Origin of the sequence: Ornithinibacillus xuwenensis, from assembly GCF_039614845.1 — a bacterium.
Taxonomy (GTDB): domain Bacteria; phylum Bacillota; class Bacilli; order Bacillales; family Amphibacillaceae; genus Ornithinibacillus; species Ornithinibacillus xuwenensis.
Map to the genome: position 1 here is coordinate 173,014 of NZ_JBDIML010000004.1, position 101,453 is coordinate 274,466.

A 101,453-nucleotide genomic window follows, 5' to 3' on the forward strand; every position below is an offset into this window, starting at 1 on the left:
GGTACATTTAGCTGGTGGCACGAGCACCTATCTTCCTTTAGACATTCAAAACGGCTATGTACCTATGTTTGACCAAGTGCAAGAACAGGTTAAAGCGGATGCGAAGCTATTATTTTTAAACTATCCAGGAAATCCAACTGCTGCAACGGTGGAATTAAACACTTTTATGGAAGCGATTACATTTGGTAAACAGAATAACATTGCTATTATCCATGATGCTGCTTATGACTTGGTAACATTTGATGATTATAAGTCACCAAGTATTTTACAGGTCCCACATGCAAAAGAGGTTGCAGTTGAATTTGGGTCATTATCAAAGAGCTTTAATATGACAGGTTGGCGTATTGGCTATGTGGTAGGTAATCCAACTCTCATTAAAGCACTTGCGACTTTAAAAAGTAATATTGATACAAGTCAATTCCTCGCGATACAAAAAGCGGCAGCACATGCATTACGTAGTGATTTGTCGGAGGTAAAAAAGCATAGCGCCATTTTCAAAGAAAGAATGGAACGAATGTATGACGGTTTAAAGCAAGCAGGCTTTGAAGTAGAAAAACCAAAGGGGTCGATATTTATTTGGCCGAGAGTCCCTGCTGGTTATACCTCTAGTGAATTTGCAGAAAGGCTATTAGAAGAAGCTGGGGTTATTGTCACACCGGGAACGGCTTTTGGACCGTCAGGAGAAGGATTTATTCGAATTGCATTATCCGTAAAGCTAGAACGTATAGATGAAGTGATTAGACGATTAAAGGAATTTATTTGTAAGGGCGTGATTTCGTCATGACAATACACAGCTGTAACAAAATGACTGCAGCAAGCGCTATTGTAGAATGCATTAAAAAAGAATCGATTCACAAAGTGTTCTGTGTACCGGGTGAGAGCTATTTACCATTACTAGATGCTTTATACGATGAGCCAGCAATTGATGTCATTGCCGCGCGTCATGAGGGCGGTGCGTCCTTTATGGCAGAGGGTTATGCAAAGGCAGCATTGCGCCCTGGGGTGGTGTTAGCAACAAGAGGAGTGGGAGCTGCTAATCTATCCATTGGTGTGCATACTGCCTATCAGGATTCAACCCCGATGGTTGTTTTTCTTGGGCAGGTACACAGTAAGTTTCGAGGACGAGAAGGTTTCCAAGAAGTAGACCTCGATCAGTTTTTTAAACCGATAACGAAATGGGCAGTTGAGGTAAAGGATCCAGAAAGAATGCCAGAAATTGTCCAACGTGCCTTTCGGATTGCCCAAACTGGAAGACCAGGTCCTGTGGTTGTTTCCTTACCGGAGGATGTCTTGCCAAAAGAAGTGGAAATGAAATTTGGTCCACCAATCAACATACCGAAACCAGCTCCATCGAATAGTGAAGTCATTTCCTTGAAAGAGCTAGTACAAACAGCTACGAATCCACTCATTATTGCTGGGGGTGGAATAAAGTTAGCACAAGCAGAATCAGCCTTGCTTTCGTTTGCAGAGAAGCTACAAATTCCTGTCATGGCTGCTTTTCGCCGACATGATGTATTTCCGAATCATCACGGGCTATATGCTGGCCACTTAGGCTTAGGAACTCCTAAGAAGGTTTTAGAGTCGGTTCGTGATGCGGATGTCATATTAGCATTTGGAACTCGTTTATCAGAAGTAACGACACAGGATTATACATTATTTACTTCGGAACAAAAGCTAATTCATATAGATATTGATCCTGAGGTTCATGGAAAGGTTTATGCACCTGAATTAGCAATTGTAGCGGACATGAAGGAGGCCATAGAAGCCTTAGAAGGAATACAGCGTCAGCCTTCATGGGATGAATGGGCAAATACATGTAATCGTCGATTTAAAGAGGTTAGTAGTTTAACCGTGGCAGAAGGCGATGTGATCAACAAAAAAATTATCAAAGCAATGACAGAGATGCTTCCAGATAATGCGTTAATTACTAATGATGCTGGGAATTTCGCAGGGTGGTTACATGCTTTCTTTCCGTTTAAGGAGAAACACACCTATGTAGGACCGACTTCCGGGGCAATGGGATACGGATTGCCAGCAGCCATTGGAGCAGGCTTGGCTGTGCCTGATAAGACAGTGGTATCTCTTTCTGGTGATGGCGGATTTATGATGACATTTCAAGAGCTTGAAACAGCAGTTCGTGAGAATGTTCCTATAATTGCACTTGTTTTTAACAATAATATGTATGGAACAATTCGAATGCATCAAGAGATTCATTATCCAGAAAGAGTGATTGGAACGGATTTAGGAAAGGTTTCCTTTGCAGAATTAGCCACTGGAGTAGGGGCTAGTGGCTACACCGTTGAAACAATAGAAGAATTTGTTCAGGTATTCAGCCTTGCATTAACGAGCAAAGAGCCAACCGTTATTGAGATTCTCACGGAGAAGGAACAAATTTCCGTTTCGGCAACGATATCAGCCATCAGAAAAAAATATTAGCAATCAGTGTCCTTAAATACGCACTGATTAGAATATAAATCTATCACAATATTTAGAGGAGGTATTACAAATGGTAGAAGTGAAAACAAAAAAACTAGCAAATTTTATTAATGGGGAGTGGATTGAGGTAGAGAAGACGACCCCAGTTATAAATCCTGCTACTGGAGAAGCTATCCTAGATGTACCGTTATCAGATGCTGCAAGTGTTCGTGATGCAGTCAAAGCTGCTAAAAAGGCACAGAAGGAATGGGCACTTGTTCCTGCACCTCAACGTGCTGAACTATTATATCGTGTTGGCTATATTTTGAAGGAAAGAAAAGAAGAATTATCACAGCTATTAACAATGGAAAACGGTAAAGTCATTGAGGAAGCACGAGGAGAGGTACAAGAAGGAATTGATATGGCATTTTATATGGCAGGAGAAGGAAGGCGGTTATTTGGCCAGACAACGCCTTCTGAATTGAAGGATAAGTTTGCGATGAGTGTTCGTGCTCCATTAGGGGTTGTTGGAATTATTACCCCATGGAATTTCCCTATTGCAATTGCAACTTGGAAGTCATTCCCGGCAATCGTGGCAGGCAATGCAGTGGTGTGGAAGCCTGCAACGGAAACACCGATTATGGCCTATGAGCTAGCGAAGGTATTCGAAGAGGCAGGCCTACCAAAAGGTGTTATCAATGTTGTCTTTGGTAGCGGATCAGAGGTAGGAGAAGCAATGGTTCATCATCCGGATATTCGTGTTATATCCTTTACCGGTTCCAATGATACCGGACGAAATATTGCTGCAGAATGTGGCCGACAGTTGAAGAAGGTCTCACTTGAAATGGGTGGTAAAAATGCCGTTATTGTGATGGATGATGCAGATCTTGACCTAGCGGTAGAAGGTATTCTGTGGAGCGCATTTGGAACAAGTGGTCAGCGCTGCACGGCATGTAGTCGTGTCATTGTACATGAAGCAGTGAAGGAAACACTAGAAGAAAGATTACTCGTAGCAATGGAGAAATTAACCATAGGGAATGGTTTAGATGAATCCATTAAGGTTGGACCAATCATTAACAAAGCAGGGATTGAAAAAATTAAGAAGTACATTGAAATTGGAAAAGAAGAGGGCGCAAAGCTATTGGCTGGTGGCTACGAATTAACGGAAGCGGAACATAAGGGTGGAAATTACTTTGCACCCACATTATTTACGGACGCTACGATGTCGATGCGTATAGCACAAGAAGAAATTTTCGGACCAGTTGTTTCACTCATTCCCGTGAAAAGCTTAGAAGAGGCAATTGAAGTGAACAATAGCGTAACATTCGGTTTATCTAGCTCAATCTTTACAAGAGATGTGAATCGAGTGTTTCAAGCGCAACGTGATTTGGATACCGGAATCGTTTACGTGAATGCTGGAACAACTGGTGCTGAAATACATCTTCCATTTGGTGGAACAAAGGGGACTGGTAACGGTCATCGTGACTCTGGTGTTCAAGCATTAGATGTATTTACAGAATGGAAGTCTGTTTATGTGGATTATAGTGGTAAATTACAGCGTGCTCAGATTGATGTGGAGTAATACGAGAGAGGGATAATAATAGGGAGAAGGAGAGGATAATATGAAAGTCGGTGTATTAGGATCAGGATTAATGGGAAAAGAAGCAGCTCGTGATCTAGCAGCAAGTGAGGGTGTTACGGCTATCGGACTAGCGGACATTGACATTGCCCGTGCACAACAGGTATGTGATCAATTAAATTCTCCGAAGCTAACAGCTTTTCAAGTGAATGCATCTGATGAAGTGGAATTAGCCACTTTTATGCGCCAATATGATGTGATAATCAACGCGCTATTTTATTCATTTAACGAAATTGTAGCAAGAACAGCTATTCAAGTAGGTGTAAACTCGGTAGATTTAGGTGGTCATATTGGTCACATGACGGATAAGGTTCTAGCGATGCATGAGGATGCGGAAGTGGCAAACGTAACGCTTATTCCAGATCTTGGTGTAGCACCAGGGATGATTAATATTCTTTCAGGTTATGGTGCTAGTAAACTAGATGAATTGAAATCAATAAAATTATATGTAGGTGGTATTCCGGTTAAGCCAGAAGCACCGCTAGAATATAATCATGTGTTTTCTATGGAAGGTTTATTTGACCATTACACGGATCCATCATTAATCATCCGGAACGGAATAAAACAGGAAATTCCTTCTCTAACGGAGGTAGAGCGACTTTATTTTGATAAATTTGGTCCATTAGAGGCATTCCATACGTCTGGAGGAACATCAACTTTATCCATTTCTTATCCAAACCTTGAAACACTTGAATACAAGACAATACGATATCCAGGTCATGCAGAGAAGTTTAAGCTATTAGTAGATTTGAATTTAACAAGAAATGATTATGAAGTTGAATTAAATGGCCAAAAGATTAATCCGAGAGAAGTATTCTTAAAGGTTCTTGACCCAATTGTTGAGTTAGGAGAAAAAGACGACGCAGTGCTTTTACGTGTGATGGTATCTGGTGTGAAAGACGGCATCCCAATAACGTATGAATATGAAATGACGACCTATAAGGATAGAGAAAATAATGTAACTGCAATGGCTAGAGCTACCGCCAATACAATTTCTGTCGTAGCGCAGTTAATTGGTAGTGGAACAATTACAAAACATGGGGTATATCCACCAGAACAGGTTGTTCCTGGTAAAATCTATATTCAAGAAATGGCAAAACGTGGTGTGAACATCATGGAATCAGAGGTAAAAGAAGATAGCCATGTAAACATTTAAGAAGCTTCCCTCTGCACCTGGCAGAGGGACCTTTTTCTAATTTACAAGGACATCTACAAGGAGACTAGTCACATGAATCAAAGTGTTATCAAAGCACTTAATCTATTAAATCTATTTAATGAAGACAACGTTGAACTAACATTAAAAGAGATAGCAGATCGAGCAGGTCTTCCAAAACCAACCGCTTATCGTTTATTATCAGCGCTTGAGTCGATGAATTATGTTTACAAAATAAAGGACCGTGAGCATGATAGTCGATATCGGTTAGGATTGAAGCTATTGGAGCTAGGGCAGCTTGTTTCGGACCAATTAGAGGTGCGGAAAATTGCTTACCCCTATATGGAAAATCTATCAAAGGAAATTAATGAAGCGGTTCATTTAGTCGTTGTGAACCATCATGAAGCTACTTATATTGAAAAGGTAGAAAGCAATAAGGCAATTCGCTTGTATACTAGAATTGGCAAGAATTCTCCCTTATACATTGGCTCTGGTCCAAAGCTATTACTGGCATACTTACCAGAAGCGAGACGTGATGAGATTATCGAGCTTGGTGTACAGAATCAGGCATTAGACAGGAGGACGTTCTCCGAAGAGCTCAGCCGTATTCATGCAGAAGGTTATTCGTACAGTGTAGGGGAACAAGATGAAAATACCACTGGCATCTCCTACCCTATCTATGATTATCGAAATATTGTCATTGCAGCATTAACAGTAAGTGGTCTTTCTACCTATTTCGAAGGTGATAATCTATGCACGATTAAAACAAAGACAAAGGAGATGGCAGAGGCCATCTCTCAAAAACTAGGGTTCCGGGGTTTCGTGCAAGGAAGGATTGATTAACATGAATACGGTGTTTATTGCAGGACATGCTCGCTTACCATCTGGTATGGCAGCACAAAATATGTTTGAAACGCTGACGATAACCGCAGAAATTGATCGTAAGTATGGTGTGATTGTTGCAGCAAGCTGCACACTTGCGACTGATCATGGACGGGATTTTGTCCAACAGTTGCTGCGTGGCTATAGCTTACAGGATGGAATTGAAGAAGCCGTAGAAGCGGTTAAGCAGCATTATTTCGGAAAAGCAGGAAATGCACTAGCGTCAGCATTAAAGGACTTGCATAAACAGTATGGTGTTTATATAGAAAAGCGTTGAAAAGCCTGGGAATGATGAATAATAATATCGGTTAAAGGATAAGAAATTGTATTTCTTATCCTTTCCTTTTGCCTGAATACTTTTATTATTGTGGTAAAATATAGCTAGTCATCAAAAGACAGTATTTTGAAGGAGCATTTGTCATGAAGAGGCTAGTAATCATTACTGTTGGTAAGACACATAGTGGAAAAACAACCTTCGCTAGAGCGTTGGAAAAGACGTTACGTAATTCGTTGGTCATGGACCAGGATAATCACGCTACATTTATTAATACCTATTACAAATCCTTACAACCAAAACAAGGACCAAATACGCTTAAACATGCGATTTCGCAGTTGATTGTCAATTATGCAGTTGAAACCACGGATCACCACTTGATTATTTGCAACTCGAATCGAAGTAAACAAGGTCGAAAGTTTTTACTTGAGGAATTGTTTCCAAGCGAAAAATTTATCCGAATTCTTGTCCATTTCGATATCCCAGATTCTATTCTTCAATCTCGCGTTATCCATAGTGAACGCAGTACGATTATATTCCGAGGAGCATCTTTCTTTGAGGAAGTGCTAGTTCGACAACAGGAGGACTCTCTAAAAGAAGATGTCGCAGATCCGACTGAAGAAGAGGCATATCATTTATACGTGATAAAAGACAACCAGGAAATAGAAGCTATTATTGACCGTATTGTTTCTATTGCTGAAGGTTTATAATGGATTACTATTGGCAGTCGTATTGTGCAAATTAGTTACGTATAAGATCCAACGGGGTGTATCTCTTGTTAAAAATGATAGTGTTTTTAATAGTTCTATTAGTCATCATCTACTTAATAGAGAAACTGATTAATAGATTACTTGGTGTAGAAAAGCAAAAACTTTCTGATACTCTAGGTAAAACAATCGACCGATGGGGAAGAGGAATTATTTTAGTTTCCGTATTAATCATGTTGTGGTTTGTAATCGATATGGATTGGCAAATGAAAAAGTGGTTTTGGATTCTGTATATCATCCTATTAGTTGGCTTCCAGTCCATATTGGAATTTATCTATTTGAGGATTGATTATATATCATATAGAGTATTTTTTTCATTTATTTGGATTACATTAGTCTTTGAGTAAGTGAAGGATGAAAAAAATCGCTTTATTTCATATTGTTTTGGAAGCAGCATGAAAGGACTTTGTGTATGGATGAGACATTAGAACAGTTAAAGCAGGCTGGAATACATTATTTAAAAAGTAAGAATGGAATTATATTAGAAATTATTGAAGAAAGAGTCGAGCAAGTAAGTGAGATGGATAGACAGATAGATAAGCTTCTATCAGAACCTGAGAGAGGATTCATCGTGCTGGAATGTCCGAAATCAATTTTGAGTCAGTTAACAAGTACTAAGGAGAAGATGCAGGTCGTTGGAGAACGGGTCATTTATACGAAGGATTTATCAGACACAGTTCTTGATTCGGTTCCGACTTATGAAGTATGGTCACCAACTGAAGCGAAATCAGTCTCTTTTTTAGCTGAAGTGATGAATAAAAGTATCAATGAAACAGAGAAATTCTTAGCAACAATGAGAGCTGAATTACCATTACAGATGAATAATATGTTCACGGTATTGATAATGAATCATGATCCTGTTGGTGTTGTGTTTCCACATATCGAACCGAATACCGTAAATCAGGGGCGTATATTTTGGATTGGAATACATCCTAAATTTATTGGTAGAGGACTTGGAAAAGGTCTTCACAGGATTGGTTTGTATAGATTACAACATGACTTTAAAGCAGTCTCCTATTTAGGGGCAACAAAAATAGATAATGAACCAATGAGAAAAATTTTGAGTTCCAATGGATGTACTGAGAAGACGGCCGTTATTTCGTTAGAAAGCGTAATGTAAGTGTGCTATGAATGATCAGGAAGCTTGGTTGGTTTATTCCAAGCTTCTTTCTTTTGGGATTAGGTGGGCGTATTAAGTACAAATTTTTTCAAATAAAGTGAAATAATGATGACAGGTAATTCGACTAATGAATGAGTATAAATAGCGGAGGAGAAATGGATGATCAGCAGCAAAATTTCACAGTGGTTTTATCAATATAATAAAGATATTTACCATTTCTTACTGTATTATGTCGGTTCCGGTGATATAGAGGACTTGGTTCAAGAAGTATTTATACGTGCTATTAAGGGATTTGATAGCTTTCAAGCAAAATCAAGTCCGAAGACATGGCTCTTCTCGATTGCACGTCATGTTGGGTTAGATGAGCTAAGAAGAAGAAAACGAGCAAGGATTAAAAGCATTGTTCCGTTTGTTGATGATGAACCTATAGGCGAAGCAACACCAGAGAAAGTACTCCAATTGAACGAGAATAATAGAATCCTTTATCAAGTAATCCAATCGTTAAAATCCAATTACCGAGATGTGATTATTCTTCGAGCAATAAAGGAGTTATCCGTTTTGGAAACAGCAGCTGTATTAAATTGGAATGAGAATAAAGTGCGAATTACGTACCACAGAGCCCTAAAAGCATTGGAGAAGCATAAGGAGGACCTTCCAAATGAATGAAAATGAACGTATCCATAAAATAATAGAAGAATTACGTTCCCTCCCAGAACCGGACTATAATAAGTACTTTGACATGAATAAACAAAATAACATACACGAAAACCTGATGAAAGTCTCGAGAAAATATGAAGCGAAACAAAGAAGTGGAAGTTTTATGAAAAGAGCATCTACTGCCGTACTAGGTTTAGCCGCTTTCATGTTATTCGCTATCGTATTGATGACAATTAATTCACAGCGTTCAGATGAGCAGATTGGTTATACATTTGAAGATTTCTTTCATGAAAAAATGGCGGAGATGCCTGAACAGGAGAATAACTACGCATACACGCTAATCCACACAGAAATGAATGCTGTCCAAGATGGTGACGCCATTGCAGTATATAAGGAGGACAGAAATGAAGATGGAGAAGTATTTTTCATAGCCTATTTTGAAAAGCAGGGTAAGCGCTGGGTTTGGAAACAATCAAGAGGATCAAAAATCGATTCTCCTGTTAACTGGACGTCAATGAATCAAGCGCCATTTATATACTTTGGTCTTATTCGTGATCATTCCATTGTTGAGGTATATGCAGGAGATACTCAAGCAAAGATTATTACAGTGGCTGATGGTAACCGTTTTTGGTATGCGATAAGTCCGAAACAGGATGTAGAGGTCATGCTTGTTAAAGATGATGGTTCTCAGGAAATCTTAGATCAATTTGATCCTGAATCACTGGAGAATTAAATGAATTATTTATGCTATCTTATTACCCTTGTGTTAAGACCGTCCAAATAGGCGGTCTTTTTTCGTTTTTTCTAATTATTTTTAGGAACGTGATAAATACTTTATCATTATTTTTGGGGGGATTGTAACTTTTATCGTATCCATCCGTTGATAGACTGAAAGGTAATTTTACAGATTGAGAGGACATGAGGTCATGGACCAACAATACAAGAAGCAGCAGGTTAATGAATGGTACCACACATACAGCAATGATGTTTATCATTATAGCTATTTTTTAATTGGTGACCATGAGCAAGCAAAGGATATTTTACAAGAAACATACCTGCGTGCATACAGAAAATTTGATTCATTTCAGGGAGAGAATGTAAGGGGGTGGTTGTTTCGGATTGCTCGAAATTTAACGATTGACGATATTCGAAAGAAAAGGCCGATTTCATACTTCCTAGATTCTATTCCAATATTGAAATCAACCGAGAAAAGTCCGGAACAAATTGCCATGTTAAATGAATCTGAGCAAGAGCTATACGTAGCATTAAGTAAGCTAAAGCTATCGTTTCGGGATGTTATTGTTCTACGAAAGATTAAAGAGTTCTCCATTAGTGAGACAGCAGAAATTCTAGGCTGGTCAGAAAATAAAGTGAAGGTTAATTTGTTTAGAGGGATCAAAGCGCTTCGAAAAGAATTAGAGAAGGAGAATTTTAGTCATGAAACAGTATGAGAAAATGAATCAGGCGTTCCAATCACTTAATCAAAAATTCGACCTCCCGGAACAAGAACAAAAGGAAATTCTATTGAAAATAAATGAAAGAATGAATGATACGAAACCTATCAAGAAACGTGGATCTTTCCAATGGAAGTATATTCTTGCCTCTGCGGCTACGATAGTACTGCTAATCATTACTTCTATTGCGTTCATGACTAGTCCAAACAAAGAACTAGTACAGGAGCAAGATACGAATCCAGATTCCGGTACAAATGCTTCTACAGGTAATCTAACAGGAGAAGGGGTTACCATTCACATAACGAACAACACGACCGTAAATATTGACATGATGATGGTGAAGATATACCAAGACGGAAGCATGAGTACGTCACAGGGAGGAATGAATGCGGATGGTTCTGCTATAGTACCGGGTGACGGATTAGACTTTCAGTTTTTGGATGAGGAGATAGGGGAAGGAGACCTGGAATTAGAGGTTGAATTAACTTACCCATCCAATGAGGAAGGTGTAAGTTCCTTTGTAACCCCAAGGATAACCTTATCAGAAACAGATGAGGGAAAGTATTCGCTACAATTGAAGGGCGATACGGAAAGTAATATCTATTTACTCGATGAAGCAATATTTGCTGGAATTACCACAAACAATACGTCTGTTGGAATCGCTAGGGAAAAAATAGAGCTGGGATTAACGAAAAGTGAAGTGGAGAATTTATTCTGGGAAGATTATAAGAAAGGTACATCTGATGTCGATAATCGTGAATTTTGGCGCTATGACCTTGATACGTCTATTGGTTATCCATCCTCTGATGATAATTATGAGAATGGGGATATAGAGGCAATTAAGAATGGAGATATTCAAGCCCAGGTGTTTATCTACTGGGATGAAGATAACCAAGTAAAAAATTATTCAGCTATCTATTTGGATCAAGATAATCATCATGTTTATGCATACCATCTATTATCTGATGGGAGTGAAAAATTAGAGCTGGTTCAAAAAAAATGAATTTCTCTCTCACTCAAGTGAACATACCCTATATAAAAATCAAGACGGCATAGCAAGCGCTATGCCGTCTAAATTTAGTACATACTAATTTCGTTTTTGATAACAGGAATCCATATTTCACTTGTTACATTAGACGTTAAATCTTTGTCTTTAATCGATAAGATTTCTGGTCCTTTTGTTAATTGGTAGCCTGATGATGGAAACCATTCTGAATAGATGCGTCCCCAAGTTTCCTGAAGTGTCTGAGGAAACGGTCCAACTGATTCAAATACTGCCCAAGTTAATGCTGGTACTTCCAAATCTGTAAAAGCTTCTGGAGTCTCTTTTGTTGTGGCAACACCAATATAATGGTCAAGTCCGCCTTTTTCATCCATACGGTCTTCAGAGAAATTCGTCGATGCTTGCACGATTCCGAATGGTTCAACATTCGAAAGGTCCTTAAGCATCTTAATTTTTTCCTCATCTAACGTCTTCCACATTCCTGTGATCGCTGGATTGACACCTTCAAAGACAATGGGGACTCGTTTCATCATTCCTACAATCTGAAATGCATCTTTCTCTACGATTCGATAGTTCATTTCACTTCCTCCTTTAATGGATAGGTGGAAGGTCATTCGTGGATATGCTTTAAGAGCTGGTTGATTCTCTCTTACTGCAGTAGGGGTAGAACCATGTAGCTTCTGAAAAGCTCGCGTAAACGAATCTGGTGACCGATACCCATATTTAACAGCAATATCAATAATTCTCAACGAAGAATTTTGCAATTCGAAGGCAGCAAGCGTGAGACGCCTTCTTCGAATGTATTCGGATAATGTAATGCCGGCCAAAAAGGAAAACATTCTTTTAAAATGATACTCAGAACAGAAAGCCTTTTTTGCTACTTCTGTGTAGTCGATATCATCAGTAAGGTTGTTTTCAATATATTCGATTGCACTATTCATGTTTTTCAGCAAATCCATTTCATAACCTCCTTAATCAGAAGGATAGCAGGAAGAAAAGGTACCCATCCGACTTTTGGTGCACAGCTTTGTGGACCAAGTATATAGCATATGGCGTCATAAAAAAAGTTCATAGGCAGTAGCATACGCCATACCTATGAACAACTTCAACTTATGAATCAATTCCGATGGAAACAAATTTCTTCTCTAAAAATTCATCCATTCCATAGTGACCGCCTTCTTTGGCGTTACCGGATTGCTTTATTCCACCGAATGGTGCTTCTGGTACAGAAGGGAAGACATCATTTACCCCAATTATTCCGTATTCTAGCCTTTCTGCCACTCGTAATGTCCGACTTGTGTTTTCGGTAAAGATGTAGGCAGCAAGACCATAATCCGTATCATTCGCTTTTTTAATAACTTCCTCTTCATCTGAAAAGGTCTGAATCGGGAAGAGTGGACCGAATGTTTCTTCTCGCATGACCTTCATGTCATCTGTTGCATTTTTTATGATAGTAGGTGGGCAGAAGTAGCCTTGTAATTCGCCTGCCCATTTATTTCCCCCCGTTACAAGCTCAGCACCTTTTTCTAAGGCGTCATCTAAGTGTGCCTGAACCTTTTCCCGTGCTTGTTCACTGATTAGAGGACCTAGATCCGTATCTTCTTCAAGCCCTAGCCCGACTTTTAGCTTTTCTACTTTTTCCTTAAGCATCGCTGTAAATCCATCAGCAATCGATTCATGTACATATAGTCGATTCGCACAAATACAGGTTTGCCCGTTGTTGCGGAATTTACTTGCTAAGGATAGCGAAGTAGCTTTATCAATATCCGCATCCGAAAAGGCAATAATTGGTGCATGACCACCAAGCTCAAGTGAAACCTTCTTCACTTGGTCAGCAGCCTCGCGCATTAAGTATTTTCCGACAGCTGTAGAACCTGTAAAGGTAATGAGTTTTACTCCTTTATTGGTAAGCATTTCTTTTCCGATTGCTTGCGCATCACCAGTTACAAGATTAATGACACCTGGGGGCATACCAGCCTCTTCAAAAATCTTCACGATTTCAATTGCAGATAGCGGTGTTTCTGGTGATGGCTTTAATACTGTGGTACAGCCTGCAGCTAATGCAGGACCTAATTTACGTGTAATCATGGATGATGGAAAATTCCATGGCGTGATTGCAGCGACTACCCCAATTGGTTTCGGGATGACAAGCATCCGTTTTTCCTTCATCGATGATGGAATCCACTCGCCATATCCACGGGATGCTTCCTCTGCATACCATAGTAAAAATCCTGCAGCCCCCTTTACCTCTCCAATTGCTTCTTTCAGTGGTTTTCCTTGTTCCACTGTGAGGATTTCCCCGAGACGTTTGGCATCCTTACGCATTAGTTCAGCTGCCTTATATAGAATGCGAGATCGCTGTCTTCCAGTCATTTCACTCCATACTGGAAATGCTTTTGAAGCCGCATCAATTGCTTCCTTCGTTTCTGTTTGACCACCAAAAGCAACCTCAGTAATCGGCTCAAGCGTAGCGGGATTATAGACGACCTGTGTTTTAGATGAATCAATATCCTGCCATTCTCCATTAATGTAAATACTTTTTGTTACTGTCGAGATCATTTCAAACCCTCCCAAAAAATATTTAGTCTATTATAAGCATATCGCACCTACAACTATCTATCAATTTGTAGGTGCGATGTCCTGCTTAATTGACAAGCTCTTTATCGGAATTCCAGGGTGGAAGCATTTTGTTTAATGGTTTATCCTGACGATACCCTAGGACATATTCTGCCTGCATAATCGTATGAATTTCTCTAGTACCCTCATAAATTACTGGTGCCTTTGAGTTACGAAGGTATCTTTCGACTGGATATTCATCTGAATAGCCATAAGCACCATGGATTTGTAGCGCATCGTCAGCTGCTTGATTCGCAAAATCACATGCCTGCCATTTGGCAAGGGAGGTTTCCCTTGTGTTTCGTTTTCCTTCGTTTTTAAGTTCACCAGCACGATAGACTAGAAGACGGCTCATTTGTAGACCAGCTTCCATCTTGGCAATCATTTGTTGAACTAACTGGTGCTTCCCGATAGATTTCCCAAATGTTTCGCGCTCGTGACAGTATTTCACACTTGATTCAAGACATGCCATGATTTGGCCAACTGCTCCAGCAGCAACTGTAAATCTACCATTGTCGAGTGCCGACATCGCAATCTTAAAGCCTTCCCCTTCTTCACCTACTAGATTTTCCTTTGGAACTTTCACTTGATCAAAGAACAGCTCTCCTGTATTCCCAGAGCGAATGCCATGCTTTCCTTTTATCGCTTTAGAAGAAAAGCCATCCCATGTTCTTTCAACAATAAATGCAGAGATTCCGTGGTGCTTCTTGGATTTATCCGTATAAGCAAATACGAGAAAATGATCAGCTGTATCACATAACGAAATCCAAGTTTTTTGACCATTTAACACGTAATAATCGCCATCCTTTACGGCAGTAGATTGTAAAGCAGCGACGTCAGATCCTGCACCAGGTTCGGTTAAGCCAAATGCACCGATTTTTTCTCCTCTTGCTTGCGGTATTAGGTACTTTTGTTTTTGTTCTTCTGTTCCCCATTGTAACAAGGTCATGCTGTTTAAACCGGTGTGAACAGATACTGCAGTACGAAATGCTGTATCCCCACGTTCAAGCTCTTCACATACTATCGCAAGGGAATTATAATCCATTCCACTTCCACCATATTGCTCCGGAATACAGACTCCCATCAACCCAAGGTTAGCTATCTTTGTTGTAACGTTAGGGTCAAATTGACCTTCACGATCCCATTCCGCAATATATGGCATAATCTCTTTATCTACGAAACTTCGAACAGTTTCACGTAACATTTTCTGTTCCTCTGTAAAATTAAAATTCATAATAACCACTCCTATTCCTTCCTATTGGATTCATTATGTTCTAGCGAATATAAAATCTCCTCATTATGCTCACCTGCAATTGGAGGATGATGCTGTAACGCAACTGGCGTCCTAGATAACTTTAATGGACTACCAATCATTTTGATAAGTCCTGCGGTTGGGTGAAACGTTTCTAGAAACATGTTTCGTTCATGAAGCTGTGGATCATTCGTGACATCCTCCAGATTTTGTATAGGACCACATGGAATCTGGTATTGATGACAATAATCTAACCAATAGTTTGTTGGTTTCGTGATGAGTACTTCTTGCAGTAAGGGAACTAAGATGTCTCGATTTTGAACACGAGCTGGATTAGTTTTAAAACGCTCATCTTCACTGTATTGTTCTTTTCCTAAGATAGAACAAAAAGCCTTAAATTGATTGTCATTCCCTACCGCAATTACCATCTCACCATCCATCGTTTGAAAGGTTTGGTAGGGAACAATATTGGCATGCTGATTTCCTAATGCAGTCGGTATTTTTTCAGACATTAAATAATTACTCCCGATGTTCACAAGCGCACTAACGGCAGAATCATACAAGGAAATATCTAGCTTCTGACCAATGCCTGACTGCTGTCGTTCGAGTAGAGCAGCTTGAATTCCGATAGCTGCGTATAAGCCGGTTAGGATATCTGTTATGGCAATGCCGACCTTCTGAGGGCTTGAATCTTCATCCCCTGTAATACTCATGAGTCCACTCATGGCTTGAATAATAAAATCATACCCAGGCAGTTGCTTGTAAGGTCCTGTTTCTCCAAATCCTGTAATGGAACAGTAAACGATTTTAGGGTTAATCAATTTTAACTGTTCATAATCAATTCCAAACCGTTCCATTGTCCCCGTTTTGAAATTATGGATAATGACATCGGAATCCTTTACCAGCTTTTTAATCGTATCAATGCCCTCACTAGATTTTAAATCTACTGTAATGCTTTTTTTATTTCGGTTAGCACAAAGATAATAAGCACTCACCCCATTTTGAAAAGGGGGTCCCCATTTTCGTGTTTCATCACTTCCACCCGGTGCTTCGACTTTGATGACCTCAGCTCCAAGATCTCCTAAAATCATGGAGCAGTATGGACCTGCAAGTACTCGTGATAAATCTAAAACTTTATAATTTGCTAACGCTCCTGACACCTTCTCACTCCTTTCTATCTCATGTAGCAAGAGATACTTTCAAAAAAAATAGCCAGTTCAATTGAACACAGCAGAATTGCTGTATCAAAATGAACTGGCTTTTGCTTGTTGGAGCAGCTCTGGAATAGAACTGAGAACAAGCTAGGCAGTGATTGTGGAATATATAAGCATTCATAGAGGCCATATCGTCAGATTTTTGAAAGCGTTTTTATATGACCGTTAACTACAGTGTAATGTATTCTGAATAATTTGTAAACAGCTATTGCGTCATTCATAAAGGTTGTATAAGATGGAGAAAAGTAGTTAGGGAATTGTGTTGTTAGAATAGGTGTTTACGACCTTCAACAAAATAAAAAACGGGAGTGTATCTCCCGTTTTGATTCTCAAATGTTGGCGTGAATAATTAACAATTGGCTTGGTATATTTATTTCACTGCTTTCTCTAATTTAGAAATCATTTTAATCGCTTTACCTGTACCAATAGCAACCGATTCTAGTGGATTTGGCGCAATATGAACAGGAACAGAAAGCTCGTTTGCTAGCCATTCTTGCATGCCTTTTAGTAAGGATCCACCACCGGTAATAACAATTCCGTGATCGACAATATCCCCACTTAATTCTGGTGGGCAATTTTCTAATGTAATACGGATTGCCTGTAAAATTTGGTCGAGTGATTCTCTAATGGCAGTATAGACTTCCTGTGAAGAAATTGATACGGTTTTTGGTAATCCTGTAACCATATCACGACCACGAACATCCATGAACTCTTCTTTATGATTTGGGTGTGCGTATGCAATTTCCATTTTGACATTTTCTGCAGTACGTTCCCCAATTAGAATATTGTATTTCTTACGAATGTATTGGATGATTTCTTCATCCATTTTATCGCCGCCCACGCGAACAGAGCTTGACGATACAACACCACCAAGTGAAATAATACCAATTTCAGCAGTACCGCCACCAATATCGACAATAACGTTAGCAATTGGTTCATCTACTGGAAGATCTGCTCCAATTGCTGCTGCAACAGGCTCTTCAATTAAATGAACCTGTTTTGCCCCGTAGCTTGTGACAGCATTGTGTATCGCTCTTCTTTCAACAGTTGTACTTCCAGAAGGTGTGCAGACAACAACGGTTGGTTTTCTCATGGAATTACCCAATACTTTGCTTACTTTCTTTAAGAAGGCTTTTAGCATTTGTGCTGTAATATCGTAATCTGCAATCACACCATCTTTTAGTGGGCGAATTGGAACGATATTTCTAGGAGTCTTCCCAATCATTTCTTTTGCTTCAGTTCCAACTGCTACTACCTGCTTCGTATTAATATCAATTGCAACAACAGATGGTTCATTTAAAACAATTCCTTTGTTTTTTGAATAGATAAGTATATTTGCAGTTCCTAAATCAATTCCTATTTCTGCAGTAGAAAACATAATAAGTTCCTCCAATGATGACAAAAATTGTATTACCGTATAATGTTCTATTTCGACAATATATTTATGGGTGTTAAAACGTCTTAAGAAAGACAATATACCTTTATTATTTGCAAACTATATAACATTATTAGCAATTAATGGTTACAGCTAAACTTGCCTTAGAAATTTATTTGCTACTATATTAAAATAAGGTATAACTCGTCTGAACTCAAGTTTCAATTGCTTTACATTTTTTGTCGATTGTAATAAAAATGGAAAATTACTGGGTACTCAAACATGAGATAATGGGTTCATAACATGTCGAATCGGATCATCTATGTATCATTATCGCAAGGAAATAAAGGAGTGGCAATAGGATGAACGACTTAAAAAATCAAATAAAAATACTTTTATTGCTGGTTCTATTTGTTTTACTTGTGATACCGGGATTTGTTGGAGCAGCTAATAAGGAATTCCATCGCTATTATTTTATGGAAGGAACCTTCTATAAGTATCCGGCTGCTACTGTAGAAGAATATTTTGATTACAGTCTTGGATTAAGTTACGATGACTTTCCTTCAGTTGATTGGAAAGAGCTTAACAAGAACGTAATAAGAATACTCGCAGAAAGAAAAGCGCAAGAAAAAGATCATGAAGAAAAAGAAATAAATGAAGATACAGCTCAAAATAGCCAGGATTCATCAGGTTCAAAAACAAATACATCTAACGAGCAAGTGAAAAACCAAGATTCGTCCGAGGATAAGCCATCCTATAATCAGGAATTCGAACAGGAGGTTATACGCCTAACGAATTTGGAGCGAGAGAAGTATGGGTTAGCACCACTAAAGCTAGATTCAGAGCTAGCTCAGGTCGCTCGAAAAAAATCGATTGATATGAATGAAGATAATTATTTCGCTCATGACAGTCCCACTTACGGATCACCATTTGATATGATGGAGAGCTTCGGAATTAACTATTATGCAGCTGGAGAGAATATCGCAATGGGACAAACTTCCCCAAAAGAAGTAGTTGCAGCATGGATGGCAAGTGAGGGACATCGAGAAAATATTCTTCACACGGATTACACGCATATTGGTGTGGGGTTTGTTGAAGGTGAAAACTATTATTGGACACAGCAATTTATTAAGCGATTAGATGATACCGTAAACCAGGCTTCTTTTGAACAAACTGTTGTCGATTTAACGAACCAAGAACGTGCCAAACACGGTCTTACTCCATTAGCAGTCGATACCAAATTAACTGAATCAGCGCGAGCAAAATCAATTGATATGGCAGAACATGGTTACTTTGATCATACAAGTCCTACCTATGGTTCTCCATTTGATATGATGGAGACGTTTGGAATTTCCTATCAAACAGCTGGTGAAAACATTGCAAGAGGGCAGTTCACACCGGAAGAGGTAGTAGAGGCTTGGATGAATAGTGAAGGTCATCGGGCTAATATTTTAAATGAGGACTATACGCATATCGGAGTTGGATTTGTGACAGAGGATATTATTTGGACGCAACAATTTATTGGCAGGTAACAATGAAGGAGGCTAAATTCTAGCCTTCTTTTATTATGGTTCATATTTGAGTAATTCATTCTTGAACTAAACCAGTTTACCAGTATAATTATAGTGAATACTGGGGGGAACATACATGTTATTTACGATTTGGATTTATCTTTATGCAATTATTTTAGTTATAGGTAGTATCTTTAAGCTTCAAAAATCCAAAAAACTAGCTAAACAGCCTAGTAATGAGGAAATACGGAAGACAATATTTGAGACACCACAGCGTGTTTCACAAAAAGTATTAGAGCGCACCGGTACGGATGTCCATGTCACTGGTAGAGAAAAGATTCCAGAAGGTCCAGTACTGTATGTAGCCAATCATCAAGGATTATTTGATATTCTGGCGTTCTTAGGGTATCTTGGAAAGCCTATTGGATTTATTGCCAAAAAAGAAATTAATAAGCTTCCGATTATTAGTACTTGGATGGGACTGTTACATTGTGTTTTTATTGACCGACAAGATAGGCGTCAATCTGTGAATGCAATTAACCAAGGAATTAAAAATTTAAAAAACGGCAATTCCTTAGTAATTTTTCCAGAAGGAACGAGAAGTAGGGGTTCTGAGTTACACCCTTTTAAGCCAGGTAGCCTACGCTTAGCAACGAAAGCGAATGTACCTATTGTTCCAGTAACTATCGATGGAACGTATAAAATGCTAGAGGAAGGTAAGGGCCGAGTGAAGGGATCAACCATTCATATGACAATCCATCATCCAATTATGCCTGAAACCTATCAGGAGTTAAAAAGCTCTGATCTAGCGGAAAAAATTCAACATATTGTTCAGGATGGACTTCCAAACAACAAAGGCATTATTGAGGATGCCGAAGTGGCAGTGGAGACTCCGTAGTAAAGAAGGAAGAAAAAATCTTGTCAAAATTAATAGCTTTGCTTCGATTGAAGAATATATTTATTAGCTGACCAGAACGTATTTGTTTTGGTCGCTTTTTTTATCGGGACAACTGGAGAGGTGAGATGTGTAAATCTTAGGCGGGGATAACTGTAAATTTATGTTAAAATATATATAGTTTGTGAACAAATGTACTTAAACTAACGGGACAGTTTAGTTGAATAAGCATCAAGTTACAGGAGGTGTCATATGGCAATAATTTGTTTGGAAGGAGCAAGTGCAGTCGGAAAAACAACAACGTCTAATGAACTGGCTAGAATGAAGAATACATATATTGTTCCTGAAGTAAACCTTTTATTTGAACGTCCTAAATTTGAAACAAATACGTGGTACTTAGAACGTCAAGTAGACCGATGGAAAATTGCACAAGAAAAACAAAGTAAATATGATTTAGTAATTCTTGATGGTGATATATTTCAGCCCTTAAGTTACAACTGGTGCTTTGATTTCAAAATATATGAACAAAGTTTAGATATTATTTATGAGTTCTATCGTGAAGAGATAATTAAAAAGAAATTAATGTTTCCAGATAAATACTTTTATTTGTATACTAGCATAAATAATCTTACGAACCGTAAAGAGAATGATAGAACAAGAAAAAGAAGAAATTTTGAGTCACACTTAGATATTATAGAACCACACCAAAGGTATTATGAAGCCCTATATAAATTTGAACCTCAATTTGTACAACTAATAGATGCAAAAAATATAGAAGATAATGCAAGAGTAATTAAAGATAATTTACCTTCGTCTACCCCATACCGAGATTCAGAAGAATTGCTTGATAGCATTAAGAATTGGCTAATGAAAAACAAACCGTAAGTTATTGAGCTAACGGGTGCAATAGTTATACAAGGTGATCAAGATTGGTCATCTATTCTATTGTTTAAAATCTTAACTATGTTTTCTGAATGTTGCGTTAGTATTAAAGTAGAGAGATTTATATAATAGGTGGCAACTTTCATGTTTTACCTAACTATTACAAAGGAGTATTTAAATGAGGGATAGTAAACTGCTTATTTATTTCAAAAACGAACTTCACGATTATTCATTGGAGCAGCTAAGATATATCTCGGAAGAAGGGGTCTGGTCTATTGGACAGATGTATGACCATTTAATCCTTGTAGCTCATGAGTACCTTGATAATATGGAAACATGTGCTACTTTAAATGAAGAACAACCCCTTGGGAAGACCCCGTTCGGTGAGCAATTATATAAGAATGGAGGGTTTCCACCTATTAAAATTAAATTACCAGATGAACTAAATTTTCCACCTAATAATTCGGACAGCAAGGAAGAGTTAATTAGTAGGATAGATCAGTTAATTCAAAGAATGAATCAATGGGAATCGAAAGTGGATTATATTAATCCAGGTAATAAAGTCGAACATGGAGGGTTTGGCTGGCTGAATGCAAGGGAGTGGTATGATTTAATTGGAATGCATTTTCGTCATCATTTGCGTCAAAAAGATGAGTTGCAAAAGAGGATGCCATTCTTCTACTGAAAGGGTGCTTTACTTCAAGAAAGGTAAAAATACTCGTTTTTTAAACTATTGAGATGGGATAGTAAATTAGGGCGAACATCAAAACAGTGGCACTCGATTTTAATAATGGAATAAAAAATAATTTAATTCTCATCTTGATACATAGTTAGAATTTCTTTAGCTTGTTTACATACCCCAATGATTAATTCCTCTGGCTCCAATATTCTTGCATGTTTTCCAAGTCTTAAAAATAGTGATGTTATAAAATTAAGATCACCTCTATCTATGATTGAATCTATGTATCCAGTTCCTTCTTCTTGCATGACCACAAAACCATCAAAATAAGGAACACTTTTACATTGACGGACACCTTCTGCAGTTAAATGCACATGCAGTCGAATTGGGTTTTTTACTTCAACAAAGTTGAACCATTCTTTTAAATTCATGAATTCATCTTCGTTTTCTTCGGTTGATAAAATGGAAAGAATGCGATCTATACGATACAGTAATATTTTTTTCTTATGAAAATCGTATGCAGGCAAATACCATAATCCATCATGAGCATACACACCGATAGGACGGATGTGTTTTTTTCTTATACCTGATTTAGAATTGTATTGAATGTGTAAATTTTTATTCATAATAGAATACTTTAAAACATCATTTAAAAGTGGAGTATCAATCGTTCTTTTGGGATTCCAAAAAGCAATATATGACCGAATCTTATCTATTTTTATTTTAGTGTCACTCTGAAGTGAACTATATAATTTATTTTCAACCGAGGAAATTTCAGTATCAAAAGGCAAGCTGCGATAGTAATTTAGAGATTGAAAAGCAAAGAAGATGGAAATAGCTTCTTCTTCTGTAAATAAAATCGGAGGAAGAAGTTTACTCGTTAATATTGTATATCCACCATTTCTCCCTTGTTCTGAGTAAATTGGTAGTCCCATATCAGATAAATCTAATATGTATCTATGTACAGTACGAACAGATATATGAAATTCATCTGCTATGTCTTGTGCCGTAAACTTTTTCTTAGTGGTAACAAATATAAGAATATCTAATAGACGCTTAGCTTTTGACATTTTTTCACCTTTTTTCTTAAACATGCCATTACTTGTCATGTTTTACGTATAGTATAGTTTATACCCTATGGTTTTATCAATTAAGGGAAATTATATAACGATAAAAGGAGATAAAAATATGAACACTAACAAAAAAGTAAGAAGAGTGATTTTAGATTTGGCGGTTACTCTAGATGGATTTATTGAAGGACCCAATGGAGAAGTTGACTGGTGTATTATGGATCCTGATATGGATTTCACTAAATTTTTGAATCAGATTGATACTATTCTATATGGTAGAAAAAGCTACGACATCTGGGGACAATATATCCCGAAAAGTGAGGACTCTGATGCCGAAAAAGAAATGTGGAGCTTGGTTCATGGCAAAGAGAAATATGTGTTTTCTAGAACACAAAAAGATGCTAATGATCAAACGATATTTATTAATGATAACATTGTGGAAGAAGTAAAAAAATTAAAGGAAAAGCTAGGTAAAGACATTTGGCTATATGGTGGATCAAGTCTTATTACAACTTTTATAAAATTGGGGCTGGTTGACGAATTTAGGTTATCTGTTCACCCTGTAGTTTTAGGGGAAGGAAAACCTTTGTTTATTGACATACAGGAAAGATTAAATCTTAGCTTGATTGATACAAAAAGATTTTCCTCTGGTGTTGTTCAATTAATTTATAGATTGAATTAATCAAAGGTCCATTCCAAAGATCTTTTTGTACTTTGTTCCATAAAAGGTTACAAGAGTTAAACAAGCCAAACAAAAAAGGTTCCTATTTTCTTGAGGAACTTTTTTTCCTTATTATCATTTGTTATATATTATATCCTCATTTCCTACCGCTCTCCCTTCCAATAGAAGTTTATTTAAACCATTATTTGATTCCTCATGAGCAATTTATTTTGATTTCAAGCTATTGGAAGTTAAGCTATATTTTGTATCAAATAAATTCATGAAAATGTAAATCATATATTTGATTTTTTTCATGCTCTGACGAGAAGGAATGACTTCTTTAGAAAACCTAATACTAGAAATTGCATATATATTGCGTGAAAGGGAGTGCTATTGATGCGTGCAGTTGTTATCAATGAATATGGTAGTAAAGATGTGTTAGAGGAGCGCGAGTTACCGAAACCAGAAATAAAAGCAAACCAAGTACTTGTTGAGGTTTATGCAACTTCCATTAATCCGATTGATTGGAAGCTTCGTGCGGGTTACTTGAAGCAAATGCTTGATTGGACATTTCCAATTATACTTGGTTGGGATGTTGCTGGAAAGATAGTTGAGGTAGGTAGTGAAGTGAAGCATTTTCAGGTGGGGGATGAAGTTTTTGCGAGACCGAGCACTACCGCTGAAGGTACTTATGCGGAATTCACGAGTGTAGATGAAGAACTGCTTGCGAAAAAGCCTAATAACCTGACATTTGAAGAAGCTGCCTCTATTCCATTAGCAGGTTTAACCGCCTGGCAGTGTCTAGTGGATAAAACAAAAGTTAGGCAAGGAGATAAAGTACTCATCCATGCTGGAGCAGGTGGTGTAGGAAGTTTGGCCATTCAAATGGCTAAACATTTAGGCGCATATGTCGCTACAACAGCGAGCGAAAAAAATGAAGCATATGTAAAAGAACTAGGTGCAGATGAATTCATTAATTACCGCACACAACAATTTGAACAAGAACTAAGCGATTATGATGTGGTCATTGATACAATGGGCGGTGACATATTGAATAAAAGCTTCCAAGTATTAAAGCCTGGTGGAAGATTAGTATCAATTGCTGGACAACCCGATCCAGAATTAATAGAAAAGCATCAAATAACGGCAAGCTCTTATTGGTTAACACCAAATGGTAAACAACTAAGTGAGATAGGTGAATTATTGGAGAAAGGAATACTAAAGCCGCAAGTAGGCAGTGTATTTGATTTTTCAGTAGAATCATTGCAAAAAGCACATGAATTAAGTGAGACCCATCATGCCAAAGGGAAAATTGTAATAAAAGTTAAATAAACGTGTCACGGCCACTCAAAAAACATAAGACATTAGTGATAAACAAGGTGATCTACGAAGGTCACCTTTTTCATATGGAAAATTCAATAATATTTTTGGATATTCATTTACAATAGTAGAACCATCTAATGCACTGCAATTATAAATTCCACTGGAACTAACATTTCTGGACTTCCCCAATGCAACTTAAAAAATTCTATTATTTTATGTTTCGATATATCCTCAATTCATTGATTTTCATTATAAATACCTCAGTAGTTGTAAATTCTTATTCAAGTAATCTGCCTCGTTACGGTGTAAGTTGACCTTCCTTAGTGTTTATAATGAAGCATTAACTAGAATTTCTTTCAATAAATTCTCCGTTATATACCTTTTTGATAGGGTGATGTTTTACACCATTCATCTTATTTACAATGTGATTTACTAAGTCATTAGACATATCCTGAATATGATTACAGATGGTGGACATTTGTGGATTAGTAACTAGTGATATTGGATGATTATCAAAACCAATTATTGCCAAACGTTGAGGTATTTGGATGTTCTTTCTAACAGCTGAACTTATTAATCCAGCTGCAACGAAGTCACTTCCGGCGATAATACCATCTATCTCTAAATTTTCTTTAAAAAGTCTATTACCTAATATGATTCCATCTTCTATAGTTGATATTTCATTAAAAAGAAAATTTTTGTTGTGAATTATCTCCTTTTTTTCGTGGGCTAAAATAAATCCCTTTAATCTTGCTTGTTGTAAAGGGGAGGAAATATTGTCCGAACAGAAACCTAATTTTGTATACCCTTTACTTAGGAGATATGATGTTACGTTCATTGTTACCTCTTCCTCATTTAAACAAAAAACGTCAAAATAATCTCCACGAAAATCTTCATTACAAGCAACAATTATATTATTTCCTGTAAATTCAGCGATTTCTTCCTCTTGTAATGTAGAGGAAGTTAATATAAGGGCATCATACTCATTTTTTTGAAGTTGAGTGTATACCTCCCTCTCTCTACTTTTGTCTAAAAAAGTTTGATGCACGACAGTTTTAAATCCACTTTTATAACAATCAGCAGATATGTACTTAACCAATTGACTAAAATAAGGATGACTTAGATCAGGGATAAGAATAGCTATACACTTTGTTTGCTTTTGCCGAAATTGTATAGCAAGAGAATTTGGAACATAATTATGCTCTTGCATAACTTTCATTACTTTCCTCTTTGTTTCAGTTGATACATAAGGATGATTAGAAATCACCCGTGAAACTGTTGATTTAGATACGCCACTAAGTCGAGCAATATCATATATTGTTACCATTCTGCACCTCTAAAAAAATATTGACATGGGACCAATCCCAGCAATTATAGTATAGCAAAGTAAAGTAATGGGGTGGTTAATAGTGAATTATAGGATTAATAAATCTTTTTCAACTTCTCATGAGGTAAACTATCTAATCTTTTTTGATTTTGATGAAACATATTTCCCTCATGATTGTACAGATGAATTATTGAATAATTTATATGAATTGGAAGAGTACCTGAATAATCTCGTTCATAAACGATTCGTCAAAATAGGCTGGGTAACGGGAAGCGATCTCAATCAAATTGTTCATAAAATGGAGCGAGCGAATCTTTCTTATAGTCCCCATTTTATAGCAAGTAACTTAGGTACAGAAGTTTATAATGTAAGAGAAAATGGTGAATTGCTAATTAATGAGGAATGGGAAAAGAGATTAACGAAAGCTAAATTCTTCAACGACAAGGTAAAAGAACTTATTAGTGAATTGTACCATGTGTATAGAATAAATCTTGTAGAGCAAACGCAGTTTGGACAAAAACGATATAAGTTTAACTACTATTATTATGAAAGGTCCAAGACACAAAGCCAATATGATTTAAAAATAATTAGACATTTAGCTAAAATAAACGGTATGGGAATAAATATAAACCGTTGCAATCCAAAAGCAGGAGACCCGGAAGGTGCATTTGATATTGATTTTATTCCACTACATACAGGAAAAAAGGAAATAGTAAATTTCATGATTAAATATTATCAAGTGCCTTTAGTTAACACTATTGCTTTTGGGGATAGTGGTAATGATATAGAGATGCTAAAAACAGTAAATCATGGTTATTTATTAGGAAATGCCACCGAAGAAGCCAAGGGATTACATGATAAAGTAACAATATCTCATTATTCTAGCGGTATTCTAGAAGTTCTTCAAAAACTTTTCTAAACTTTATCCAAAGTCATATTCGATAATTCGACAAAATAAAATTACAAATTAATCTCAAATAAAAAGTAAATCAATCATATTGCATGAACTGGTGCATTTGAGTTTGGGTAATTGCTAGGTTAACGAGAGGTTGTTACCGAAGAAGTGGATAAATAGCTTAAGAAATCAGCTATTCCACTCCCAACAAGGTTTTCAAACTAAAACAGCATGATGAATAGTTATTCGATTTTATTGTCAGTATAGATTAAAAGAGTTATAGAATGAAAGAATAGAAATGGGCGCTTTTCTAATCAAGAAGGCGTCTATTTGATATACTTCTACATTAGGGAAACTTTTATATAGAAAAAACCTATATTCATATAGAAAATAGGTTTTTTCATAGCTTAATTTAATCTGTAATTAATCTTGAGTACATATCTAAATCAATAAATGTATCTCTTGATTTTTCTGATTTTCTTAGTGTACCTTCATAATGAAAATTCATCTTTTTTACAAGCTTTATTGATTTTTTATTTTCAGGCTCGATTTTTGCTTCAATCCTATTGAAATATAGCGTATTAAACGCATAATCCAATAGTTTACGTACAGCTTCTGAAGCAAATCCCTTACCCCAATATTCTTTACTAATTTCATAACCGATTTCTGCTTTTGAATTTTCAAAGTCTAAGGAATTGTATCCACATGAACCTATAATTTGCTTCGATTCTAAATGGAAAATTGAATAACGAATAGCTTTATTGTCTTGATAAAGATCTTCAAGCACTTCAATCATTTGTATGGCTTGTTTTTCATCAGTGAAGTGATTAATGTTCATAAACATTGTCACTTCTGGATCAGACCATATTTTAAATAGGCTAGAGGAGTCTGAGACCTCCATTTTTTTTAGTAATAATCTTTCTGTTTGTAGTTCTGTAATCAATATTTTTGCCTCCATTTTGTTTTTGTTTGAGGTTTCGATATTGATATCTGCGCATAGTTCAGTCCCTTCGTACTTAAGGTTAGTATTATTATATAATAATAGAAAAAAATAACAACTTAGTTTTAAAATAGCATATTACTGTTTATAGGTAACATCTAATAGATTGTGAATAATAACCTATAGAAATACCTGTAATTCTAAAAACACAGTATTTGAAGAATCCCATTTCCGCAATAATATACTATAAGACCTGTAATGATAAGATGTAAAATTACATGAGAATAACCTGGAAGGAGCTATCCTCATGGATGTTACATCTTTTTTATTATATTGTTTTATTGTTACGTTCACACCTGGGCCTATTAATATTGTTATCTTTTCTACAGTTCATAATTTGGGGGCGAAAAAGGCGCTGGAATATGCTTATGGTGCTACGGTAGCTTTTGGATTATTACTGGTTATATCAGCTTTGTTGAATACGGTTCTTATCAACATCATACCGAAAATCTTATTCGTGATGCAGATTATCGGAAGCTTATATATGTTCTATCTTGCGTATCAAACCTATAAAATGGATACATCAAAACCAACGGCAACGATTACCGGAACCTTTATGTCAGGCTTTCTTCTACAATTTTTGAATCCAAAGGCGGTTATATTTACAATGACGGTCATTCCTAGTTTTATTTTACCGCACTATACAGTAGTTTCGGCTGTCATCATAGGTGTTATCGTAATCACGTTTATTGGATTCTTGGCTTTTCATACTTGGGTCCTTTTTGGAGCAATTTTTAAGAAGTTCCTACAGAAGCAAAGTAAAATTGTTAATGCTATGCTAGCATTATTTTTAGCGTATTCAGCAGTAATGATTTGGTTGTAGAATAGCTAATGAAGAGGTGAATTTAGTGAATAAATTTATCTATAAAAAATCAGCAGGTGTCACGGCATTGTCAGCGAGTATCACTGATTTTACTTATAAAAATCATGCTCACAAAGAATATGCAGTTGGTGTAACCTTGCGTGGAGTGCAGCATTATAATTTGGATGGTAGCTTACAACTATCCTATCAAAACGGAGTAATGCTTTTTAATCCGGAACAAGCGCATGATGGAAGGGCTCATGATGATACAGGACTTGATTATGTAATTCTATATATTGATCCAGATTTGTTTTTAGAAATTATTGAAGAAAGAGATGTCGTAAGGTTTCAAACCCCTGTTGTGTATGATTATAGTCTTCGACAAAAGATATTAAATCTTTCTCATGCAATATTAAGTGATAAAGATGAGGCGTTGTGTAATGAATTACTCGTAACGCTCATCGATAATCTTATTCAAACGAATATTTCTACTGATTATAAGAAAGATCACGCGCTAATTCGTAAAGCGAAAGATATACTTCATACGAACCTAGATAATGTACTTAAACTTGATGAAATATGTAAAGAGCTAGACCTATCAAAATTCCAGTTTATTAGATTTTTTAAAACACATACTGGAATTTCACCATACCAATACTTTTTGAACTGTAAGATTGAACAGGCGAAGCAGTTAATAGAGAGAAATTGTGATATTTATACTGCTGTAGCTGCGTGTGGATTTGTTGATTTAACCCATTTAAACAAACACTTTAAAAGTATTTATGGAACAACGGCGTTTGAATATATGACTCATTTGAAAAAATGAGGAAATGAAAAGTAACTGTACTTCGAATAATTATAGGTACTTTTTAAAGATTTTACGTACAGTTTAGTTTCATAAGTAAGTATTAGTAAGTAGAAAACTTACCTAATCTGTAGCTCAGCACCAATTGGCGCGTAATGAAAGTGAATTGTCGTAGAATGCTAGTTACAGAACGACGAATCGTAAGTAAAATGAACTAAGCGTTATTGTGTTGATTAGCTAAGGAGGTGTAACCTATATGACTTCGAATAATCGTATTAGAATACCAAATGGGTTTTGGGCTGGACTACGTCAATTAGGAATAACGGAGCAGGATGTAGTTCGAAAAGCGAAACTGCCACTTACCGTCATTACCGAATCAGTGGTCAGCACCGAGCAATATTTAGCAATTTGGCACGCGTACTCCGATTTGATTGGGGATATGGGAGAAGGAATGATTAAGCTTCCAACAGCATTTGAAACAGCTCATTATCCGCCGTCTGTCTTGGCGGCTTTCCATGCCCGTGATTATCGTGACGCCCTAAATCGAATGATTCGTTACAAAGAAATGTGTCCTCCCGAAAAATTAAGTATTGTGGAGGAAGGCGATAGTTGCTCAATTGAACTGGATTGGTTGAATGATGAACAGCCTGGTCCACCACTGTTAATTGGAACCACGCTTGCTTTTCTACTGGAGTTAGGGCGTAGAGGGACCGGTTTTCCTTTAAATGCGAAGTTAGTTGAATTTACATTTTCAATGGATAAGGGACAGGCACTTAAAGAATTTTTCGGTTGTCCTATTCGTTATGACGCAGCAAGTAACAGATTGACAATGCACAGAAGGGATTTAGATCGCCCTTTTACTTCGTACAATGCTGAATTATTAGAGGTATTAACCCCTGTATTGGACCAAACATTACATGACAAACGAAGTAGTCAATCTATCTCGGAGATAGTGAAGTGGATATTAAAACGCAATTTAACAGGAGACCATCAAGAACTACGAGATGTAGCAAGTGAGTTGGGAATGAGCGAGCGTACGATACAACGCAGACTTATGGATGAAGAAACTAGCTTTAAACAACTGTTAAGCCAGGCCCGCCATGAGCAGGCGCGAGCATACTTGGCAGATCCACTGCTAGAGATAAAAGAAGTGGCATTTTTGGTTGGGTATAAGGACCAAAGCTCGTTCTACCGAGCTTTTCGCATTTGGGAAGGTGATACACCACTCAATTGGCGTAATCATCATATAAATATAACGCACATAAATTGAAACGTTCTTAAAAGGAGTAACAAATCATGGAAATGGGATTAAATAATAAAACAGCTTTAATTACAGGTTCAACAAAAGGTATCGGTAAAGCAATAGCAATAGAACTGGCCAAGGAAGGAGTTAACGTTTTAATAAATGGACGTAATTATGAAGAGGTAGAGCGTATTGTTAAGGAAATTAAATTAGAATTTCCAGCTACTTCTCCACAAAACGCTACAGCTGATATTGTGGATGTACAACAGAGGGAAGCGTTATTCCATCAATACCCCGATATCGATATTTTAGTGAACAATATGGGTATTTATGAAATCATGCAATATGAAGATATTGACGATGAAGTATGGAATAAATACTTCCGCACGAATGTATTAGCGGCAAATGGATTAGCAAAATATTATTTGCCAAAAATGCTGCATAAGAATGATGGCCGCATAATTTTTATAGCGAGTGAGGAAGCAGTGATGCCATCAGGGCAAATGCCTCAATATTGTATGACAAAATCTATGCTTTTATCATTATCAAAAAGCCTGTCTAAGTTAACCATAGGAAAAGAAGTAACCATTAATACAATACTACCTGGTCCAACTCTATCAGAAAATGTACAAGCGATTATTGAGGGCATTTACTGTGATGAAAGTATACCGTTCCAAGAAAAAGAGAGGCAATTTATGATTCATAATCTACCTCAATCTGAAATACAGCGATTTATCAAGCCAATGGAAATAGGTAGACTAGCTACATTCTTGTGTAGTCCATTTGCGTCTGCGTTTAAAGGTTCTCCAGTTCGTATGGATGGCGGAATGGTGCCAACTATTTATTAATAATTTTGGATAAAGAGAGCCTAATCTTGTCATAAATCTAGCTATTATAACAAACTACTAATCAACTTCATGTTGACCCTGTCCTAACTCTTTAGAACAGGGTCAAACCTTATGTCTTTAGAAGAAAAGTATCTTCCTAGCAATAGGTACTTAAGGAAAATCATATTTTAATAAATAATAATTAAACGCTTGGGTAAGGGGTTCTTATCGAAGCGTTTTTGCGTTGTGAGAAATAGTTTGTATTAGCGAAACTACGAATCTATATGTTATTCGCTATGTAATAAGATGTTTTCACCACCACAGTAAGCGCTATTCACTTAACATTATCTAATCATTCGTTCTTGCTTCTTGCTCTGTGAAAAATGAATTAGAAAGATAAAATGAACCGATACTAGCTTTAACTAAATGTGTATCATAGCAGTCAGTTATGTCGTAATTTGACTATTCTTGATATATTCAATTATCATAAAGAGACGATAGGAAAAATTTACTAGTTTTTATATAGGTATATAGGTCTAGTAATGGATGAACGGTCAAAAATTAATAAAGGGGTTAGAATTGTGTCAAATACAGTTAATAATACTTCCCTAGAGAAAGACTTACAGGTGGATTGGGATGCAAAGGAGGTTTATAAAACTTTTTACAATCAACATATAGATGCCACCTTTGTTCTAGATTTAGAAGGGAAAATTCAGAATGTAAATGAATCAGCAGAAAGGCTTATTGGTTGCTCAAAGATGGATTTACTTAATCAACCATTTCTTCCTATGGTTGAAAAGGGAAAACGTGTGGAAATGATTCATCTATTTCGTCGTGTAATGAAAGGGCAACCTCAGGAAACGAAGTGCTCCATTAATTCTAAATTAAGTTCAACTATCATCGTGAATTTTGTAGCTGTTCCTATAAAACAAAACGATAGGATTATTGGAGTTGTGGGTGTTGCCAATGATATTACGCAACAAGTTACATTAGAAAGGGAAATGAAACAATCACATGAGAGGTTTAAATCGGTATTCGAAAATCATCCTGATGCAGTCTATACGATAGATCTACAAGGGAATATTCAATACTGTAATGATGTTGTCTTGGAGTTCACTGGTTTATCAAGAGAAGAAATTTCTAAGCCTTTTTATGAGCTACTAGCACCTGAGTATCAAGCCTATGCAATGAAAAAATTCAACGAAGCATTAAGTGGTGATTCTGTTAAATATCATGCTGTATTAATTAGAGCTGATGGAAAGAGCTTAGATTTCCATATGACGCACATTCCTATGTTTAGTGATGGTAACGTGACAGGAGTCTTTGGCATCTCAAAGAATATCTCGGAGCTAAGAGAGTATGAGGAAAAGCTAAGTAAAGCTCAGAAAGAACTAAGCCTTGTTCAATTTGTTAGCAATGTTGGGAATTGGGATTACGATGTCATTAGTAAAGAAGCAATATGGTCGGAGCAACTGTATCGAATATATGGGATTGAGGATATCGAAAATTTCAAGCCATCGCTAGGTAATTATCTTTCAATGGTTCATCCAGATGATGCGGATGAATTTAAAAAGAACTGTATGGATGCCTACTTCTCAGGTGAAGCATTCAGCTTTGAATACCGGATTATTAGAAAAGACGGTGTTGAACGGATTGTCCATGAACAAGGAAATACGATTCGAGCTGAGGATGGAACTGTGAGACGAATGATTGGAACCGTCCATGATATTACAGAGTATAGACAAACAGAAGCAAGGCTCGAACAAACCGAAGCACAAGCTCAAACGATATACAATAACCTGAAAGAAGTTATCTGGTCCATTGATATAAAAAACAGAAGTATTCTTTTCTGCACGGATGAATTTGAAGAATTATGTGGATTTAAACTGCAGGAGGTACTTCAAAATCCAACTCTATGGGATCGGTATATTCATCGAGATGACGCAAAGAAAATTGTTGAAATCATGACAGATATTCGAAATGGGAAAGAGATATTTGAACAGTACCGTCTTCGTCATTTCTCTGGTGAGGTTAAATGGATTAATGTCAAAGCTATTCCATTCTGTGATCAAGAAGGAAAGTTAATTCGTTTAGATGGTATTATGTGGGATGTCACAGAACAGAAAAAGGCAGAAGAAAAGCTTTATAAAGCAGCATTCCAGGATTATCTAACAGAACTTCCGAACAGAAGAAGCTTTGAGAACTACATAGAGACTGCAATTAAACTTCACCATGAAGAGAGAGAAACATTTGCCTTATTGTATCTAGATTTGGACCGATTTAACGCCATCAACGATCGACTTGGTCATTCGGTTGGTGACGAGTTGTTGAAGCAGGTTGCCCAAAGGTTGAAGAATTGTTCAGAAAACCATTTCTCAGCAAGACTTAGTGGGGATGAATTTGCTGTTTGTATTCCAAGATTACAAACAACTGCCCAAGCGATAAATGCTGCACAGGAAATCATGGAAGCATTGGAACAACCTTTCCGTTATCGCGATTATGATTTGTTCATCTCGGCAAGTATTGGAATAAGTATTTATCCTATGGATGGTGATCACGCAGCTGAGCTTGTGAAGAATGCTGATACAGCATTATCCCATGCAAAGGAGAAAGGAAAAAATACGTATCAAGTCTACACGAAAGAGATGAATCAAGAATCTTTTCGAAAGTATTGCTTAGAGAGGGATATGAGAAAGGCCATAGAACTTAATGAGTTTGAGGTTTATTATCAACCAAAAGTGGATGCAAAAGCAGAAGAAATCATCGGTGCAGAGGCATTGCTTCGATGGGAGCATAAGCGGTTTGGCTCAGTCTCACCTGGAGAATTCATTCCAATAGCAGAAGATAGCGGATTCATTACAGAAATCGGTACTTGGGTGTTTAAAAATGTATGTCAACAGTTAAAGGAATGGGAAAAGAATGACCTTCCATTTGTCCCAATATCTATCAACATTTCTCCACAACATTTCTTAAAGAAGGATATCATAGAGCTTGTAAAGACAAGTGTAGCTGAATTTGGCATTGATCCCGCATCGATTGAGTTGGAGATTACAGAAACATCTCTCATACACTACTCTGAAGTTGTGCAAAATACGATGAGCACCCTAAAAGACATTGGTGTAAAGATTTCATTGGATGACTTTGGGACAGGCTATTCTTCCCTTTCACAGCTTCAAAACTTCCAATTTGATACATTGAAGATTGATCAATCCTTTATCAAAAATGTTCTCATAAAAAAGGAAGATTCTGTGATAACGAGTAGTTTAATTTCCCTTGCCCATGGATTGGGAATGAATGTCGTTGCCGAAGGTGTTGAGTTAGAAGAGCAGCTGGAGTATTTGAAACAGAATGATTGTGATCAAATACAGGGATATATTTATAGCAAACCCTTACGTGTGAAGGATTTTGAAGACTTATTGAAAAAAGGTTTATTTAATTGATAAAAATTAAACAATGCCTCTAGAAGGAATTGTATTTGGGAGAAATTAACTATAGAACTGCTATTTTAAGGTACAGTGAACTTCATTGTGCCTTTTTATAATGCAAGCAAAACATTAGAAAAAACTCTTGTAAATGTAATAAAAACTACAGATTTCCAACGAACAGCTCGTATTAATGGGGAATTTCATCAGCAGGTGAAGATCCAAGTGCCAATTGTATCGTTAAAGAAAACCAGAAGGCAATATTAAATGACTCTGCATTAGAAAACTTATTTCACTTTGTTAAACCCTTCATTTTTGTTGCATATACAACAAAAAAACAGTTATCTTTAGTAAAGGAACTATGTTGTATTTGCAACAAAATATATAACAAGGAGTTTAACATGAAAGAGATTTTACGAGAAATTGGAATGATTGCACGGGCTCTAGATTCTATAAGTAATATAGAGTTTAAAGAATATGACTTAACAAAAGGACAGTATTTATACATTGTACGAGTATGTGAAAGCCCAGGAATTATTCAAGAAAAGTTGGCTGAGATGATAAAAGTAGATCGAACAACGGTAGCCCGAGCTATTAAAAAACTTGAAATAAATGGTTTTCTTGAAAAGAAAGAAGATAAACTTAACAAGAAAATTAAGAAGCTCTATCCAACGGAGAAAGGAAAAAAAGTATATCCTCTTATTAAAAGAGAAAATGACTATTCCAATACTGTTGCGTTAGAAGGACTTTCGGAAAGTGAAGAAGAAACTATTTTCCAACTTCTGCAGAGAGTACGGAAAAATATTGAGAGAGACTGGGAATATGTAAAAAAGGGGAACAAAAGAACATATTGATTAAAGGAGTTGAGCTAATCAAATGAATGTAAAAATAACAAAGTGTAACCATGAAGACTTACAAATACTCCGAGAAATAAGTGTTGAAACATTCAATGCTACTTTTAAAGACCAGAATTCACCAGATAATATGAAAGCTTATCTAGAAAGTGCATTTAACTTAAAACAATTAGAAAAAGAATTATCAAATCGCTTTTCGGAATTCTATTTTGTTTATTTTAATCATGAAGTTGCAGGGTATTTAAAGGTCAATACTCACAATGCTCAATCTGAAGAGATGGGCGAGGAAGCATTTGAAATAGAAAGAATTTATATAAAGAAAAAATATCAAAAGCATGGGCTAGGTAAATATCTATTAAATAAAGCTATAGAAATTGCTACCGAGTCTAACAAAAAAGAAATTTGGCTAGGAGTTTGGGAAAAGAATGTTAATGCTATCGCGTTTTATAAAAAATTGGGGTTTGTACAAACTGGAGCCCATGCATTTTCTATGGGTGATGAAGAGCAAATAGACTTAATCATGAAAAAAGCACTTAACTGATCTGTTGAAAGGTGGGTTATTTTGTATATCCCGAAGCATTTTAATGTCAATGACTTTAAGGAAATCAGAGAATTTATTATTAGGCACTCTTTTGGGACAATTGTAACGATAGAAAATGGGAAACCTATTGCATCTCATTTACCATTGGAGTTACATCAACAAGGCGATGATTACGTTATAACTGGACATATGGCTTATGCGAACCCTCAGTGGAGAACAATCGAGGCTGATAATGTACTAGTGATGTACCAAGGCCCACATGCTTACATCTCCTCATCTTGGTATAAGTCTGAAAATGTGCCAACATGGAATTATCAATCAGTTCATGTATATGGAACAGGTAGTATAATGAGTGAGCAAGAACTGCAAGAAGACCTTGTACTGCAATTACGAAAATACGAAGAACATCGTGATAATGCAGCTTTATGGGAAAACCTTTCTAATCAAACCAAGAAACAAATTAAAGGCACTGTTGGTTTTAAAATTAAAATGACAGAAGTTCAAGCTGCATATAAATTAAGTCAAAATCGAAATGAAGAAGACTATCACAATATCGTTAATAAACTATATGAAGAAAAAGATAATAATTCTAAGGCATTAGCAGAAGTGATGAAAAATAAAAAGTGATATTTCATATGGGCGAATAATGACTACTATCTTCATAAGTATTTGAGATGGAGGAAATAAGTAATAGTAAATCGGCGTTTCAGCTAACAAGGCGGTCATACTTGACCGTCTTTTTCTAATTCATTAGACTGATATTATTTTTAGGAGATTATGCTAGTATGGAACTAGATACATTTAAGTTAAAAAGCAATTGTATGAATATAGTAGTCAAAATATAAATAATGGAGGGATACTTGTGAAAACCATTGGACTTATCGGTGGCATGAGTTGGGAATCGTCTGTGGAGTATTATCGCGTTATTAACGAAGAAATTAATAGTAGATTAGGTGGTTTACATTCAGCTAAGTGTCTATTATATAGTGTTGATTTTGAAGAGATTGAAAGATATCAGGCCGATGGTGATTGGGAAAAAGCAGGTAAAGCATTAGGAGAAGTCGCATCATCTTTAGAAAAAGCGGGTGCGGATTTTATCGTTATCTGTACGAATACGATGCACAAGGTAATTCATGATATCCAAAAGTATATCGAGATACCTGTATTACATATTGCAGATGCAACGTCAAATCAAATTCTAAAGGCTGAAATAAAAACGGTTGGATTACTTGGGACTAAATATACAATGGAACAAGATTTTTATAAGTCTCGATTAGAGTCAAATGGAATCAATGTTATCGTTCCAAATAGCGAAGAAAGAATTAACGTAAATCGTATCATTTTTAAGGAATTATGTTTAGGGAATATAGAGCAATCATCAAAGAATTATTATAAAAATGTAATTCAAAATTTAGTTGAAAATGGGGCAGAAGGAATTATTTTAGGCTGTACGGAAATCGGATTATTAGTTAAGCAAGAAGATTCCGAAGTTCCGCTGTTTGATACAACAGTAATTCATGCAATGGAAGCCGTAAATATAGCATTAAATAAGTGAAGAGATTGGATTTATTTTCTTTAGAACAGCTATCGACTAATGGCAGTAAGAACTGCAGAAGAATAATATACCGGGAGACTATATAATTTATGACTGTTAGAAGTCTTGATTACATTAGGAGTTTAGTTGAAAAGTATTCGGCGTATATTAATGCTCCTACTACATTTCAACCAACATATGGTTTTTCACAAGACGGGGCTAGACCTCATATAGAGGTAAACAATAAAGGGTATCATTATGTAGTTGTGGAGCGTGGAAAAGAATTAAAGAGGATTACTACAAATGACATAGATGAATTATTGTATCATGTTTTTAAAGGTATAACCTTCCAAATCTCTACAGAATTTGAGTTAGAAAACCGGGTTGAACATCAGGATTCTAGAAGGATATTTTTTAAAAAACAGGAAGAGCTACTGGGGTACATAAAGGAAAGTTGGAAAACTAGAAAAGAACAGGAGCATAATGCTATCCTTCGATTCAGACCTTTTAGAGACAAATAACTCATAAAAGGGTCATGAAGTAACTCGGTGAACAGACGATCATTAAATTGGTCGTTTTTTTATTATAATAGTATGAGATATGGGAGCTTAATAATTCTTTAAAGATTAATCGATCAAGGTGGGGAAAATGGAGAAAAATAAGTTAACGACAAAAAAGATAATGGTATACGGGCTACTTATCGTGTTGGTCTCATCCATTTACATGAATTATCATCTTTATAAAGAGAATCTGGGATATAAAGTTAAAATTGGAATTGACTATCAAGTTACTATAGCTCAAACCTTATTTCATTTGAGGGAAGATGATGTTGATTTTTGGATAAAAACCTTACAAGAGGAAAATGGTGATATTCTCTTGGAGAAGCATATTGGTAATTTAGAAGCGATTGCGCAACATTATCATGATATGAGTGGTAAGATAATGATAATTGGTACACAGATTAACTATATTTCTAAGCACTATCAAGAATTAAAAAAGAATATTGATGAAGAGAAAGATTATCCAGAAATTAAAGAAGCTCTAAAGAAGCATATTGCGTTTGTACGAAAAGTTCTAAATCAAGTTCAGACAGATTTAGGTGAAAATGAATTCCTATGGTATAAAGAGCTTTCTGGTTTTGACACAAAAACAGGAAATTATATATGGAAACAGTTCAAGGAATTTGAAGATGATTATTAATTAAGAAGGATAGGTTGTGAGTAGTATGGCTAATCCAAGATTTATCATGAAAAAAATATGGACAGATGTCGATTTCTTTGAAGTGAGGCTATGTTTATATGGCAGTGATTGCAATGTCGAAATCGATATATATTTAAACAATGGACAATTAGAAGAGTTGAAAAATGGTATCGCTAACTTCACAAATTTTTTGGGTAAGAATGAGTTTATCTGGGTAACGGGACATGAAACGGAAAATACGACACACTTCTTATCAATGCGATTTTTCCTTCAAGATAGTAAAAGAGGAATGGGAGGAATTGAAGTTAAGGTGGATAACAAGCAAGAAGCCCCATATTCTATGAGTGCTAATCTCTATATTGTCACGGAAATTAATCAATTGGATGATTTGGCATTGAAATTAGAGAAATTCATTCACGATGAAATCATAGAAATAGAAAGTCTTTTATAGTTTTATTAATTTGAAATTAAAAACAAGAACGCTGCAATTTTGAGTTCCAAGCGCTCTTGTTTTTGTTTGGACAGTTATGTGCATAACGAATGATTATCATGCCCCACTATATCGCTTACAATCGGTAAATATCCGGTCGACGATCCTTAAAAATCGGTATCGTATTTCGAACTTCATCCACTTGGTTGATATCAATCTTGGCTTGGAGAATGGTTTCGTCTTCTCCAGCTTCTGCAATGATTTCTCCCCATGGGCCAATAATAATAGAATGCCCACCAAATTGGTTATTTGGATCAGAACCAATTCGGTTACACGCTATTACAAAGCATTGATTTTCAATGGCACGACTAATTAAGAGAGCTCTCCAATGGTCGATTCTCGGCTTTGGCCATTCGGCAACGACATAGAGAATCTTTGTTTCATCAAGCATGTGCGTACGAATCCATTCAGGAAAACGAATATCGTAACAAATAACACCAGCGCTTTTTTGTCCTGCAAGTGTAAAACTCCCATTTTCATTTCCTTCAATAAGATGCTTTTCTTCATTCATGAGACGAAATAGATGTGCTTTACTGTATTCCTTAATCAGCTTACCCGCTTGGTTCACAACGAGTAAGGTATTGCTAAACTGATTATTTACATTCTTAGCAATAGAGCCGCCAACAATGTTGGTGTTGTATGTTAACGCAAGGTTGGAGAGGAAGTCAATAGAGTTGTGTCCATCTTTGTCAGCAATTTCATCTAAGCGGGTCAAATCATAGCCTGTTGTCCATAGCTCAGGCAGTACAACCACATCAGGCTTCGTATGTTCGAAGCTAGTAAATAGCTCCTTCAGATGCTCATAATTAGCTTTAGGATCGCCAAAACTAATATCCATTTGTATAAGGGAAACGTTTAATCCCATCCTATCTCTCCTATCTAGGTTTAAGGTTTTCAATCTTGTAAATGGCTTTTTCAACTATAGTACGGTCAGAAATGCCCATTAAATGGATAGACTCGCCAGGTTTAGTTGCTCCATGGGCAATAATGCTGATAGCCTCTGCTTTATTTTCTAGTATACCTAATTCTGCTAGTGAAATGGGGAGTTCTAGTTCTTTATAATACGGCAAAAGGAATGAAATTTCATCTAGTCTATCCTCTATTGCTAGTTGTACTAACACGCCGAAAGCAACCTTATCACCATGAAGATAATCATGTGTTTCATTTACATAGGTGAGGCCATTATGAATGGAATGAGCGCCAGAAATTCTCCCGTAATGATCACCGAAGCTACCAACCATACCGCCAGCCATGATAATGGTTTCGACCACTTGTAAAAATTCGGGTGTAATCACTTGTGAGGACAAGGCTGTTATTGCATTTTTCCCTTCTCGTAACAGCACATCTCGACATAATCCTGCAGCATGTAATGCAATCTCTAAAGGTATGGGCTTGGATTCTAGATGACGAGTTAAGACGTCAGCCTCATACCATTTTGCAATCGTATCACCAATACCGGCACGTAGATAGTCTACTGGTGATTGGACGATTATTCTAGGCTCTACTAACACCATATAGGTGCTTTGGTTGAAGACAGTGTATTCTAAGAAATTTCCATCGTTATCGTAGAACACACTTAAAGGTGTCCAAGCAGCACAATTTGATGCTAAGGTTGGAACTAGGATAACAGGTAGATGTAGGGTATCGCCGGTGGCTTTCGCAATATCTAATACTTTCCCTCCACCAACTCCAATAATGACATCTGTATCTACAACCGAAGCTTCATCACGAACTCTTGCCACTTCCTGATGTGTACAATCCCCATGATACTGTACGTACGTGGCTGGTTCTTCTAAGTGAATAAAGGGCTTTGCCGCTTGCCAAGAAGCTTCTCCATGAATGATAGCAGGACGTTGAAAGTGATGCTTGTTTAACAAGCTTGGTAAATCGTCAAGTACTCCTTCATAGCAAAGATATAAATTTGGTGCGCCTTTTACACGAATGACATCCATCCTAATCCCCCTCTTGATATCGTAAAAAACCTCTCTTCCAGGAGAGGAAGAGAGGTTGATTTGTCTTTTTGCTCCTCCTCTTATCTTGCAATGGATCTTGCAGGATTTAGCACCGTGTTGCGTAGCAACCGGTTGCCGGGCTTCATAGGGCCATTCCCTCCGCCTTCTCGTGATAAGAGTAATTTATTCATTGTATATTCTATGTTTGAAATGCATTATCCCACCGCTTTTTCATTCTGTCAACAATTCTAAATTTAAAAAAACTCTTTACAAGTTAGAATTTAATGACTATAGTTAGTAACTAGAATTTTACAGACCTGTTTAGGAGCGTGGTAAGAAATGCATCAATTTAAACAATCTGAATTGCTAACAAGATTACCAGAGCAGTTCTTTGCTAAACTCGTTCAAAAGGTTCAAATGCTAGCGAATGAAGGACATGATATTATAAATCTTGGTCAAGGAAATCCGGACTTACCAACACCGAAGCATATTGTTGAGGAGTTGAAAACGGCAGCCGATAACTCACAATATCATAAGTATTCGCCTTTTCGTGGACAACAATTTCTGAAGGATGCAATCGCTGAATTTTATAAACGTGAATACCAAGTGGAAATTGATCCAAATACAGAGGTTGCTATTTTATTCGGTGCCAAAACAGGTTTAGTAGAGATTAGTCAGTGCTTACTAAATGCGGGAGATCTTGCGCTCGTTCCAGATCCTGGTTATCCCGACTATATGTCTGGCATTGCAATGGCAAATGCTGAGACAGCTTATATGCCGTTGAAGAGGGAAAATGATTTCCTACCAGATTACCATGCGATAAGTGAGCATGATTTAGACCGAGCAAAATTAATGTTCTTAAATTACCCGAATAATCCAACCTCGGCAATAGCGACAAAATCATTTTTTGATGAAACAATTGAAATAGCTAAAAAACATCAGATTTGTGTCGTTCATGATTTTGCTTACGGTGCAATTGGATTTGATGGGGAAAAACCGCAAAGCTTTCTACAATCTGAAGGTGCAAAGGAAATTGGAGTTGAAATGTACACACTTTCCAAAACCTATAATATGGCTGGCTGGCGTGTTGGATTTGCAGTTGGTAATCAATCGGTAATTGAGAGCATTAATCTTATCCAAGACCATGTATATGTTAGTTTATTTAGTGGTATTCAGCAGGCTGCTGCAAAGGCATTATTAGCTGAACAGCAGAATGTGGTAGAACTCGTCCAGACCTATCAAGCAAGAAGAGATAAATTCGTTCGAAAATTACATGAGATTGGCTGGAGGGTAGAAGCACCAAAGGGTACTTTCTTTGCTTGGCTCCCGGTTCCAGAGGGATTTACATCTGAGCAATTTGCAGACCTATTACTAGAAAAAGCGCATGTAGTCGTTGCTCCAGGAAATGGATTTGGAGAAAGTGGAGAAGGCTATGTACGATTAGGACTGTTGGACGATGAGGATCGCCTGGTAGAAGCGGCAGAGCGAATCGGTCGGTTAGGTATTTTCTAACGAAGTGTTTCAAGAAGGCTGAAATATTCGATTGTAAAAGTTTATAAAATTCATTGACAAAATCAAATTGCGAGATTAATATAATATCTATCTTAAAATTTAATAATGATAAATCTTATCAAGAGTGACTGAGGGATCAGGCCCGATGACGTCACAGCAACCTTCCTCGTGAGTGGTGCTAATTCCTGCAGAATGTCTTGCATTCTGGAAGATAAAGATTGAATAAATATATTCATGACTCTCTTTCAGGTGGAAGAGAGTCTTTTTTATGGTTAAAAAATGTAGGTGTATACAGAATGCCTACCCTTGGAGTGTGGTGAGAGTACATGATTTCAGTTGAAAAAGTCAGTAAAGAATTTACGTCAAAATCGGGTAAGGTTATTGGGGTTGATAATGTTTCGCTACGAATACATAAAGGGGAAATATACGGCATCGTTGGCTATAGTGGTGCTGGGAAAAGTACCTTGATTCGTTGCATGAATGTATTAGAAAGACCAACCTCAGGAAGAGTCATCGTGGATGGGGTTGATTTACTTGGTCTTTCAAGTAAGGCATTACGAAAGGCGAGGCTTTCCATCGGTATGATTTTCCAAGGCTTTTACCTAGTATCCTCTAAAACGGTGTTTGAGAATATTGCATTTGCTCTAAAAGCTGCAGGCGTCGATAAGACCAAACGGAAAGAGCGGGTAATGGAATTACTAGAATTGGTTGGATTGTCCGATAAGATAGACCATTATCCAGCGCAATTAAGTGGTGGACAGAAGCAAAGGGTTAGTATTGCCCGTGCATTGGCAAATAACCCCAAGGTACTACTTTGTGATGAAGCTACCTCTGCACTAGATCCGAGTACTACCAAATCAATTCTGAAATTATTAAAAAAGATAAATCAAGAGCTCGGAATCACAATTGTGTTGATAACACATGAGATGGAAGTCGTAAAGGAAATCTGTAATCGATGTGCGGTTATGCAGGATGGAAGAATTATAGAAGAGGGACCAACCTATGAGTTGTTTGCAGAGCCTAAGAGAACATTAACAAAGCAATTTATTCATAGTGTCTTAGATTTCGAATTGCCTTCAAAACTAGTTGAAGCATGTACGGGTAGATTAGTGCAATTGCAATTTCGTGGAAAGCTTGCTAGTGAAGCAATTGTATCGGATATGCTCCAGCAATTTAAGGTTAGTGGTAATATCCTTCACGGTAAAGTGGAGTATATTCAAGAAAAACCACTCGGAATATTTATTATGGAATTAACAGGTGAAGAATTAGAGGTTACTAGTGCAATAAGATACCTAGAGGAACGTTTAGAACAGGTGGAGGTGATTCAGTAAAATGGCTGATGCTATCGCGAGAATTATAGAGTTGTTACCAGAGTTAAATAAAGCCTTTTTCGAGACATTATTAATGGTGGGTATTTCGCTATTAGTAGCCATTATCCTTGGCTTACCATTAGGTATTCTGTTGTATGTAACAGATCGAGGATTATTTTTAGAAAATCGATTTATTAAGCTATTGGTTGGAATTATTGTAAACCTTATCCGTTCTGTCCCATTTATTATCTTGCTCGTCTTCTTACTACCATTTACTGATTTCCTTGTCCACACGACGATGGGACCACTCGCAGCATCTGTTTCGTTATCTGTTGCGGCGATTCCTTTTTATGCAAGGATAGTAGAGTCATCAGCTCGTGATATTGATAAAGGTGTGATTGAAGCGGCAATTGCTGCAGGTGCATCACCTTGGATGATTATAAAGGACATTATATTGCCAGAAACAAAGCCTGGACTAATAAGTGGGTTAACGATTACTTGTATTAGTTTAATCGGATACTCGGCCATGGCAGGAACCGTTGGTGGTGGCGGAATTGGAGATTTAGCAATTCGTTACGGCTACTATCGATATGACGATACAGTTATGATTGCAACCGTTATTGTGTTAATCGTATTAGTACAATTCATTCAATATCTTGGCGATTTCCTAGCGAAAGCTGTTAACAAGCGCTAAGTAATGAAAAATTTCACATAAAATTGTAGGGGGAAAAATAATGAAAAAATATTTAGTAGGACTTATCGCATTACTAGTAATTTCAGTGCTTGCTGCATGTGGTTCTGAGGAAGAGGTAAATGGTGAGAAAAAGGTGATAGAATTCGGGGCGACTACAGGTCCATATAGTGATATGGTAACAAAAGCAATTGCGCCATTATTAGAAGAAAAAGGCTATGAGGTAAACAATACAGAGTTTAGTGACTATGTTCAACCGAATAATGCTTTAGCAAATGGTGATTTAGATGCAAACCTATTCCAGCATAAAATCTATTTAGAAGCATTTGCGGAGGAAAATGACCTTGATTTAACAGAGGTTATAAGTGTACCAACTGCTCCAATGGGGCTTTATTCCAATACATTCGATAGTATTGATGAAATTGAAGATGGGAGTACAGTTGTCATTGCAAATGACCCAACAAACCTAGCTAGAACCCTGATTATGCTACAAGACGAAGGGTTAATCACGATAAGTGAGGACGTTGATCCATTACGTGCATCTGTTAAGGATATCGCAAGTAATCCAAAGAATCTTGATTTTGTAGAAATAGAAGCGGGACAATTACCTCGCGCTGTGGAGAGTGAGGATTTAGCGGCTGTACCAGGTAACTTTGCTTTGGCAGCAGGAATGGACTTATTAGATGCACTTGCTCTAGAAAATATGCCAGATGATTATCGTAACCGCGTTGTAGTGAATACCGAAGACTTAGATTCTCAATTCGTAAAAGACATTAAAGAAGTAATTGAATCCGAAGAATTTGAAGCCATTATTGATGAACAGTTCCAAGGCTTTGGGAAGCCAGAATGGATGCTAAACAAATAATGTGAGAATGAGTACCTTGTAACGGAACGCAAAACATTAGATATACATGCTAATGTTTTGCGTTCATGCCTTTTTGGTAATCGTTTTATTTTTATACTTTACGAATATGTTGCATACTACTAGTAAGTAGAGACACTGAGGTGAGAATATGGTACAGGGTACAGTAAATTGGAATACACAGCTAGATAAAGAATGGCTCCAGGAGTATGTTGATGATTGGGTTTCCTTTTATCGCAAGCATACAAAGGAAGGAAAGCTCGCATCATATATTCCGATATTAGGAAAAGCAAATCCGCACCATCTCGGAATGGCAATTCACGGAAAGAATGGGATGATTATTCGTTCAGGGGATGTTGATACACCCTTTACCATTCAAAGCATTTCGAAAGTAATTAGCTTTATCGTAGCATGCATGGAAAGAGGAGTTGGTTACGTGCTTGACCGAGTCGACGTCGAACCAACTGGTGAGGCCTTTAATTCGATTATGCATTTGGAAATGAAAAGCTTAAATAAGCCATTTAATCCATTTGTTAATGCTGGAGCATTAACAATTACTTCGATGCTAGAGGGTGATACCGCTACACAAAAGCTCGAGCCCATTTACATGCTTTTTGAAAAAATGCTTGGTTACCGTCCAAGTCTGAATCAGGAGGTATATCAATCTGAATACGAATCCTCTGCTAGAAACCGTGCAATCGGTTATTATTTGATTGAAACAGGATTTTTGGAGGAAGACCTCGAAATAACATTAGAGACCTATTTCAAGCAATGCTCGATTGAAGTAACGGTGGATGATTTAGCGAAAATCGGATTGCTGTTAGCCTGTGATGGAGAGGATCCGAATACCGGAGAGGAGATTATTCCACGACAAATAGCTCGTATCACAAAAGCGTTAATGCTAACATGTGGGATGTATGATGCATCCGGGAAATTCGCTACCTATGTCGGGATTCCAGCGAAAAGTGGTGTTTCAGGTGGTATTGTTGCCGTGGCTCCACCTAGAGTACGGAATCAGCAATTTCCATTTATAGAGGGATGTGGAATCGGGGTATTTGGCCCTGCACTGGAAGACCGTGGAAATAGCATAGCCGGAATTCGGCTATTAAAGCATATTGCGTCACAATGGGATCTAAGTATTTTTTAATGGGAGGATATTATGTGTGGAAGATATACCTTATTAGCAGATGAGTTAGATATACTTGAGGAATTTGATGTGGAGCGTCAGATTACTGATTATCATCCAAGCTATAATATTGCACCAGGACAAAATGTACTTGCGATTATCCATGATGGAAAAGAAAAGCGAGCGGGATATCTTCGTTGGGGATTAGTTCCTTCATGGGCAAATGATGAAAAAATAGGCTATAAAATGATAAATGCTCGAAGTGAATCGGCACATGAAAAGCCTAGCTTCAAAGGATTAATGTCAAGAAAGCGATGCCTTATCGTAGCAGATAGCTTCTATGAATGGCAGCGAATCAATGACCAAAAAATACCGAAACGAATCCATTTAAAGGATCGCAAGCTATTCGCTTTTGCGGGGCTATGGGATAAATGGCAGCATACCTATAAAGCGTTATTTACCTGCACCATTCTTACAAAAGAAGCAAATCCTTTTATGCAAGAAATCCATCATCGTATGCCGATTATCCTTCCAAAGGATAAAGAGGATGACTGGATTGCTCCTTCTCGAATGGAGCCGCAGGAAGCACAAGCGTTCTTAGAACAGATAGACCCAGATGATCTAACTGCCTATTCTGTATCAAGCTATGTGAATGCAGCAAAAAATAATGATGAAGCGTGTATTGCACCATTCGCAGATTAATAGACGTAAAAAATCCTATCCCAATAATTCTGGAATAGGATTTTATTCTCGTTATACTTGTTTTTCCTTTCGAGCATTTTTCACGAGGTTTAAAAACTCATTTGCTTTTTGCTCAGGAGCCTTGGTAAGAAGGCTAACACCGACAAATAGTAGGCTAGATACGAGAATACCCCATATGCCGGAACCCAAGCTAAATGGCTTCATACCTGTTAACTCGAGTGTTAGTACGAGTAATGCACTGATAACGACACTGACAATGACGCCAGCAGCTGTACCTCGCTTCCAGAAGAATGTTCCGAAAAATGCTGGAACGACTACAATTAACCCAGAGGAAGCTGCTACTGATAGTACGGCAATTAAATCTAGTTCTAGCTCAGCAAAAGCATAAGCTAAAATAGCAATTATCGGGATAACGATTTTTCCGACTTTAAGCTGCTTAGCATCGTCTGGTCGACTACTTGTGTTTCCATAAACATCACGAGCAAACATGGATGATAGTGTGAGCATGATGGAATCAATGGTAGAAACTGCTGCAGCAAGAATTCCAACCATCACAATGACCCCAAGAACTGGAGGAACTATATCCGATGATAGCAAGCTTGGTGTTGCTAGATCTGCCTTTTCTAAATCGGGGAACATTTGCAAAGCTGAGAATCCCCATAATACGGAAACGAACGTATAAATCAGACCGAAAACAAGAAAACCAATGAGCATTTGTCTTAATCCTTTTAGAGAAGAAGGCATAAACATGCGTTGGCTTACTTGTGGGTTGGAAATACTAAAGAAGAACCAAGGTATCGTTAAGCTCAAAAATGTAAAGAAATTAAAGAAGTCATTTCCTGGTACCGATAATGATTCTGGATTTGTCGACTGTAAATTATCAAAGAACTGACCAAATCCACCAAGCGAATTAATTAGAATGATAACAACTATTGTTGATGTAATAATCATGAAAATGGCTTGTAGTGAGTCTGTCCATACAACCGAACGAATACCAGCTGAAAAAGAGAAAAATAGCGCTAAGGCGGTGGCGATAATAACCCCAGCGGTGAACGGTATAGCATTATCTGTAATTCCCGAGAGTAAATAGCCTACACCAGCTAATTGTACAGCACTATACGGAATTAAGAATAAACAGCTTACGAGTGCAATAACTGCTGCTACTGCTTTACTTTGATAACGGTCTCCAACCATTTCAGATGGTGTCACATACCCATTCTTTTTCCCAGCTAGCCAAAATCTAGGTCCAAATAATACAATTAAGGATACCCCTGTAAAGTAGACTATTTCAAACCCTAATGCTCCAACACCACCTCGATAGGTGAGTCCGGCTAGCCCTACCATCATAAATGCACTATAAGTCGTTGCACTATAGCTTAGTGCGGATAATATGCCATTCATTTTGCGATTTCCAATAAAATAACCTGACATCCCAGGTAAATTCCCTTTTCGAGAGAACAATGCGATAATAGATGCGATTATGGTATAAATAATAATTCCCCAAATTACTAGACTAGTATTCATGTTATTCCCTCCAATCCCTGGTGATCATAATATTTGCAAGAATAATAACTACGCCTGTAATTCCCCAGTACAGAAAACTACCATTCCATGCTTGAATCGTTGATAACACGGAGAATGGGATAATATAAGCAAGTAAAATAGCTAAAACAATGATAAATCCCCAAAAACGATTTGATTTCTTGTTTTCCATTAGTTTAACTCCCTTTAACGTGATAGTTGCTAAGTTAATAGTTTTACCCATTGAGTAAATCAAAAACTTTACAGGTGTCTTTACACCTATATTTACACAAGTGTTGGTAAAAATCAATCCTTTATTTTTCAGTATTGATATAATGCGTATAGATTCGAAGTTCTGTATAATAAAATTCAGTAAGAAAGGTGTATCGCTAGTATGGCATGTTTTACAAAACTTATACGGGGGGCATGGAAATGAAAGGGGAATCGAATAAAATACTTGGAGAAAAAAGAAGGAAGCTAATTTTATCCTGGTTACAGGAGCAACAGGACCCAATCACCGGTAAGGAATTATCTGAGCGAACGAATGTAAGTCGCCAGGTTATTGTACAAGATATATCGTTGTTGAAAGCGACCGGAGAGCCGATTATTGCGACTGCACGTGGTTATGTTTATTTTCAAGACAATGGTGCCAACCAAGCTGTCACCCGTGTCATTGTTGTATCCCATACAACGGAACAAACAGCCGATGAGCTATATAAATTAGTCGATCATGGTGTAGTGGTTCGTAATGTGATGGTGGAGCATCCGATATACGGTGATTTAAGTGGGTCCCTAATGCTGAAAAATAGAAGAGATGTAGATGCCTTTATAGAAGAATTGAAGAAGACTGGAGCAAGTCTTCTGTCTAACTTAACAGAAGGGGTTCATTTACATACCATTGAAGCGGAAAATGAACAGCAATTAGATGAAGCTTGTGAAGCATTACGAGCAGCGGGATATTTATTAGAAAATTAAACGCAAAGTAAAAAGACCGGTTATGGATAACCGATCTTTTTTTGATTTTTAATTAGGAAGGATTTCCGAGCTTGCGTTGCTCTTTTTCTTCCTTGGCTACTTGGAGGAATTTTTTGGTTTCATATACAACTACACCAGATAAACCAAGTAATCCAATTAAGTTCGGTACGGCCATCAGGGCATTCATAATATCAGAGATTCCCCATACTAAATCTAACGTTTCGACTGCACCATACATAACGGCAAGAACAAATACAACGCGATAAATCGGAACAACTCGATCATTAAATAAATACGAAAAGCATTTTTCACCGTAGTATGACCAACCAACAATTGTAGAAAAAGCGAATAAAACAATACCGATTGTTACAATGTAACTACCTGTATCTCCTAAAAATGCTGCAAAGGATGCGGATGTTAATGGTGCACCATCTAATCCACTACCTGCCAGATCAGCCATTACAATAGTAATCCCTGTAATGGAACAAACAATAATAGTATCAATAAAGACTTGCGTCATCGAAACAAGCGCTTGTCTTCCTGGATAGTCTGTTTTTGCTGCTGCAGCGGCAATAGGTGCAGAGCCTAATCCAGCTTCGTTAGAGAATACACCACGTGCCACCCCATAACGAATGACGGTTCCTAATAATCCCCCACCTACAGCGCTTGCTGTAAAGGCGTCTGTAAAGATTACGTTAATGGCAGCAGGAACAATGTCTATATTCATCACAATAATGATAAGACCACCAATAACATAGAATAAAGCCATAATTGGAACAAAGAAAGCGGTGACCTTACCAATACTCTTAATTCCACCTAAAATGACTACTCCGGCTAAAACGGTTAAGATAATTCCAGTAGCCCATGTTGGGATGTTAAACGTGCTTTCTAACGCATCTGATACGGAGTTTGATTGAACCATATTTCCAATTCCAAATGCTGCACATGCACCGAAAATAGCAAATAGGATTCCAAGCCATTTCGCATTTAATCCCTTCTCTAAGTAATACATTGGCCCGCCTGACATTTCACCTTTACTATTTTGCGACCGATACTTTACTGCTAGAATTGCTTCGGCATATTTCGTTGCCATTCCGAATAATGCGGTAATCCACATCCAGAAAACAGCTCCAGGTCCCCCCATGACGACAGCTGTTGCAACTCCAACAATATTACCTGTACCAATAGTTGCGGCCATCGCTGTTGTCAGCGCCTGATAATGGCTAATATCCCCTTTGGATTTCTCATCTTTTCTAGTAGGACTAAAGGCAAGTCTGAGTGCATATGGCAGCGCTCGAAACTGTAAAAAGCCTAGTCGCAATGTTAAATAGATACCAGTACCGACAATTAGAATAAGGGTAGGTGGACCCCAGACAAAGCTACTAATGTCTTTAATTAACTGCTCCATTATTTCTCCCTCCTCTTTCACTTGAATTATCCTTATAATATTTTAAATATTATATAAAAATAACATGTTTGACACAGAATGACAATTATAGATTTTTCACTCATTTTACTTAATTAGAAGAGTAGGTTTGATTATAATAGGGTAGAAAGGTGGTAACGAAATGATACGGGTACTATTTGTTTGTTTAGGGAACATTTGTCGCTCGCCAATGGCAGAGGCTATTTTCCGAGATCTAATCCAGAAAGCGGATTTAGGGGAGAAGATAGAAGTAGATTCAGGTGGGACAGGAAGCTGGCATACTGGTGAAGCTCCACATAGTGGAACAAGAGATATACTAGATAAGCAAAAAATCTCCTATGAAGGGATGAGAGCTAGACAGGTTTCCAAAAAAGATTGGGATGATTTTAATTATATTATTGCGATGGATGACCAAAATATAAAAGACCTACATCACATTGAATCTTCAAATGCGAATAATGTCGTAGCAAAACTAATGGATTTTGTTGACAACCCAAAGGAGACCAATGTACCAGATCCCTATTTTACGGGGGATTTTGATTACACATATGAATTAGTATCCCAAGGATGTTCCAATTTACTTTCGTATATAAGGGACAAACATAACATATAACAAAAGGAGAGGTATGTAATGGGTAAGAGAAGATTACTTACAGGTCTAGCAATTGGAGCTGCAATAGGTGGAATTACTGCTTTATTTGATCGCGATACAAGAAGCTATACCAAGCAAAAGCTTTCAACCGTAAAGGACAAATCGTCACACTATATGAAGCATCCAACGGAAACCATCCATTCAGCAAGAGTAGCAGTGGAAGAATTTAGCGAGAGCTTTGTTTATCAAGCACAAAATGCGGTTAATGCATTAGAACAGGTCGAAAATACCTTGGAGAAGGTTAGCTCAAAAACGAAACGAATTGATGGCTAATAGCCTTAATTAGGAGGTTGAAGCTTGGAGCAAATCATAACCTTTATAAAGAAGCTAATTGGTCGAGTATTTGAGGAAGAAGCATTTGGTGTTTCGGCACAATTAGCTTACTTTTTTCTATTATCTCTTTTTCCGTTGTTGATCGTGGTATTTACGTTAATTGGCTATCTACCCATCGATGCACATGTGTTTATGCAAATGCTATCGAGGGTGGCACCAGCAGATACCATGAATTTAATTGAGGAAAATGTCCATAAGTTAGTAAATCAACAAAATGGTCAGTTATTGTCAATTGGTATTATCGGTACCTTGTGGGCGGCTTCAAATGGTGTAAATGCAATTATGAGAGTCCTAAATAATGCTTATGAGGTAAAAGAGGATCGCTTCTTTATTGTATCTCGGCTAATTGCCATTGTTCTAACCATTGCAATGGTAGGAGTTATCGTACTTGCGATACTATTACCAATACTAGGAAGGATGCTTGGCGTATATTTATTCTCCTTTTTCGGACTATCCGATGATTTTATTAGTATATGGGAAATGCTGCGCTGGGTATTAACCTCAATTGTATTCTTTATAGTTTTCCTTTTTCTTTATAAGCTTGCACCGAATATTAGAGTTTATTTTCGGGATGCCTTTTGGGGTTCACTTTTTGCAACTGTCACGTGGCAATTGGTTTCCTTAGTCTTTTCTTACTACGTCACGAATTTAGGGCATTACTCAACGATGTATGGTAGCTTAGGTGCAGTTATCACGCTAATGATTTGGTTTTATATCTCCGCCTTTATTGTGATTGTAGGTGGGTTAATCAATGCAATTGTTAGTCAAATGAGAAAGTGAGGTAGGGATTTTAGGGTTTTATCATGGAAAACCTACCAGAAATATACTTCGCTTTCACTTCTAGTACAGGATTGATATTTTTTCGAGAGAACTCTTACAGTATCTATCCTACAGCGGACGGCAGGTGATCCTCCTTGTGCTAAGCGTGCCCGGGGTATCACCAATGCCTTCATCCCGCTCAGGTCTAAGTATATTCCTTCACTGTCTCACTTCATTTTAGTAACCGTAGTCCGTTTAGAATGACTAGAATAGTGCTGCCTTCATGACCGACAACACCTAGTGGTAGGTCTAAGGCTTGAACATAGTTGGTTATTAACAGAATTGCAATTACACTAATAGAAAATAGGACATTCTGTTTTACAATTCGATTCATTCGACTAGAAATGCTAATAGCTTTCGTGATTTTGGTGAGCTTGTTTTTCATTAAGACCACATCAGCTGTTTCGAGTGCTACATCTGTTCCTTGTCCCATTGCAATTCCAAGGTTTGCTGTTGCAAGTGCAGGGGCATCATTAATCCCATCACCAACCATTGCCACATTACCATAGGCTTCTTTTAATCGTTTAATATGGGTTACCTTTTCCTCAGGAAGGCAGTTTGCAATATACTCGTCAATACCTGCCTCCGCTGCAATTGCACGTGCTATAATTTCATTATCACCTGTAAGCATTATGGTTTGAATGCCGCGTCTTCGTAAGTTCTCAATGGCATGCTTCGCTTCCGTTCGAATCGTATCCTTTAATCCAAAAACACCAGCTATTTTTCCGTGTGCTTCAGCAAATACAACCGTTTTTCCTTCATGTGATAGCTGTTCTAAAATTCCATTATGAAATTCCCTTGCATTTTCCTCTTCTACAAAAGCGGGTTTACCGATTTTCCAAACAACGCCATCCACCATTGCTTGAACACCATTTCCACTGACTGTCTTCATATCGCTAACATCTATTGTAATTTCGGAATCTAATTGATTCCTGCTATAATCTGTAATGGCTTTTCCTAATGGATGAGTAGATTGGTTTTCAATTGCACCAGCTACTGCAAGTGTATAAGCAGCATCTACATCAGGTGCAAAATAAACATCTGTTACAACCAAATTCCCATTCGTCAATGTTCCCGTTTTATCAAAGGCAATGGCTTTGATGTGACTAAGATTCTCTAAGTGTATACCGCCTTTAAATAAAACGCCTTTACGAGCACTGTTAGAGATAGCCGATAAGGTTGCTGGCATAATTGATGCGACAAGCGCACACGGAGATGCTACTACCAGTAATATAATGGCCCGATAGATACTCGACTCAAGTGACCAATTAAAGAGCAAGTATGGTAAAAACATCATGACCACAAAAGTAATTAAAACCACTTTTACATATACGCCCTCGAATTTATCAATAAATAATTGTGAAGGTGATTTCTCATCCTGAGCTGATTGAACTAAATGGATGATTTTTTGGAACATTGTTTCATGGGCGTGCTTGGTTATCTTAACCTTAATCGTACCATCCAACGAGACAGTCCCAGCTAACACCTCGTCCTGATTACGTTTCATGACGGGTATGGATTCGCCTGTTATCGTGCTTTCGTCAATAGACGTTGTTCCGTTCAAAATAATCCCATCAGCAGGAATTCTTTCTCCAGCCCGAACTAAAATCATGTCATCAATATTAAGTTGCTTAACAGGGACGATTTCCTCCCGGTTTTGCTGAATTCTGATTGCCTTCTCTGGCTGTAGTTTTAACAGAGAGGATATCTCTTTTTTACTCTTATTCATGGTATAGGTTTCAAGTGCACCAGATAAGGAAAAAATGAAGATTAGTATCGCACCTTCTGTCCAGTATCCAATAATTGCAGCTCCAATTGCTGCAAAGATCATGAGCATTTCTACATTTAATTCTTTGTGCTGGAATGTTTCTGTTATTCCTTCCTTTGCTTTCGCATAACCACCAATTGTAAAAGCAAGTAAATGTAAGAATACCCATAGTGATTCAGACATAAAATCTTTCGAAAGCCAGGCAGCAAGGATGATAAGCCCACTTGTTAAGGAAGCAATTAATTCCATATGAGGCTTTATTTTCTCAATATAGTTGCTAATATTTTTAGTATGCTTTACGTAAAAGGTAGCTTGATTTATTCCCACTATTTTTCCCTCCATTTATTGTAATGGACAACCTTAATTATAATTATTATAAATTAGTATTAATTATTATATTAACACCAATATTGATAAAGTCAACCTTTTTATTCATGAATGATTAGGTGTTTCTATTGTTGTATGTACAACTTAATAACAGATTATGGAAAAGTCATTTTTTATTGAATTTATTAGACTATACTGTTACAATCAAAAAGATTCAAAAATATATAACAGTTCATTAAGGGGGATTTGCTATGAAGAAATTAGTTGTGTTATCCATCTTTTTAAGCGCTTTATTCTTTCTTTCTGCTTGTGGTGGAGATAAAGAAGAAAGTGAAGAGAAAGTTGAAGATGAAATTTGGGAATCCATCCAGGAATCTGGTGAAATTGTGGTAGGTACGGCAGGTACGCTTTATCCAGCTTCTTATTATCCAGAAGGTTCAGATGAACTAACAGGCTATAATGTAGAGGTGTTTCGTGAAATTGCCGAACGCTTAGGAGTAGATATAAAATTCGAAACAATGGCTTATGATTCTATGCTTTCTGCTCTTCAAAGTGGACGTGTCGATATTATTCAAGCTGGACCAAGAGAAGCAAGTCGCGAAAAGTTTGCGTTTTCTGAGCCAGTTAAATATTCTTTTTCTACAATGATTGTACGTGCTGATGATCTATCTGGTATACATACACTGGAGGATCTTAAAGGTAAAAAAGCAGGTGGAGCTGCAACCACTGTATATAGTGATATTGCAAGAAAGTATGGTGCTGAAGTTGTTACGTATGGTAATGTGACAAATGATGCTTATTTACGTGATGTTCATAATGGACAGACAGATGTTGTCATCAATGACTATTATCTACAAAGTCTTGCTATCCAAGCATTTCCAGAGTTCAACATTACGCTTCATCCCGATTTACGGTTCCATCCAACAACGAATAATGTTGTGATGCAAAAGGAAGCCACTGTTCTATTGGAAAAAATTAATGAAATTATCGCAGATATGAAAGAGGATGGAACATTAACCGAAATTTCAAAGGAATTCTTCGGTGGGCTTGATGTTTCTAAGGAAACAGAAGAGGAAGTAATTGAAATCGAAGGCATTGAATAATTAGGTGATACGATGTTTGAAATCGATAATGTCCAGTTAGAAAATTTATTTGATGCAGAATTAGCTTGGGAGAGCTTACCGTTTTTACTTGAAGGTGTCCCCATGACGATTTCTCTTGCTATTATTGGAATGGTGATTGGATTAATTCTAGGGTTCTTTATTGCGTTAGCAAGAGGATCGAATACTATTTTATTACGGTGGCCGTCTCGACTCTATATTTCGTTTATGCGAAGTACACCAATCATTGCATTTTTGTTTTTAATTTATTTTGGATTACCGATAATCGGTATTAAACTGACAGCATTTGTTGCAGCATCCATTGCATTTGGGCTCAATAGTGCTGGCTATATAGCAGAAATTTATCGCGCGGCATTATTGAGTGTTGATAAAGGACAATGGGAAGCGGCGAAGGCACTGAATATTGGCTATTGGAAAACGATGCGTAAAATAATATTGCCACAAGCAATTCGAATTGCAATTCCACCATTAGCAAATGTCTTTCTCAGTGTCATGCTGGGTACATCCTTAGCTGCTATTATTACCGTACCGGAGCTATTTCAAAAGGCACAGATTGTCGCAGGCCGTACTTTTGATGCGATGACGATGTATATCACGATTATGCTGATTTATTGGCCAATTGGTATTGCCATTAACTTTTTACAGGAACGCCTAGAAGCTAGATATAGTAAATTTATTAAACCGGAGATCAGATAACATTGATCTCCGGTTTTTTTATGCGGTAGCTTGTAATCTTGTTTCTTTTTTTAGAATCATTGCGCCGATAATGATAGCAAGAATAAATGCAATTATATAGAAGAATGAAACCCCCGGAAGGAACTGTATAAATAGTCCACCGAAATAAGGCCCACCTAAACTTCCGATACTAAAAGCTATACTGCAAAGTAAGTTTCCTGCTGGTAATAGTGATTGTGGTAATAAATCGGTCATATAGGATATTCCAAGCGAATAAAGTGATCCAACGAATATTCCTGCTAATGTAAATAAAATAAATAACGCAATGACTGATGTCTCTAGCATTGCTGCTGCTATAAAACAGAATAGACCTGCTATCATAATATATAACAATATTTTTCTTCTTCCCATTTTGTCACTTAATATGCCGAGTGGTAGCTGTGATAGCAAGCTTCCAGCTGCAAAACAAGGAATAATCAAGGATAGCATCCCCACCTCATGTCCAATTCTCAGTCCATAAACTGGAAAGGTTGCATGTAAGGTTGCCTCAAGGAAACCATAAGCAAATGGTGGTAACAAAGCGATCCATGCAATTTTAGTCGTTTTGATGAATCGCTTGATAGAGCTTCCTTTTGTAGTAGAAATACTGCTATCAGCTTTTGGCCATTTATTTCGAACAAATAGCATGAGTGACCAAACTATTGTACTTAAGATTGCAGAAGCAATAAAAGGTAATGATTCATGAATTTCTAGTAAACGGGTTAGAAGCGGTCCAATAGCAAATCCTAAACCAAACGACATACCATATAAGGATATACTTCTTCCACGAGTATCTTTATCTGCAGTGGTTGTAATCCAAGTCTGTGTCCCGAAGTGAAGCATATTATCTCCAATACCGATGGCAACCCGGAGAATAAACCAAAACCACAGCGCCTCCCAAAGCGGAAATAATGCTAAGGATAGGATGACAAGTAAGCCGCCGACTAAAATAATCGGTTTAAACCCATACTTTTGCATTGGTTTTTCCATAAATGGAGATGCAATCAGAACGCCTATATACAAGCCGGTTGCATGTAGTCCATTAAGTGAGGAGGACACGCCACCATGCTCCAAGATTATTGCTAATAAAGGCATTAGCATCCCTTGTGATAAACCTGAAATCATGACTAATAAGATTAAAACCCAAAAACGAAAACGGTCAAAGATCATTCCTGTTCCCCCTAGGTGAAGTATTCACGAATATTAAACGTATCTCTATGTATAAAAGTATCAGTGCCTGAAAAAACTAAGCGCAAAAAGAGAGGAATGGGCACATGAACAACAAATATATCATAGCATTAATTACAATCCTATTTGCAACTCTGACACCTTTTGTTTTTTCTGCAGAAGAAAAAGAAGAGAAGAAGGATCCTTACACAGTCCCAAGTCACGTATTAGATATCGCAAAAGAAAATACGTATCCAAATTCGACAGAGGATGAAGAAGTAATAGAGCCTAGTGAGCTGACAAAAGAACTTATTGATAGTTCGGACGTGAAGATTACCAATCCAAATTTAATTAAGATGTTAAATGAGTCTACCTTAGATCCATCCCCCATTGCATTTGGTTATCGTGGTATGGTCTTTTTAGGACGTTGGCCACTAAACTACGAATCCAGTGATACCAATATAAATTGGGAGTACCAAAAGATTAACGTCAATGAGCTAAATAATCTTGGTGGAAAAGACAATCAAAAGTTAAATTATATTCAGCAGGAACAGAAAGAAATAAAAGGTGCGTTAACAAATAAAATTGCCAATCCATCGGATGTTAAGCAAATGATTATCATGAAAGCAAAACAACAAACAAAACTACCGCTATCGTATAATACGACTATTGGAAATGGCACAAAAAAAGAAAATTCCTATAGTGTGCCTGCTCAGAAATATGGTTACCTTCATGCATTTGCACCAGCAGTAAATGAAAAAGGTCAAGTCACGTTTGGAGAGGTCTATATTCAACTAAAAGGTACGAAGAAATCGCTTGTTATTAAAAATGTGACCAAGCAGGGAATAGGGGCATGGATTCCAATCCAAGACCATGTATCTTTTTCGTTCGAAATCAAATAGGTTAAAATTGGAAAAGCTTTGTCACACCACTGGTGACAAAGCTTTTATTTGTTTGGCAAATAAATTCTAAAAAAAGTTATATAATATGGGTTGATTTCATTGCTTTAATACTTTATCATGATGAAGTATTAAAGATATATAGACAGGATTTAGGGGGAAGAAAAAATGGAATGGGTTGTCGTTGTTTCCGTCTTATTAATGACGGTTCTTAGTTTATTACGTGTAAATGTTATTATTTCAATCATTATTGCTGCTATTGCTGCTGGACTTATGTCGGGATTAAATATAATGGAATCCATTGAAATGCTAGTCAGTGGTATGGGAGGTCAGGCTAACACAGCATTAAGCTATGTGTTACTCGGGGCTTTTGCAGTAGCAATTAGCTATACGGGCATCACTTCTATATTAGTAAATTATTTGATTCGAGTGTTAACAGGTAAAAGGACAATGCTATTATTAGTGATTGCTGGTGTCGCATCCCTATCACAAAACGTGGTACCAGTACATATCGCGTTTATTCCGATACTTATACCGCCATTATTAAAGCTGTTTGATACAATGCGAATAGACCGACGTGGCGTTGCGGTCGCATTAACATTTGGATTGAAAGCTCCATATGTGATGATTCCAGCAGGATTTGGACTAATATTCCACGGGATTATTTACGATGGAATCGTACAAAATGGTGCAAGTATCACGATGGGTGAAGTTGCTAAGTCAATGATTATACCAGGATTGGGTCTTGTCGTTGGATTATTAATTGCAATTTTCTTTACGTATCGTAAGGATAAAGCTATTGTACCGGAAAATGACGTAGCTAGTGCGGTGAGTGAAGAAACGAAAAGAATCGTGTTTGGTACAAAGCACATGTTAACGATTATTGCGATAATTGGTGCGTTAGTTGTTCAGATACTTACGGATAATTTGATTATTGGTGCCTTAACAGGTCTTGCTCTCATGTTTCTATTCTTTGTTATTCCATTTTCAAAAGGGGATAAAATTGTTACGGACGGTGTCAGCATGATGAGCTCCATAGCATTTGTTATGTTAGTTGCCTCTGGGTTTGGTACAATTCTAAAAGATACTGGAGCTGTAGATGCTTTAGTCGAAGTTTCATCTGGTTTTTTAGGAGATAATAAGGCACTTATCTCACTTGTATTACTTTTAGTAGGCTTAGTGATTACCATTGGAATAGGTTCATCCTTTGGTACGATTCCAATTATTGCAGCATTATTTGTGCCAATTTGTATGGCCGCTGGTTTTTCTCCATTAGCAACTGCAGCCTTGATTGGTACAGCTGGAGCATTAGGAGATGCAGGATCACCAGCATCTGATAGCACGCTAGGACCAACATCAGGTCTTAATGCGGATGGAAAGCACAATCATATATGGGATACATGTGTCCCTACATTTATTCACTTTAATATTCCATTGTTCATTTTTGGATGGGCAGCATCCTTGTTCTTATAAGCTGAATAATATTTACCGATTAAGGAAAAGGTAAGAAAAAAATAGGTGGGTTATTATGCAGAGATTTTACGTTGTATGGACAGCTACCTTCATATTTTTTCTTGCCTTTTCTTCTGTAGTACTACATGAAGTAGAAGCAAGAGGCTATGGATGGGGATACAAGAAGAATTTGAACCATGAAATACCAGATGTGGGGAAGTATCGGGACATATTGAAGGAGCACGGTGCTTATTATGTGGATGAGTCTGGAGAGAAAACTTTATACTTAACCTTCGATAATGGGTATGAACAAGGCTATACAGGTGATATCCTAGATGTTCTGAAAAAAGAAAAGGTACCAGCTGCTTTTTTTGTTACGGGGCATTATGTTGATAGTCAACCAGAATTAATAAAACGAATGGTAGATGAGGGACATATTATTGGGAATCACTCCTATCATCATCCAGACTTCACGATTCTTACGAAAGAAGTTATGAAGCGTGAGCTGGAAACCTTGGAGGATGCAGTAGCCGATGTATCCAATCAAAAGGATATTAAATATGTTCGTCCACCAAAAGGGATGTTTAATGAGCAAACCCTTGAATGGGCAAATGATTTAGGGTACATTCATGTATTCTGGTCACTTGCGATTATCGATTGGAATACGAAGTCTCAAAAAGGATGGGAATATGCTTATGATCAGATTACAAAACAAATCCACCCAGGGGCTATTCTATTATTGCATGCCGTTTCTGAGGACAATGCCAAAGCATTAGAACGACTCATACAAGATTTAAAGAAAGATGGCTACACCTTTAAAAGCTTAGACGACTTTGTCATTAAGGACAAAATGCCAGAATCAATTTACGGTTATTAAGTAAAGAACGAGATAGATAACTGCCCTATAGGGACAGAATCTGTCTCGTTTTTGTTTTTCCATCTAAATATCCATTTTAAAATTTCCGAATATTTGTTATAATGTTCAACAATCGAATGAAGGGGAGTGGACGAAAATGAACCGAGAAGATCTAATTGCTCCTGTGGACTATAACATTGTAATGGAAGTTGAGAAGCATGCTAAGTATAAAGAAAGACAAGCCCTGATTTGGGAAGATGAAGATGGAGCAAAGCGAGAGATTTCATATGGAGAACTAATGGAGAATGTCAATAAAATTGGAAACGTTTTCTTAGAAAGTGGTTTGAAAAAAGGAAATAAATTACTTGTCATGATTCCTCGTAGAATAGAAGCATATGAAGTTTATTTAGCTGCACTGAAAATAGGTATTGTAATCATCCCTAGCTCCGAAATGCTGAAAACGAAGGACCTGGAATATCGGGTAAACCATGGCGGAGTAGATGGTGTCGTCAGCTATCATTCCTTTGCTGAACAATATAAAGAACTATCAGGCTATAACCAATTACATAAATTTGCTGTCGGAAAGCCAGTGGAAGGCTGGTATTTCCTAGATGGGTTAATGGAGGATGCCTCAATCAGCTTAGAGATGGCAGATACAACGAGAGATGATATGGCATTTATCTCGTATACCTCAGGAACGACAGGAAATCCAAAAGGCGTCGTTCATACACATGGCTGGGGATTTGCGCATTTAAAAACTGCACCAGAGAATTGGCTATGTGTAGAGGAAGGAGATAAGGTCTGGGCAACGGCCGGACCAGGCTGGCAGAAATGGATTTGGAGTCCATTTTTATCAGTGTTAGGTACGGGTGCTACGGGATTTATTTATAATGGTAGGTTTGACGCCAATAAATACTTGCAGTTACTAGATAAGCATGAAATCAATGTACTATGCTGTACACCAACAGAGTATCGTCTAATGGCGAAGGTTGATGACTTGGACAACTATCAGTTGGAGCATTTGCACAGCGCAGTATCTGCGGGAGAACCCTTAAATGTCGAAGTAATTAATACCTTCCGTAAGTATTTTCGTGTGACGGTACGTGATGGTTATGGTCAAACAGAAAATACTCTATTACTTGGCGTGATGAAAGACATGGAGGTAAAGCCAGGATCCATGGGAAAACCGACACCGGGTAATGATGTTGAGATTGTAGATGAATTCGGTGAACCAGTAGGAGTTAATGAAGTTGGAGATATTGCATTGCGATTAAATAGTCCAGCTTTATTCCGTGAGTATTACAAGGATCCAGACCGTACGAACCTCACAAGAAGAGGAGATTTTTATATCACAGGGGATCAGGCCAGAAAGGATGAGGAAGGGTATTTTTGGTTTGAAGGCCGTAGTGACGATATTATCATAAGCTCAGGCTACACAATAGGACCATTTGAAGTAGAGGATGCTCTTGTCAAGCATCCGTATGTGCAGGAATGTGCAGTTGTAGCAAGTCCAGATGAGATAAGAGGTAGTATTGTAAAAGCTTTTATTGTTTTAAAAGGAAATGTTAAAGAGAGTCCAGAGCTGCTTGTAAAAGAGCTACAGGAGCATGTGAAAAATCTAGCGGCACCTTATAAATATCCAAGAGAAATTGAATTTTTGGATGAATTACCAAAAACAATCTCTGGTAAAATTAGAAGAGTGGAATTACGCAAAAAGGAAATCGAAAATCATATTTAATGGCAAAAGTAGAACAGGCAGCATTTTAGCTGCCTGTTCTTTTTGTATCCAAGTTTATGAAACAAAATCTTCCAGCTGCCCGTATAAAGAGTATTCATAAAATGGGAGGATAGCTATGGTACGAAATTATGAAAGAAGACACTATTTTATGGCAATTGGGATTGCCATTCTTTTTATCTCACCTCTTCTACTAATTATTATGCCCTCTTTTGTTGTAAACAGCTTATATCATGAACCTGGAACTTGGGTTGTAGTTGTGCCCGGTAATAGCTATATCCTATATGGAGCAGGTTTTTTTCTACTCGTAGTAGCGGCATTAACGATATACTTCTTTAATGTGAGAAAAATCGCTGTTTTGATAAGTATTGGATTTGTGATGATTAGTAGCTTATTGTTCTATTATGGTACAAAGCCGTTTCGTGCAATTTCGGATCAAGGGATATCCTATCGGGAAGAAATTACGGGTGAAATTAATACCTTTACCTGGGAAGATATTAACTATATAAACTACTACGATGTTGATTGGAGTGAAGGCTTCGATCAATACGAATTTTTCTTCAAGGATGGCAAACACATTCAAGTTACGCAAAATGGAAGTGTCATGCCATACAGTATTGCAATCTCTAATAAGTTAAAAGAGGCAAAAATTGATATACACTGGAAATAGAACGAAAAAAATCCTAGTTTTTGATAAGCTAGGATTTTTATTTCGATTAAGCATGAATGAATTTGTTTGACGAATCCACAGGGATATCTAGGCTTAACTTCCCGTGTAAACCAGTCCCCACAAGCATTCCCGAAAATTTAGGCAAAACACTTGAAAGTCAAAAAAGGTCAGAGTATAATGAAATCACAAGGTCAAAGATAGTCAAAGTCAAACAAGCATTAAACCAAATAAAAGCAGGAGGAATGGAATATGAAATGTCAACAATGTGGTGTAAATGAAGCGAATATTAATATGGCAATGCAAATGAATCATGAAAAGATGCAAATGCACCTTTGCAATTCATGTTTCCGTGAAATCCAAGAAAATATGATGAATGCAAATGGATTCATTTCAAATCCTTTCTATAATGAAGATGATCAAGGAGCATCTAACCTTTTTCAACAAAGTGGAGCTTCTAATACAACAACAAAAACAAAGCAAAAATCAACAAAAAGTAATGGATTACTTGATCAATTAGGCAAAAACCTTACGGATGCTGCTCGAGCTGGTGAAATTGACCCGGTCATTGGCCGCGATCAAGAAGTGAAGCGTGTAATTGAAACACTTAATCGTAGAAACAAAAACAACCCAGTACTAATTGGGGAACCTGGTGTTGGTAAAACCGCAATCGCAGAAGGCTTTGCATTAAAAATTGCTGAAGGTGCTGTACCAGCTAAGCTAATGAATAAAGAAGTCTATCTATTAGATGTGGCTTCACTCGTTGCAAATACTGGAGTTCGTGGTCAATTTGAAGAGCGCATGAAGCGGCTGGTTAAGGAGCTTCAAGAGCGTAAGGATACGATTCTTTTTATTGATGAGGTCCATCTCTTAGTAGGAGCTGGAACTGCTGAAGGCTCACAAATGGATGCAGGAAATATATTAAAACCTGCACTTGCTCGAGGCGAGCTGCAAATTATTGGTGCAACAACCTTAAAAGAATATCGTCAAATTGAGAAGGATGCAGCGCTTGAGCGCCGTTTCCAACCAATCATCGTGAAGGAGCCATCTACTGATGAAGCAATTCAGATTTTAGATGGTATTAAGGATCGTTATGAGGCATTCCATGAAGTGCGCTATTCCGAGGAGGCAATTCGTGCATTTGTTCATTTGTCTGCACGCTATATACAAGATCGCTTCCTACCAGATAAAGCGATTGACTTGATGGATGAGGTTGGGTCACGCTTGAATCTATCCAATTCACAAAACGATTCCAATACCATCCAACAACGTATTGATGAAATTATAAGTGAAAAAGAAGCAGCAGCTGAAAAAGAGGATTATGAACGAGCTGCCAACCTTCGCTACCAAGAAATTCAATTACAAAAGCAATTAGAAAAAGCAAAGGGCGAAGAACAAGTAATTGATGTGGATGTTACTGATATTCAATTAATTGTTGAAGAAAAAACCGGCATACCGGTAACAAAACTACAAGCTGATGAACAAGAAAAAATGAAAAACATTGCTACAAATTTACGAGAAAAAGTTATCGGTCAAGATGAGGCAGTAGAAAAAGTCGCAAAAGCGATTCGTCGTAGTCGAGCTGGACTAAAATCTAAATATCGTCCAATTGGTTCCTTCCTATTCGTAGGACCAACTGGGGTAGGGAAAACCGAATTGACAAAAGCGTTGGCAGAAGAGCTATTCGGCTCACGCGATTCATTAATTCGTCTCGATATGAGTGAATATATGGAGAAGCATTCCGTGTCAAAAATAATTGGAGCACCTCCAGGATACATCGGACATGATGAAGCCGGTCAATTAACCGAGCGAGTGCGTCGTCAGCCATATTCCATCATCTTATTAGATGAAATCGAGAAGGCACATCCGGATGTGCAAAATATGTTCCTACAAATCATGGAGGATGGCCATCTTACCGACTCACAGGGTCGTAAAGTAAGCTTTAAGGAATCAGTTATTATTATGACAAGTAATGCTGGTTCAGGTATCAAGCAAGTCAATGTCGGCTTTCACAAAGCGACACATGAGTCTGTTACTACATTAGAGAATCTAAGTGCTTACTTTAAGCCTGAATTCTTAAACCGTTTTGATGCCATCATTAACTTCCGTGAGCTTACAGAAGAACATCTTATCAGCATTATTGATTTAATGTTAGGTGACTTAATGGAAACAATTAAAGATAATCATATAACCATCACCATTACGAATGACGCTAAGAAAGAGCTTGTGAAGCTTGGATATGATCCGAAATTTGGAGCGAGACCGTTACGACGCGTCCTACAAGACAAAATTGAGGATCCACTCACAGACCTTCTGTTAGAGGAAGAAAACGTGGAAAACGTGCATGTGGCTGTGAAAAATGGTGAGATAGTTGTTAAAAAAGCATCATGAATAAATGTATGAACCGTTGATTTTCAACGGTTCTTTTTTCTTTTTACAAATATTCTACATACAGACAACCAGTAAATATTTTTAGCAAAATCGTGAAAAGATAAAAGAGAAAAACATTAAAAAAGGATGTATCCGTCATGCTGCAATACAGAAGATTGATTGCAATGATGCTCATGTTATTCCTTGTCTTTGCGGCGTTAGACAGAACACCTGCCTATAGCCAACCACATCCCAAAATGGATGTGCATTTTATAAATGTTGGCCAGGGGGATAGTATCTTTATTCAGACTCCTAATCATAAAAATATTTTAATTGATGGGGGTCCACCAAAGGCTGGAAAAAAAGTGGTTCGTTATTTAAAGGATTTAGGTATCAAAAAGCTACATCTTATGATTGCTACCCATCCAGATCGAGACCATATTGGAGGATTACCGGCAGTTATGAAGGAATTTGATGTGGAACGAATCATAGATTCTGGGAAGCTTCATGTGACAAGAGCCTACGCTAGTTATATGAATCAGATACGAAAACAAGAGATTCCAGTTACAATTGCTAAGGCTGGAAAGAATATTACGATTGATTCCCTCTTAGATTTCCGGATACTAAACGCTTATGGAAAGAGCAAAAACAATAACCAATCATCCATTGCTTTAAAGCTAAGCTATAATGATGTGGACTTTTTGTTTTTAGGTGATATTGAAGATGAACAAGAGAAAAAAATAGCCAAGAAATATGATGTTCGTGCTGAGATTATTAAGATTGCCCACCATGGCTCGAAAACAAGTAGTTCAAGCAAGTTTCTAGAAGAGGTTGATCCCAATATAGCAGTCATTACTTATAGCAAATATAATGATTACGGTCATCCGGTGAACCGGGTCATTCAGAAGTTGTTTGATATTCATGCACAAATATATTCAACTGCTGTATACGGAGATTTGGTGATTCATACGGAAGGAGAAAATTATTATATTTTCCCACAGAAATCACCGTTAGACGGTATATTAGAAAGTACTGGATAATTGAAAGGCTTTGCCTAATGACAATAGGCAAGGCCTTTTTACATTTTTTTTTAGAAATGATATTGACAAATAACAATTAAAGTTATATGGTTAGTTACATAAGTAATTAACCATATAACGAAGGAGCCGAAAGATGAAGAACACATTGGATGAAAACAAACCAATATTCCTTCAAATAAAAGAACAACTAGAGGATTCCATCATCAATGACTCCATTAAGGCTGGTGAACGAGTACCTTCTACGAATGAATTCGCAGCTTATTATAAGATTAACCCTGCTACTGCTGCAAAAGGAATTAATGAACTAGTCGCTGAGAATATTTTGTTTAAACGAAGGGGTGTTGGAATGTTTGTAACCGAAAATGCGAAAGAAATTTTGATAGAGAAACGGAAAAAGACATTTTATGAAGCTTATATTTTACCACTTAAGGAAGAAGCGAAGAAGCTTCATATTACAGAAGATGAACTAATGGAAATGATGGAAAAGGGGGAATGAGAAGATGAAGATAGAAGTAAAGGGTTTGACAAAGAAATATGGGAATAAGCATGCACTTGATAATATTTCGTTTAATTTAGAGGAACCAAAAATATACGGCCTACTTGGTCGGAATGGGGCAGGCAAGACAACCTTTATGGAAATATTAGCTGGTCAGATTCTACCATCAGGTGGGGAGATTTTGATTGATGGGGAAAAGCCATTCGATAATCGTAAGCTTACAGAATCGATTTGTCTCATTAAGGAAGGAGCTAATTTCAAGCAAGATTTAACCGTTAAAAACGTGTTAAAAATTTACTCCTATTTCTATCCAAATTGGGATAAGTCGTTAGCAGAAGAATTGGTGAACGAGTACAATCTCGAGTTGAAGGCAAAAGTTAAGTCGCTTTCAAAAGGAATGGAATCTTCCTTAGGCATTATCGTAGGTCTTGCGAGTAAAGCACCTATAACGGTTTTTGATGAGCCGTATATTGGACTTGATGCTGCGGCTCGTAAGAAGTTCTATGATATTTTACTGAGAGAGTACGAAGAAGAGCCAAGAATTATTATCTTCTCCACGCATTTAATCGATGAGGTTAGCTTAATGTTTGAAGAAGTATTAATCATACAAGACGGGAAGTTAGCATTACAGGAGAATGCAGATGTATTGCGTAGCAATGCTGTTGCTGTATCTGGAACAATTGATCAAGTGGAGCACTTCATTTCCGATAAGGAAGTAATTATGAAAAAACAAATTGCCGGAATGATGACTGCATACGTATTTGGCCATATGGAATCGGCTATCGAAACAGGCTTACAGGCTGAGGGTGTTCCGATACAGGAGCTAATGATTTATTTAACTGAAAGGAAGGGGGCATAAGCGTGAAAAACCAAATCAAAGGATTACTATATTTCTTTGCAACTGATATTCGCCATTCCATCACGATTTTCTGGTCTATACTCTTATTTGTACTAGTAGTAGCACTAACGTTTGCTTATTTTCTATTCCAGTCTACAGACAGCTACATGGCATTTGGATTTCCTTTTGGAATCTATTTTTATTGTTTAATTCTGGGGTTTATCACGGTAAAGCAAAGTATACCTTTTGCAATTAAAATGGGGGCAACAAGAAAGAGCTTATACGTATCTTTAGGAATATTTTTCCTTTTTATTGCCGTTGCTAAAGCATTGTTAGCCAATACTTTACAGCAGCTTGTTCAAGTGATAATTGATAAAACAAACTTTGATTCCTTTATGTTCTTACATCCAGCGATGCTTATGGAAGATACATGGATTAACCGTGTTCTTCTAGATAGTGCGATTATGTTTTTGTTCCTCGTACTGATGTTTATCATGGGCTTAATCTTTTATAAATACGGGGTATTAGGAGGAGGCGCTGTAGCTGGGGTACTAGCGATTCTCTTATTGATTGGATTAGCTAACGGATCGTTAGTAGAGTTCATCATCGAATTTTTCCAAAACATTGATATGTTCTTCGTGGCACAGCTACTTGGATTAGGATTACTACTCTTTCTTATCTCATTTGTATTTATTAGAAGAATTACAATTGAAACCAGAAGATAGAAAAACAGACTGGATCTTGAATGGATCCAGTCTGTTTTATTTGTAGTGCATAGCTTTAATTTGCTAATTCTTTTGTTTTAAAAATCTGGATTGATACTAGTAATACAAGTATCGAGATGATAATAGTAATCCCAGCTGTAGCAAGAAGATCTGTTGGCATTTTATCTGTTGTGAGCATTTCCAAAATATAATCGGATAAGCTATTTGGGCTCCATTCAATGATATGCTTGAAAATTTGCGTCAGAATACTCATGACCATAATGGTTAGTATCGTGAAAAATGCTACTAAACCAGCTGATTTAAATAGCGTATTATAAAGAATTGATAATGATACAACGAATGTGAGCCATAGACCATAGAAGAAATATACCTTCAAAAAGTCGATAAAAGCTAGCGAGCCGAAAAGGATATTCGTATAATACCAACTCGTTAATAAACCGAGAAATAGGGATATCCAAACAAGTAAAAGTAGGGATGCCCATTTTGATGTAATATAGTTTGAATAGGAAACAGGCTTCACTAAAACAAGCTCAGAGACACCACTTTTTCGTTCGCCAGAGATGGATCCCATAGATAGTAATACAATAATGAGTACACCTAAGCTACTAAGCTGTGACAAGCTCATCATGACAACCTCAGGTGGTTCGAATTCTGGTAGCGTAATTTCTGTACCGTCCGGCATTCCACCAACCGACTCAATAATCTGTGGTAAGTAGTAATTCGTAATCGGGTCCATAATGGAAAGTAAAATGATGACTAGTGGAACCCAAATCCATTTTTTGTTTCGCCAGTTTTCTAGTAATTCTTTTTGAAATAGTGTCGACCATTGCATCAGTTGTTCACCACCCTCATAAACATATCTTCTAAGGACGCTTGATTAACAGAAAATCTAGTAATCGGCCAGTTTTCTCGAGTAGCCATTGCGAGTATGTTTTCTCGTGCTGTTTTTATATCGGTCGCTGTAATATAGAGGATATCGCGTTCGATATTCGTTTGGGAAACAACCGGTATGCTCGTAATCTGTTCATGATAAAGCTTGAGATCATCCTCAACAGATAGCTCAATCACAGCTGTCTGATACTTTCTTCTGAGCTCTTGTAAGGAACCAGATTCAATTATTTCCCCATTATTTAATAGCAATAGCTCGTCGCTAATCTCATCAGCATCATTTAAAATATGGGTGGAGAATAGGATGGTCATTTCCTGCTTTAATTTCTCCATGAGAACAAGAACTTCTCTTCTTCCTAATGGGTCTAGGGAGGCAACAGGCTCATCTAAGATAAGCAATTTCGGTTTATGAATAATGGCTTGTGCAATACCTAGACGTTGCTTCATACCCCCAGAATACCTGGAAATACGTTCTGTTTGTGCATCCTTCGAGATACCGACCTCTGTTAATAAGCTATCTGCCCGATTAGTGGCTTCTTCCTTGGAAAGATTCGCCAATCTTCCACTATAGACGAGAAATTCTTTACCAGTCATCCAAGAATGGAAGGAAGGATACTGTGGTAAATATCCAATTAAATGGCGAATATCTTTATTTCTTGCCACTGATTCAAATTGAATAGACCCTTCTGTTGGTTTTAATAGTCCAGCTAACATTCTTAATGTTGTCGTTTTTCCAGCTCCGTTTGGTCCAATTAAGGCAATGCATTTATGATGACCAAAAGCGAAGCTAATTTCATTTATGATGGTTTTTGTGCCATATTTCTTCGTTAGTTTTTCAACGGATAGTAATGTCATCAGCGCTGTCTCCTTCCAAAGATGAAATAGAGGACAGGTCCAATAATGTTGATCACGATAATGATGATCAACCATAGCCATTTTGGTCCGTTTGTTTCCTTTACTTTAACCCAATCAATAATTGCTACAATCACTAAAATTAATTGGATAATGAGCAAAGGTGCGATTAATGCTAAATCAATACCTGCGATTTCCATACGCTTCTCTCCAATCTAACGAGCATTTTCTATATACCTAATAAAAAAGGAATTCCCGCTGCTAACAAAATGATCATTAAGAATATAATCCAAGCTAGCGGCCTTGCGAAATTAATGGTCCAGCCTACGCCAAAACGCTTTTCTAAAAATAATGCCGGGTCATTTTTATTGAAATAGAACTGTCCAAGCTTCCAATATTTATCGTCATCACGATCAATAACATCGCCATTAGTATCAGTTTGAAGCTTCACACGACTTCCACCCTGACCAGTCGTGATGGATAATATAATGGCCCCAACAGTAGCGCCAATAGTGAAAATGAGAGGGACAATTGTTATCAGCTGGCTATTAATAGGAAAGATAAATGTTAACTGTATAAACGCGAATAATAAAGTGATTGCAATCCCAGTGCTAATCAGATACATAGACCATCTTCTGCGGAAAATAATATTTTGCTGCATGGATTCAGCTGGTTTTTCCGCATTTATTTGCTGTTTTGCTTTTGCAATCATCGTATTTAAAAACATAAATAATAGCGTTAAATAAAGCTGCATAATCGGCATGACTAAGACAGAACGATAGGATTTTTCGGCCCAATTTGTTACCTCACCATCAAAGTTATACTGCATCGGCATCCGATCAGGAATTCTGTCATAGAGCACAAACGTCATTGCAATGGTTGCAAATGAAATTATAAAGCTTAGTAAAAACCAAAGGTTCGAATGGTTTAATTTATGTTTTCTAAATTCTGTATGGATATACATTTGCTGTGGCTTTGTTTTACCCCAGTTTTCTGCTGCTTTTAATTGCTTCATAACACGATGAAAATATAGATAAATAAAAAAGGTAATAAAAATGTACAAGAAAATAAGAATGCTGAAATAGATGCCAAAAGTATTGTCATCCATCCAAGTGCTTAACAGAAAAGAAACGGCTGTAATAATCAAGCTTGTGATACCAGATAACCATACATATTGTTTCCGCATCCTCTTTAAACGATCATGGTGATAAATCTCTTCTGGAATGGAAACCCCGAAGCTCTCTGTTTTTCTCGTCCAATACGGAATAAACATCGTGGAGATAAAGACAGGGACTAAAATAATAAATAAAAATAGTAACATCATGGAATTCATAAAAATATTAACCTCCTCTATAGGATTTGTATATGTCGTTGCAAAGCTTCATAAATGATTCTTCATCCACTTCGCGACAAACAGATTCCGCTATAAGTGGCTTTAATTTTTTTTCAAGCTGTGTCATATAAGTTACATCAGCCTTCGGAACACCATCAGGATTTACGACAACCCCTTTTTGCCGATGAATGAGGATGAAGCCTTCATGCTTTAATTGCTGATAAGCTTTATTTACTGTATGAAGATTAATTCCAATATCGGATGCAAGAGACCTTACAGAAGGCAATCCTTCTCCAGGTAGTAAATCCTTTCTTGCTATTCCCTCAATTATTTGTTCAATTAATTGTTGGTAGATTGGTTCTTGTGATTCGAAGTCTAGATTTATAAGCACATTAACCACACACTCCTTGCTTTTTGTTCTAACTGTTATATTTATAGTATAACAGTTAGAACAAAAATGCAATATGTTAAGAAAAACTTAAGAAATTCTCTAAGTGAATCTTAAAAAATCCACTTTATGATAACTATCAAGGACGAGCTTTTAGGGGGATATTAGTGGAAAGTTTTCGCAAAAGAGAGCGGGATCCCTATTTGGATAACGCCAGATTTATATTAGTAGTATTCGTTGTGTTTGGACATTTAATCAGTCCATACAAAGGTAGTATTGAGGCAATATATTGGATTAATAATGTGATGGCATCATTTCGGATGCCTGCTTTAATTCTCATTACTGGATACTTTGCAAAAAGCTTTAATAAAGATGGGTATATCGAAAAAATTACTATTAAGCTATTCATTCCTTATCTTATTTTTCAATTTATCTATGCCATCTATCATTATGTTGTATTAGGTAATGAGGCATTCTCACTAAATTGGTTCAAACCATATATGGGGATGTGGTTTTTACTAAGTCTATATTGCTGGAATCTACTACTATTTATTTTTAGCAGGCTAAAGCATCCGATTGTGATAGCTGTTGTCCTTTCGTTATTAATTGGTAGCTTCGTAGAGATTGGACCTACCTTTAGCCTGATGAGAACCGTTGTGTTTTTTCCATTCTTTCTGATTGGCTTCTATTTGAATAAGGAGCAGCTACGCTATTTGAAGAAACCAATCTTTAAATGGATTTCTGTTATGGCAATCATGCTTTCTATTCTATGGATGCACCAGTTCTCACTACTGGAGGCAAGAGAGATGCTATTGGGAAAATTCTCTTATGATACTATTGGGCTATCTACATTTACAGGTATAATAAGAAGAAGTGTATTTTATATGGTGATGGCACTAGGTATTCTAGCATTTCTACCTTGGGTGCCGAAGAAGCGGATGAAGTTTACTAGATTAGGGCAGAGAACTGCCTATGTCTACCTATTACATTTTTTAATCATTAAACTGCTTGCAAATATAGAAGTTCCGCTATCTGTGCAGGCTGGGTGGCTTATCGCCTCACCATTCCTTGCAATCGGTATAGCGGTGCTATTATCATCAGGACCGATTGTCTATGTTACAAAGCCAATTGTGGAAGGCGCTTTTGTCTACAAGTTAAAGGAAATGTTGAACTTATTTGCAACGAGATTTATGAGAAACAGGAGCTGGTTAAGAAGTGGAAAAATATAATATTTTAGTCGTCGATGATGATAACGAGATTTGTGATGCCATTGAAATCTATTTAAAAAATGAAGGCTACCATGTTGAAAAAGCAGGGGATGGTTTAGAGGCACTAGAAAAATTAGAAGCAAACCGTATTCATCTAATTATTTTAGATGTCATGATGCCCAAGCTTGATGGCATTGCAGCGGCCTATCGAATACGTGAATCTCGTAATATCCCAATCATTATGCTAAGTGCAAAAAGTGAAGACACCGACAAAATACTCGGTCTGCAAATAGGTGCGGATGATTATATGACAAAGCCCTTTAACCCATTAGAATTGACGGCTAGAGTGAAGTCGCAGCTGCGCCGTTATGTGACTTTGGGGAAGTTCGAAGCGGATGATGAACGGATTGAATTAAAGGATCTCATGTTAGATCAACGATCAAAGCAGCTATTCCTAAGTGAAGAGCTAGTGAAGCTAACACCAAAGGAATATAGGATTGTAGAATTATTGATGAAGAATAGTGGTAGAGTATTCTCTATAACTGAGATTTATGAGCGTGTATGGGAAGAGCAGAGCTTTCATGCAGAAAATACAGTAGCAGTACATATTCGAAAGATTAGAGAAAAGATTGAGGTTGATCCGAAAGAACCTCAATATTTAAAGGTGGTTTGGGGAATTGGGTACAAGATGGAGAAGTAGGCTTATATTTGGATTAGCTTCATTGCTCATAGCATTTGGCTTAGCTGGGATTAGCAATCTGGTGAAAAATCATGCTAAATATGATGAGGTTGATTTCTTTCATACCGAACAATATGAGGAAAGTCTACATGAATTTCAATATTTATTAACTAGGTTTGACCTAATAGGATATACGCAATCAGAAGCGATTAATTCAATAGAAATAACAGAAGACGATGTCGAACAATTTAAGCTGGAATATCGTGTCACAGAGGAAGCTAATTCAGATATACATCAATTAATCCGAAGCACAAAAGAAAGAGAAATAATGGATTACTTCAATGCATTTGAAAGTGAGCCGACTAAGCAATCATATTCTAATTATCAGGAGATTTATTATTACTATTTAACGGATACAGAAACAGGTGGATTCTACACGAATTTACATGTAGAAGATGTGGAGCAATTTAATCAGACAATAAGGGAATCAAATTTCCCTGTTCTTCATAGGGAATCAATCGCATTCAACACGAGTCAGTTTTTTCCAGAAGCACTTCATCATGTGGCTAGTGAATATGAAGGTAGCTTCGTTTTAATAGATAATGAGGCTAATCCGATAATTGATGCCTACTATACCTATAAGAAGAACAAAACACTATTAAACTATTATGGTATAAGTGGTGTCGTTGCTTTGATAATCGGTTTATTCATTATCCTAAAGCAATTGAAAAGGATGTTTGTCATTCGAGAAAATATGCCAAAGCTAAAGCAATTTTACCAAACGCTACCAGTTGATATTAGTATCCTAGTTCTAGTTCTATTTTTACTCTTGGGATTTGTATGGATAGGGGACTCGGCAAGACTATTCAATTATCAAGTAGGCTATCGTTCTATGAACGATGGGTATAGCGATCCAAGTTGGTCTGGATATATCGTGAGGTTAATTGGGATTACGATGGTTGTCGGTGCTTCCATTGTTCAAATTCGATTATTATATTTACGGTTAAAACCAAAATACACAAGGGTTAAAGAAATCAAAAATAGTGTTGCCATACAATTCTTAAAGGCTTGTCAGGCATTGTTTATTAAAAAAGGTAAAAAGCCGAAGCTAGTTATATGGCTATCCGTAGTATTGTTATTCTTTCCACTAGCCTTTCTATCTTTTTGGAAGTACAACGTGGAAATGGAGCATAGGATCATCATATTGTTACTTACACTTCCAACTTTCATGATACTGATTATACGAGCAGCTTATTTTCAACAGATTTCTCGTACAATCTCTGAAATAGCTGCAGGAGAGTCTAGTGCCGATTTACCAGTACTAGGAAAATCAAATCTAACAGCATTAGCGCAGGAAGTGAACGATGTGAAAGAAGGAGTAAAACGCTCGCTGGAGCAACAAGCAAGGAGTGAGCGGTTGAAAACAGAGTTAATTACCAATGTTAGCCATGATTTACGCACACCATTAACATCTATTATTAGCTATACGGAATTATTAAAGAACCCTCGACTAACAGAGGAGCAACGAGAACACTATATCGAGGTCATTGATCGGAAGTCCAAGCGTCTAAATTTATTAATTGAAGATTTATTTGAGGCTTCCAAAATGGCTAGTGGAAATATAGAGCTCGAAAAAGCAAATGTTGATATTATTCAGCTACTGCAACAGGCTTTAGGTGAGTACGAGGAAAAAATCGAAGCCTCCGAACTGGATTTCCGAGTGAAGCTACCTACTAACTCCGTTTTTACCTACGCAGATGGACAAAAGCTTTGGCGAGTATTTGATAATCTGATTGAAAATATCATCAAGTATGCATTGGAAAATACACGTGTCTATATAGCGGTTCAAACAGTTGAAGAACAAATAGCGATTGAGTTTAAGAACATCACACGAGAAGAGTTAGGTGAAAATACAGAAGAATTATTAGAACGCTTTAAACGTGGTGATACAGCTAGGAATACAGAAGGGTCCGGTCTAGGATTGGCAATTGCCAAATCTATTATTGATTTACATGATGGAACGTTTGATATGGAAGTAGATGGTGATTTATTTAAAATAACCATCCTATTAAAGCGGACAGAATAATAAACGAAAAACAGTTGGAAGTACTGGTGAAAAATTACATGTTGTTCGTTACATCTGATAGATAAATTATTCACAGGATTATCCACAACAAAATTGGGATAAATAGTAGGACAATGAAAAATATGCACATTTTCCACAGGAGATTATTGCAGTTATGCACAACTTCCTGTTAATAACTATTGTTGCTACAAAGGTAATTGCAGAATTTATCCACATAATTCTTTTTTGTTTGTGGATAAAAAAAAGAAGACCGAAGCGCTTAGCTTCGGTCCCCTTTTTGTCGTGATGCACGATCTGCACGTTTAAATTCCTTTTGATAAAGTACTTCCTGTGTCTTGGATAAGAATTTATCCCTAGATTCTTGTCTTGGTTTAGCCATGATTCATCCCTCGCTTTTACTGCTTAGGATAACCAAAAGAGGAAGTTTTATACTACTTCGTGATCCGCATTTGCTTCCAGGCTAGTAAATTGCTGATAAGAAAGATAATGCTCTCTTGAAATAGCGAAGATATCATAGATTTCTTCCTGTTGATTTACTTTTTGGTAGACTTCTGGATAAATGGTGTTGCCAAGAGCAACATACGGAAGTTTAAGGACGGCTTTCGTGGAGCGGATGTTGGTTTTTCTAACTTTCATGAAGATTGTTTCAATCTCGTAGTCGTAGAATAATTCATCAAAAAACTGCTCCTTTGCAAGTCGATTATACCCTTTCCCAAAGTAAGGCTGGCCAATCCACGTTGCCAAAAAACCGTGATTTTGCTCGATATCAAATAGATTAATGGTGCCAATCGGCTGCTGGTATTCATCTACTATCGTTCTGGAGATCAAATCCCCAATTTCTTCTGCTTCAATTGTTTTCTTTGTGATGAAGTAAAATTCATCGCTAGTTGTTGCCTTATGTCTTACATATGGAAATACATCTGGGTGTGACATCAGTTCAAACAATACTGGCACCTCATGTAAATCACGCTTTTTTAGCATAAAAAACCCTCCTTATTTGAGCAGGAGGGTATCCAAATAAACAGGAATCCAGTTGGAAAGCCCACCCGCGAATTTTTAGTTAACGTTCAACAAAAATTCGGGGTGGGAATCGAACCCACTAGAACCAGTAAAACTGGTGGCGCACCATTTGCCTTCCCTATTATATTTTGAAATGTCGTTTTGTAACAATACATATAATACTATGATTTTCTGCAAAAGGGAACAACTTTTTTTACAAAAATATCGACAAAATTTGTTAATTTTTCTTAACATGACCAAAACATTGCTGTAGAGCCTTTTCAAGGTCAGGATAAACAAATTCATACCCATTATCTAGTGCCTTATTAGGAAGCACATACTGTCCTTTTAGGACAAGCTGACTCATTTCACCAGTTACTAACCGGATAAGGGGGCCTGGTGTTGGGAACCAATACGGCCGCTTGAGGCTTTTAGCAAGAGTTTGATTAAACTCCTTATTACGAGCAGGATTTGGAGCAGTCACATTTAATGGTCCACTTATTTGATCGTTGAATAGCGAAAATAAAATCATCTCCACAACATCCTCGAGATGAACCCAAGACATCCATTGCTCACCAGTTCCAACTTTACCACCGGCAAATAGCTTTGTCGGCAATGCCATGAGACCCAGTGCCCCACCATCCTTTCCTAATATGACACCGAAACGAGTGTAAACAGTCCGAATACCTAATTCCTCAGCTTGCTTTGCTGTCTTCTCCCATTCCACCACAACATGAGCTAAGAAATCATTGCCTGGTTTCTTGGTTTCCTCTGTAAAAATAGAATCATCAGATATGCCATAAAATCCAACTGCAGAGCCACTAACAAACACGTTAGGCTTTTGCTCCATTTGTTTCATCAAATCCACAATTCTTTGTGTTGTTTCAATTCTACTGGTCAAGATTTTTTCCTTTTTATTCTTTGTCCAATAGCCAAATAACGTCTCACCAGCCAGATTAATAACACCATCTATTTGGGACAAATTTGCAATATCCCTGAAGGTGACATATGTAGTTAGGCTTGTATTACAATATTTTTCTGGTGAGCGTGTCAGGACATAGCAATGATGCCCAAGTGACGTTAATTTATTAACGAGTTCCATACCGACAAATCCAGTACCACCAGTCAATAGATAATTCATTCATTATCTCCTCACTTCTCTAAATAATAATCGCTTATCCCAATATCATGTTATGATGAATTAAAGGGGTGAAGAAGTTGCCAGCAAAAATTAGTCGTATGACGACGCAGAAAAAAAGCAATCAACGTTATAATGTTTATCTAACAGAAGGAAATCAAGAAAGGTATGGCTTCAGTGTTGATGAAGCAGTCTTGGTGGAATTTGGGCTCCGAAAAGGACTTGAGCTGGACGACATCACGATAGACAACCTTATTCGGAAGGATACCATACAAAAATCCTATCTTCTAGCAATAAATTATTTAAGCTATCGCATGCGAACGAAAAAAGAAATAGATGATTATTTGAAGAAAAAAGAAGTAGAACCCGAGCACATCGATAGCATTATGGAACGCTTAACAAAAGAAGGACTATTAAATGATAAGCAGTTTGCCGAGGCATTTACGATAACACGAATCAATACAACCTCCAAGGGCCCACTACTAGTAAAACGGGAATTAATAGAAAAAGGTGTTTCGGCCTTTATTGCCGAAGAAGTAATCACTGCTTATACCTATGATACACAATTTGAAAAGGCAATGAAATGGGCTACGAAAAAACTTAGCTCATCGAAGAAGGATTCTTTTCAAAAACAGCTTCAGTCATTGCGTTCAACACTCATGCAAAAAGGGTTTACACCTGATGTTATCACAGATGTTCTCATGTCGATACAAGACGAAAAGGATGACATAGCAGAATGGGATGCATTGGTTTACCAGGGAGAAAAGTTAGTTTATAAGCATGAGAAGAAAAAAACAGGCTATGAGCTAAAAATGAAGGTTAAAGAAGGATTGTATCGTAAAGGATTTAAAATGGAGCACATCCATAAGTTTATCGATGGAATGGATGATTAAGGACTTGTCTAGATTGAAAAGACAAGTCCTTGTTTTAGTAAGAAATAGATTTGGCTTTGAATCCTATACAAGTTAGGACTCTATCTGAATCATTATCGATCAATCACTATTTCCTTACGACCATCATCTTCCTGGAAGATTTGCTTTGCGACTACTTCAGGTCCTTTTAATCTAGAAGGATCCTTCACATGGTCTGTCTTATTCCAAAACGGTGTATTCATGCCACCCATATACACGGCTGTTATCGTAAAGTCCTCATCTGCCCATTCCTGTTGAAGGCTTTCGGTAAAGCCTCTTACTGCAAACTTACTAGAACAGTATAAGGATTCGTTCACCTTTCCACGCAATCCAGCTGTTGAAATAATGGTTAGTATTCTTCCTTTACTTTCTCGGATGAGTGGAAGGGCAGATTGGACGGTTAGGATTGTTCCTTTAACATTGGTATCTAATGTATGGTCAATATCATCAACCGTATATGTGTCAACATCTCCGAAGATGCCAACGCCGGCATTGTTAATGAAGACATCTAGCTCACCAATTCGTTGGAAGGCGATTTGAACAGAGGCACTTTCGCGTACATCACAGAGGACGATTTCTGCGATGCCACCTTTTTCCAAAATTTTATGTTGAACAAGATGAAGGGTATCATCTCTTCTTCCTAATAAATAAACGCGATAACCTTGTTCTGCGTACTCAAGTGCAAGTGCTCTACCGAGTCCGGTTCCTGCACCAGTAATTGCCACTGTTGGCATAAGAAAACCACCTTTTGTCTCAAATTATTATGTTTTTTCATTTTCATTGTCCTAAACAATTGATAAAATGTAAAGTGAGCTGAAGGGAGTAGAGCAAATGAATTATCGATATAGTGATTTATCTATTGAGCAGCTGCGTACAGAAATTGGAAAATTGAAAGAGCAGGCACAAAAGGCTGAGCAATTAGGGAATGTCAGCGAGGTTGCTGTCTTTGAAAGAAAAATGCAGGTTGCTTTAGCATATACATTGAACCCTGGGGACTATGAAGCAGATAGCACGTATGAGCTACGCACTGACCCGGGTCATCGATTTAGAATAAATTATTTAAATGGTGTGTTTGCTTGGGGACATCGAATTAATTTACTAAACGAGGAATATGAAAAAGAAGAAGCGATTCCCATCTCTTTATTAGGTAAAAAAATAATGGAATAACAAAACAGCAGGCATTTCACCTGCTGTTTTAAATTGGGTTATCCCCAACATATAGTTTATTTTGGAGCTTATGCTCAGAAAATATCCAACCCGTGTAAGAGCTGATAATTTCATGCTCTTCATTTATTTGTACAACCGCGACAAATGGGTAATACGATCTCGAGCGATAGCGTAAATCGATAAACCGAACCTCTGTATAGTCATCAAACTCATTGATTTCCCAACGATAAACAGGCGAAAAGGATAAAAATGCTGATATATTTTTATCTTCCTTAGCAATATCAATTATTAGTGAGTTCGGTAGTGGTACTTTATGGAACTCATCCACGATTTCGATATGTCCGTTTTCCACTGTTCCGACATAAAACTTAGTAGGTGTCGTAATTGCAATTCTCCAATAATTTTGCTTTATCGTAGGAGAAGTGGCAATTTCAGTGGTATCTGGAATATTTTCATGGATTTTTTTAACAATTTCTTGTTTATCCATAAATCGCTTAATGTAATATAATAAAATTACTGTGTATATCAATAACCACGTATAACCAGGGTTGGCACCAAGTAACCATGCACCGATTCCAGCTAGGTGTAGGGTAAAGATATATGGGTCAAATGTGTTAATAAATCCATGTGCAATCCATTTCTCGGTAAACGGTCTATAGGCTTGTGTACCGTATGCATTAAAGATATCGACCAGCACATGTATAACTACCGCTGCAAATATCCAAGCCCATAAGTGAAAGAAATTGACCTGTGGAACAAATAAATGGATAAGACTAGCGATTAATACTCCCCAGAAAATAACGGCAGGAACAGAATGGGTTACCCCACGATGATGTCTAATATAGGTTGCATTGTTTTTTAATTTTAATACAGTATCAAAATCAGGTGCATGAGAGCCTACAATCGTTCCAACAAAAACAGCATTGAATAACGTAGGATCATTACTAACTACAGGGTCGAGTGTTGATAGACCTGCCAGTGCAACCCCCATAACAATATGGGTTCCAGTATCCATTAAGTAAATTCCTCCTTAACGATTAAAAACGTTTTAACTAGATGAGGGCATATCAATGTGACAATAATATAGGATACGTTATCTTACTTAACTGTGTATGTGCAAATAGACAGTATTCGAATGTCTTTTTAGTGTACCATAAAGGAAGTGTTATTATGACTATTCAGGATAGAACGTTACAGAATTTTAATATTTTACATTTTCAGACCGATCTTTTGACATGGTATAGCCACAATAAACGTGATTTACCATGGAGAAGCAATCAAGATCCGTATACGGTTTGGGTATCAGAAATTATGCTCCAGCAAACAAAAGTGGACACCGTTATCCCGTTTTATTATCGATTCCTTGAAAAATTCCCAACTGTCTATGCGTTAGCATCTGCAGAGGAACAAGAGGTATTAAAAGCATGGGAAGGACTTGGGTATTACTCAAGAGCACGTAATTTACAGCATGCTGTTAGAGAGGTAGTGGAGCAATATGATGGAAAGGTTCCTGATGATCCAAAAGAGTTGGAGGGATTAAAGGGAATTGGTTCTTATACCAAAGGAGCCATTCTGTCGATTGCTTATAATAAGCCTGAGCCAGCTGTAGATGGTAATGTTATGCGAGTGTTCTCAAGACTTCTGAATCTAGAAGATGACATCGCCCAGCCAAAGACCAAGAAATTATTTGAGTCCATTATACGAGAGGTAATATCACACGAGGATCCTTCTTCTTTTAATCAAGCGATAATGGATTTGGGTGCGACCATCTGTACACCGAAGTCACCTGCCTGTATGCTTTGTCCGGTTCAGGAGCATTGTGCAGCATTTGAACTAGGTGTACAAGAGCATCTACCGATTAAATCCAAAGCCAAAAAGAATAAAGTGATGCCTTATGTTGCATTACTCCTTACAAATGAGCAAGGTGAAATTGCGATTGAACAAAGACCAGAGGACGGACTATTAGCAAATCTTTGGCAGTTTCCAATGGTTCCAGTTCAAGACATGGACTTAGAGCTTGTGGAAGCTTGGTTTCTTGCGAATTATGGAATGAAAATTCGATTAGGAAATAAGCAAGGTAATCTTAAGCATGTATTTTCTCATTTAACTTGGAAAATTGAAATCTTTGAAGCGGAGTGCGTGCAGAATTCAGCAGATAGACCGGAAGTTCGCTTTGTTTCAAAAGAGGAACTATCTACCTATCCATTTCCAGTATCCCATCAAAAAATGATGCAATATCTATAATATCGGCTTTCGCAGTAATATCCCAGAAAATGCTAATGGGTCTACTTGAAATTACGTGGATAACATCAGCATAACTGGAGAAATTATAACTGCGGAGGTGATATTGATGGCTAAAAATCCTAACAAAACTGCTTCTGGTACAAATGTACAGCATGTAAAACAGCAAAATGCTAAAGCGGGACAAGGACAAGGACAGTATGGTACTGAATTTGCTTCTGAGACCAATGCTCAAGAAGTAAGAAAGCAAAATCAAAAATCTCAGCAAAACAAAAAATAAACTACCTATCCTCGAATTTTAACGAAAAGAGCTTCCTTTCTCCCGGAAGCTCTTTTTGTGTGCTGTCGAAATTTCAATAGTCGTCAGGTAAATTGAAGCTCATATACTTTATATTTTAATTCTATGCTATTATAATAGATAAAAAAATAGATGGACATCCTTGTTTCAAGCGAGAGAATTGGGAAGGAAGATTTGATGGTTGCTCCGAGTGCTGGATCTAAAATCCAAATACAAAGCTATAAACACAATGGTAACCTACACCGTGTGTGGGAAAGTAGTATTGTGTTAAAGGGAACTGAACAGATTGTTATCGGGGCAAACGATAAGACGCAAGTGGTGGAAAGTGACGGACGAACCTGGATAACTCGAGAGCCTGCTATATGTTACTTTCATTCGAAGCACTGGTTCAATGTTATAGGAATGCTTCGAGATGATGGAATTTATTATTACTGTAATATCAGCTCACCATTTGTTTACGAGGGCAATTCCATCAAATATATTGATTATGATTTAGATTTGAAAATCTACCCCGATATGACATATGATCTATTGGATGAGGATGAATATGAAGAACATCGTGAACAAATGAATTATCCCGGTGTATTGGATCGGATTTTATACAATAATATCGAGGATTTACAGCGATGGGTTCAGCAACGAAAAGGTCCTTTTTCGCCCGGATTTGTTGATCAATGGTACGAGCGGTTTCTAACATACCGCTGGTAATCCATGATGCCGATAACTTTTTGGGTAACCTTGTTACAATCGTAGCAAGGCTTTTCTACTTTTTCAGCAAGATAAATACGATAAGGAAAGTTGATGTTTATGAGTAGTATTAAGCAGTACATGGAATTTGTAAAACCTTATAAGTGGAAAATCGTTTGGACAATCGTAATTGGTATCGTAAAATTTGCGATTCCTTTATTAATTCCACTAATTCTTAAATACGTTATAGACGACATTATTGGTCATGAAACATGGAGTTCTGAAGAAAAAATCACGCATTTATTTTGGATGATGGGAGGAGCCTTCGCTGTATTCCTAATCTTACGCCCACCTATTGAATATATTCGACAATATCTTGCGCAGTGGGTAGGGAACAAAATCCTCTATGATATCAGGGCTAAGCTGTTTGATCATATGCAAAAATTAAGTCTGCGATTTTATTCTCAGACAAAAACCGGGGAAATTATTTCCCGGGTAATACATGATGTCGAACAAACGAAAAATTTCGTGTTAGTCGGATTAATGAATGTTTGGCTAGATTTAATTACGATATTAATTGCCATCTCGATTATGGTGTCGATGGATTTCTGGTTAACCGTCGTATCCATTATTTTATTCCCGCTCTTCGGTTTTTCGATTAAATACTTTTATGGTAAACTACGTGAGTTAACTCGACAGCGTTCACAGGCGTTAGCAGAGGTACAAGGTCATTTACATGAGCGAGTACAGGGTGTACCTGTTACACGAAGCTTTGCACTAGAGGATTATGAGGAAGCGCAATTTGATAAGCGCAATGTAACATTCTTGAATAAAGCATTAGAGCATACAACCTGGAATGCTAAAACATTTGCGGTAACGAATACCATAACCGACTTAGCACCGTTACTAGTGATAACCTATTCAGGCTATCAGGTAATTAGTGGGAATCTGTCATTAGGTGCGATGGTTGCATTTTTTGCTTATTTGGAAAGAGTCTATAGTCCTTTACGACGATTAATTAATTCTTCGACAGTTCTTATCCAGTCAATCGCATCAATTGATCGTGTATTTGAATTTATGAATGAATCCTATGACATTGTGGACAAATCAAATGCGAAGAATGCTGGTCGCGTAGACGGCGCGATTGATTTTGAAGATGTCTCCTTTAAATATGGTGATGATGATGCTGAAGTGTTGAAACATGTAAACTTAGATGTTAAGCAGGGAGAGACGATTGCATTTGTCGGAATGAGTGGAGGCGGAAAATCGACATTAATCAGTTTAATTCCCCGCTTTTATGATGTAACGAGTGGGTCGATTAAAGTAGATGGCATTGATATTCGAGATTTTGAAGCACGTTCACTTCGTAATAACATTGGGATGGTATTACAGGATAACATCCTATTTAGTGATTCAGTTGCTATTAATATACGTATGGGAAATCCTGACGCAACTGATGAAGAAGTGATGCAAGCCGCAAAAGCAGCGAATGCTCATGATTTTATCATGGATTTACCACAAGGATATGATACACTAGTTGGGGAACGTGGTGTGAAGCTTTCAGGAGGACAAAAGCAGCGTATTGCCATTGCTCGTGTTTTCTTGAAAAACCCACCGATTCTTATTTTTGATGAGGCAACATCAGCGCTTGATTTAGAGAGTGAACATATGATACAAGAAGCAATGGAAAAGCTTGCTTCTGACCGGACAACCTTTATCGTAGCACACCGACTTGCTACCATTACACATGCAGATCGGATTGTTGTGATTGAAAATGGTGAAATAACAGAGGCTGGATCACACGCCGAGTTGATGGCGAAAAAAGGTAGCTATTATGATTTATATCAGGTACAGCATTTAGATGGGTAATGGATAGTTTAGTTAGGAAAAAACTACCAACGATTCAGGTGAAACCTTTATCAGAACCGAGTCGTATTATGTAATAGAACTGTTTGGAGGAGGTGAATACAGATGCTGCTTGAATTTCTTTATGAGTCTTTGAGTGATTTATCACCGTTATATCTATATTTAAGTGTACTTTTATCCATGATTTTTGCGCTTCGGTTTATGCCATTCTTCATGGAAAGCTTTGCCGAAAATAGTAAGCTCTATCGACAAAAGCTTCATGCTAGAAAAGCAAAATTAGTCCAGATGCAAGCACCAAAGTCTGTTTTAATTGAAAAACGAAATTGGCACACGCGCAAGACGAAGCGAATTCAAGCTCCAGATGATGATACAGATAGCGAATCCTTCTTGTTACAAGCAATCAACCAAAAACAAGGAGGAACAACATGGAAAAGCAATCTGTATTCACATTCTTTAAGAAATATAGCGTTATCGGAATCATTTTATTAATCGTATTTTTAGCAGGGTGTCAAGGCTCTGGCGATAGTTCAGCAGACTCAGGATGGTTTAATCATTATTTCATTGGAACATTTTCTAGTCTAATCAAGGCTGTAGCGGGATTCTTTGATGATAATTACGGACTGTCGATTATCGTTCTGACACTTGGCATTCGACTAATTATTCTGCCGTTCATGTTAAAGCAAACGAAGAACAATCTACGAACACAGGATAAAATGAAAGAATTAAAGCCTGAAATGGACGAGATTCAAAAGAAATATAAAGACAAACGAGATCCTGAATCACAACGTAAGATGCAGCAGGAAATGATGCAGCTTTATCAAAAGCATAATTTTAACCCGCTTGCTTCATTAGGTGGCTGTCTACCAATGTTGATTCAGGCCCCGTTTTTAATTGGTTTTTACTATGCGATTCGCCAAACACCCGAAATCGCATCGCATTCCTTCCTATGGTTTGATCTTGGAGAAAGAGATTTAATAATGGTCGCCATAGCCGTTGCAGTATACTTCTTACAATATAAGGTGTCGCAAATTGGCCTAGATGAAAAAATGAAGAAGCAGATGGCAGTTATTGGTCTAATCTCTCCAATTATGATTGGGATCATTTCCTTCAACACCGTAGCTGCCCTGCCATTGTACTGGACGGTTGGTGGATCATTTATGGTGATTCAAACCTTAATATCGAAGAAAATTTATCTGGCGCATAAGGCGGAGAATGAGGAATAAGGATTTAGTAGAGTGGAGCAGTATTGCTTCACTCTACTATTTTGTTAAAAAATTTCTTGTTTTCCAAAATTATCTTCTATATAATGAGTTTATATTAACTGAAAGGGGTGAGGTGGATGCTAGTTGAATTCAATAAGTGTAGTGTTAATCCGTCCTTGCCTGTGTTGAATAATTAATTATTTATTTATCATGATATATTGCCCTTGGACGGAGTAGGCTATGGGCTTTCATAAAAAGGATAGTTTATCGCAATAGATGGAGAGCCAGAGATTTATTTGGCTCTCTTTTTTTATGAACCGCCCAAACTTATTGAGGATGTAATTACTATTCATAAGAGGGGAAGTTTTAATCATGATGAAGTTAAGTACCATGAAGAACGTAATGGACACGGTTGACAGTGAATGGAGAAGCCCGTTAGGTGAAAAGATTTTAGAAAGATGGGGCTATGATGAAGGAACCGTTTTTATCTTACGAGCAAGTGCCAATTTTATTTTTGTTTTTAAAAGAGAAGGAAAGCTATATTTTCTCCGATTTAATGATTCAAGGGAAAGAGATTATTCAACAATTGAAGCGGAGCTAAAGCTAGTGCAATATCTAGCAAAGCAAGACCTAAAAGTAGCTCAGCCTATTCCATCACGAAATGGAACGTATATGGAAGTGGTGGAAACAGATATTGGAACATTTTATGCGGTTGTGTTTGAAGCGGTTGACGGGAAGCATTTAGAATTTGACGAATTATCATCCGAGCAAGCATTTCAATGGGGGGAGGCTTTAGGGAAACTTCATGAAACACTTAAACAGCTACCAGAGGAATTGAAAGTAGATCGCCCAACATGGCAGGAACGATTAGCAAGCATTAGAGAAATACTTCCAAAGAAAGATAGAACAGCATATAAAGAAATGGATTATGTCATGAAATGGGCAGAAAATTTATCCATGACAAAGGATAATTTCGGACTTATCCATTATGATTTTGAACTCGATAATGTCTTGATGAAAGACAATTCGGTTGGAATGCTAGATTTTGATGATGCTACGGTTCATTGGTATGTAGCAGATATTGTCTATGCACTGAGAGACGCGGGTGAATTTGCGATTGATCATCCTATAGTTGCAACATTTGTGAAGGGATATCAGACTGAAACGGAATTAGATATACGCTTGTTTCATGAGGCATCTGGCTTTGAGCGAATGCATCATGTAATCTCTTATGCTGAATTAGTACGAACTATTGATATAGAAGAATCAGAGGAATGGCCTGATTGGCTCAAGAATCTACAATCAAAATTATGCGTGATGCGAGATCAATACCGTCAGTCTTTTGAAAAGTATTACGAGCGTTAAGGTTATAAGGAAAGAGGCTGGGACAAGCGTATTCATATTACATTATTTGTCTTTAGCGTATAGAGTATTAAATATGCTCCAGCCACTTTCTTATTTTTATGGAATACAATTAATTTAATCTAATAACCTTCTATTCGAAATTCTCTATTACAATTTTTCCGATCGTACTTCCACTTTCAATTAGTCGATGAGCCTTCCGAATATTTTCAGCATTGATAGGATTAAATCGTTTATTCATAGTAGTCCTTAGAATACCAGCATCAATTAGTTCACCAATATCATTTAATAGGAGATGTTGTTCTATCATATCAGCTGTGTTGTACATCGAACGGGTAAACATGAATTCCCAAACGAATGTAACACTTTTACTTTTTAATACATTTAAATCGAGTGGTTTATCATTCTCTACAATAGAGCATATCTTGCCTTGCGGCTTAACCACATCTGCCATACTATTCCAATGTTGATCAGTATTATTCAAGCATAGAATAAAATCGACCTCTGCAGTATTGATAGTTTTTAATTGTTGTTTGAATGATTGGTGGTGGTCGATTGTTTCATCAGCACCCAAATCTTTCGCCCAGCTTTTAGTTTCTGGTCGAGATGCAGTTGCGATAACATGAAGTCCTGCCCATTTCGCTAATTGAATTGCAATTGAACCAACTCCCCCAGAACCACCAATGATTAAAATGGTTTTTAACTCGTTTTCTTCTTTCTTTAGTGGGTCAATCCTTAGTCTCTCAAACAATGCTTCCCATGCTGTTATGGAAGTTAAAGGTAATGCTGCCGATTCACCATGTGTAAGGGACTTAGGTTTGTTACCTACAACCCTTTCATCAACAAGGTGATATTCACTATAAGTACCAGGTCTCGTAATGCTTCCGGAATAATATACCTCATCACCAGTTTTAAAGATTTTACATTCCTCTCCTGCAGCAACGACTACGCCACTTGCATCCCAACCGAGAACTTTGGGACTCTCTTCCTTCTTTTCTTTTGGAGCACGAACTTTTACATCTACTGGATTAATAGAAATTGCCTTCACTTCGATAAGTAAATCATTCCCTTTTGCAATCGGCTTTGGTATATCAATATCAAACAAACTCCTTTCGTTATCAATTGGTAAATAGTCTAATAAGCCTATAGCCTTCATTACTATCCTCTCCTTTTTCTTTATTAATTCGAATTATAAAAGGTAAAGCAATAAGATGTAAGAAGGCACATTTATGTTGTATAGTAACATTAATGTAACCGATAACTCGTTTTAAAGGAGTGGAGATCTCATGCGAAATAGGAAAAGTGGTTATGGTTGCCCTGAAGGCTGCCCTGTGGAATCGACATTAGATGTTATAGGTGGAAAATGGAAAGGTGTAATTCTTTATTATCTTCTTGATGAAACGAAGCGTTTTAATGAGTTACGGAGATTAATGCCGGGGATTACCCAAAGAATACTCTCCTTGCAATTAAGAGAACTAGAAAATGATGGTATTGTTCATCGAGAGGTTTATCCAGAGGTTCCTCCTCGAGTAGAATATTCCATGACTGAATTTGGGAGAACCTTGGAACCAATCATCATTCAAATGAAGGAATGGGGAGAGAAATACAAAAGCAAATTCAACTATTCACAAGAATTAACCAAGTGATTGTTTTTGCCAAAGCTTACTAAGAAAAATGTCCACAATAGAGAGCGCTAGGTAACACTATAATTGATGCATGACGTCTTTGAAATAGAATGCCTGCTATTTTACCCGATTTTAATAAACTTCAATAGGTTGAACTATTCCTAAATCGCTAATCAATTTATACATAGTAAAACGTTCTAAACTGGTCCAATATGTTTAGCGAAAAAATAACTATTTTCATACAAGAGGCTGGGACGGAACTAAAAGGGAATTCTGAAAAGCCGAACGATAAACTAAACTAGATTCGGAAATATACATAGACTCCTGCGGGAGGAAAGGCATCGGTGAGACCCCACAGTGCGTCAGCGCGAGGAGGCTCACCAGCCGCCCGCGGCAAGGTAGACACTGTGAGGTTGCTCACGAACAGTTGTCGCCCCTGTACTGGAAGTGAAAGCGAAGTATATTTCCGGATCGGGATATATGCACTAGCTATAATCTTTCGTTTTTTCCTTGCTAAAAATACTTTTGTCCCAGCCCCTTTGTATTCGAGTATCGAAAAAAATAAAATATTCCTTTACAGGAATATTCCTTTCGTGGTATATTATGATTAACAAAAATTAAATTTTCCATTAGGAGGGAAATGATAACTTAGTAAAAGCTACTTTATATTCTCTTTGAAAATATCTAATTAAAGTACTGAAATGGATAGGGGTAGGTTCTATACATGGACACGACAACTTTGAGCGCTCTTGCCGAACCCAATCGTTTACAAATTGTTGAATTGTTGCGGGAAGGTCCACTTACTGTAGGAGAAATCGCAGAAACGTTACAAATCCGTCAGCCACAAGCGTCCAAACATCTTAGAGTTCTTGGTGAAGCCGGGATTGTGGCGGCACATGCTGATGCTAATCGTCGAATCTACCAATTACGTAAGGAACCATTTATACAATTAGATAAATGGCTAGCTTCCTATCGTAACATTTGGGAAGAAAGATTAGATAGCTTGGATGATTATTTAAAGGTATTGCAAAAGAAGGATGAAAGTCAAAAGGACGAATAATAGCTTCATCTGGTTGACATAAAAGCAAATAATACCGATAGCTGTTACAGATACAATACTTAATGCTGGATTCGACTGATGAGGTTCATTAAAAATATGGAGGGAGAATGTCAAATGTCTGAACAAGGAGCAGCATCTAAATTAGTATCTTATGCTGAAGGTTCAACACTCGTTATGGAGAGAACCTTCGATGCACCAAGGGAGCTTGTGTTTAAAGCTTATTCACAGAAAGAACATCTGGAAAATTGGTGGGGACCAAAGGGCTGGCAAACAACATCCGTCAAATTCGATTTTAGGCCTAATGGAGAATGGCATTACTGCATGAAATGTGTTGATGAAAAGCAAGGAGAATTCTTTGGACAGTTATCATGTGGTAAAACTTATTATCAAGAGATTGTTGAACCAGAGAGGATTACCTATAAGGATGTATTTGTTGATGCAGAGGGAAATGAAATCAGTAATATGCCAGAGATTTTTGCATCCATAACATTTTTGGAAGAAAACGATAAAACCAAAGTAATCATCCGTTCTCAATTCGATTCCGTCGAAACACTCCAACAAATAATGGATATGGGTGTTGTTGAAGGTAGTGCCTCACAATATGAACGTCTTGACATACTGTTAGAAGAATTAAAATAAGCTAATACGCTAGCTAAAATACCTCCAAATAGCAAACAGAGAGTTGCAAATCAAATTTGCAACTCTCTGTTTTATAATAATAAGCTTCTTACTTACTCATTTCCTGAAAAGCCTTCCCAACAGCCTCAATCGTTTCATCAATATCAGCGTCCGTATGTTCAGTTGTAATAAACCATGCTTCATATTTAGAAGGAGCGAGATTGATTCCTTGATGGAGCATTAATTTAAAGAACCTCGCAAATGCCTCGCCATCACTTGCTTCAGCTCCTGCATAGTTTGTTATCGCTTCGGTGCTGCCGAAGTAGACGGTTAACGCCCCACGTAGACGGTTAACAGAGATTGTCATCTGATGTGCCTTCGCCTGCTCCAAAATTCCTTTTTCTAAGCGAGCTCCAAGCTGATCTAATTTCTCATAAACGCCATCTTTCTTTAGTACCTCTAAGCAGGCAATTCCCGATGCCATAGAAGCTGGGTTACCAGCCATCGTTCCTGCTTGATATGCTGGGCCGAGTGGAGCTACCTGTTCCATAATATCTTGGCGTCCACCATAGGCGCCGATTGGTAGGCCACCTCCGATAATTTTACCCATTGCGGTCATATCTGGTTCAATTCCGTATACCTGCTGAGCACTTCCATATGTAAAGCGGAATGCGGTAATAACTTCATCATAAATGACTAGAGCGCCAGCCTCATGTGTCAGGTCATTGACTGCTTGTAAGAATCCTTCTGCAGGTTCTACAATACCAAAGTTTCCAACAATCGGCTCCACTAGTACACAGGCAACTTGATCTCCCCATAATTCCAATGCATGCTGATATGCGTCGATATCGTTAAACGGAACCGTAATGACATCCTGTGCAACCGATTCTGGAATTCCAGCTGAATCTGGTGTACCTAATGTAGAAGGTCCAGAACCAGCCTGTACTAGCACTGCATCGAAATGACCATGGTAGCTTCCAGCAAATTTTATAACCTTTGTTCGTCCAGTATATGCTCTCGCAACACGAATCGTTGTCATGACAGCCTCTGTACCAGAATTCGTAAAACGAACCTTTTCTAAAGAAGGGATTGCCTCCTTCAGCATTTTGGCGAATTTATTTTCTAATGCTGTTGGCGTGCCATATAAGACACCATTTTGTGCCGCTTTCGTGATTGCCTCTGTAATATGAGGATGAGCATGTCCAGTAATAATTGGGCCATAGGCAGCTAAATAATCGATATATTTATTACCATCCACATCCCAGAAATAGGCACCCTTCGCACGTTCCATGTAGACTGGTGCGCCTCCACCAACAGCTTTATAAGCACGTGACGGTGAATTGACACCACCAACAATATGCTCCTGTGCCTCTTGGTGTAGACTCTCTGATTTTTTAAAATTCATTTTGTTTCCTCCTATGTAAAGAAGCAATTAGCTTCTAATTGATACCGTACTTATTTTAACGCAATCGTCCTGCAAAATAAATGACAAGCACTCCGAGGTACTCGCATACGAATATAATAAACAATATTTGTAAAGGAAGATTGTATGACCATCATTACATGGCTGTTAATTGCAGCTGTATGCTACGTCATCTCTAAGAGTGTGTTCGACTTTATTAGAGGAGAGAAGAAATTATTTGGGGTGGAGATGCGAGAAAGACGGTTTTCATCAGAGATTTTTTATACATTAATCATTACCTATACCATTGTTATTATTGGATTTGGCTTAATTTATTTTATTCTATCATTCGAAGGGATATTACTTGTAGAGGGTGGCGAATTAAGACAGGTCAGTCCAATTGGTTCGATGATTCATTCCTTTTACTTTAGTGGGGTGACGATGCTGACGATTGGATATGGGGATATTACACCGATTGGCATTGGGAGATTACTAGCGTTAATAGAAGCGCTTATTGGCTATGTTCTTCCAACTGCCTTTGTGATTGGGTTAGTCCATAATTCCAATCAAGACCGTGCACGTGATTAGCATTATAAGCGGTGAAAATGCTATAGTGAACATGTAACTACTATGGATGGAGGTATGAAAATGAGTCTAGAAATTGGAAAAGTCGCACCGACGTTTACCCTTCCAAACCAGGATGGCAAGGAAGTTAATCTAGCAGATTTTAAAGGAAAGCATGTCGTGTTATATTTCTATCCAAAGGATATGACACCAGGCTGTACGACTGAGGCATGTGATTTCCGTGATAAGCATGAGAGCTTTGGCGAGCTTGATGCTGTCATCGTTGGCATTAGCCCAGACCCGATTGAAGATCACCAAAAGTTTATTGATAAACATGATTTACCATTTCTATTGCTTGCAGACGAGTCACACCAAGTAGCAGAGGAATATGGAGTCTGGAAGCTGAAGAAGAACTTCGGAAAAGAATACTATGGCATCGAGCGCTCTACCTTTATCATCGATAAAGAAGGCATTCTTCGCAAGGAATATCGAAAGGTCAAAGTAGAAGGTCATGTGGAGGATGCATTAACTTATATCAAAGAAAACCTATCGTAACAGGAAGGCCCACTATTGGGCCTTTTTTTCATGGAGAATACCAGAGCTAGTGAAGATCACCCATCCAATTAGTTAGGGGCAAGCTACCAAAATATTACTTTTTCATTACGATGTTATATACCTCTCATCTTCTGAATAAGATGAAATAGTTATATTTGTACAACTATAAAAATGAGGTGTATATAGTGGGGATGCTAGAATCTGCCAAAACGAAATCCAATTACTTTATTCATATTAATCTATTTTTCTTTTTTAAACGTCTGATTGATCTATTCTTTAGTGCCTCTTTGCTTCTATTACTCTCACCACTTTTTCTTTTCATTTGCTATCGAATCAATAAAAAAGAAGGGAAGCCTATTATCTATCGTGAGCTTCGAGTAGGGAAAAACAACCGTGCCTTTACGATGTATTCCTTCCGTACGACGACAAATGCTTCGAAGGTAATCCGTGCACTACCACCGTACCCATTTCCGAGATCATGGGAAAAAGGTGTACCGAGCTATTTTAAAATTAGCAGAGATAAATATGTTACCTATACGGATACAGGGCTATGGCTCAAACGATACCATCTGGATAAATTGCCCCAATTACTAAATGTCCTAAAGGGTGATATGAGCCTGGTTGGACCGAGTCCTGAGGTTCCGGAAATTGCCGATTACTATAATCGCTATCAAGCGAGGCGACTGAAGGTAAAGCCAGGGCTAACTGGATATGCCCAAGTAAAAGGTGTATCGAATGATAACCATGGCAAGAAGATTAACTATGACCTCTTCTATACACAAAATTGTTCCTATAAATTAGACTTCAAAATATTGTATCGAGCAACAATGAAGCTGGTAAAGAATGTTAATAAAACGATATTAGAGTAGCGGCGTATCGTGGTACGGGTGGATGGCTCCACCTTTTTTGTTTGTTCAAACAATCCATTACGTATAATATAGAAGTAGCAATTGTTGAACAATTTCTAAAGGGGGATTTACTGTTGGCTATCCTTTTTACCGCAAAACTATCTGACAAACATCAGCAGACTTTAAAGGAGAAGTATCCGAATCAAGCGTTTATCTTCTGTGAAGGCATTGACGAAGCAGAAGAATTTTTAGCAGAAGCAACTGTCTTTGTTACATATGGCGATGATGTCGACGAGCAACTAATTGAAAAGGCAACCAATTTATCATGGATAATGGTCTTATCTGCCGGAGTAGAACGTTTACCGTTTCAAGCAATTCAGGAAAGAGGAATTGTTGTGACGAACTCCCGCGGAATTCATAAGGTTCAAATGGCTGAATATACGCTTTCCATGTTGCTACAGGTGTACCGCCAAGAAAAGCAATTAGCGGTAAATGAGAGCAAGAGCAGCTGGGATAAAAGTGTTCGGATGAAAGAAATTACCGGTCAGACAATGCTCGTGTTAGGTACTGGCGCGATTGGGCAGGAGGTAGCTCGATTAGCACAGGCCTTCCGAATGAAGACAATCGGTGTATCTAGAAGTGGACGCTTTGTTAAGTATTTTGATGTCACCCATACAATTGATAATCTAAACAGCGTATTACCGGAAGCGGATTTTGTTGTATCTGTCCTCCCAAGTACAAGTGAAACAAAGTACTTGTTAACGGAAGAACATTTTACATTAATGAAGGACAGTGCGGTGTTTTTAAATATCGGTAGAGGGGACGTTGTCGCAAGCTCGACCTTGTTAACAGCAATTCAAAATGAAGAGATTGCCCATGCTGTATTAGATGTCTTTGAACAAGAGCCATTACCAGCGGACCATCCATTTTGGAATGAAGAGAGTATTACGGTAACACCACATATTTCCGGGCAATCACCGAATTATTTGGTTCGTGCCTTAGCTATTTTCCAAGACAACCTAGATAACATGCTGAACGGAGAAGAAGACTATATTAATTTAGTAGATCCGACTAGGGGGTATTAGGATGAGAATTTATACGCGATCAGGTGACAAGGGAAAAACGTCGCTTGTCTATGGGAAGCGAGTGCCGAAAAACGATGTACGAGTAGAGGCTTATGGAACATGTGATGAGGCAAACTCCATGATTGGCTTAGCCTCGAGCTTACTAGAGCAGGAAGTATGGGAAGGAAAAGACAAGTTCTTAGAGCAAATGCACCGTGTCCAGACGATTCTTTTTCATGTTGGTGCCGAGCTAGCAACCCCGAGTGATAAAGAGGTAGCATGGAAGTTGAAGGAGGAGCATATTCAAGAGCTTGAAGCACAAATCGATGAGTGGGATCAGCATCTAGAGCCGTTAAAGCAATTTATTCTACCATCTGGTCATCGTGCTTCTAGTGCACTACAAGTTGCTCGCACTGTCACTCGTCGAGCAGAACGACTAGCGGTTGGTATAGGGGATGAGTTGAATCCATTGGTATCATCTTACTTAAATCGTTTATCGGATTACCTATTTGTTGCTGCACGTTTTGTGAACAAAGCATTGGGTGGAACAGAGCTACCATTAAATACAGATGTTTAACCAGAAGCAAGCAGTAGGTAATCGTACTGCTTGCTTTTTTACTGTAACAAGGTGCTCTCATTATCAATTAGTTATAATATTTGAGACATTACAATATACTAATATTGACAAAATTCCATGGATAAGCGTACACTATTTGTAAAGATTATAATCTAATAATATTATTAGTCTTGAAAATTTCACGAAAGCGAGGTGCATGACGTGTCTGAAAAACGACTTCAAAAAGCAATTGATACTTTAAAAGAGTCAGGTGTCCGAATTACACCACAGCGTCATGCGGTGCTTGATTATCTTCTAAACGCAACCATTCACCCGACAGCTGATGATATTTATAAAGCACTCGAAGGAAACTTTCCTAATATGAGTGTTGCAACTGTTTACAATAATTTACGTGTTCTACGTGAAATTGGATTAGTTCGTGAATTGACATACGGTGATTCTTCAAGCCGATTTGAATGCAACCTAACTGAGCATTATCATATCATTTGTGAATCATGCGGAAAAATCGTTGATTTCCATTACCCATCATTAGATGAAGTGGAATCCTTGGCTCAAAAAGTAACAGGATTTAATGTCAGTCACCATCGAATGGAAGTATACGGTACATGTGAAGAATGTCAGCAGCTTGAAACACAAAAACATTAATATGAAAAAAGCCCTATTACATCCTGTCATGTAATAGGGCTTATTTTTATATAAGCTTTACTTTAACCCATTCCTTCACGCTATTGATAAACCAAATGCTAGAGCAACTCCCTAGCTCCTCAACACGGATGACTCGCTCAGAGACTTTCCCATCCTGCAATAAAGCCTCACGATACGTACCTGGAAGTAAGCCGCAGCTAACTGGTGGTGTGACGAACTTCCCATCTAGCTCTACCACGACATTCCCTTTGGTAAACTCGGTTATCTCTTCCTGTTCATTCCATAATAGGACATCAAATACATGTGGCGACTGCTTCAACACCTCTTCATAAAAAATGCGATTTGTTGTTTTGTGATAAAGAAAGATATTCGATTCCTGGATAGGATGCTTTGCCAGGGAGACATGTAACTCCTTCTCTTCAAAAACTTCTGGTACTGCTTCGATAGTAGTGGTTCCAATTCGAGATAGTAATACTCGAACCTTCCATTTCCCAGCTTTATACTGATTAGCTATTTCTAGAAGCTCTTCTTTTAAAGCTTGATGATCTAACGCGAAATTAAAATAGGAAGCGGAGTTTTGGATACGATTCAAATGGTTATCCAATACAAGATATTCCCCGTTAACTAATCCAATTGTTTCTAAAAGCTTAAAGTCCTGCTGTTTATTGCTTAGAATTTTTGCCTTTGTTAACACCTCAGCATACTCGTCCTTATCAGTGGAATCCCAGGTAATTCCGCCCCCAACACCATAGGTGGCATTGCCAGCATCATCGAGGATGACGGTTCGAATTGGAACATTAAAGATTGCTTCCATTTCAGGTGTGATAAACCCGATAGCACCACAATATACGTCACGAGGTGAGGTTTCTAATTCTTTAATAATTCTCATCGTGCTAATCTTCGGCGCTCCCGTAATGGAGCCACAAGGAAATAATGCCTGAAATACTTCGGTTATGCTTTTCGACTCATCAATATCTGCTGTAACGGTGGAGGTCATTTGATAGACAGTTGGATATTTCTCAATGGAAAATAGTTCGGGTACCTTCACCGTACCCGGCTTGGCAATAACACCTAGATCATTGCGAAGTAAATCCACAATCATCACATTTTCTGCGCGATTCTTCTCCGAGTGATAGAGCCATTCCGCATTCTCCTTATCCTCGGTTGCGGTTCTACCTCTAGCAACCGTTCCTTTCATCGGCTTAGTGGTTACCTTTCCATCCTTTAAATGAAAGAATAATTCCGGTGAAGCGGATAATAGCCGGTGTCCCCCGATATCTAAATAGGCGCTATAATTGGCTGACTGCGAGCTAGCAAGCTGATGGTATAAACCTATTGCTTCGCCATTAAATTGTGATTTCATTCGAATCGTATAATTAACTTGATATGTATCACCTTGTTCAATGTACGCTTTAATCTGATTAATGGCATTGTTGTAATCGGCGATAGTAGTATCAGGTTGCCACGCTGTTGCATGATAGCTCTCATGGTTTGGTAGTAGTCCATCTGTAGATGGGGAATCATAAATGCCAAACCAAAGTAGTGGTAATTGATTATTCGCATGTACTTCCATGGCCGAATCAAATGCTGGTGCTGCTTCATAGGAAACAAAGCCAGCAGCATAAAAGCCTTGTTGAATCGCTTCTTGAACCTTTTCGAAGGCAGGAATGACCTGCTCCAGTTCAAAGGCTGTAATGATTTTGATTGGGTTACGAAATGTAGTTGGCTTTCCATTAAAATCAAAATGGAGCATCGTATTATTCGTTCTCATGAAACATACTCCTTTTTAATTGAAAAAAAATTAGCTAATAATTGAAGGCCGCTTTCGGATAATATTGATTCAGGATGCCCTTGAATACCTTCTACAGGAAATGTTTTATGCCGAAGTGCCGCAATGTCACCTGATTCTGTTCTTGCACTAACCTCTAAACAATTAGGTAAATGTTCTGGATCTACCATTAAAGAATGATAGCGCGTGATACCTAAAGGATTAGGTAAGTCGGTAAAGATTCCTTCTCCATCATGGTCAATAGAAGAAAGCTTGCCATGGGTAGGTGCTTTTGATTTGATAATCCTCCCACCAAATGCTTGGGCAATAATTTGATGTCCTAAGCATACACCGAGAATGGGAATCTCCTGATAGAAATGTTCTACAACCTCCAAGCATATTCCAGCTGTATCTGGGTTGCCCGGTCCTGGTGAGATTAGAATATGGGATGGGTTGAGTGAACGGATTTCTTCTATTGTAAGTTCATCATGTCGTTTGACAGTTACTTCCTTATCAAGCTGGTAAATATATTGCACTAAGTTAAAGGTAAAGGAATCATAATTATCAATTACTAGTATCATGGATATCGCCTCATTCTTTTCGTAAAAAAACATCTACCGAACGGCAGATGTTATTTTGACTTGTTGTTTTGTTTTTCTTTGAGCTCTTTCTGGTATTTACGCGTATTGTATTTTTCGTCAAATTCTTTACCTTCAAGCGCTTTGTCAAGTGTCAATGGCTGCTTGCAATGCATACAAGCATCTACGCGTCCTAGCATTTTAGTTGGTTTTTCACAGGATGGGCATATAATGGGAACTGCTCTTGTCGATAGCATCCCAATCCACAAATAAACAACAGTACTAAGTACGATTGCGATAATTCCTAGTATGAAAAAGATTAGCATTACCCACTCGGTTTTCTTAAATAATAAACCAACGTACATTAATACAATTCCTGAAAAGATAAGTATTAAGGCAAAAGATCGGATTTTATTTATTTTACTTGAATAAACTAGTTGAGACATACTGTTTGTCCTCCTTACTAAATACAATGTTAGTATAGCATATTTTCTTCTTATTTTAGAATCGTTTTCACAGAACATGTGCATATTAGAGTCATATAAGTAGAAACAAGCTAGGTGCTAATCGAATAGGATACAGTGTCATCTGATTATATTTAACGACAATTAATTAAATGAAAAAGATTATTGACTTTGGTTATATAACCGTGGTAAAGTTATATCCGTTGCTCAAATGAAACAACCATTTAGCGACAGTAGTTAGAAAAATATATAGCGAAATGCTGTTGACATCTAAAGCACAAACGTGATATATTATTAAAGTCGCTGATTTGAGAAGCGGTGAATGAATTAAAAAAGTCTTTCAAAAAAAGTTGTTGACATAATATAGGCAACGTGATATGATATAAAAGTTGTCGCTAAAAAACAACAATGAAGATTTTGCTCCTTGAAAACTGAACAAAACAACCAGTATGTCAAGAAAAAACATACCCTGTTTTTTCGATAAAAGAAATACAGAAGCTAGCGCTTCTTTGCTAAGAAACAACCTATAATTGATTGGTGTC

General features: G+C 37.4%; 104 protein-coding genes, 2 pseudogenes and 2 riboswitches (1 of these 108 running past the window's edge). Of the genes and pseudogenes, 76 read left to right on the forward strand and 30 right to left on the reverse strand.

Going from position 1 to position 101,453, the window contains the following annotated elements; all coding sequences use genetic code 11:
• The 13 genes from ABC228_RS13570 to ABC228_RS13630 all read left to right on the forward strand — a co-directional run.
• On the forward strand, positions 1 to 784 hold the 3' portion of the coding sequence (locus ABC228_RS13570) for an LL-diaminopimelate aminotransferase (protein ID WP_345825685.1). 395 nt of this gene lie to the left of the window's left edge; only the last 784 of its 1,179 coding nucleotides appear in the window; the start codon falls outside the window, past its left edge; it ends in the stop codon at positions 782 to 784.
• Entirely contained in the window at positions 781 to 2,436 is a 1,656-nt protein-coding gene (locus ABC228_RS13575) for a thiamine pyrophosphate-binding protein (protein WP_345825686.1), read from the forward strand. Before ABC228_RS13570 ends, ABC228_RS13575 begins: the two co-directional genes overlap by 4 nt.
• Before the next feature lie 70 nt (positions 2,437 to 2,506).
• Complete coding sequence (locus ABC228_RS13580; protein WP_345825687.1) at positions 2,507 to 3,997, forward strand: aldehyde dehydrogenase family protein; 1,491 nt, start codon at positions 2,507 to 2,509, stop codon at positions 3,995 to 3,997.
• Positions 3,998 to 4,037: 40 nt separating this feature from the next.
• On the forward strand, positions 4,038 to 5,210 hold the full coding sequence (locus ABC228_RS13585; RefSeq protein WP_345825688.1) for a saccharopine dehydrogenase family protein: 1,173 nt from the start codon (positions 4,038 to 4,040) through the stop codon (positions 5,208 to 5,210).
• Positions 5,211 to 5,282: 72 nt separating this feature from the next.
• Positions 5,283 to 6,050: an IclR family transcriptional regulator gene (locus ABC228_RS13590; protein ID WP_345825689.1), complete on the forward strand. Its 768-nt coding sequence runs from the start codon at positions 5,283 to 5,285 to the stop codon at positions 6,048 to 6,050.
• A gap of 1 nt (position 6,051) precedes the next feature.
• Positions 6,052 to 6,366 carry a DUF3870 domain-containing protein gene (locus ABC228_RS13595; protein WP_345825690.1) on the forward strand — a complete coding sequence of 105 codons (315 nt, stop codon included), beginning with the start codon at positions 6,052 to 6,054 and terminating at the stop codon, positions 6,364 to 6,366.
• Positions 6,367 to 6,509: 143 nt separating this feature from the next.
• Positions 6,510 to 7,073, forward strand: a complete 564-nt coding sequence (locus ABC228_RS13600) for an ATP-binding protein (protein ID WP_345825691.1) — start codon at positions 6,510 to 6,512, stop codon at positions 7,071 to 7,073.
• 74 nt (positions 7,074 to 7,147) lie between these two features.
• Positions 7,148 to 7,477: a hypothetical protein gene (locus ABC228_RS13605; RefSeq protein WP_345825794.1), complete on the forward strand. Its 330-nt coding sequence runs from the start codon at positions 7,148 to 7,150 to the stop codon at positions 7,475 to 7,477.
• 65 nt (positions 7,478 to 7,542) lie between these two features.
• A complete protein-coding gene (locus ABC228_RS13610) occupies positions 7,543 to 8,250 on the forward strand; it encodes a GNAT family N-acetyltransferase (RefSeq protein ID WP_345825692.1) in 708 nt (235 codons plus the stop codon).
• Positions 8,251 to 8,409: 159 nt separating this feature from the next.
• Positions 8,410 to 8,916, forward strand: a complete 507-nt coding sequence (locus tag ABC228_RS13615) for an RNA polymerase sigma factor (protein ID WP_345825693.1) — start codon at positions 8,410 to 8,412, stop codon at positions 8,914 to 8,916.
• Positions 8,909 to 9,640, forward strand: coding sequence for a hypothetical protein (locus ABC228_RS13620; RefSeq protein WP_345825694.1), 732 nt, complete (start codon positions 8,909 to 8,911; stop codon positions 9,638 to 9,640). Before ABC228_RS13615 ends, ABC228_RS13620 begins: the two co-directional genes overlap by 8 nt.
• Before the next feature lie 193 nt (positions 9,641 to 9,833).
• A complete protein-coding gene (locus ABC228_RS13625; protein ID WP_345825695.1) occupies positions 9,834 to 10,358 on the forward strand; it encodes an RNA polymerase sigma factor in 525 nt (174 codons plus the stop codon).
• The gene (locus ABC228_RS13630) at positions 10,345 to 11,364 is read left to right on the forward strand and encodes a hypothetical protein (protein ID WP_345825696.1); all 1,020 of its coding nucleotides are present in this window, start codon (positions 10,345 to 10,347) and stop codon (positions 11,362 to 11,364) included. Before ABC228_RS13625 ends, ABC228_RS13630 begins: the two co-directional genes overlap by 14 nt.
• A gap of 74 nt (positions 11,365 to 11,438) precedes the next feature.
• On the opposite strand, the gene ABC228_RS13635 is transcribed toward ABC228_RS13630, so the two are convergent.
• From ABC228_RS13635 to mreBH, 5 genes are all read right to left on the reverse strand, one after another.
• Positions 11,439 to 12,323, reverse strand: coding sequence for an AraC family transcriptional regulator (locus ABC228_RS13635; RefSeq protein ID WP_345825697.1), 885 nt, complete (start codon positions 12,321 to 12,323; stop codon positions 11,439 to 11,441).
• Between the two features lie 151 nt (positions 12,324 to 12,474).
• Positions 12,475 to 13,923, reverse strand: coding sequence for an NAD-dependent succinate-semialdehyde dehydrogenase (locus ABC228_RS13640; RefSeq protein ID WP_345825698.1), 1,449 nt, complete (start codon positions 13,921 to 13,923; stop codon positions 12,475 to 12,477).
• Positions 13,924 to 14,008: 85 nt separating this feature from the next.
• The gene (locus ABC228_RS13645) at positions 14,009 to 15,214 is read right to left on the reverse strand and encodes an acyl-CoA dehydrogenase family protein (RefSeq protein ID WP_345825699.1); all 1,206 of its coding nucleotides are present in this window, start codon (positions 15,212 to 15,214) and stop codon (positions 14,009 to 14,011) included.
• An 11-nt stretch (positions 15,215 to 15,225) separates the two neighbouring features.
• A complete protein-coding gene (locus ABC228_RS13650) occupies positions 15,226 to 16,392 on the reverse strand; it encodes a CaiB/BaiF CoA transferase family protein (protein ID WP_345825700.1) in 1,167 nt (388 codons plus the stop codon).
• A 424-nt stretch (positions 16,393 to 16,816) separates the two neighbouring features.
• A complete protein-coding gene (mreBH, locus tag ABC228_RS13655; RefSeq protein WP_345825701.1) occupies positions 16,817 to 17,824 on the reverse strand; it encodes a rod-share determining protein MreBH in 1,008 nt (335 codons plus the stop codon).
• Positions 17,825 to 18,297: 473 nt separating this feature from the next.
• Here mreBH and ABC228_RS19115 point away from each other — a divergent pair.
• The 5 genes and pseudogenes from ABC228_RS19115 to ABC228_RS13680 form a co-directional block, all read left to right on the forward strand.
• Positions 18,298 to 18,951: pseudogene (locus ABC228_RS19115) on the forward strand (CAP domain-containing protein); the annotation flags it as partial.
• Between the two features lie 36 nt (positions 18,952 to 18,987).
• A pseudogene (locus ABC228_RS13665) lies at positions 18,988 to 19,353 on the forward strand (CAP domain-containing protein); the annotation flags it as partial.
• Between the two features lie 115 nt (positions 19,354 to 19,468).
• Positions 19,469 to 20,230 (forward strand): lysophospholipid acyltransferase family protein, encoded by a 762-nt coding sequence (locus ABC228_RS13670; RefSeq protein WP_345825702.1) that lies wholly within the window; start codon positions 19,469 to 19,471, stop codon positions 20,228 to 20,230.
• A gap of 249 nt (positions 20,231 to 20,479) precedes the next feature.
• Complete coding sequence (locus ABC228_RS13675; RefSeq protein ID WP_345825703.1) at positions 20,480 to 21,112, forward strand: AAA family ATPase; 633 nt, start codon at positions 20,480 to 20,482, stop codon at positions 21,110 to 21,112.
• Between the two features lie 175 nt (positions 21,113 to 21,287).
• Complete coding sequence (locus ABC228_RS13680; RefSeq protein ID WP_345825704.1) at positions 21,288 to 21,794, forward strand: DinB family protein; 507 nt, start codon at positions 21,288 to 21,290, stop codon at positions 21,792 to 21,794.
• Between the two features lie 122 nt (positions 21,795 to 21,916).
• Here the strand turns inward: ABC228_RS13680 and ABC228_RS13685 are convergent, their stop codons facing one another.
• Positions 21,917 to 22,858, reverse strand: a complete 942-nt coding sequence (locus ABC228_RS13685; protein ID WP_345825705.1) for a helix-turn-helix transcriptional regulator — start codon at positions 22,856 to 22,858, stop codon at positions 21,917 to 21,919.
• Between the two features lie 118 nt (positions 22,859 to 22,976).
• On the opposite strand from ABC228_RS13685, the gene ABC228_RS13690 reads away from it, so the two are divergent.
• A complete protein-coding gene (locus ABC228_RS13690) occupies positions 22,977 to 23,540 on the forward strand; it encodes a dihydrofolate reductase family protein (protein WP_345825706.1) in 564 nt (187 codons plus the stop codon).
• A 375-nt stretch (positions 23,541 to 23,915) separates the two neighbouring features.
• Complete coding sequence (locus tag ABC228_RS13695) at positions 23,916 to 24,851, forward strand: NADP-dependent oxidoreductase (RefSeq protein ID WP_345825707.1); 936 nt, start codon at positions 23,916 to 23,918, stop codon at positions 24,849 to 24,851.
• 331 nt (positions 24,852 to 25,182) lie between these two features.
• Here the strand turns inward: ABC228_RS13695 and ABC228_RS13700 are convergent, their stop codons facing one another.
• Entirely contained in the window at positions 25,183 to 26,169 is a 987-nt protein-coding gene (locus ABC228_RS13700; RefSeq protein ID WP_345825708.1) for a LacI family DNA-binding transcriptional regulator, read from the reverse strand.
• 82 nt (positions 26,170 to 26,251) lie between these two features.
• On the opposite strand from ABC228_RS13700, the gene ABC228_RS13705 reads away from it, so the two are divergent.
• The gene (locus tag ABC228_RS13705) at positions 26,252 to 27,088 is read left to right on the forward strand and encodes an HAD-IIB family hydrolase (RefSeq protein WP_345825709.1); all 837 of its coding nucleotides are present in this window, start codon (positions 26,252 to 26,254) and stop codon (positions 27,086 to 27,088) included.
• A gap of 388 nt (positions 27,089 to 27,476) precedes the next feature.
• Here ABC228_RS13705 and ABC228_RS13710 read toward each other — a convergent pair whose 3' ends face one another.
• Positions 27,477 to 28,007 (reverse strand): GNAT family N-acetyltransferase, encoded by a 531-nt coding sequence (locus ABC228_RS13710; RefSeq protein ID WP_345825710.1) that lies wholly within the window; start codon positions 28,005 to 28,007, stop codon positions 27,477 to 27,479.
• 304 nt (positions 28,008 to 28,311) lie between these two features.
• On the opposite strand from ABC228_RS13710, the gene ABC228_RS13715 reads away from it, so the two are divergent.
• The 12 genes from ABC228_RS13715 to ABC228_RS13770 all read left to right on the forward strand — a co-directional run bounded on the left by ABC228_RS13715 (position 28,312) and on the right by ABC228_RS13770 (position 39,743).
• A complete protein-coding gene (locus ABC228_RS13715; RefSeq protein ID WP_345825711.1) occupies positions 28,312 to 28,887 on the forward strand; it encodes a LysE family translocator in 576 nt (191 codons plus the stop codon).
• 25 nt (positions 28,888 to 28,912) lie between these two features.
• Positions 28,913 to 29,692: an AraC family transcriptional regulator gene (locus ABC228_RS13720; protein ID WP_345825712.1), complete on the forward strand. Its 780-nt coding sequence runs from the start codon at positions 28,913 to 28,915 to the stop codon at positions 29,690 to 29,692.
• A 235-nt stretch (positions 29,693 to 29,927) separates the two neighbouring features.
• Complete coding sequence (locus tag ABC228_RS13725; RefSeq protein ID WP_345825713.1) at positions 29,928 to 30,941, forward strand: AraC family transcriptional regulator; 1,014 nt, start codon at positions 29,928 to 29,930, stop codon at positions 30,939 to 30,941.
• A 26-nt stretch (positions 30,942 to 30,967) separates the two neighbouring features.
• Entirely contained in the window at positions 30,968 to 31,762 is a 795-nt protein-coding gene (locus tag ABC228_RS13730) for an SDR family NAD(P)-dependent oxidoreductase (protein ID WP_345825714.1), read from the forward strand.
• A gap of 560 nt (positions 31,763 to 32,322) precedes the next feature.
• Complete coding sequence (locus ABC228_RS13735) at positions 32,323 to 35,181, forward strand: EAL domain-containing protein (protein ID WP_345825715.1); 2,859 nt, start codon at positions 32,323 to 32,325, stop codon at positions 35,179 to 35,181.
• Between the two features lie 383 nt (positions 35,182 to 35,564).
• Complete coding sequence (locus ABC228_RS13740) at positions 35,565 to 36,017, forward strand: MarR family winged helix-turn-helix transcriptional regulator (protein ID WP_345825716.1); 453 nt, start codon at positions 35,565 to 35,567, stop codon at positions 36,015 to 36,017.
• Between the two features lie 22 nt (positions 36,018 to 36,039).
• A complete protein-coding gene (paiA, locus tag ABC228_RS13745; protein ID WP_345825717.1) occupies positions 36,040 to 36,558 on the forward strand; it encodes a spermidine/spermine N(1)-acetyltransferase in 519 nt (172 codons plus the stop codon).
• Between the two features lie 21 nt (positions 36,559 to 36,579).
• Complete coding sequence (locus ABC228_RS13750; protein ID WP_345825718.1) at positions 36,580 to 37,185, forward strand: FMN-binding negative transcriptional regulator; 606 nt, start codon at positions 36,580 to 36,582, stop codon at positions 37,183 to 37,185.
• Between the two features lie 235 nt (positions 37,186 to 37,420).
• Positions 37,421 to 38,113 (forward strand): aspartate/glutamate racemase family protein, encoded by a 693-nt coding sequence (locus ABC228_RS13755; RefSeq protein ID WP_345825719.1) that lies wholly within the window; start codon positions 37,421 to 37,423, stop codon positions 38,111 to 38,113.
• 89 nt (positions 38,114 to 38,202) lie between these two features.
• Positions 38,203 to 38,613: an Imm63 family immunity protein gene (locus ABC228_RS13760; RefSeq protein ID WP_345825720.1), complete on the forward strand. Its 411-nt coding sequence runs from the start codon at positions 38,203 to 38,205 to the stop codon at positions 38,611 to 38,613.
• A 127-nt stretch (positions 38,614 to 38,740) separates the two neighbouring features.
• Positions 38,741 to 39,292: a hypothetical protein gene (locus ABC228_RS13765; protein WP_345825721.1), complete on the forward strand. Its 552-nt coding sequence runs from the start codon at positions 38,741 to 38,743 to the stop codon at positions 39,290 to 39,292.
• A 25-nt stretch (positions 39,293 to 39,317) separates the two neighbouring features.
• Positions 39,318 to 39,743, forward strand: a complete 426-nt coding sequence (locus ABC228_RS13770) for a hypothetical protein (RefSeq protein ID WP_345825722.1) — start codon at positions 39,318 to 39,320, stop codon at positions 39,741 to 39,743.
• 115 nt (positions 39,744 to 39,858) lie between these two features.
• Here the strand turns inward: ABC228_RS13770 and ABC228_RS13775 are convergent, their stop codons facing one another.
• Complete coding sequence (locus ABC228_RS13775; protein ID WP_345825723.1) at positions 39,859 to 40,647, reverse strand: carbon-nitrogen family hydrolase; 789 nt, start codon at positions 40,645 to 40,647, stop codon at positions 39,859 to 39,861.
• Between the two features lie 10 nt (positions 40,648 to 40,657).
• Positions 40,658 to 41,734, reverse strand: a complete 1,077-nt coding sequence (locus ABC228_RS13780) for an iron-containing alcohol dehydrogenase family protein (RefSeq protein ID WP_345825724.1) — start codon at positions 41,732 to 41,734, stop codon at positions 40,658 to 40,660.
• Between the two features lie 77 nt (positions 41,735 to 41,811).
• A riboswitch (SAM riboswitch) is annotated at positions 41,812 to 41,913 on the reverse strand.
• A 160-nt stretch (positions 41,914 to 42,073) separates the two neighbouring features.
• Here ABC228_RS13780 and ABC228_RS13785 point away from each other — a divergent pair.
• The 6 genes from ABC228_RS13785 (at position 42,074) to ABC228_RS13810 (ending at position 47,937) form a co-directional block, all read left to right on the forward strand.
• A complete protein-coding gene (locus tag ABC228_RS13785; protein ID WP_345825725.1) occupies positions 42,074 to 43,246 on the forward strand; it encodes a pyridoxal phosphate-dependent aminotransferase in 1,173 nt (390 codons plus the stop codon).
• Positions 43,247 to 43,358: 112 nt separating this feature from the next.
• A riboswitch (SAM riboswitch) is annotated at positions 43,359 to 43,464 on the forward strand.
• Positions 43,465 to 43,572: 108 nt separating this feature from the next.
• Positions 43,573 to 44,577: a methionine ABC transporter ATP-binding protein gene (locus tag ABC228_RS13790; protein WP_345825726.1), complete on the forward strand. Its 1,005-nt coding sequence runs from the start codon at positions 43,573 to 43,575 to the stop codon at positions 44,575 to 44,577.
• A gap of 1 nt (position 44,578) precedes the next feature.
• On the forward strand, positions 44,579 to 45,250 hold the full coding sequence (locus tag ABC228_RS13795) for a methionine ABC transporter permease (RefSeq protein ID WP_345825727.1): 672 nt from the start codon (positions 44,579 to 44,581) through the stop codon (positions 45,248 to 45,250).
• A 40-nt stretch (positions 45,251 to 45,290) separates the two neighbouring features.
• Complete coding sequence (locus ABC228_RS13800; protein ID WP_345825728.1) at positions 45,291 to 46,112, forward strand: MetQ/NlpA family ABC transporter substrate-binding protein; 822 nt, start codon at positions 45,291 to 45,293, stop codon at positions 46,110 to 46,112.
• A gap of 148 nt (positions 46,113 to 46,260) precedes the next feature.
• Positions 46,261 to 47,256, forward strand: coding sequence for a glutaminase (locus ABC228_RS13805; RefSeq protein ID WP_345825729.1), 996 nt, complete (start codon positions 46,261 to 46,263; stop codon positions 47,254 to 47,256).
• 12 nt (positions 47,257 to 47,268) lie between these two features.
• Positions 47,269 to 47,937 carry an SOS response-associated peptidase gene (locus tag ABC228_RS13810; RefSeq protein WP_345825730.1) on the forward strand — a complete coding sequence of 223 codons (669 nt, stop codon included), beginning with the start codon at positions 47,269 to 47,271 and terminating at the stop codon, positions 47,935 to 47,937.
• Positions 47,938 to 47,988: 51 nt separating this feature from the next.
• On the opposite strand, the gene ABC228_RS13815 is transcribed toward ABC228_RS13810, so the two are convergent.
• On the reverse strand, positions 47,989 to 49,461 hold the full coding sequence (locus ABC228_RS13815) for a sodium:solute symporter family protein (RefSeq protein ID WP_345825731.1): 1,473 nt from the start codon (positions 49,459 to 49,461) through the stop codon (positions 47,989 to 47,991).
• A gap of 1 nt (position 49,462) precedes the next feature.
• Positions 49,463 to 49,651 carry a hypothetical protein gene (locus ABC228_RS13820; RefSeq protein WP_345825732.1) on the reverse strand — a complete coding sequence of 63 codons (189 nt, stop codon included), beginning with the start codon at positions 49,649 to 49,651 and terminating at the stop codon, positions 49,463 to 49,465.
• A gap of 239 nt (positions 49,652 to 49,890) precedes the next feature.
• Here ABC228_RS13820 and ABC228_RS13825 point away from each other — a divergent pair, with 239 nt between their 5' ends.
• Entirely contained in the window at positions 49,891 to 50,433 is a 543-nt protein-coding gene (locus ABC228_RS13825) for a transcription repressor NadR (protein ID WP_345825733.1), read from the forward strand.
• A 52-nt stretch (positions 50,434 to 50,485) separates the two neighbouring features.
• Here the strand turns inward: ABC228_RS13825 and ABC228_RS13830 are convergent, their stop codons facing one another.
• Positions 50,486 to 51,841 carry an alanine/glycine:cation symporter family protein gene (locus ABC228_RS13830; protein WP_345825734.1) on the reverse strand — a complete coding sequence of 452 codons (1,356 nt, stop codon included), beginning with the start codon at positions 51,839 to 51,841 and terminating at the stop codon, positions 50,486 to 50,488.
• Between the two features lie 160 nt (positions 51,842 to 52,001).
• Here ABC228_RS13830 and ABC228_RS13835 point away from each other — a divergent pair, with 160 nt between their 5' ends.
• The 3 genes from ABC228_RS13835 to ABC228_RS13845 are packed head-to-tail and all read left to right on the forward strand — an operon-like array spanning position 52,002 to position 53,624.
• The gene (locus tag ABC228_RS13835; RefSeq protein WP_345825735.1) at positions 52,002 to 52,472 is read left to right on the forward strand and encodes a low molecular weight protein-tyrosine-phosphatase; all 471 of its coding nucleotides are present in this window, start codon (positions 52,002 to 52,004) and stop codon (positions 52,470 to 52,472) included.
• Between the two features lie 18 nt (positions 52,473 to 52,490).
• Positions 52,491 to 52,784, forward strand: coding sequence for a YtxH domain-containing protein (locus ABC228_RS13840; RefSeq protein ID WP_345825736.1), 294 nt, complete (start codon positions 52,491 to 52,493; stop codon positions 52,782 to 52,784).
• 24 nt (positions 52,785 to 52,808) lie between these two features.
• The gene (locus ABC228_RS13845; protein ID WP_345825737.1) at positions 52,809 to 53,624 is read left to right on the forward strand and encodes a YihY/virulence factor BrkB family protein; all 816 of its coding nucleotides are present in this window, start codon (positions 52,809 to 52,811) and stop codon (positions 53,622 to 53,624) included.
• Between the two features lie 211 nt (positions 53,625 to 53,835).
• Here the strand turns inward: ABC228_RS13845 and ABC228_RS13850 are convergent, their stop codons facing one another.
• Positions 53,836 to 55,680, reverse strand: coding sequence for a heavy metal translocating P-type ATPase (locus ABC228_RS13850; RefSeq protein ID WP_345825795.1), 1,845 nt, complete (start codon positions 55,678 to 55,680; stop codon positions 53,836 to 53,838).
• Between the two features lie 329 nt (positions 55,681 to 56,009).
• Here ABC228_RS13850 and ABC228_RS13855 point away from each other — a divergent pair, with 329 nt between their 5' ends.
• Both ABC228_RS13855 and ABC228_RS13860 read left to right on the forward strand, forming a co-directional pair.
• A complete protein-coding gene (locus ABC228_RS13855; RefSeq protein ID WP_345825738.1) occupies positions 56,010 to 56,861 on the forward strand; it encodes a transporter substrate-binding domain-containing protein in 852 nt (283 codons plus the stop codon).
• 12 nt (positions 56,862 to 56,873) lie between these two features.
• Positions 56,874 to 57,575, forward strand: a complete 702-nt coding sequence (locus ABC228_RS13860) for an amino acid ABC transporter permease (protein WP_345825739.1) — start codon at positions 56,874 to 56,876, stop codon at positions 57,573 to 57,575.
• Between the two features lie 18 nt (positions 57,576 to 57,593).
• On the opposite strand, the gene ABC228_RS13865 is transcribed toward ABC228_RS13860, so the two are convergent.
• On the reverse strand, positions 57,594 to 58,763 hold the full coding sequence (locus tag ABC228_RS13865; protein WP_345825740.1) for an MFS transporter: 1,170 nt from the start codon (positions 58,761 to 58,763) through the stop codon (positions 57,594 to 57,596).
• A gap of 104 nt (positions 58,764 to 58,867) precedes the next feature.
• On the opposite strand from ABC228_RS13865, the gene ABC228_RS13870 reads away from it, so the two are divergent.
• The 10 genes from ABC228_RS13870 (at position 58,868) to ABC228_RS13915 (ending at position 69,838) form a co-directional block, all read left to right on the forward strand.
• The gene (locus ABC228_RS13870) at positions 58,868 to 59,662 is read left to right on the forward strand and encodes a YfkD famly protein (protein ID WP_345825741.1); all 795 of its coding nucleotides are present in this window, start codon (positions 58,868 to 58,870) and stop codon (positions 59,660 to 59,662) included.
• Positions 59,663 to 59,827: 165 nt separating this feature from the next.
• Positions 59,828 to 61,132 carry a Na+/H+ antiporter family protein gene (locus tag ABC228_RS13875; protein WP_345825742.1) on the forward strand — a complete coding sequence of 435 codons (1,305 nt, stop codon included), beginning with the start codon at positions 59,828 to 59,830 and terminating at the stop codon, positions 61,130 to 61,132.
• A gap of 55 nt (positions 61,133 to 61,187) precedes the next feature.
• Complete coding sequence (gene pdaA / locus ABC228_RS13880; RefSeq protein ID WP_345825743.1) at positions 61,188 to 61,988, forward strand: delta-lactam-biosynthetic de-N-acetylase; 801 nt, start codon at positions 61,188 to 61,190, stop codon at positions 61,986 to 61,988.
• Between the two features lie 136 nt (positions 61,989 to 62,124).
• On the forward strand, positions 62,125 to 63,705 hold the full coding sequence (mbcS, locus tag ABC228_RS13885) for an acyl-CoA synthetase MbcS (protein ID WP_345825744.1): 1,581 nt from the start codon (positions 62,125 to 62,127) through the stop codon (positions 63,703 to 63,705).
• Between the two features lie 115 nt (positions 63,706 to 63,820).
• Entirely contained in the window at positions 63,821 to 64,372 is a 552-nt protein-coding gene (locus ABC228_RS13890; protein WP_345825745.1) for a hypothetical protein, read from the forward strand.
• A gap of 249 nt (positions 64,373 to 64,621) precedes the next feature.
• Complete coding sequence (locus ABC228_RS13895; protein WP_345825746.1) at positions 64,622 to 66,760, forward strand: ATP-dependent Clp protease ATP-binding subunit; 2,139 nt, start codon at positions 64,622 to 64,624, stop codon at positions 66,758 to 66,760.
• 137 nt (positions 66,761 to 66,897) lie between these two features.
• Positions 66,898 to 67,779, forward strand: a complete 882-nt coding sequence (locus ABC228_RS13900) for a ComEC/Rec2 family competence protein (RefSeq protein WP_345825747.1) — start codon at positions 66,898 to 66,900, stop codon at positions 67,777 to 67,779.
• A gap of 133 nt (positions 67,780 to 67,912) precedes the next feature.
• Entirely contained in the window at positions 67,913 to 68,275 is a 363-nt protein-coding gene (locus tag ABC228_RS13905) for a GntR family transcriptional regulator (RefSeq protein ID WP_345825748.1), read from the forward strand.
• A gap of 4 nt (positions 68,276 to 68,279) precedes the next feature.
• Complete coding sequence (locus ABC228_RS13910; RefSeq protein WP_345825749.1) at positions 68,280 to 69,134, forward strand: ABC transporter ATP-binding protein; 855 nt, start codon at positions 68,280 to 68,282, stop codon at positions 69,132 to 69,134.
• Between the two features lie 2 nt (positions 69,135 to 69,136).
• Positions 69,137 to 69,838, forward strand: a complete 702-nt coding sequence (locus tag ABC228_RS13915; protein ID WP_345825750.1) for a hypothetical protein — start codon at positions 69,137 to 69,139, stop codon at positions 69,836 to 69,838.
• A gap of 55 nt (positions 69,839 to 69,893) precedes the next feature.
• Here the strand turns inward: ABC228_RS13915 and ABC228_RS13920 are convergent, their stop codons facing one another.
• Genes ABC228_RS13920 through ABC228_RS13940 form a run of 5 tightly spaced genes read right to left on the reverse strand, consistent with a single transcriptional unit; the run spans position 69,894 to position 73,302 of the window.
• Positions 69,894 to 70,670, reverse strand: coding sequence for an ABC transporter permease (locus tag ABC228_RS13920; protein ID WP_345825751.1), 777 nt, complete (start codon positions 70,668 to 70,670; stop codon positions 69,894 to 69,896).
• Complete coding sequence (locus ABC228_RS13925) at positions 70,670 to 71,581, reverse strand: ABC transporter ATP-binding protein (protein ID WP_345825752.1); 912 nt, start codon at positions 71,579 to 71,581, stop codon at positions 70,670 to 70,672. The genes ABC228_RS13920 and ABC228_RS13925 overlap by 1 nt, the downstream gene beginning before the upstream one ends.
• Complete coding sequence (locus ABC228_RS13930) at positions 71,581 to 71,778, reverse strand: PLDc N-terminal domain-containing protein (protein ID WP_345825753.1); 198 nt, start codon at positions 71,776 to 71,778, stop codon at positions 71,581 to 71,583. Before ABC228_RS13930 ends, ABC228_RS13925 begins: the two co-directional genes overlap by 1 nt.
• Positions 71,779 to 71,807: 29 nt before the next feature.
• Complete coding sequence (locus ABC228_RS13935) at positions 71,808 to 72,911, reverse strand: DUF1648 domain-containing protein (RefSeq protein ID WP_345825754.1); 1,104 nt, start codon at positions 72,909 to 72,911, stop codon at positions 71,808 to 71,810.
• A gap of 7 nt (positions 72,912 to 72,918) precedes the next feature.
• Positions 72,919 to 73,302 (reverse strand): GntR family transcriptional regulator, encoded by a 384-nt coding sequence (locus ABC228_RS13940; protein WP_345825755.1) that lies wholly within the window; start codon positions 73,300 to 73,302, stop codon positions 72,919 to 72,921.
• 164 nt (positions 73,303 to 73,466) lie between these two features.
• Between ABC228_RS13940 and ABC228_RS13945 the strand changes: the two genes are divergently transcribed.
• From ABC228_RS13945 to ABC228_RS13955, 3 genes are read left to right on the forward strand one after another with little or no spacing between them, the layout of a single operon-like run.
• Entirely contained in the window at positions 73,467 to 74,528 is a 1,062-nt protein-coding gene (locus ABC228_RS13945; RefSeq protein ID WP_345825756.1) for an acyltransferase family protein, read from the forward strand.
• Entirely contained in the window at positions 74,515 to 75,207 is a 693-nt protein-coding gene (locus ABC228_RS13950) for a response regulator transcription factor (protein WP_345825757.1), read from the forward strand. Before ABC228_RS13945 ends, ABC228_RS13950 begins: the two co-directional genes overlap by 14 nt.
• Entirely contained in the window at positions 75,185 to 77,272 is a 2,088-nt protein-coding gene (locus tag ABC228_RS13955; RefSeq protein ID WP_345825758.1) for a sensor histidine kinase, read from the forward strand. Before ABC228_RS13950 ends, ABC228_RS13955 begins: the two co-directional genes overlap by 23 nt.
• A gap of 259 nt (positions 77,273 to 77,531) precedes the next feature.
• Here the strand turns inward: ABC228_RS13955 and ABC228_RS13960 are convergent, their stop codons facing one another.
• The 3 genes from ABC228_RS13960 to ABC228_RS13970 form a co-directional block, all read right to left on the reverse strand.
• Entirely contained in the window at positions 77,532 to 77,651 is a 120-nt protein-coding gene (locus ABC228_RS13960) for a YfhE family protein (protein ID WP_345825759.1), read from the reverse strand.
• A 47-nt stretch (positions 77,652 to 77,698) separates the two neighbouring features.
• Positions 77,699 to 78,253 (reverse strand): GNAT family N-acetyltransferase, encoded by a 555-nt coding sequence (locus ABC228_RS13965; protein WP_345825760.1) that lies wholly within the window; start codon positions 78,251 to 78,253, stop codon positions 77,699 to 77,701.
• Between the two features lie 256 nt (positions 78,254 to 78,509).
• On the reverse strand, positions 78,510 to 79,412 hold the full coding sequence (locus ABC228_RS13970) for a TIGR01777 family oxidoreductase (protein ID WP_345825761.1): 903 nt from the start codon (positions 79,410 to 79,412) through the stop codon (positions 78,510 to 78,512).
• A gap of 77 nt (positions 79,413 to 79,489) precedes the next feature.
• Here ABC228_RS13970 and recX point away from each other — a divergent pair, with 77 nt between their 5' ends.
• Positions 79,490 to 80,302, forward strand: coding sequence for a recombination regulator RecX (recX, locus tag ABC228_RS13975; RefSeq protein WP_345825762.1), 813 nt, complete (start codon positions 79,490 to 79,492; stop codon positions 80,300 to 80,302).
• Positions 80,303 to 80,394: 92 nt separating this feature from the next.
• Here recX and ABC228_RS13980 read toward each other — a convergent pair whose 3' ends face one another.
• Complete coding sequence (locus ABC228_RS13980; RefSeq protein ID WP_345825763.1) at positions 80,395 to 81,054, reverse strand: SDR family NAD(P)-dependent oxidoreductase; 660 nt, start codon at positions 81,052 to 81,054, stop codon at positions 80,395 to 80,397.
• A gap of 97 nt (positions 81,055 to 81,151) precedes the next feature.
• Here ABC228_RS13980 and ABC228_RS13985 point away from each other — a divergent pair, with 97 nt between their 5' ends.
• Positions 81,152 to 81,487 carry a YfhH family protein gene (locus ABC228_RS13985; RefSeq protein WP_345825764.1) on the forward strand — a complete coding sequence of 112 codons (336 nt, stop codon included), beginning with the start codon at positions 81,152 to 81,154 and terminating at the stop codon, positions 81,485 to 81,487.
• 28 nt (positions 81,488 to 81,515) lie between these two features.
• Here ABC228_RS13985 and ABC228_RS13990 read toward each other — a convergent pair whose 3' ends face one another.
• Complete coding sequence (locus ABC228_RS13990) at positions 81,516 to 82,502, reverse strand: metal-dependent hydrolase (protein ID WP_345825765.1); 987 nt, start codon at positions 82,500 to 82,502, stop codon at positions 81,516 to 81,518.
• 155 nt (positions 82,503 to 82,657) lie between these two features.
• Between ABC228_RS13990 and mutY the strand changes: the two genes are divergently transcribed.
• The 7 genes from mutY (at position 82,658) to ABC228_RS14025 (ending at position 89,146) form a co-directional block, all read left to right on the forward strand.
• Positions 82,658 to 83,731, forward strand: a complete 1,074-nt coding sequence (gene mutY, locus ABC228_RS13995) for an A/G-specific adenine glycosylase (protein ID WP_345825766.1) — start codon at positions 82,658 to 82,660, stop codon at positions 83,729 to 83,731.
• Positions 83,732 to 83,837: 106 nt separating this feature from the next.
• A complete protein-coding gene (locus tag ABC228_RS14000) occupies positions 83,838 to 84,008 on the forward strand; it encodes a gamma-type small acid-soluble spore protein (RefSeq protein ID WP_345825767.1) in 171 nt (56 codons plus the stop codon).
• A 195-nt stretch (positions 84,009 to 84,203) separates the two neighbouring features.
• Positions 84,204 to 84,734 (forward strand): nucleoside tri-diphosphate phosphatase, encoded by a 531-nt coding sequence (gene ntdP / locus ABC228_RS14005; protein WP_345825768.1) that lies wholly within the window; start codon positions 84,204 to 84,206, stop codon positions 84,732 to 84,734.
• Between the two features lie 99 nt (positions 84,735 to 84,833).
• Positions 84,834 to 86,582, forward strand: coding sequence for an ABC transporter ATP-binding protein (locus ABC228_RS14010; protein ID WP_345825769.1), 1,749 nt, complete (start codon positions 84,834 to 84,836; stop codon positions 86,580 to 86,582).
• Positions 86,583 to 86,684: 102 nt separating this feature from the next.
• Positions 86,685 to 87,068, forward strand: coding sequence for a hypothetical protein (locus ABC228_RS14015; RefSeq protein WP_345825770.1), 384 nt, complete (start codon positions 86,685 to 86,687; stop codon positions 87,066 to 87,068).
• On the forward strand, positions 87,005 to 87,802 hold the full coding sequence (yidC, locus tag ABC228_RS14020; RefSeq protein WP_345825771.1) for a membrane protein insertase YidC: 798 nt from the start codon (positions 87,005 to 87,007) through the stop codon (positions 87,800 to 87,802). The genes ABC228_RS14015 and yidC overlap by 64 nt, the downstream gene beginning before the upstream one ends.
• Before the next feature lie 351 nt (positions 87,803 to 88,153).
• The gene (locus tag ABC228_RS14025; RefSeq protein WP_345825772.1) at positions 88,154 to 89,146 is read left to right on the forward strand and encodes a phosphotransferase enzyme family protein; all 993 of its coding nucleotides are present in this window, start codon (positions 88,154 to 88,156) and stop codon (positions 89,144 to 89,146) included.
• Between the two features lie 130 nt (positions 89,147 to 89,276).
• Here the strand turns inward: ABC228_RS14025 and ABC228_RS14030 are convergent, their stop codons facing one another.
• Complete coding sequence (locus ABC228_RS14030) at positions 89,277 to 90,299, reverse strand: zinc-binding alcohol dehydrogenase family protein (RefSeq protein WP_345825773.1); 1,023 nt, start codon at positions 90,297 to 90,299, stop codon at positions 89,277 to 89,279.
• 130 nt (positions 90,300 to 90,429) lie between these two features.
• Between ABC228_RS14030 and ABC228_RS14035 the strand changes: the two genes are divergently transcribed.
• From ABC228_RS14035 to ABC228_RS14045, 3 genes are all read left to right on the forward strand, one after another.
• A complete protein-coding gene (locus ABC228_RS14035; RefSeq protein ID WP_345825774.1) occupies positions 90,430 to 90,789 on the forward strand; it encodes a winged helix-turn-helix transcriptional regulator in 360 nt (119 codons plus the stop codon).
• A gap of 703 nt (positions 90,790 to 91,492) precedes the next feature.
• Positions 91,493 to 91,828: an ArsR/SmtB family transcription factor gene (locus tag ABC228_RS14040; RefSeq protein WP_345825775.1), complete on the forward strand. Its 336-nt coding sequence runs from the start codon at positions 91,493 to 91,495 to the stop codon at positions 91,826 to 91,828.
• 114 nt (positions 91,829 to 91,942) lie between these two features.
• Complete coding sequence (locus tag ABC228_RS14045) at positions 91,943 to 92,467, forward strand: SRPBCC domain-containing protein (RefSeq protein WP_345825776.1); 525 nt, start codon at positions 91,943 to 91,945, stop codon at positions 92,465 to 92,467.
• An 88-nt stretch (positions 92,468 to 92,555) separates the two neighbouring features.
• Here the strand turns inward: ABC228_RS14045 and ABC228_RS14050 are convergent, their stop codons facing one another.
• Complete coding sequence (locus tag ABC228_RS14050; RefSeq protein ID WP_345825777.1) at positions 92,556 to 93,851, reverse strand: glutamate-1-semialdehyde 2,1-aminomutase; 1,296 nt, start codon at positions 93,849 to 93,851, stop codon at positions 92,556 to 92,558.
• Between the two features lie 144 nt (positions 93,852 to 93,995).
• On the opposite strand from ABC228_RS14050, the gene ABC228_RS14055 reads away from it, so the two are divergent.
• The 6 genes from ABC228_RS14055 to perR all read left to right on the forward strand — a co-directional run bounded on the left by ABC228_RS14055 (position 93,996) and on the right by perR (position 98,101).
• Positions 93,996 to 94,436 (forward strand): potassium channel family protein, encoded by a 441-nt coding sequence (locus tag ABC228_RS14055; RefSeq protein WP_345825778.1) that lies wholly within the window; start codon positions 93,996 to 93,998, stop codon positions 94,434 to 94,436.
• A gap of 60 nt (positions 94,437 to 94,496) precedes the next feature.
• On the forward strand, positions 94,497 to 94,967 hold the full coding sequence (bcp, locus tag ABC228_RS14060) for a thioredoxin-dependent thiol peroxidase (protein ID WP_345825779.1): 471 nt from the start codon (positions 94,497 to 94,499) through the stop codon (positions 94,965 to 94,967).
• 191 nt (positions 94,968 to 95,158) lie between these two features.
• Entirely contained in the window at positions 95,159 to 95,836 is a 678-nt protein-coding gene (locus ABC228_RS14065) for a sugar transferase (protein ID WP_345825796.1), read from the forward strand.
• A 113-nt stretch (positions 95,837 to 95,949) separates the two neighbouring features.
• Positions 95,950 to 96,900, forward strand: coding sequence for a D-2-hydroxyacid dehydrogenase (locus ABC228_RS14070; protein WP_345825780.1), 951 nt, complete (start codon positions 95,950 to 95,952; stop codon positions 96,898 to 96,900).
• Between the two features lies 1 nt (position 96,901).
• A complete protein-coding gene (locus tag ABC228_RS14075) occupies positions 96,902 to 97,456 on the forward strand; it encodes a cob(I)yrinic acid a,c-diamide adenosyltransferase (RefSeq protein ID WP_345825781.1) in 555 nt (184 codons plus the stop codon).
• A gap of 201 nt (positions 97,457 to 97,657) precedes the next feature.
• Positions 97,658 to 98,101 carry a peroxide-responsive transcriptional repressor PerR gene (gene perR / locus ABC228_RS14080; RefSeq protein WP_345825782.1) on the forward strand — a complete coding sequence of 148 codons (444 nt, stop codon included), beginning with the start codon at positions 97,658 to 97,660 and terminating at the stop codon, positions 98,099 to 98,101.
• 46 nt (positions 98,102 to 98,147) lie between these two features.
• Here the strand turns inward: perR and pabB are convergent, their stop codons facing one another.
• Genes pabB through ABC228_RS14095 form a run of 3 tightly spaced genes read right to left on the reverse strand, consistent with a single transcriptional unit; the run spans position 98,148 to position 100,893 of the window.
• Entirely contained in the window at positions 98,148 to 99,872 is a 1,725-nt protein-coding gene (gene pabB / locus ABC228_RS14085; protein WP_345825783.1) for an aminodeoxychorismate synthase component I, read from the reverse strand.
• Entirely contained in the window at positions 99,869 to 100,450 is a 582-nt protein-coding gene (locus tag ABC228_RS14090; RefSeq protein ID WP_345825784.1) for an anthranilate synthase component II, read from the reverse strand. Before ABC228_RS14090 ends, pabB begins: the two co-directional genes overlap by 4 nt.
• Positions 100,451 to 100,500: 50 nt before the next feature.
• Entirely contained in the window at positions 100,501 to 100,893 is a 393-nt protein-coding gene (locus tag ABC228_RS14095) for a YgzB family protein (RefSeq protein WP_345825785.1), read from the reverse strand.
• Between the last annotated feature and the right edge of the window lie 560 nt (positions 100,894 to 101,453).

Excerpts from the sequence above, each read along its gene's own strand:
- ABC228_RS13575 (WP_345825686.1), top strand. The coding sequence starts at position 781 with ATGACAATACACAGCTGTAACAAAATGACTGCAGCAAGCGCTATTGTA.
- ABC228_RS13580 (WP_345825687.1), top strand. The coding sequence starts at position 2,507 with ATGGTAGAAGTGAAAACAAAAAAACTAGCAAATTTTATTAATGGGGAG.
- ABC228_RS13585 (WP_345825688.1), top strand. The coding sequence starts at position 4,038 with ATGAAAGTCGGTGTATTAGGATCAGGATTAATGGGAAAAGAAGCAGCT.
- ABC228_RS13590 (WP_345825689.1), top strand. The coding sequence starts at position 5,283 with ATGAATCAAAGTGTTATCAAAGCACTTAATCTATTAAATCTATTTAAT.
- ABC228_RS13595 (WP_345825690.1), top strand. The coding sequence starts at position 6,052 with ATGAATACGGTGTTTATTGCAGGACATGCTCGCTTACCATCTGGTATG.
- ABC228_RS13600 (WP_345825691.1), top strand. The coding sequence starts at position 6,510 with ATGAAGAGGCTAGTAATCATTACTGTTGGTAAGACACATAGTGGAAAA.
- ABC228_RS13605 (WP_345825794.1), top strand. The coding sequence starts at position 7,148 with ATGATAGTGTTTTTAATAGTTCTATTAGTCATCATCTACTTAATAGAG.
- ABC228_RS13610 (WP_345825692.1), top strand. The coding sequence starts at position 7,543 with ATGGATGAGACATTAGAACAGTTAAAGCAGGCTGGAATACATTATTTA.
- ABC228_RS13615 (WP_345825693.1), top strand. The coding sequence starts at position 8,410 with ATGATCAGCAGCAAAATTTCACAGTGGTTTTATCAATATAATAAAGAT.
- ABC228_RS13620 (WP_345825694.1), top strand. The coding sequence starts at position 8,909 with ATGAATGAAAATGAACGTATCCATAAAATAATAGAAGAATTACGTTCC.
- ABC228_RS13625 (WP_345825695.1), top strand. The coding sequence starts at position 9,834 with ATGGACCAACAATACAAGAAGCAGCAGGTTAATGAATGGTACCACACA.
- ABC228_RS13630 (WP_345825696.1), top strand. The coding sequence starts at position 10,345 with ATGAAACAGTATGAGAAAATGAATCAGGCGTTCCAATCACTTAATCAA.
- ABC228_RS13635 (WP_345825697.1), bottom strand. The coding sequence starts at position 12,323 with ATGGATTTGCTGAAAAACATGAATAGTGCAATCGAATATATTGAAAAC.
- ABC228_RS13640 (WP_345825698.1), bottom strand. The coding sequence starts at position 13,923 with ATGATCTCGACAGTAACAAAAAGTATTTACATTAATGGAGAATGGCAG.
- ABC228_RS13645 (WP_345825699.1), bottom strand. The coding sequence starts at position 15,214 with ATGAATTTTAATTTTACAGAGGAACAGAAAATGTTACGTGAAACTGTT.
- mreBH (WP_345825701.1), bottom strand. The coding sequence starts at position 17,824 with ATGTTTTCTACTGCAGAAATAGGAATTGATTTAGGAACTGCAAATATA.
- ABC228_RS13670 (WP_345825702.1), top strand. The coding sequence starts at position 19,469 with ATGTTATTTACGATTTGGATTTATCTTTATGCAATTATTTTAGTTATA.
- ABC228_RS13675 (WP_345825703.1), top strand. The coding sequence starts at position 20,480 with ATGGCAATAATTTGTTTGGAAGGAGCAAGTGCAGTCGGAAAAACAACA.
- ABC228_RS13680 (WP_345825704.1), top strand. The coding sequence starts at position 21,288 with ATGAGGGATAGTAAACTGCTTATTTATTTCAAAAACGAACTTCACGAT.
- ABC228_RS13685 (WP_345825705.1), bottom strand. The coding sequence starts at position 22,858 with ATGTCAAAAGCTAAGCGTCTATTAGATATTCTTATATTTGTTACCACT.
- ABC228_RS13690 (WP_345825706.1), top strand. The coding sequence starts at position 22,977 with ATGAACACTAACAAAAAAGTAAGAAGAGTGATTTTAGATTTGGCGGTT.
- ABC228_RS13695 (WP_345825707.1), top strand. The coding sequence starts at position 23,916 with ATGCGTGCAGTTGTTATCAATGAATATGGTAGTAAAGATGTGTTAGAG.
- ABC228_RS13700 (WP_345825708.1), bottom strand. The coding sequence starts at position 26,169 with ATGGTAACAATATATGATATTGCTCGACTTAGTGGCGTATCTAAATCA.
- ABC228_RS13715 (WP_345825711.1), top strand. The coding sequence starts at position 28,312 with ATGGATGTTACATCTTTTTTATTATATTGTTTTATTGTTACGTTCACA.
- ABC228_RS13725 (WP_345825713.1), top strand. The coding sequence starts at position 29,928 with ATGACTTCGAATAATCGTATTAGAATACCAAATGGGTTTTGGGCTGGA.
- ABC228_RS13730 (WP_345825714.1), top strand. The coding sequence starts at position 30,968 with ATGGAAATGGGATTAAATAATAAAACAGCTTTAATTACAGGTTCAACA.
- ABC228_RS13740 (WP_345825716.1), top strand. The coding sequence starts at position 35,565 with ATGAAAGAGATTTTACGAGAAATTGGAATGATTGCACGGGCTCTAGAT.
- paiA (WP_345825717.1), top strand. The coding sequence starts at position 36,040 with ATGAATGTAAAAATAACAAAGTGTAACCATGAAGACTTACAAATACTC.
- ABC228_RS13760 (WP_345825720.1), top strand. The coding sequence starts at position 38,203 with ATGACTGTTAGAAGTCTTGATTACATTAGGAGTTTAGTTGAAAAGTAT.
- ABC228_RS13765 (WP_345825721.1), top strand. The coding sequence starts at position 38,741 with ATGGAGAAAAATAAGTTAACGACAAAAAAGATAATGGTATACGGGCTA.
- ABC228_RS13770 (WP_345825722.1), top strand. The coding sequence starts at position 39,318 with ATGGCTAATCCAAGATTTATCATGAAAAAAATATGGACAGATGTCGAT.
- ABC228_RS13775 (WP_345825723.1), bottom strand. The coding sequence starts at position 40,647 with ATGGGATTAAACGTTTCCCTTATACAAATGGATATTAGTTTTGGCGAT.
- ABC228_RS13780 (WP_345825724.1), bottom strand. The coding sequence starts at position 41,734 with ATGGATGTCATTCGTGTAAAAGGCGCACCAAATTTATATCTTTGCTAT.
- ABC228_RS13785 (WP_345825725.1), top strand. The coding sequence starts at position 42,074 with ATGCATCAATTTAAACAATCTGAATTGCTAACAAGATTACCAGAGCAG.
- ABC228_RS13790 (WP_345825726.1), top strand. The coding sequence starts at position 43,573 with ATGATTTCAGTTGAAAAAGTCAGTAAAGAATTTACGTCAAAATCGGGT.
- ABC228_RS13795 (WP_345825727.1), top strand. The coding sequence starts at position 44,579 with ATGGCTGATGCTATCGCGAGAATTATAGAGTTGTTACCAGAGTTAAAT.
- ABC228_RS13800 (WP_345825728.1), top strand. The coding sequence starts at position 45,291 with ATGAAAAAATATTTAGTAGGACTTATCGCATTACTAGTAATTTCAGTG.
- ABC228_RS13805 (WP_345825729.1), top strand. The coding sequence starts at position 46,261 with ATGGTACAGGGTACAGTAAATTGGAATACACAGCTAGATAAAGAATGG.
- ABC228_RS13810 (WP_345825730.1), top strand. The coding sequence starts at position 47,269 with ATGTGTGGAAGATATACCTTATTAGCAGATGAGTTAGATATACTTGAG.
- ABC228_RS13815 (WP_345825731.1), bottom strand. The coding sequence starts at position 49,461 with ATGAATACTAGTCTAGTAATTTGGGGAATTATTATTTATACCATAATC.
- ABC228_RS13820 (WP_345825732.1), bottom strand. The coding sequence starts at position 49,651 with ATGGAAAACAAGAAATCAAATCGTTTTTGGGGATTTATCATTGTTTTA.
- ABC228_RS13825 (WP_345825733.1), top strand. The coding sequence starts at position 49,891 with ATGAAAGGGGAATCGAATAAAATACTTGGAGAAAAAAGAAGGAAGCTA.
- ABC228_RS13830 (WP_345825734.1), bottom strand. The coding sequence starts at position 51,841 with ATGGAGCAGTTAATTAAAGACATTAGTAGCTTTGTCTGGGGTCCACCT.
- ABC228_RS13835 (WP_345825735.1), top strand. The coding sequence starts at position 52,002 with ATGATACGGGTACTATTTGTTTGTTTAGGGAACATTTGTCGCTCGCCA.
- ABC228_RS13840 (WP_345825736.1), top strand. The coding sequence starts at position 52,491 with ATGGGTAAGAGAAGATTACTTACAGGTCTAGCAATTGGAGCTGCAATA.
- ABC228_RS13850 (WP_345825795.1), bottom strand. The coding sequence starts at position 55,680 with ATGGAATTAATTGCTTCCTTAACAAGTGGGCTTATCATCCTTGCTGCC.
- ABC228_RS13855 (WP_345825738.1), top strand. The coding sequence starts at position 56,010 with ATGAAGAAATTAGTTGTGTTATCCATCTTTTTAAGCGCTTTATTCTTT.
- ABC228_RS13860 (WP_345825739.1), top strand. The coding sequence starts at position 56,874 with ATGTTTGAAATCGATAATGTCCAGTTAGAAAATTTATTTGATGCAGAA.
- ABC228_RS13865 (WP_345825740.1), bottom strand. The coding sequence starts at position 58,763 with ATGATCTTTGACCGTTTTCGTTTTTGGGTTTTAATCTTATTAGTCATG.
- ABC228_RS13870 (WP_345825741.1), top strand. The coding sequence starts at position 58,868 with ATGAACAACAAATATATCATAGCATTAATTACAATCCTATTTGCAACT.
- ABC228_RS13875 (WP_345825742.1), top strand. The coding sequence starts at position 59,828 with ATGGAATGGGTTGTCGTTGTTTCCGTCTTATTAATGACGGTTCTTAGT.
- pdaA (WP_345825743.1), top strand. The coding sequence starts at position 61,188 with ATGCAGAGATTTTACGTTGTATGGACAGCTACCTTCATATTTTTTCTT.
- mbcS (WP_345825744.1), top strand. The coding sequence starts at position 62,125 with ATGAACCGAGAAGATCTAATTGCTCCTGTGGACTATAACATTGTAATG.
- ABC228_RS13890 (WP_345825745.1), top strand. The coding sequence starts at position 63,821 with ATGGTACGAAATTATGAAAGAAGACACTATTTTATGGCAATTGGGATT.
- ABC228_RS13895 (WP_345825746.1), top strand. The coding sequence starts at position 64,622 with ATGAAATGTCAACAATGTGGTGTAAATGAAGCGAATATTAATATGGCA.
- ABC228_RS13900 (WP_345825747.1), top strand. The coding sequence starts at position 66,898 with ATGCTGCAATACAGAAGATTGATTGCAATGATGCTCATGTTATTCCTT.
- ABC228_RS13905 (WP_345825748.1), top strand. The coding sequence starts at position 67,913 with ATGAAGAACACATTGGATGAAAACAAACCAATATTCCTTCAAATAAAA.
- ABC228_RS13910 (WP_345825749.1), top strand. The coding sequence starts at position 68,280 with ATGAAGATAGAAGTAAAGGGTTTGACAAAGAAATATGGGAATAAGCAT.
- ABC228_RS13920 (WP_345825751.1), bottom strand. The coding sequence starts at position 70,670 with ATGCAATGGTCGACACTATTTCAAAAAGAATTACTAGAAAACTGGCGA.
- ABC228_RS13925 (WP_345825752.1), bottom strand. The coding sequence starts at position 71,581 with ATGACATTACTATCCGTTGAAAAACTAACGAAGAAATATGGCACAAAA.
- ABC228_RS13930 (WP_345825753.1), bottom strand. The coding sequence starts at position 71,778 with ATGGAAATCGCAGGTATTGATTTAGCATTAATCGCACCTTTGCTCATT.
- ABC228_RS13935 (WP_345825754.1), bottom strand. The coding sequence starts at position 72,911 with ATGAATTCCATGATGTTACTATTTTTATTTATTATTTTAGTCCCTGTC.
- ABC228_RS13960 (WP_345825759.1), bottom strand. The coding sequence starts at position 77,651 with ATGGCTAAACCAAGACAAGAATCTAGGGATAAATTCTTATCCAAGACA.
- ABC228_RS13965 (WP_345825760.1), bottom strand. The coding sequence starts at position 78,253 with ATGCTAAAAAAGCGTGATTTACATGAGGTGCCAGTATTGTTTGAACTG.
- ABC228_RS13970 (WP_345825761.1), bottom strand. The coding sequence starts at position 79,412 with ATGAATTATCTATTGACTGGTGGTACTGGATTTGTCGGTATGGAACTC.
- ABC228_RS13980 (WP_345825763.1), bottom strand. The coding sequence starts at position 81,054 with ATGCCAACAGTGGCAATTACTGGTGCAGGAACCGGACTCGGTAGAGCA.
- ABC228_RS13985 (WP_345825764.1), top strand. The coding sequence starts at position 81,152 with ATGAATTATCGATATAGTGATTTATCTATTGAGCAGCTGCGTACAGAA.
- ABC228_RS13990 (WP_345825765.1), bottom strand. The coding sequence starts at position 82,502 with ATGGATACTGGAACCCATATTGTTATGGGGGTTGCACTGGCAGGTCTA.
- mutY (WP_345825766.1), top strand. The coding sequence starts at position 82,658 with ATGACTATTCAGGATAGAACGTTACAGAATTTTAATATTTTACATTTT.
- ABC228_RS14000 (WP_345825767.1), top strand. The coding sequence starts at position 83,838 with ATGGCTAAAAATCCTAACAAAACTGCTTCTGGTACAAATGTACAGCAT.
- ntdP (WP_345825768.1), top strand. The coding sequence starts at position 84,204 with ATGGTTGCTCCGAGTGCTGGATCTAAAATCCAAATACAAAGCTATAAA.
- ABC228_RS14010 (WP_345825769.1), top strand. The coding sequence starts at position 84,834 with ATGAGTAGTATTAAGCAGTACATGGAATTTGTAAAACCTTATAAGTGG.
- ABC228_RS14015 (WP_345825770.1), top strand. The coding sequence starts at position 86,685 with ATGCTGCTTGAATTTCTTTATGAGTCTTTGAGTGATTTATCACCGTTA.
- yidC (WP_345825771.1), top strand. The coding sequence starts at position 87,005 with ATGGAAAAGCAATCTGTATTCACATTCTTTAAGAAATATAGCGTTATC.
- ABC228_RS14025 (WP_345825772.1), top strand. The coding sequence starts at position 88,154 with ATGATGAAGTTAAGTACCATGAAGAACGTAATGGACACGGTTGACAGT.
- ABC228_RS14030 (WP_345825773.1), bottom strand. The coding sequence starts at position 90,299 with ATGAAGGCTATAGGCTTATTAGACTATTTACCAATTGATAACGAAAGG.
- ABC228_RS14035 (WP_345825774.1), top strand. The coding sequence starts at position 90,430 with ATGCGAAATAGGAAAAGTGGTTATGGTTGCCCTGAAGGCTGCCCTGTG.
- ABC228_RS14040 (WP_345825775.1), top strand. The coding sequence starts at position 91,493 with ATGGACACGACAACTTTGAGCGCTCTTGCCGAACCCAATCGTTTACAA.
- ABC228_RS14045 (WP_345825776.1), top strand. The coding sequence starts at position 91,943 with ATGTCTGAACAAGGAGCAGCATCTAAATTAGTATCTTATGCTGAAGGT.
- ABC228_RS14050 (WP_345825777.1), bottom strand. The coding sequence starts at position 93,851 with ATGAATTTTAAAAAATCAGAGAGTCTACACCAAGAGGCACAGGAGCAT.
- ABC228_RS14055 (WP_345825778.1), top strand. The coding sequence starts at position 93,996 with ATGACCATCATTACATGGCTGTTAATTGCAGCTGTATGCTACGTCATC.
- bcp (WP_345825779.1), top strand. The coding sequence starts at position 94,497 with ATGAGTCTAGAAATTGGAAAAGTCGCACCGACGTTTACCCTTCCAAAC.
- ABC228_RS14065 (WP_345825796.1), top strand. The coding sequence starts at position 95,159 with ATGCTAGAATCTGCCAAAACGAAATCCAATTACTTTATTCATATTAAT.
- ABC228_RS14075 (WP_345825781.1), top strand. The coding sequence starts at position 96,902 with ATGAGAATTTATACGCGATCAGGTGACAAGGGAAAAACGTCGCTTGTC.
- pabB (WP_345825783.1), bottom strand. The coding sequence starts at position 99,872 with ATGAGAACGAATAATACGATGCTCCATTTTGATTTTAATGGAAAGCCA.
- ABC228_RS14090 (WP_345825784.1), bottom strand. The coding sequence starts at position 100,450 with ATGATACTAGTAATTGATAATTATGATTCCTTTACCTTTAACTTAGTG.
- ABC228_RS14095 (WP_345825785.1), bottom strand. The coding sequence starts at position 100,893 with ATGTCTCAACTAGTTTATTCAAGTAAAATAAATAAAATCCGATCTTTT.